Source organism: Pseudomonas veronii, assembly GCF_001439695.1.
In the GTDB taxonomy this organism is placed as follows: domain Bacteria; phylum Pseudomonadota; class Gammaproteobacteria; order Pseudomonadales; family Pseudomonadaceae; genus Aquipseudomonas; species Aquipseudomonas veronii.
The window spans coordinates 1-90,688 of record NZ_JYLL01000026.1 but is presented as its reverse complement, the minus strand read 5'-3'; the positions used below and the strand labels follow the sequence as shown (position 1 = coordinate 90,688).

Annotated in this window: 79 protein-coding genes and 6 pseudogenes; 53 read left to right on the top strand and 32 right to left on the bottom strand. The window is 60.5% G+C overall.

Features of this window, described 5'->3' with window-relative positions; translation table 11 throughout:
- Positions 1-244: pseudogene (locus tag TU80_RS24250) on the bottom strand (ribonucleotide-diphosphate reductase subunit beta); the annotation flags it as partial.
- 359 nt (positions 245-603) lie between these two features.
- On the opposite strand from TU80_RS24250, the gene TU80_RS24245 reads away from it, so the two are divergent.
- The 4 genes from TU80_RS24245 (at position 604) to TU80_RS24230 (ending at position 7,502) form a co-directional block, all read left to right on the top strand.
- On the top strand, positions 604-1,122 hold the full coding sequence (locus TU80_RS24245) for a sigma-70 family RNA polymerase sigma factor (RefSeq protein ID WP_057005549.1): 519 nt from the start codon (positions 604-606) through the stop codon (positions 1,120-1,122).
- A complete protein-coding gene (locus tag TU80_RS24240) occupies positions 1,119-2,027 on the top strand; it encodes a FecR domain-containing protein (protein ID WP_057005548.1) in 909 nt (302 codons plus the stop codon). Before TU80_RS24245 ends, TU80_RS24240 begins: the two co-directional genes overlap by 4 nt.
- Positions 2,028-2,340: 313 nt before the next feature.
- Positions 2,341-2,556 (top strand): TOBE domain-containing protein, encoded by a 216-nt coding sequence (locus TU80_RS24235; RefSeq protein ID WP_003173733.1) that lies wholly within the window; start codon positions 2,341-2,343, stop codon positions 2,554-2,556.
- 602 nt (positions 2,557-3,158) lie between these two features.
- Positions 3,159-7,502 (top strand): hypothetical protein, encoded by a 4,344-nt coding sequence (locus TU80_RS24230; RefSeq protein ID WP_234427195.1) that lies wholly within the window; start codon positions 3,159-3,161, stop codon positions 7,500-7,502.
- A 62-nt stretch (positions 7,503-7,564) separates the two neighbouring features.
- On the opposite strand, the gene TU80_RS24225 is transcribed toward TU80_RS24230, so the two are convergent.
- Positions 7,565-8,710, bottom strand: coding sequence for a MalY/PatB family protein (locus TU80_RS24225; protein ID WP_046383215.1), 1,146 nt, complete (start codon positions 8,708-8,710; stop codon positions 7,565-7,567).
- 180 nt (positions 8,711-8,890) lie between these two features.
- Between TU80_RS24225 and ggt the strand changes: the two are divergent.
- The 6 genes and pseudogenes from ggt to TU80_RS24195 all read left to right on the top strand — a co-directional run.
- Positions 8,891-10,042 (top strand): annotated as a pseudogene (gene ggt, locus TU80_RS24220) (gamma-glutamyltransferase); the annotation flags it as partial.
- A 180-nt stretch (positions 10,043-10,222) separates the two neighbouring features.
- Positions 10,223-11,359 carry a tyrosine-type recombinase/integrase gene (locus TU80_RS31990; RefSeq protein WP_082643887.1) on the top strand — a complete coding sequence of 379 codons (1,137 nt, stop codon included), beginning with the start codon at positions 10,223-10,225 and terminating at the stop codon, positions 11,357-11,359.
- Positions 11,356-12,966: a hypothetical protein gene (locus tag TU80_RS24210; RefSeq protein ID WP_134939408.1), complete on the top strand. Its 1,611-nt coding sequence runs from the start codon at positions 11,356-11,358 to the stop codon at positions 12,964-12,966. Before TU80_RS31990 ends, TU80_RS24210 begins: the two co-directional genes overlap by 4 nt.
- Positions 12,966-14,813 carry a site-specific integrase gene (locus TU80_RS24205; protein ID WP_057005544.1) on the top strand — a complete coding sequence of 616 codons (1,848 nt, stop codon included), beginning with the start codon at positions 12,966-12,968 and terminating at the stop codon, positions 14,811-14,813. Before TU80_RS24210 ends, TU80_RS24205 begins: the two co-directional genes overlap by 1 nt.
- On the top strand, positions 14,810-15,226 hold the full coding sequence (locus TU80_RS24200) for a hypothetical protein (protein ID WP_057005543.1): 417 nt from the start codon (positions 14,810-14,812) through the stop codon (positions 15,224-15,226). Before TU80_RS24205 ends, TU80_RS24200 begins: the two co-directional genes overlap by 4 nt.
- A gap of 80 nt (positions 15,227-15,306) precedes the next feature.
- A pseudogene (locus TU80_RS24195) lies at positions 15,307-15,888 on the top strand (gamma-glutamyltransferase); the annotation flags it as partial.
- A gap of 109 nt (positions 15,889-15,997) precedes the next feature.
- On the opposite strand, the gene TU80_RS24190 reads toward TU80_RS24195, so the two are convergent.
- The 3 genes from TU80_RS24190 to TU80_RS24180 all read right to left on the bottom strand — a co-directional run bounded on the left by TU80_RS24190 (position 15,998) and on the right by TU80_RS24180 (position 18,820).
- Complete coding sequence (locus TU80_RS24190; protein ID WP_046385264.1) at positions 15,998-16,516, bottom strand: AAA family ATPase; 519 nt, start codon at positions 16,514-16,516, stop codon at positions 15,998-16,000.
- A complete protein-coding gene (gene pnuC, locus TU80_RS24185; RefSeq protein ID WP_046383216.1) occupies positions 16,513-17,079 on the bottom strand; it encodes a nicotinamide riboside transporter PnuC in 567 nt (188 codons plus the stop codon). The genes TU80_RS24190 and pnuC overlap by 4 nt, the downstream gene beginning before the upstream one ends.
- A gap of 106 nt (positions 17,080-17,185) precedes the next feature.
- Positions 17,186-18,820 (bottom strand): methyl-accepting chemotaxis protein, encoded by a 1,635-nt coding sequence (locus tag TU80_RS24180; RefSeq protein ID WP_046383217.1) that lies wholly within the window; start codon positions 18,818-18,820, stop codon positions 17,186-17,188.
- A gap of 229 nt (positions 18,821-19,049) precedes the next feature.
- Here TU80_RS24180 and TU80_RS24175 point away from each other — a divergent pair, with 229 nt between their 5' ends.
- A complete protein-coding gene (locus TU80_RS24175) occupies positions 19,050-19,880 on the top strand; it encodes an undecaprenyl-diphosphate phosphatase (RefSeq protein ID WP_046383218.1) in 831 nt (276 codons plus the stop codon).
- Complete coding sequence (locus tag TU80_RS24170; RefSeq protein ID WP_046383219.1) at positions 19,877-20,260, top strand: DUF1294 domain-containing protein; 384 nt, start codon at positions 19,877-19,879, stop codon at positions 20,258-20,260. The genes TU80_RS24175 and TU80_RS24170 overlap by 4 nt, the downstream gene beginning before the upstream one ends.
- Here TU80_RS24170 and TU80_RS24165 read toward each other — a convergent pair.
- Both TU80_RS24165 and TU80_RS24160 read right to left on the bottom strand, forming a co-directional pair.
- Entirely contained in the window at positions 20,249-20,605 is a 357-nt protein-coding gene (locus tag TU80_RS24165; protein WP_046383220.1) for an MmcQ/YjbR family DNA-binding protein, read from the bottom strand. The genes TU80_RS24170 and TU80_RS24165 overlap by 12 nt on opposite strands.
- Entirely contained in the window at positions 20,602-21,510 is a 909-nt protein-coding gene (locus TU80_RS24160; protein ID WP_046383221.1) for a LysR substrate-binding domain-containing protein, read from the bottom strand. The genes TU80_RS24165 and TU80_RS24160 overlap by 4 nt, the downstream gene beginning before the upstream one ends.
- 124 nt (positions 21,511-21,634) lie before the next feature.
- Here TU80_RS24160 and TU80_RS24155 point away from each other — a divergent pair, with 124 nt between their 5' ends.
- Both TU80_RS24155 and TU80_RS24150 read left to right on the top strand, forming a co-directional pair.
- On the top strand, positions 21,635-22,246 hold the full coding sequence (locus TU80_RS24155) for an FMN-dependent NADH-azoreductase (protein WP_046383222.1): 612 nt from the start codon (positions 21,635-21,637) through the stop codon (positions 22,244-22,246).
- A 229-nt stretch (positions 22,247-22,475) separates the two neighbouring features.
- On the top strand, positions 22,476-23,513 hold the full coding sequence (locus TU80_RS24150; protein WP_026140063.1) for an alpha/beta hydrolase family protein: 1,038 nt from the start codon (positions 22,476-22,478) through the stop codon (positions 23,511-23,513).
- On the opposite strand, the gene TU80_RS24145 is transcribed toward TU80_RS24150, so the two are convergent.
- From TU80_RS24145 to TU80_RS33515, 3 genes and pseudogenes are all read right to left on the bottom strand, one after another.
- Positions 23,507-24,682, bottom strand: coding sequence for an MFS transporter (locus TU80_RS24145; protein ID WP_057005542.1), 1,176 nt, complete (start codon positions 24,680-24,682; stop codon positions 23,507-23,509). The two genes, TU80_RS24150 and TU80_RS24145, sit on opposite strands and share 7 nt — an antisense overlap.
- A gap of 156 nt (positions 24,683-24,838) precedes the next feature.
- On the bottom strand, positions 24,839-26,425 hold the full coding sequence (locus TU80_RS24140) for an ABC-F family ATPase (protein WP_026140064.1): 1,587 nt from the start codon (positions 26,423-26,425) through the stop codon (positions 24,839-24,841).
- Between the two features lie 20 nt (positions 26,426-26,445).
- A pseudogene (locus TU80_RS33515) lies at positions 26,446-26,774 on the bottom strand (site-specific integrase); the annotation flags it as partial.
- 210 nt (positions 26,775-26,984) lie between these two features.
- Between TU80_RS33515 and TU80_RS24135 the strand changes: the two are divergent.
- Positions 26,985-27,356: a DUF4156 domain-containing protein gene (locus TU80_RS24135; RefSeq protein WP_199918374.1), complete on the top strand. Its 372-nt coding sequence runs from the start codon at positions 26,985-26,987 to the stop codon at positions 27,354-27,356.
- Between the two features lie 181 nt (positions 27,357-27,537).
- Here TU80_RS24135 and TU80_RS24130 read toward each other — a convergent pair whose 3' ends face one another.
- Entirely contained in the window at positions 27,538-28,152 is a 615-nt protein-coding gene (locus TU80_RS24130; protein WP_057005540.1) for an FMN-dependent NADH-azoreductase, read from the bottom strand.
- 139 nt (positions 28,153-28,291) lie between these two features.
- Between TU80_RS24130 and TU80_RS24125 the strand changes: the two genes are divergently transcribed.
- The gene (locus tag TU80_RS24125) at positions 28,292-29,191 is read left to right on the top strand and encodes a LysR family transcriptional regulator (protein ID WP_046383225.1); all 900 of its coding nucleotides are present in this window, start codon (positions 28,292-28,294) and stop codon (positions 29,189-29,191) included.
- A 135-nt stretch (positions 29,192-29,326) separates the two neighbouring features.
- Complete coding sequence (locus TU80_RS24120) at positions 29,327-30,139, top strand: class I SAM-dependent methyltransferase (RefSeq protein ID WP_057005539.1); 813 nt, start codon at positions 29,327-29,329, stop codon at positions 30,137-30,139.
- Positions 30,140-30,275: 136 nt separating this feature from the next.
- On the opposite strand, the gene TU80_RS24115 is transcribed toward TU80_RS24120, so the two are convergent.
- Complete coding sequence (locus tag TU80_RS24115) at positions 30,276-30,662, bottom strand: TIGR03067 domain-containing protein (RefSeq protein ID WP_046383227.1); 387 nt, start codon at positions 30,660-30,662, stop codon at positions 30,276-30,278.
- A 386-nt stretch (positions 30,663-31,048) separates the two neighbouring features.
- Here TU80_RS24115 and TU80_RS24110 point away from each other — a divergent pair, with 386 nt between their 5' ends.
- Positions 31,049-32,392, top strand: coding sequence for an LPS O-antigen chain length determinant protein WzzB (locus tag TU80_RS24110; protein WP_057005538.1), 1,344 nt, complete (start codon positions 31,049-31,051; stop codon positions 32,390-32,392).
- A gap of 260 nt (positions 32,393-32,652) precedes the next feature.
- Positions 32,653-33,552 carry a lipid A hydroxylase LpxO gene (lpxO, locus tag TU80_RS24105; RefSeq protein WP_017847265.1) on the top strand — a complete coding sequence of 300 codons (900 nt, stop codon included), beginning with the start codon at positions 32,653-32,655 and terminating at the stop codon, positions 33,550-33,552.
- 18 nt (positions 33,553-33,570) lie between these two features.
- On the opposite strand, the gene ligD is transcribed toward lpxO, so the two are convergent.
- Complete coding sequence (gene ligD / locus TU80_RS24100; protein ID WP_057005537.1) at positions 33,571-35,076, bottom strand: DNA ligase D; 1,506 nt, start codon at positions 35,074-35,076, stop codon at positions 33,571-33,573.
- Between the two features lie 212 nt (positions 35,077-35,288).
- On the opposite strand from ligD, the gene TU80_RS24095 reads away from it, so the two are divergent.
- Positions 35,289-35,606, top strand: a complete 318-nt coding sequence (locus TU80_RS24095) for a hypothetical protein (protein ID WP_057005536.1) — start codon at positions 35,289-35,291, stop codon at positions 35,604-35,606.
- 22 nt (positions 35,607-35,628) lie between these two features.
- Entirely contained in the window at positions 35,629-36,786 is a 1,158-nt protein-coding gene (locus TU80_RS24090; protein ID WP_057005535.1) for a PQQ-dependent sugar dehydrogenase, read from the top strand.
- 36 nt (positions 36,787-36,822) lie between these two features.
- Here the strand turns inward: TU80_RS24090 and TU80_RS24085 are convergent, their stop codons facing one another.
- Positions 36,823-37,302, bottom strand: a complete 480-nt coding sequence (locus TU80_RS24085; RefSeq protein WP_046383231.1) for a nuclear transport factor 2 family protein — start codon at positions 37,300-37,302, stop codon at positions 36,823-36,825.
- 54 nt (positions 37,303-37,356) lie between these two features.
- Positions 37,357-37,908 (bottom strand): TetR/AcrR family transcriptional regulator, encoded by a 552-nt coding sequence (locus TU80_RS24080; RefSeq protein WP_017847270.1) that lies wholly within the window; start codon positions 37,906-37,908, stop codon positions 37,357-37,359.
- Between the two features lie 124 nt (positions 37,909-38,032).
- Here TU80_RS24080 and pssA point away from each other — a divergent pair, with 124 nt between their 5' ends.
- Both pssA and TU80_RS24070 read left to right on the top strand, forming a co-directional pair.
- The gene (pssA, locus tag TU80_RS24075) at positions 38,033-39,376 is read left to right on the top strand and encodes a CDP-diacylglycerol--serine O-phosphatidyltransferase (protein ID WP_017847271.1); all 1,344 of its coding nucleotides are present in this window, start codon (positions 38,033-38,035) and stop codon (positions 39,374-39,376) included.
- Positions 39,377-39,523: 147 nt separating this feature from the next.
- Positions 39,524-42,937, top strand: a complete 3,414-nt coding sequence (locus TU80_RS24070) for a hypothetical protein (RefSeq protein WP_057005534.1) — start codon at positions 39,524-39,526, stop codon at positions 42,935-42,937.
- Positions 42,938-42,942: 5 nt separating this feature from the next.
- Here the strand turns inward: TU80_RS24070 and efeO (TU80_RS24065) are convergent, their stop codons facing one another.
- The 4 genes from efeO (TU80_RS24065) to efeU are packed head-to-tail and all read right to left on the bottom strand — an operon-like array spanning position 42,943 to position 47,154.
- Entirely contained in the window at positions 42,943-43,761 is an 819-nt protein-coding gene (efeO, locus tag TU80_RS24065) for an iron uptake system protein EfeO (protein ID WP_017847273.1), read from the bottom strand.
- 15 nt (positions 43,762-43,776) lie between these two features.
- Entirely contained in the window at positions 43,777-45,081 is a 1,305-nt protein-coding gene (efeB, locus tag TU80_RS24060; RefSeq protein ID WP_046385265.1) for an iron uptake transporter deferrochelatase/peroxidase subunit, read from the bottom strand.
- A gap of 14 nt (positions 45,082-45,095) precedes the next feature.
- Complete coding sequence (efeO, locus tag TU80_RS24055; RefSeq protein WP_017847275.1) at positions 45,096-46,298, bottom strand: iron uptake system protein EfeO; 1,203 nt, start codon at positions 46,296-46,298, stop codon at positions 45,096-45,098.
- A gap of 10 nt (positions 46,299-46,308) precedes the next feature.
- Positions 46,309-47,154, bottom strand: coding sequence for an iron uptake transporter permease EfeU (gene efeU, locus TU80_RS24050; protein WP_017847276.1), 846 nt, complete (start codon positions 47,152-47,154; stop codon positions 46,309-46,311).
- A 167-nt stretch (positions 47,155-47,321) separates the two neighbouring features.
- Between efeU and TU80_RS24045 the strand changes: the two genes are divergently transcribed.
- The gene (locus TU80_RS24045) at positions 47,322-48,344 is read left to right on the top strand and encodes an AraC family transcriptional regulator (protein WP_046383234.1); all 1,023 of its coding nucleotides are present in this window, start codon (positions 47,322-47,324) and stop codon (positions 48,342-48,344) included.
- 153 nt (positions 48,345-48,497) lie between these two features.
- On the opposite strand, the gene TU80_RS33735 is transcribed toward TU80_RS24045, so the two are convergent.
- A complete protein-coding gene (locus TU80_RS33735; RefSeq protein ID WP_256381499.1) occupies positions 48,498-48,632 on the bottom strand; it encodes a hypothetical protein in 135 nt (44 codons plus the stop codon).
- Between the two features lie 20 nt (positions 48,633-48,652).
- Entirely contained in the window at positions 48,653-48,901 is a 249-nt protein-coding gene (locus TU80_RS33510) for a hypothetical protein (RefSeq protein ID WP_234427194.1), read from the bottom strand.
- A 430-nt stretch (positions 48,902-49,331) separates the two neighbouring features.
- Between TU80_RS33510 and TU80_RS24035 the strand changes: the two genes are divergently transcribed.
- The 6 genes and pseudogenes from TU80_RS24035 (at position 49,332) to TU80_RS24010 (ending at position 53,253) form a co-directional block, all read left to right on the top strand.
- The gene (locus tag TU80_RS24035) at positions 49,332-50,279 is read left to right on the top strand and encodes a hypothetical protein (protein ID WP_057005550.1); all 948 of its coding nucleotides are present in this window, start codon (positions 49,332-49,334) and stop codon (positions 50,277-50,279) included.
- A complete protein-coding gene (locus tag TU80_RS24030) occupies positions 50,269-50,646 on the top strand; it encodes a hypothetical protein (RefSeq protein WP_017849623.1) in 378 nt (125 codons plus the stop codon). Before TU80_RS24035 ends, TU80_RS24030 begins: the two co-directional genes overlap by 11 nt.
- 112 nt (positions 50,647-50,758) lie before the next feature.
- The gene (locus TU80_RS24025; protein WP_057005533.1) at positions 50,759-51,136 is read left to right on the top strand and encodes a hypothetical protein; all 378 of its coding nucleotides are present in this window, start codon (positions 50,759-50,761) and stop codon (positions 51,134-51,136) included.
- A gap of 200 nt (positions 51,137-51,336) precedes the next feature.
- Complete coding sequence (locus TU80_RS33505; protein ID WP_235000077.1) at positions 51,337-51,516, top strand: hypothetical protein; 180 nt, start codon at positions 51,337-51,339, stop codon at positions 51,514-51,516.
- A gap of 410 nt (positions 51,517-51,926) precedes the next feature.
- Positions 51,927-52,874 (top strand): annotated as a pseudogene (locus TU80_RS34050) (hypothetical protein).
- Positions 52,864-53,253 (top strand): hypothetical protein, encoded by a 390-nt coding sequence (locus tag TU80_RS24010; protein ID WP_017847280.1) that lies wholly within the window; start codon positions 52,864-52,866, stop codon positions 53,251-53,253. The pseudogene TU80_RS34050 and the gene TU80_RS24010 overlap by 11 nt, the downstream one beginning before the upstream one ends.
- A gap of 87 nt (positions 53,254-53,340) precedes the next feature.
- On the opposite strand, the gene TU80_RS24005 is transcribed toward TU80_RS24010, so the two are convergent.
- From TU80_RS24005 to TU80_RS23990, 4 genes are all read right to left on the bottom strand, one after another.
- Positions 53,341-54,756 carry an efflux transporter outer membrane subunit gene (locus TU80_RS24005; RefSeq protein ID WP_017847282.1) on the bottom strand — a complete coding sequence of 472 codons (1,416 nt, stop codon included), beginning with the start codon at positions 54,754-54,756 and terminating at the stop codon, positions 53,341-53,343.
- Positions 54,753-57,932: an efflux RND transporter permease subunit gene (locus TU80_RS24000; RefSeq protein WP_057005531.1), complete on the bottom strand. Its 3,180-nt coding sequence runs from the start codon at positions 57,930-57,932 to the stop codon at positions 54,753-54,755. The genes TU80_RS24005 and TU80_RS24000 overlap by 4 nt, the downstream gene beginning before the upstream one ends.
- A 15-nt stretch (positions 57,933-57,947) precedes the next feature.
- Positions 57,948-59,189 carry a multidrug efflux RND transporter periplasmic adaptor subunit MexE gene (gene mexE, locus TU80_RS23995; RefSeq protein WP_046383238.1) on the bottom strand — a complete coding sequence of 414 codons (1,242 nt, stop codon included), beginning with the start codon at positions 59,187-59,189 and terminating at the stop codon, positions 57,948-57,950.
- Between the two features lie 204 nt (positions 59,190-59,393).
- Positions 59,394-60,290 (bottom strand): LysR family transcriptional regulator, encoded by an 897-nt coding sequence (locus tag TU80_RS23990; protein WP_057005530.1) that lies wholly within the window; start codon positions 60,288-60,290, stop codon positions 59,394-59,396.
- Positions 60,291-60,391: 101 nt separating this feature from the next.
- Here TU80_RS23990 and TU80_RS23985 point away from each other — a divergent pair, with 101 nt between their 5' ends.
- The 5 genes from TU80_RS23985 to TU80_RS23965 all read left to right on the top strand — a co-directional run bounded on the left by TU80_RS23985 (position 60,392) and on the right by TU80_RS23965 (position 64,645).
- Complete coding sequence (locus TU80_RS23985; RefSeq protein WP_057005529.1) at positions 60,392-61,399, top strand: polysaccharide deacetylase family protein; 1,008 nt, start codon at positions 60,392-60,394, stop codon at positions 61,397-61,399.
- Positions 61,400-61,424: 25 nt separating this feature from the next.
- Positions 61,425-61,967 carry an ester cyclase gene (locus TU80_RS23980; RefSeq protein ID WP_046383241.1) on the top strand — a complete coding sequence of 181 codons (543 nt, stop codon included), beginning with the start codon at positions 61,425-61,427 and terminating at the stop codon, positions 61,965-61,967.
- 115 nt (positions 61,968-62,082) lie between these two features.
- The gene (locus tag TU80_RS23975; protein ID WP_046486470.1) at positions 62,083-62,517 is read left to right on the top strand and encodes a nuclear transport factor 2 family protein; all 435 of its coding nucleotides are present in this window, start codon (positions 62,083-62,085) and stop codon (positions 62,515-62,517) included.
- Entirely contained in the window at positions 62,514-63,983 is a 1,470-nt protein-coding gene (locus TU80_RS23970; RefSeq protein ID WP_057005528.1) for an FAD/NAD(P)-binding protein, read from the top strand. Before TU80_RS23975 ends, TU80_RS23970 begins: the two co-directional genes overlap by 4 nt.
- Positions 63,980-64,645 carry a glutathione S-transferase family protein gene (locus TU80_RS23965; RefSeq protein ID WP_017847290.1) on the top strand — a complete coding sequence of 222 codons (666 nt, stop codon included), beginning with the start codon at positions 63,980-63,982 and terminating at the stop codon, positions 64,643-64,645. Before TU80_RS23970 ends, TU80_RS23965 begins: the two co-directional genes overlap by 4 nt.
- On the opposite strand, the gene TU80_RS23960 is transcribed toward TU80_RS23965, so the two are convergent.
- Positions 64,620-65,381 (bottom strand): ArsR/SmtB family transcription factor, encoded by a 762-nt coding sequence (locus TU80_RS23960; protein ID WP_057005527.1) that lies wholly within the window; start codon positions 65,379-65,381, stop codon positions 64,620-64,622. The two genes, TU80_RS23965 and TU80_RS23960, sit on opposite strands and share 26 nt — an antisense overlap.
- Before the next feature lie 137 nt (positions 65,382-65,518).
- Here TU80_RS23960 and TU80_RS23955 point away from each other — a divergent pair, with 137 nt between their 5' ends.
- The 7 genes from TU80_RS23955 (at position 65,519) to TU80_RS23925 (ending at position 74,094) form a co-directional block, all read left to right on the top strand.
- On the top strand, positions 65,519-66,892 hold the full coding sequence (locus TU80_RS23955) for an MFS transporter (protein WP_046383245.1): 1,374 nt from the start codon (positions 65,519-65,521) through the stop codon (positions 66,890-66,892).
- Positions 66,893-66,989: 97 nt separating this feature from the next.
- Positions 66,990-68,330, top strand: coding sequence for a lysine N(6)-hydroxylase/L-ornithine N(5)-oxygenase family protein (locus TU80_RS23950; protein WP_126586751.1), 1,341 nt, complete (start codon positions 66,990-66,992; stop codon positions 68,328-68,330).
- Positions 68,331-68,346: 16 nt separating this feature from the next.
- Positions 68,347-68,700 (top strand): cupin domain-containing protein, encoded by a 354-nt coding sequence (locus tag TU80_RS23945; RefSeq protein ID WP_046383247.1) that lies wholly within the window; start codon positions 68,347-68,349, stop codon positions 68,698-68,700.
- Positions 68,697-69,821: an NAD(P)/FAD-dependent oxidoreductase gene (locus TU80_RS23940; protein ID WP_234427192.1), complete on the top strand. Its 1,125-nt coding sequence runs from the start codon at positions 68,697-68,699 to the stop codon at positions 69,819-69,821. The genes TU80_RS23945 and TU80_RS23940 overlap by 4 nt, the downstream gene beginning before the upstream one ends.
- Positions 69,822-69,825: 4 nt before the next feature.
- Positions 69,826-71,448 (top strand): methionine--tRNA ligase, encoded by a 1,623-nt coding sequence (locus tag TU80_RS23935; protein WP_082107752.1) that lies wholly within the window; start codon positions 69,826-69,828, stop codon positions 71,446-71,448.
- Positions 71,441-72,565 (top strand): NAD(P)/FAD-dependent oxidoreductase, encoded by a 1,125-nt coding sequence (locus TU80_RS23930; protein ID WP_057005525.1) that lies wholly within the window; start codon positions 71,441-71,443, stop codon positions 72,563-72,565. The genes TU80_RS23935 and TU80_RS23930 overlap by 8 nt, the downstream gene beginning before the upstream one ends.
- A gap of 188 nt (positions 72,566-72,753) precedes the next feature.
- Complete coding sequence (locus tag TU80_RS23925) at positions 72,754-74,094, top strand: ABC transporter substrate-binding protein (RefSeq protein WP_057005524.1); 1,341 nt, start codon at positions 72,754-72,756, stop codon at positions 74,092-74,094.
- A gap of 62 nt (positions 74,095-74,156) precedes the next feature.
- Here TU80_RS23925 and TU80_RS23920 read toward each other — a convergent pair whose 3' ends face one another.
- From TU80_RS23920 to TU80_RS23895, 6 genes are all read right to left on the bottom strand, one after another.
- Complete coding sequence (locus TU80_RS23920) at positions 74,157-75,437, bottom strand: OprD family porin (protein ID WP_046383250.1); 1,281 nt, start codon at positions 75,435-75,437, stop codon at positions 74,157-74,159.
- A gap of 31 nt (positions 75,438-75,468) precedes the next feature.
- Positions 75,469-76,605 carry an ABC transporter substrate-binding protein gene (locus TU80_RS23915; protein WP_057005523.1) on the bottom strand — a complete coding sequence of 379 codons (1,137 nt, stop codon included), beginning with the start codon at positions 76,603-76,605 and terminating at the stop codon, positions 75,469-75,471.
- Between the two features lie 49 nt (positions 76,606-76,654).
- The gene (locus TU80_RS23910; RefSeq protein ID WP_232566609.1) at positions 76,655-77,410 is read right to left on the bottom strand and encodes an ABC transporter ATP-binding protein; all 756 of its coding nucleotides are present in this window, start codon (positions 77,408-77,410) and stop codon (positions 76,655-76,657) included.
- Between the two features lie 5 nt (positions 77,411-77,415).
- Complete coding sequence (locus TU80_RS23905; RefSeq protein ID WP_057005522.1) at positions 77,416-79,182, bottom strand: branched-chain amino acid ABC transporter ATP-binding protein/permease; 1,767 nt, start codon at positions 79,180-79,182, stop codon at positions 77,416-77,418.
- Complete coding sequence (locus TU80_RS23900; protein WP_046486461.1) at positions 79,182-80,219, bottom strand: branched-chain amino acid ABC transporter permease; 1,038 nt, start codon at positions 80,217-80,219, stop codon at positions 79,182-79,184. Before TU80_RS23900 ends, TU80_RS23905 begins: the two co-directional genes overlap by 1 nt.
- Positions 80,220-80,675: 456 nt before the next feature.
- Positions 80,676-81,257 carry a TetR/AcrR family transcriptional regulator gene (locus TU80_RS23895; protein ID WP_017847303.1) on the bottom strand — a complete coding sequence of 194 codons (582 nt, stop codon included), beginning with the start codon at positions 81,255-81,257 and terminating at the stop codon, positions 80,676-80,678.
- A gap of 296 nt (positions 81,258-81,553) precedes the next feature.
- Between TU80_RS23895 and TU80_RS23890 the strand changes: the two genes are divergently transcribed.
- The 11 genes and pseudogenes from TU80_RS23890 to TU80_RS23840 form a co-directional block, all read left to right on the top strand.
- Entirely contained in the window at positions 81,554-82,369 is an 816-nt protein-coding gene (locus tag TU80_RS23890; RefSeq protein WP_017847304.1) for an alpha/beta fold hydrolase, read from the top strand.
- A gap of 6 nt (positions 82,370-82,375) precedes the next feature.
- On the top strand, positions 82,376-82,672 hold the full coding sequence (locus TU80_RS23885; RefSeq protein WP_032804499.1) for an extradiol ring-cleavage dioxygenase: 297 nt from the start codon (positions 82,376-82,378) through the stop codon (positions 82,670-82,672).
- Positions 82,673-82,676: 4 nt separating this feature from the next.
- Entirely contained in the window at positions 82,677-83,552 is an 876-nt protein-coding gene (locus TU80_RS23880; RefSeq protein WP_017847306.1) for a DODA-type extradiol aromatic ring-opening family dioxygenase, read from the top strand.
- Entirely contained in the window at positions 83,524-83,877 is a 354-nt protein-coding gene (locus tag TU80_RS23875; RefSeq protein ID WP_017847307.1) for a non-heme iron oxygenase ferredoxin subunit, read from the top strand. The genes TU80_RS23880 and TU80_RS23875 overlap by 29 nt, the downstream gene beginning before the upstream one ends.
- 39 nt (positions 83,878-83,916) lie before the next feature.
- Positions 83,917-85,266 carry an aromatic ring-hydroxylating dioxygenase subunit alpha gene (locus TU80_RS23870; protein ID WP_057005521.1) on the top strand — a complete coding sequence of 450 codons (1,350 nt, stop codon included), beginning with the start codon at positions 83,917-83,919 and terminating at the stop codon, positions 85,264-85,266.
- Positions 85,267-85,276: 10 nt separating this feature from the next.
- Positions 85,277-85,807, top strand: a complete 531-nt coding sequence (locus TU80_RS23865; RefSeq protein WP_057005520.1) for a 3-phenylpropionate/cinnamic acid dioxygenase subunit beta — start codon at positions 85,277-85,279, stop codon at positions 85,805-85,807.
- Between the two features lie 10 nt (positions 85,808-85,817).
- Positions 85,818-86,630 (top strand): 3-(cis-5,6-dihydroxycyclohexa-1,3-dien-1-yl)propanoate dehydrogenase, encoded by an 813-nt coding sequence (gene hcaB, locus TU80_RS23860; protein WP_017847310.1) that lies wholly within the window; start codon positions 85,818-85,820, stop codon positions 86,628-86,630.
- Between the two features lie 42 nt (positions 86,631-86,672).
- Entirely contained in the window at positions 86,673-87,644 is a 972-nt protein-coding gene (locus tag TU80_RS23855; RefSeq protein WP_057005519.1) for an NAD(P)H-dependent flavin oxidoreductase, read from the top strand.
- 29 nt (positions 87,645-87,673) lie between these two features.
- Positions 87,674-88,456: a 2-keto-4-pentenoate hydratase gene (locus TU80_RS23850; RefSeq protein ID WP_046383258.1), complete on the top strand. Its 783-nt coding sequence runs from the start codon at positions 87,674-87,676 to the stop codon at positions 88,454-88,456.
- Between the two features lie 108 nt (positions 88,457-88,564).
- The gene (locus TU80_RS23845; RefSeq protein WP_057005518.1) at positions 88,565-90,424 is read left to right on the top strand and encodes a feruloyl-CoA synthase; all 1,860 of its coding nucleotides are present in this window, start codon (positions 88,565-88,567) and stop codon (positions 90,422-90,424) included.
- Positions 90,421-90,688: pseudogene (locus TU80_RS23840) on the top strand (NAD(P)-binding domain-containing protein); the annotation flags it as partial. The gene TU80_RS23845 and the pseudogene TU80_RS23840, both read left to right, overlap by 4 nt.

The window sequence follows — 90,688 nt, the reverse complement described above, 5'->3', positions numbered from 1 at the left end:
CGACGCGGGCGGAGGCGCCTTCGAGCTCGGCGAGGCCTTCGGCGATGTCGAGTTTGTCGAGGGCAGCCTTGGCGCGGATGATCGCGGCGGAGTCGTTGGCGGTGACGGCGCGGGCTTCGATGGCGGCGGCGGCGCCGGCACCGTCGAGGCGGTCCATGTTGGCTTCGGTGGCGTGGCCGGCGTTGGCGCCTCTGATCACCGCTGCACCGGTGTCTTCGTTGTCGACTTCATCCCAACTCAGCATTGAAATACTCCTTCCTGGTCTGTGCTGACGGTGTGTGAACCCGTCCAAAAATAAGTGATTTGCAGGCTTCAAGGCATTGAAATACTGCGCATAGTGTGGTCAGCGTTTTACGAGTTCGCACACTATGTAGTGGTTGTTTGTTGGCGTGGGCACACTATATGGGGTGTGATCAGCATGGTCAACGGACAACGTGTGCGGTTTTAGGTCGCTGCCAGGCGCACCTGTGGTGGCAAAGCCTGGGTTCACTGGCCTTTGATGCCCGTATGAACGCCCCGTTGAAAAGAACGTGGTGTCTCGTCGCGATATTAATTAGAATTAATCTCATTTGAGACTCAATCGCGCTGCGCAGGTTGCTTGCCATGAATGATGCTGTTGTCCCTTCGCACGCCGCCGAACCGACGTTATCGAGCCTGTATCGCGACCATCGCAGTTGGCTGGAAAGCTGGCTGCGGCGGCGCCTGGGCAATGCCTGGGATGCGGCTGACCTGAGCCAGGACACTTTCGTGCGGGTGCTCGCCAGTGCCCAGCCGCTCGGGCAGATGCAGGAACCGCGGGCCTATCTGGTGACGGTGGGCAAGCGCCTGCTGGTCAATTTTCATCAGCGCCGCAGCCTTGAGCAGGCTTATCTGACGGCTCTTGGCAACCTGCCGCCAGCCTGCGTGCCATCTCCCGAGCAGCGCTGGCTGGTGTTGGAAACCCTGCAAGCCCTGGATGAATTGCTCGACGGCTTGCCTGCACTGGTGCGCCGGGCGTTTCTCTGGAGTCAGCTGGACGGCCTGGGCTATCGGGAGATTGCCGAGCGACTTGAGGTGTCGGAGCGCACGGTCAAGCGTTACATGGCGCAAGCCTATGAACATTGCCTGCTGGTGGACCTGTGAACCGTGAGGTTGCGCGAGCGGCCGCGCAATGGCTTGCGCTGCTGGAATCGGGGTCGGCCACTGAACGCGATCATGCCGCGTTGCAGCACTGGCGCGACAGTCATCCGCAGCACGAACACACCTGGCAGAAAGCCCAGGCCCTGCGCCAGCGCTTCAGCGCGCTGCCCCAGGCGTTGGCGATGGCCAGCCTCGACCGCCCGCAAGTGGGGCGGCGGGCGTTGCTCAAGCGTGCGTTGGGCGTGGCGGCGCTGGTGCCGACGGCCTGGTTGATCAGTCGCCAGTTGCCTATAGATAGTTGGCGCGCCGACCTGCACACCGCCACCGGCGAGCGCAGGCGCCTGCCGTTGGCCGAGGGCGGCAGCCTGCAACTGAATACCGCCACGGCCGTGGATGTGGACCCGGCGCAACGGCGCATCACGCTGGTGGACGGCGAACTGGCGCTGAACGTGCCGGGCGCACACGCGATGACGCTACGCACGCGCTACGGCGAAGTGCGGGTCAGTCAGGCCGAGGTGTGCGTGCGCGAACTGGCTGCCGGCTGCCGGGTGTCGGTGCTCAAGGGCCGCGTGCAGGTGCGCGACGTGAACGGGCAACTGGCGACGTTGCAGGACGGCCAGCAAGCGCCATTGAGCGCCGGCGGGCTCGGTGCGTGGGTGCCGTTCGATGTGCTGCAACTGGGCTGGCGCGACGGCGTGCTGACTGCACAGAACCAGGCGCTGGGGGATTTTCTGCGTGAGCTGGCGCGCTATCGCCCAGGCGTGTTGCGCTGGGCGCCGAACCTGGAGACGTTGCGGGTGACGGGCAGTTTTCGCCTGGATGACACCGACCGCATCCTCAGCCTGCTGGCCTCGAGTCTAGGGTTCGAGGTGCAGGCGCGGACGCGGTATTGGGTCACACTCACTTGAAGACACTGGCGATCAAAAATGTGGCAGTTGTTTTGTTTCGTTTCGACGGAAGGTTTCAGACACTGGGGCCCAGCAGGCTGACGGCTTCGCGTGGTTGCAAGGCCAGCCCACGCATGTTTACGTGGTTTCGAGCGGAGAAGGTTGTAGTGGGGAGGGCAAGCTGTTGATCGACTGTTGGCGGTGAAACAGCTTCGATATACCCATATGGAATAAACAAATAGTTATATATTCCTTTTAATGTTTTTGTGGGTGGCGCACTTTGAGGCTCTGCACATTCGTGCAGATCGACCTAACAGCCAAAAGGAAAGCCGACATGACCATTAAAGCGATCAACGTGCGTAATCAGTTCAAGGGCGTGATCAAGGAGATTCTGCTGGGGGAAGTGGTGTCGGAAATCGACGTGCAGACCGCGTCCGGCATCGTTACTTCAGTGATCACCACGCGCTCGGTGCGTGACCTGGAGTTGAAGGTGGGCAGTGAAGTGATTGCCTTTGTGAAATCGACTGAAGTTTCCATCGCCAAACTCTAAAGACTTGCGTAATTCACTGTAGGCGCCCGCTTGCCGGCGATGGCGGCCGCAAATCAGTCTCCGTAGCGGATCACCCAAGGGCTGGTCGAGGGATGTGTGATCGTCCAGTTTTGTCGGGGCGGCGCTGTTGACGCCGAGGCTCTGGTCGCCGGTGTTCTGGTTGGCAACTACGCCGCAGAGGGACTCGAAGTCCTGGCTGAGTTGAGCCTGTCGGAATATTCAAAGGGTGCATGGTTTTTATGAGCGTTGGTGCAGGGCATAAAATAAGATAAATGCCTGGAACTTAGTAAGGGGGCGCTGCCGGTAGTCAAACAGTTTGGGAGTGTCGTTGTGGGTTTCGACCTTCTTACTGTTGGCGCTGTTTTTGAGCCGCGTATGGAGCTGCGTACCGATCTTGGGTGGAAGGGAACAAGGGCATTGGTCGCGCGTATTCTTTAGTGTTTGAGTTTCAGGCGTTCAGTCGAAATATATTGTTTCAAACGACAATGACGGTAAACAGATAAGTCTGACAGTTGAATGCTTTTTGCTTTGCTAGTGTTTTCCGATCAGGGCATTCATCTATACAGGGAGGTTTAGTCGATAATATCATACCGGAATTACTCATGAATATATCTTCTTCTGCGGGTGTGTCGTTTCGTTTAGACGATGAACTTACTCGAGATCCTTCAGCTCCGCATGACACCCTACAAAAGTCACCCGGGCATAGTCGTGTACGACGTGAGGATACGGAACCGACGTCTCCTGTTTCCATTGTGGTTAAGGATGAGGATGTATTAAAAGTAGTTCATGATAAGGTAGTACAGGCCAAGGCCAGTCCTGATTCCAGCGCTTACTTGAAAGGCTATAACACACCCTCGTCCGTTTCTCTGCCAGGTTATTCAGCCCCAATGAGCGACTTGGAACTCCTTCGATTGGCGGTGGATCACCCCACAACACCCGAACAACTGGGGGCGATACAACGCCTGAGTGAACAGCGCGTTATCGGTGATACTCAAGCCAATGTCAGTCTGTTTTCGAAAGTGATGTCGGGCAAAGGCGTGAAAGTGACGCCGATGTCTCAAAGTTACTATCTTTCGATGATCAACAGATTGTCGCCAGGGCAATGTTCAGGTATCTCACATCTTCTTTCGTTGGCCGTCGCTGAGGGCAAACAACATGTTTTTTTGGGAAATGTTTTCCAGGCGGTTGCCAATCCGGACGATCCTGAATCGCGGGAGTTTTTCAACAAGCTGGCTGAAGTCCATGAACAAACAAAATACATTGAACTTGCAGCTGATCCCAAAAAATCCGTACTGGGTCCGTATACTGATATTGCACCTAGACTGTTGGAATCGAAAACCACTCAAACGCTGCTGATCAGCGGGGAAAATCATCGTGTCAGTGCCGGTGTGATGGTGGACGCCAATAATAATCGAACTTACTACTTCGCAGAGCCGAATTACGGGTTGGTGGAGTTTTCTTCTTATGAGCTTTTTGAGGAGGGGTTGAAAAAAGTATTTGCAGGGTCTGAACTTAAAGGCTCTTTTAAACCCATGGAGGAGGGGGGTTACTTTAGTTCTCCGAAATACAAAATCAGTGTGTTTGATCCCGATTATATTTCTGATGTCTCTCCTGCCCAAAACGACGTCAGGTTTATGTACGACGCCCCTTTGGGCGATCTTGAAAAAATTAAGGTGATTGATACTTCCCGCCTGCCGTTGGCTGAACATTTTCGGGGCCAGACGTCGACTCCGGAACCCGCAGTACAGGTGGACTATGAGCACGTCGTAACGGGACTGGAAAAACTGCACGTTTCCAAAGGGATGTCCCAGTATCACCAGACGAAAGCCGTTTTGGGCCATGTGCAGCAATTTATCGAAAATCATCCAGACTCTTATCAGGTCTCGGCGATGAAGGCGCTTGAGCAAAAACTGATAAATGCAATTAATGAGGCCGCCGCGCCCGTTAAATTTCCCTCCGTTTTTGAACGTATGGAAAACGACCGTATCGGGCTGGCTAAGGATAAGCTCGGACCAAAAAAACAGGTTAAAACTGAGTACCGCCCGTATGCGAAAATTAATATCACCACTGATGCGAACAGTGACCCGAGCAGGTCAAAGCAAGTGGCAGACGGTATCAGTACTGCCCTGCAGACGATTGACCAGAGCGACCCGAATACTTGGAAGTTGATAGGTGCGGATATATCCGTGGTCATTGCCAGGCCGGGCGATCAAGCAGAAACACAGATACGTTTAGGTCGCGAACCCACGTTGATCATTGGTGATGACTTTTTTGCATCGCCTTCCGCGAGTAACAACACTGTCGCTGATAGAGTGGGTCATCAAGCAAAGGCCAATGGCGGGGACGGTATAGCCCAGAAGCAGGTCGCACTCATTGCCGGAAAATTCGGGTTGCTTAGCCACTACAGAGCCCACCCCAATGAATTTCTCGCGACAATAGACAACAAAGAGCCTTTTCGCGAAAGCGGCCATCAACTCAGTACGCGTGCGAGCAGAACTCCCCTGGATTTTATGGAGCAAAGCTTTACTGCGCGACTCTACGACGGAAAACTCGACAGCCAGGCGCAGGCCTCGCTCGACAAACTGCTTTCCCCGCCACGCGACGCGCCACAAAGCGTTTCTTCTACACCGTCCACCCCCGCCGCACCGATTGACCCGGCGCAAGTCGAGCGCCTGCAAAAACTTGATGTAAGTCATCCCCCTGTACGCATTGGTGAGTTGAACGTAAGTCGTGTCGAACTTTATAAATTGGGCGCCAGTATCGATGGCAAGCCTATTGAAAATCCGCTGCCCGGCGATGCGGATAGTCACCAACTGATCAACAAAGTACAGATCGACCTTGAAAAATTTCAGGCTCATTTGAAAGGGAGTTCGAGTGACGTCGGCGATCGCGTGACAAACGTAATCGCTGAGATCGGCGCTCACCGCAGTACCGACAGTGCGCCGCTGTTCCGTTCGGCAAACAGCGGACCTGTACTTGAATCGCTGCAAAACTCAGTGCGGGATTTATCTGTACAACATGCCCAGATAAAGAAACTTGAGCAAAGTAAAAAGCCTATACCCAGCGATTTTTTCTCCCCGGAAACGCCCGGCAAGTCGGGGGCAAAAAATAACGCCGCGGGACTGGGGTTTCAGGCGTTCGGCACATTCCAAACGCTGCGCAGTTCTATAGAGAGTCTTCAGAATGGCGATACAACGGAAGGGGCCGTTGGTCTGGGCAGTGTTGCGGCTGAATATGTCGGGATGGGCGTGGAGGCGGGTCTCAATAAGGTGGCGCAGAAGACCGCCAGTCGTGTGGCACCGACAATAGTCAACTTTAAATCCTCCAGTATTGGAAAGATGGTTGGGAGGGTCGGCGGTGGGGTTGCTGCGACCATCACGGTTCCTTTTGATATCTACAATGCCGTCGATTCGTTCAATAAAGCGGCTGCCAGTACCGGTAAAGAAGCTCAGGATCACTACGTTAACGGTGCGTTCTCAGTCGCTGGGGCTGTTACTTCGATCACCTTGGGCGTTGCATTTATGGCGGGCGCCGCTGCTGCCGGACCGGCCGGACTCATCGTTGCGGGGGTCTTGATGGCTGCTCAATCGATTTACTCCGCTGTCCGTACTGTAGAGGAAATTGATCAATATACGCCGCTGACCGACGGGCAAAAATTCACGATTGGTGTTAAGTCGTTTCTGGGCTTTGAACCCGGATTCGATGTCATAAAACCCTATCTGGAAAAGAAATATGCCGACGAGCACGAACAGCAGAGCAAGGTTCGTTATCAAGCGTTTTTGGACGGTCCAGGTAAAGAATATTTTGAACGCGTGGTGTACGGTTCTGCCGATGTTGAGGCCAAACTGGTACCGGGTAAGGTCCCGCTCACGCCCTCACTTTGGTATTCACCTATTACCTGGCTGTTGAACTTGATCCCGGTCAATGGTCAGGTACCTCATGTCGAAATCGCGGGGGGTAATGATCATATTTCAGGTCATAAATCATGGAACGGTAAGCCTATAAACGCCGTGGAAGGCCTGCCCGGGGAGACCAAGGCCACGCTTTGGGATATGGGCGACGGGGATGATTGGGTGACAGGGATAGAAACCAAACCCAACTACTTTTTATTGGGCGCAGGCAAAAAAGGCGTTAGCGGGGGGAACGCAGACGATACAGTAGTGCTCAACGCTGATGCGCGCCAGACATTGGCACAGGCTGAACAAGTCTCCACAACCGATAAGGATGGTTTCAGTCCTCGACAGACGTCACTCAATGGCGGCGGAGGACGTAATACGCTGTCATTTTCCGGCGCTCTAACGACCCCCTATAAAGAAGATGGAGCGGACAAAGTAGCCCGATACGCGGGGCACGTCGTTAACTTCAAGACGAATACGATCTCGATAAAAACCCAGGAATCGAATACGGAAGGGGTGAAGAAAATCGCGCATTTCCAGTCTTTTTCCAATGTGACTACGGTTGAACGAGGGCAAAGTTTTATCCAGGGTAATGATGAGAACCATATGTTCACGCTCAACGGTCAAAAAGATGTGTTATTCACCGGCAACGGCGCGAACGTTATTATCATCAATGGTGGTGCCCGCATCACGGGAGAGGGCGGCAACAATACCTATATCGTGAACAGAGCGGTCGAGAACGTGATTATCGAGGACCCGGGCAACAGTATCGTCAGGTTGGACTATTCAGCTGCGCAACTCTCTGGCTGGCGTGTTTCGCCCACCGGTGATTTATCCGTTGATACGAGCGGCGATACGCCGTGGAATAGCCGCGCACTTGTCTTCAACAATGCCTTTTCCAGCGATACGGAGGATGATCGGGCACGACCAATGTTCATCACCAACGACGGTGTGACTATGGTGATAAATGCGCCACGCCAAGCGGGCTCATCCATCCGGACTGTGCAGGTGAGCAGCGTGAAGGTTGAAACTGGTAATCCTCAAACCTGACGCACGCCCAAGGGTGGGCCAACACCATCGAACGACTGGCCCCGGGAAGGGGCCAGTCAGTTTTAACGGGTGAGCAAGCTGCGTTCCATCCGCTGCAGACCCTCTTCCAGCAACGCCCGCGGGCAGCCGAAGTTCAGGCGCACGAACTGCTGGCAGTCATCGCCGAATTCGATCCCCGCGCTCAAACCGACCTTGGCCTGTTCCAGGAAGAACTGTTGCGGGTCGTCCAGGCCCAGGGCGCTGCAATCCAGCCACGCCAGAAAGGTGCCTTGAGGCGCATGCATGACCACGCCGGGCAGGCGGGTTTTTACCGCGTCGAGCAGGTAGTCGCGGTTGGCCTGCAGGTACTGCAGCAACGCCTCGAGCCAGTCGCTGCATTGGCTGTAGGCCGCGCGGGTGGCTTCCAGGCCCAGGGGGCTGACGCTGTCGACCATGCCGCAACGCGCCTGGTTGAAGCGCTCGCGCATCTCGGCGTTTTGCACTACGGCAAAACAGGTCTTCAGGCCGGCCACGTTGTAGGCCTTGCTCGCGGACATCAGCGTGATGGTGCGCTGGGCGATTTCCGGGCTGAGGCTGGCGGTGGGGATGTGGCGACGGCCGTCGAAGCACAGCTCGGCGTGGATTTCATCGCTGATGATCAGCGCGCCCTGTTCCAGGCAGGCATTGGCCACTGCGAGCAGTTCTTCGCGGGGGAAGACTTTGCCCACCGGGTTGTGCGGGTTGCTCAGCAATAATGCGCCGGCCCCTGTCAGCGCCTGGCGCAGCAGCGGCATCGGCGTGATGTACTGCGCGTTGACCAGCTTGAACGGCACTTCGATGCGCGGCAGGTTCCAGTTTCCGGGCGCCAGGCGAATCGGCCGATAGTTGGGGGTTTGCAGCACCACCGCTTGGCCGGGCTGCACGAAGGCATGCAGCGCCATATTGAAACCGGGTTCTACTCCGGGCAGAAACAGCAGCTCGTCCGGCTGCACGCGCCAGGCGTATTTGGCCCACAGGTCGGCAACGATGGCCGCGCGCACGTCCGGGCCGGCCACGCTGTAGCCGAGAATCTGCTGGTCGAGGCGCTGGTGCAGGGCTTGAAGCACGGCGGGTGGCGCGGCGATGTCCATGTCGGCGATCCACATCGGCAACACGTCGGGCGGGTAACGGTTCCACTTGGTGCTGCCGGTGCCGAGGCGGGGGTGGATCGTGTCGAAATCAAAGCTCATGGGGAGGCTCGTGTCGGAGAGTCAGGTGAAGAATGGCGCCGATTCTAGCGCCATTGGCCGTCGAGGCCAGCGCTGAATCGTTCCGTGACCGACAGGTTCTGTCATAAAAACGCCACTGCGCTGGGGATTGCATCCAAGTCGGGCTATTTTGGTGCATCTCAATAACCCGAGTAGCCAAGGATGAAATACCAACCCTTCAGCCGTACTTTGATTGCCACTGCGCTGGTATTGACGGTCAGCGGTGTGCAAGCCGCCTCCCAGGCCCCGGTGGCCGGTGAAAATGGCATGGTGGTAACGGCCCAGCATCTGGCCACGCATGTCGGTGTGGATGTACTCAAGGCCGGCGGCAACGCGGTGGATGCCGCCGTGGCCGTGGGCTACGCGTTGGCAGTGGTGTACCCGGCGGCGGGTAACCTGGGCGGCGGCGGCTTCATGACCGTGCAACTGGCCGACGGGCGCAAGACCTTCCTCGACTTCCGCGAAAAAGCCCCGCTGGCCGCCACCGCCGACATGTACCTGGACAAGGCCGGCAACGTCGTCGAAGGCCTGAGCGCCAAGGGCCACCTGGCCGTCGGCGTCCCCGGCACCGTGTCCGGCATGGAGCTGGCCCTGAGCAAATACGGCACCCTCAAGCGCGCCCAGGTGATTGCCCCGGCGATCAAGCTGGCGGAAAACGGCTTCGCGCTGGAGCAGGGTGATATCGACCTGCTGCACACCGCCACCGGCGAGTTCGAAAAAGACAAGGACCTGCGCGCAATCTTCCTGCACAACGGCCAGCCGTTGCAGGTCGGCCAGAAGCTGGTGCAGAAAGACCTGGCCAAGACCCTCAAGGAAATCTCGGCCAAGGGCAGCGATGGTTTCTATAAAGGATGGGTCGCCAAGGCGCTGGTGGATTCCAGCCAGGCCGGCAAAGGCATCATCACCCAGGCCGACCTCGACAAATACAAGACCCGCGAACTGGCGCCCATCGAGTGCGACTACCGTGGCTACCACGTGGTTTCGGCACCACCGCCGAGCTCCGGTGGCGTGGTGATCTGCCAGATCATGAACATCCTTGAAGGCTACCCGATGGCCGACCTGGGCTACCACTCGGCCCAGGGCCTGCATTACCAGATCGAAGCCATGCGCCACGCGTATGTGGACCGCAACAGCTACCTCGGCGATCCGGACTTCGTAAAGAACCCGATCGAACACCTGCTGGACAAAAACTACGCGACGAAACTGCGTGACGCCATCGAACCGAACAAGGCCGGCGACTCCCAGGCGATCAAACCGGGCGTAGCGCCCCATGAAGGCAACAACACCACCCACTATTCCATCGTCGACAAGTGGTTGGTAGACCTCGCGGTGTTACAAATTTCTTGACCCCCTCTCGGGCTGCTTTTATAGTCTCGCCCCCACCGCGATGGCCATTGGCATGCTCCTACCTACACACGAAAACACTCCAGTTCTGATCCGTCGCCTTGACGCAACCTCCAGCCTGCTAGGCATGGCTCAACGCATAATCCGCCCATGAAGCTCGTGTTCTCCACCGACAGCTTTAAGCTGATGGGCAGGGCATACCCAAATTTCCCGCTCATTCTGAACAGCGCCATGTGCATTGTCCCGGAAGCATTGGACTTTCTAATCAATGAGTGTGTAAGGCGCGGTCGTGTTAACAGCGAAGATAGTTGGGCTATATATGGTACGGCTATTTACGACTACTTGGCTTTCTGCGAGGCGAATGAACTTGCTTGGAATGACGTCACTGAGCGTGACAATCCAATCTTGGCGGTATATCGAGATTGGAGTATTTCTGAGTGCGGCCTGAGCAAGTCAACTGTCAATGCTAGACTTAGGGTTATAATTAAGTTCTATAAGTTTTCCTTTCGGCAGGGCTGGATTAGTTCCGTGCCTTATAGGTTGGAAGAAGTAAGGGTTCGAAGTCCGAAAGGTTTTTTGGTACATACCGATACATCTGGTGGGGTCATATTGGCGCCAGATGTAATGGTCAAGAATACAAGGACTACTCTTGGAGTTCTTACGCATCATCAAGTAACTCAGTTGATAGCGTCAATAACCAACCCGGAACACTTGCTACTCACTCGACTAGCTCTTACAACAGGCTTAAGGAAACAAGAGTTACTAACATTCCCTGTTAAGTATATTAGAAATCCTTCAGAATTCGTCGGCTCAAAATATCACGTCCGTGTGAACCTAGATCCGGGTGATATGGTTTTGAAAGGCGGAAAGCCCAGAGGTATAGATATACCTATGGGGCTCATGGAGGATTTGTGGAGGTATGTGCAGTTGGAGAGAGGGAGAAGATCCAATATCACTGGGGAACATCAGAAAATATTGTTTCTTAATTCTCAGGGACTACCATGGAGTAGCAAGGGCCGTGGTTTAAATAAAGTTTACAATGACTTAGGTCTGCCATTTCACGTTCGGCCACACATATTGCGGCATACTTATGCGACTCACTCCCTATATTTTTTGAGAAAGTTGAAGACTACATTCGACCCGCTTCTCTACATCAGGGATAGAATGGGGCATGCAAGTCTATCCACTACTGAGCAATATCTGCATTATTTAAGCATCCTTGAGAGCGATGTTATGGATCAATTTCAAACTGAGCTTGACGAGATGTGCAGGGGAATCGCTTTGTGAGCAAGAAAAAAGATTTCAAGATCAAAACGAACACCATTAAAAATGCATTAATTAGTTCTGAGGTTGATTCTCCTGGCGAAGTGGTTCCGCCGATCAAAAAAAGTGTAACGTTTCCGGCAAGCACTTCAAACCAAAAGACTTTCGACTTTGCGCCGTTTTACTCAAAAGGTTACGACGACATTGTATATCGTTGCCAGTCAACTATAGAGCGTTTTTTGTCAAATGCGATCTCTAGCAATCAACTAACAATGACTGTCGGAACAATTATTGGTTACTGCAATGGAGGGTTGGTCAAGTTATTCGCATTTTGTGAAAGCCTGATTTCAGTAGTCGGGAGTGATCTTGAACTTTCGGATATAGATAAGGGTTTTATCGCTAAGTTTAAGAAGTACCTTGAGGTTGGATTCTCTTATGGCGCGCAACGCACCGTTTACTTCCGGGTAAAGTCGGTACTGCTGGGGATCAATGGACAAGACTTCAAGTCTATTCTTCCTAAAAATCCTTACCCTAGTATTAAAAGACTTACAAAGTCCGAGAAGGCGTATTCAAAATTTGAGCGAAAGGGTATTGTCCAAGCTCTTTCGACTGAGATCCATAGGATCAAAGGTGAGACCACTCCGCTGTCAGCCAGCGACCTTTCCTACTGCGTGCTTTGGTTGTCTTCCTGCACAGGCATCAATACCCAGCCTTTAATAGAACTTCGAACTGATGCATTACAGCCGCATTTATTTCATCCTCACAAAAGGGTGCTGGTGACTTTCAAGCGGCGTGGAAAAAACACTCACATCACAACGCTGCGCAGAAGTGACGAAATCGAAACTATCCAGGAAATCGCCCCAAGGGTAGATACCGTCTTTCAGATGGTTGAAATTCGTAACGGTAGCCTAAGGCTTAACAGTGAATACAAGGACTCACTCTTTGTATTTTTGCAAAGCACCAACAGGGAGGCTACTCCCACCCGATTGACCTCTAGCCCTTTAACGTATGCCGCCAAACTCCTGTCTAAGAAGTACGAGCTGAAATGCGATGATGGTACTCCTTTGCAAGTCAATATAACTAGGCTAAGAAAAACGTTTGCTAATAGGGTATTCGAGCTCTCGGGCTACGATCCCGTGATTGCTGCTGCATTGGCTGGTCATACACTCAAGGTCAGTGACGATCACTATCTTGCTCCTCCGCCAGAGGCAGAGAAGAACCACGCGTTCATGGGCGAGATCCGTAATCAGGAGTTGCTATCGTTTAACGCGGACAGCACGCCAGTCGCAAGCTGTGCGGACAACAAGAATGGCCACAAGGCACCAAAAAACGGCTCGGTTTGTCTGGAGGTTTTTGGGTGTTTCAAATGCCCAAGCTTTGTGGTGACCGGGGATGACCTCTACAAGTTGTTCAGCTTCTACATGTATGTCGTTTCGCTAAGAAAAGACATGGGCGCTAAGCAATGGAAGCAGACCCATGGTTACATAATTCGCGTTATTGAAAGAGACATTGCGCCGAAGTTTAGCGACGACGTCGTATTCAATGCGAAACAACGCGCCAAGATTTCTCCTCATCCACTTTGGAAAACCAACCATATCGATTCACCGCTGATAGCCGTGGAGGAGTTTTGATGGCCCGCGCAGTAGATAAGCTGATTTTGAACTCAGAGTTGGCAGCAGGAGCCCTGCAGGATAACGATTTCAGTAATGTGATATTTTCTTTTGCGCAAACGGCAAGTGGAAGCTGGTCAGTGCTTAGCAAGTTTAGCGATGATATATGGAATATACCTGACTCATACTTCACGACTAACACTGCTGGCTCTTTCAAGAAGCTCGACTTCAGAAGGATTCCTGAAAGCTTTCGACACCTTATGAAGGTGTGCATATTGAAGTATTACCTGTTCGGTGTCTTTAATCAGGGGGCGCCCAGAGGTGCCACAATTGTAAACTTCTTCGTAGGCGCGCTAAGTTTTCTTAACTACGTGGCGAAGCACACGGTAAATCTCAAAGATATAAGTCCTGTCTTGTTTTCCAATTATGTTTTGGATACTAAGTCTCTGAAAGGGCGGAATTCGGAAACGCTGTCTGTAGACTCGCGCAGACTTCGATTTACCGCTATAGAAACATTGCATCACCTGAGCCAGGATACGACTGACCCAATGCCTCATCCATGGCCAGATTCATCTGCCTCTACTCTTTCTGGAAAAAATGGTACAGCTTGGTATCTTAAGGGTAAAACCCCTGTAATTCCGGATTCTGTTCTTTCCCTCCTGTTTCAAAAATCAGTAGAGGATATTGAAAATATTGATTGGCTCTTAGATCTTAAAGACGAGTGCAGGGCTATTAAGAGCCGAATCCCTGGGCCAGGTTATTCAACATTGCATACGATGCCTTACCTGAAAAGTATGGGCTACTCAGGTGGAGAGCGTGAACTTAATAAGGCTATTAGGAATGCTTACATAGCATCTGCAGTTATCATTCTTACCACCAGTGGCGTCAGGAATCATGAGCTTCTATCTCTTAAGACTGACTGCTATTTCTCTACCCTGGATGATGACGGCGGTCTTATTCACTGGCTCAGGGGGCGTTCAGAAAAAACTTATGAAGGCGATGCAGAATGGATCGTTACAGACATAACTAAGAAAGCTACTGCTGCAGCATCCCGTATAACCATGCATCTGCGTTGTGAACTCGAGCGCAATATTAAGGATCGCCTAATGTCCGATCCAGACTGCCTCCAAACGGCGGCCCTGGAGGTTCACCAGGATGCAATATTTATTGGTAAGGATCCTTCGACAGGTGAAATCAGAACGATCACAGGTGGATGGTTAGGAAGCCTGATTCGCCAGTATTGTGAAAAAATCGGAATCACTTGGGATATAGCACCTCATCAATTCAGGCGTACCTTTGCGGTCTACGTGGTTCGTAGCGCAATGGGCGATATACGCTATTTGAAAACGCATTTTAAACATTGGACGTTGGATATGACTGCGCTTTATGCCTCCCATGAACAGCGAGACTCCGAATTACTTGACGAGGTCATGGCGGCATTCTATGAAGCCAAAAACGACATTTTTGACCATGCCTTAAACGAATCCACGCCGCTCAGTGGCGGCTTAGCTGAAACAGTCAGAAACTATCGTGCTGCTAAGGTGCAGACTTATTCAACTCACTCCGAGATGGTCAAGACGGTATCTGACACCGTATTCATCCGCTCCACCGCAGTCGCATGGTGTACACATGATTTAGTCGGCTGCGTTGGTGGTGTAGGTGTGGAAGCTACTCGCTGTGCAGATTGCTCTCATTCCCTGATCGACGATACTAAAATCCCGATATGGAAGGGAATCTACTCACAGCAACAGGAACTCATCCATCTTACCGACATTGGCGCTTCGGGAATCGAGCGCGTGAAACGAGATTTGGATCGGTGCGTGAAGGTATTATCTGACCTGGGTGTAACAGTAGAGGGCAGCGTATGAGCGTTGGTGAAAAGACATCCATCAGCAAGGGAGAGCTCACCCGGAATGCGATTCGCATCGCTATTATTGCCATCACGAAAGGTCGCCCTAAAGTTGTTAGCAAAGATCGCAAGATTTCAATCAAAGCCGTTGCTGAAGAGGCGGGGGTCAGTAATGCGACTATCCACAACAACCATCCTGATCTAGCCGAGCAGATCAGGCGATTGGCCAACAAGGATGTCCGTGAAGACAGGGATGCGGTTAAGCAGACGCTCACGGAGCAGCGCAAGAAGGCTGCTGAGCTCCGAGCCGACATCGCCGAGCTAAAGGCACAGCTCGCGGAAATCGCGTCTGTGAACGCGTCTCTGATGCTTGAGAATCAGCAGCTGAAATTGAGACTGATCAGCCCTAATGTTCATGAACTTAAGCGATAGAAAGTCCGATAAGTGTTATTAGACCGGAAGCCCCTGCCAGTGGGGGTTTTGCTGGTATAACAGTGTTACAAGGTCTACCAAACAAGTGGGGCAACGCGGTCTCGGTGACCTACACCCTCAATGACTGGTTCGGTGCCGGTGTGATGGCGAGCAAGACCGGGGTGATTCTCAACGATGAAATGGACGATTTCACCGTCAAGGTCGGCGTGCCGAACATGTACGGCCTGGTCCAGGGTGAAGCCAACGCCATCGCACCAGGCAAGGCGCCGCTGTCGTCGATGAGCCCGACCATCGTGACCAAGGATGGCAAGGCGGTGATGGTGGTCGGTACGCCGGGCGGCAGTCGCATCATTACCGCGACCTTGCTGACGATTCTCAACGTCATCGATTACAAGATGAACATCCAGGAGGCCGTCGACGCGCCGCGTTTCCACCAGCAGTGGATGCCGGACACCACCAACCTCGAGACCTTCGCGGTCAGCCCGGATACGCAGAAGATCCTTGAGAGCTGGGGCCACAAGTTTGCCGGGCCACAGGATGCCAACCACTTGGCGGCGATCCTGGTGGGCGCGCCATCCCTGGACGGCAAGCCGGTCGGCAACAACCGTTTCTATGGGGCCAACGACCCGCGTCGCAATACCGGCCTGTCCCTGGGCTACTAAGCGCTGCAACTCACTGTAGGAGCGAGCTTGCTCGCGAAGAGCGTCAACGATAACGCGGGCATTCTGGATTAACGCGGTGTTCTTGCGTTTTTCGCGAGCAAGCTCGCTCCTACAGTATCTGTTTGACGGCCGCGAAGGCTTTGGCGCGGCGTTCTTCCCAATTTCCCCTGATCACCACCAGGGCCTGGCGATGCTGCTGCATCCAATCCAGGCTGTGCTGGAAAAACGCCTGGCGGTCGGCCAGTTCCGGCTGGCAACGCTGGCCGTCGGCGGTCCATTCCACGTCGTCGGGGGACAGCAGCAGGTGCAGGTCGTAGTGGCGGGCCAGCAGTTCGTCGTCAAGCCATGTCGGATAGTCGCCGAACAGGGTCTGGCTCCAGAGTCTGTTGGTCAGCAGGTGCGTGTCGAGGATCAGCAGCGCAGGGCGCTCGGCGCGGGCGGCATCTTCCCAGGCCAGTTGTCCGCGGGCGATGGCCGGGATGTCGGCCAGCGTGGTGTCGCGCTGATGGTGGTCGATGAAGTGCCGCACGTACTCGCCCACCATCAGTCCGCCGAACTGCGTTTGCAACTGCGCGGCCAACCAGCTTTTACCGCTGGATTCGGGGCCGGCCAGGACCACCACCTTCATGCGCGCAACGCCGGGTCGGCGCGCCATTCGCGCCAGCCTTGCACGGCGATCGCGGTGAACAGCGCATAGAGCGCGGCGGTGAGGTAGAGGCCTTTATAGAGGAACAACCCGACGAAAATTACATCCACGGCAATCCACAATGGCCAGCACTGCACGCGCTTTTGCGCCATCCACATCTGCGCCACCAGGCTGAAGCCGGTGAGGGCGGCGTCGAGCCAGGGTTGGGCGGCGTCGGTCCAGTGAGCCATGGCGGCGCCGAGCAACAGGCTGCCGACCGCGCCGATAGCCAGGCTGGTAAGGATCGCGGACCAGCCCAGGCTGGTGACTTGGCGACCTGGCTTGATGTCCCCGGCGCGTCGGGTCCACTGCCACCAGCCGTAGACTTGCAGGGCGGCGTAGACCACCTGCAACAGCATGTCGGAATAGAGTTTCACGTCGTAGAACACCCAGGTGTAGAGCAGCACCATCACCAGACCGATGGGCCAGCACCAGGGGTTTTGTTTGACCGTCAGCCAGACAGCGATCACCCCCAGCGCGGCGGCGAACAGTTCAAGCCCGGACATGGTGGTTCCTTGGGAGAGAGGGAAAGGGCGGGGATTGTAACCAATCTTCAAAACACAGGAAGGCAAATGTGGGAGGGAGCAAGCCCCTCCCACAGTTTGAGTGGCGTCAGACTTTGAATTGACGCAGCAGGCCGTCGAGCTGCTCGCTCAACCCGCGCAAGTGTGCGCTGGCCACGCTGGACTGTTCGGCCGCCACTGCCGTGTTGTGGGACAACCCGGCGGCCTGGGTCACGTTCTGGTTGATGTCCTCGACCACGTGGGCCTGTTGCAGGGTGGCGCTGGCGATCGAGGCATTCAGGCCATTGAGGTTGCGCAGGGCCTGGCCGATGGCGGTGAGGCTGGCCCCGGCCTGGCCGGCCTGTTCGATGGTCAGTTGCGACGCGCTGTGGCTGTCGCTGATGACCTTGACGGCCGCTTCCGAGTGACCTTGCAGACGCTCGATCATGACCTGGATTTCAGCAGTGGATTTCTGCGTGCGTTGGGCCAGCAGCCGCACTTCGTCCGCCACCACCGCAAACCCGCGGCCTTGCTCACCGGCGCGCGCGGCTTCGATGGCGGCGTTGAGGGCGAGCAGGTTGGTCTGGTCAGCGATGGAGCGGATCACTTCGAGCACGCCACCGATCTGCGTGCTTTCGCTCGACAGGGTGCGAATCACTTCCACGGCCTGGCTGATGGTGGTGGACAGTTGGTCGATCTGCTGCAAGCTGCTGTCGATGTTCACTTGGCCTTGCTCGGCCTGGGCCTGGGCATCGCGCATTTCGCTGGCGGCGTGCTCGGCATTCTTGGCCACGTCCTGCACGCCGTAGGTGACTTCATTGACCGCGGTGGCCACCAGTTCCATCTGTTGCGACTGTTGCTGGCTGCGGTCGTGGGCCTGGCTGGCGTTGTTGCCCAGCTCAGTGGAGGACTGGCCCAGCGCATTCGCGCACATCTGCAACTGGCCGACGACGTGGCGCAGCTTGGCGGTGAAGCTGTTGAAGTGCTGGGACAGTTGAGTGACTTCGTCACGGCCATGGGTGTCGAGGCTGCGCGTCAGGTCGCTCTCGCCGCTGGCGATATTGGCCATGGCATTCACGGCGGCCTGCAGCGGGCGCACGATGCTGCGCACAATCAACGAGACCAGGAGGGCCATGACCACGGCGATGCCCAGGCCGACACCCGAGGCTTTCCACACTTGCGCGTTGAATTCGGCTTGCACGTCATCCACATACACGCCGGAGCCGATGATCCAGCCCCACGGTTCGAACAACTGGATATACGAGGTTTTTTCTATCGGCGTATCGGCACCCGGCTTCGGCCAGCGGTAATTGACGATACCGGCACCCTTGGCCTTGGCCAGGCTCACGAACTCGTTGAATATTGCAAAGCCGTCCGGGTCGCGAATCGACGAGAGGTTCTGGCCATCGAGCTTGGGGTTGGCCGGGTGCATGATCATCACCGGCGTCAGGTCGTTGATCCAGAAATATTCGTCTTTGTTATAGCGCAGGCCGCGCACCGCGCTCAGGGCTTGTTTCTGTGCCGCTTCACGGGGCATGACGCCGCTGGTTTCGAGGCCGTGATAAAACGTCAGGATTCCACTGGCGGTCTGTACGACGTGTCGGGTCTGCAGGCTTTTGGCTTGATAGAGGTCGTCATGGATCTGTTTGAGCATCAGCAAACCCAGGGCCAACAGCATCAACACGGCGACTACCAGGATCAACCAGAGACGGCGGCTGATCGACATATTGCGTAAACTGTTCATCGTCCTGTCACTCCGTGCTTTTTATAATTCTCGGCGTTGCATCGACTTTTACGCCTTGTCTGATAGGCTTTCGGCCCGAAATCGAAAAACCTGAGTACTGCCTGATTTTTCACGGAATTTTTGCAGACCGGCGTTGAATATCAACACCGGGCCTTTAGTGCGCTCAACGTCAGTGAACCATTAAAAAGACTAACGAGGCTTGTCTTAGCGCAAGACCTTTGGGGGAAGTATGGATTTGTGGACCGCCGCACAGGCGTTGATACTCGGCGTGGTAGAAGGGCTGACGGAGTTTTTGCCGATCTCCAGTACCGGCCACCAGATTATCGTCGCCGACTTGCTCGACTTTGGCGGCGAACGCGCCATGGCGTTCAACATCATCATTCAGCTCGGCGCGATTCTGGCGGTGGTCTGGGAGTTTCGCCGCAAGATCCTCGACGTGGTGACCGGTTTGCCGACCCAGCGCAATGCACAGCGCTTTACCGTCAACCTGCTGATCGCGTTCCTGCCGGCCGTGGTGCTGGGGGTGATTTTCGCTGATCTGATTCACCATTACCTGTTCAACCCGATCACCGTCGCCACGGCGTTGGTGGTGGGCGGCATCGTGATGTTGTGGGCCGAGCGGCGCGAGCATGAAGTGCATGCCGAGAGCGTCGATGAGATCAGCTGGAAGGACGCGCTCAAGGTCGGTTTTGCCCAGTGCTTGGCGATGATCCCGGGCACCTCGCGCTCGGGCTCGACCATTATCGGCGGCCTGCTGTTCGGCCTGTCGCGCAAGACCGCCACCGAGTTTTCGTTCTTTCTGGCCATGCCGACCATGGTCGGTGCGGCGGTGTATTCGGGCTACAAGTACCGTGACCTGTTCCAGCCGGCTGACCTGCCGGTGTTCGCCATCGGGTTTGTCACCTCGTTCATCTTCGCGATGATTGCGGTCAAGGGCCTGCTCAAGTTCATCGCCAGCCATAGCTATGCGGCATTTGCCTGGTATCGGATTGCATTCGGCTTGCTGATCCTGGCGACCTGGCAGTTTGGCTGGATCGATTGGTCTGCGGCCAAGGCATGATGATTCAGCACCCACGCCTGAAGGCGCTGATCTTTGCGCTGTTGTGCGCGGCGCCATTATTGGGCTCGGTATTGGTGTGGCATCGCGGCGAGACCGTGATGCCGCTGGCGGCCTATGGCGTGGTCAGCGTGATCGCGTTTTTGCTGTACTGGAGCGACAAGCACAAGGCGCGCACCGACGCTCGGCGCATTCCCGAAAACATCCTGCACGCCGTCGAACTGGCGGGCGGATGGCCGGGGGCGCTGATTGCCCAGCAGGTGTTCCGGCACAAGACGCGCAAGGTCTCGTATCAGGTGCTGTTCTGGGCAATCGTGCTGTTGCATCAGGTGTTCTGGCTTGACCAGTTGTTCCTCAGCGGCACGCTGGGGTCAGTCCTCTAGCAACAACCCGACCTGCGTGCGCTTGGGCAACTTGCTCACCACCAACTGGTGAGAGCGCTGCAACAGGCCACGCAACTCCTCGGTGCCCAGCGGGTAGGGCGTGTTCATGATGATCCACTGCGCGCGCGCCAGGTACGGCGCCGGGTGGATGCCCGGGCGGTCCACATGGCCGAGGAACAGTTCCTTGTCGACCTTGAACGCCAACGAGTCACCCCGCAGGTTCTGCAAGGCGAACATCTTGTTGCCGGCAATCGAAAACACTCGCACGCCACCCCATTTATAGTCTTCCCGCGCGCCGGGCAGGCTCAGGCAGAAGTGCGCGACTTGTTCTTCGGTCATGCTCATAACAGGCGGTCTCCACAGCTTTTAAAGCCTTCTTCCAGGTAATCGATCCACGCGCGAATCGCCGGCAGCACGCCACGGCGATGCGGGTACACGGCCTGCAACCAGCCGCCCGGCAGCGACCATTGCGGCAGCAGTTGCACCAGTTGGCCGCTGGCCAGTTCTTCTTCGCAATACATCATCGGCAGCACGGTGAAGCCCAGGCCCTTGAGTGCGCTGGCTTTGCGCACAATGAAATCATCGATGCCCAGGCGGGCTTCCATCACCAGGTCTTCGGCGTTGCCTTGGGGGTCGAGCAGGCGCAGGTGGACCATGCGGTCGGCTTCCAGGGCGCCGAGCACCGGCAATTGCTTGAGGTCGTCGAGGTTGTCGACCTGTCGGCCGCGCATGAAGTCCGGGCTGGCGACCAGCAGCGTCTGGGCCTGGCGCAGGCGCTTGGTGACCAGCAGCGGGTCTTCATCGCCGAGCTCGCGCACCCGCAACGCCACGTCAATGCCTTCGGCCACCAGGTCGACGCGGCGGTTGACCGGGGTCATTTCCAACTGCACCTGGGGGTGGGCGGCGAGAAACCCGGCGACCAGCTCCGGCAGGATGTGCTGGGCCATGCCCACCGGGCAACTGACCCGCAGCCGCCCGCGGGGTTCGCTGGACATGCTGGCCACGGCCTCGTCGGCCATTTCCGCTTCCAGCAGCATCGCCTGGCAATGGCGCAGGTAACGCTCGCCGACGGCGGTCAGGGTCAGTTGCCGGGTGGTGCGTTGCAGCAGACGCGCGCCAAGGCGTTCTTCCAGCTCGGCGATCCGCCGCGACAGGCGTGACTTGGGAATCCCCAGCAGGCGCCCGGCCGCCGCGAAGCCGCCGGCTTCCACGACTTTGGCGAAATAGTAGAGGTCATTGAGGTCTTGCATGCTCGGCCTATTGTCCTGTCAGTAGGACGAACTATCGCATTTCAACTACCTTATCGGCTATTGGTTTCATGCGTAGGCTTAACACCATCTGATTCGCATCGCTGATCTTATTTGGAGCTTACCCATGAAACTGTTGCACATCGATTCCAGCATCCTCGGCGACAACTCGGCTTCGCGCCAGCTCAGTGCCGGCGTGGTCAAGGCCTGGCAAGCGGCCGAGCCGGGTGTGGAAGTGACTTACCGTGACCTGGCCAGCGAAGGCATCAACCACTTCTCCGGCGCCACCCTGGCTGCGCTGGGCACGCCGGCCGAACTGCGCGACGCCGCGCAGCAGCACGAAGCCGACCTCAGCGCGTCGACCCTGGCTGAATTCCTCGCCGCCGACGCCGTGGTGCTGGGCGCACCGATGTACAACTTCACCATCCCGTCCCAGCTCAAGGCCTGGATCGACCGCATTGCAGTGGCCGGCCAGACCTTCCGCTACACCGAAGCCGGCCCGGAAGGCCTGTGCGGCAACAAGAAAGTCATCATCGTCTCCACGTCCGGCGGCCTGCATGTTGGCCAGGCAACCGGCGTGGCCCACGAGGAATACTTGAAAGTCATGCTGGGCTTCCTCGGCATCACCGACATCGAATTCGTCCGCGCCCAGGGCCTGGCGTATGGCGATGAGTTCCGCAGCAAGTCCCTGAGCGACGCGAACGTTGTCATCAACGAACAATTGTTCGCCGCCGCGTAAGACTTGTGTAAATTTCGCTGTTGCTCGGTTTCAATCTGAAGCCGGGCGCCTAAACTCTGTATTCTGCTCGCCTGAACGCGACCGGAGTACGGAGTTTTTTCGTTGGCCCGCTGTCTTTACTTTGGCCCAGGTTATGCACGCATGGGTTTATCACTCGGTGCGAGTACCTTGAACCATGGACATCTTGAATAGACATGCCGGTTATCGCGCAGCAAAGGTGGACATCCTCATGATGCGTCTTTGTGCTGTTTTGGTTCTTTCCCTGCTTGGCGGCCTGGTTTCAGTGCACGCCGCGCCTGCGCCGCACCCGCATTGGAGTGTGGGCTTCCACCGCATGAGTTTTCTCGACCCGCTGGATCTGCAGCCGATGAATGCCATCGCGTTCTATCCGTCCACCGACGTTGAGCACACCACCCGGGTGGGTGGGTATCACGTGGCCGCCACGGAAGATTCGAAGATCGCTATCGGCCGTTTCCCGATGCTGATGCTGTCCCACGGCAACACAGGGACGCCGCTGGCCCTGCATGACCTGGCGACCTCCCTGGCGCGCAAGGGCTTTGTAGTCGTGGCGGTGCTGCACCCCGGCGACAACTACAAGGATCACAGCCGCCTGGGCACGTTGAGCAACCTGTATGGGCGGCCGATCCAGATTTCCGAAGCGATCACCGCGACCCTGGGCGACCCGATGCTGTCACCGTTCGTCAACGTCGACCAAGTGGGTGTCATCGGCTACTCGGCCGGTGGCGAAACCGCGTTGATCCTGGCGGGCGCCAAGCCCGATTTCGACCGCCTGCGCCGCTATTGCCAGGAGCGTCCGGAAGACCGCGACGCCTGCACCACCAAAGGCGAGCTGGTGGTGGACCGTGATGACCTGCAGCCACAAGCCGACCCACGTATTCACGCGTTGATGTTGATGGCGCCGTTGAGCTTGATGTTCGGGCGCCACACCCTGGCCGACGTCCACGTGCCGGTGCTGCTCTATAGCGGTGATGGCGACAAGCTGGTGGCGGTGGACAAGAACGCCGCCGCCCTGGCGCGCAAGCTGCCCGAACCGCCGGACTTCAAATTGCTGGCCGGGGCCGGGCATTTCGTGTTCATGGCGCCCTGCGACAGCGATCAACTGGCGCTGATGCCGGCAATCTGCACCGATGCCGATGGCGTCGACCGCGAAGGCATTCACCGCGATCTGACCTCCGAAGCCGGGCGCTTTTTCGCTCACACCCTCGGGCGATCCACCCGTGCCGGCCTGCAGACGGCGGATCAGTAAGCGCGACGTTTGAGCAGCAAAGTCACGCCCAAGGCGCTGAGTGACAGCAGTGCGGCGCAGAAGAAGATCCAGCCGTAGCCGAGGTTCAACGCCACCGCCCCCATCAAGGGCCCGGCAATCGCCAGGGCCAGGTCGAAAAACACGGCGTAGGCACTCAGCCCCGCGCCACGGCTGCTGTTGGGCACCTGCTTGATCGCTTCCACGCCCAGCGCCGGGTACACCAGCGACAAACCGAAGCCAGTCAGCCCTGCACCGATCAATGCCACGCCGGTAGACGGCGCGAGCCACAACAGCGTCAGGCCCAGGGTCTCGATAATCATGCACCCAATCGCTGCGCGGAAGCCGCCAAAGCGGCTGATGGCCGAGATAAACACCAGGCGCGAAACGATGAAACACACGCCAAATACCGTCAAGCAATAGGCCGCGCCAGCCCAGCCGCGATTGAGGTAATACAGGGTGATAAAGGTGGTCAGGGTGCCGTAGCCGATGGACGCCAGGCACAGGCTGGCGCCAAACGGGGCGATACGCCCGAACACCGCCCAGAACGGCAGGCGCTCGCCGCGGACCACCGGCACGGACGGTTTATTGCGGATCAGCACCAGGCCGAGCGCCGCCAGCACCGACAGGGCGATGCCAAGGCTGTTGTAGCCGTATTCGGCGACCATTACCACGCCCAGCGGCGCGCCAATCGCGATGGCGCCGTAGGACGCAATGCCGTTCCAGGAAATCGAGCGCCCCGTATGCTCGGCGCCGACCTGGCCCATGCACCAACTGATGGTGCCCACGCCAATCAGGCCCTGGGCCACGCCGAGCAACAAACGAGCGACGATCAGGATGCCCAGGCTCAACAGCGGCAGGCTTTGCAGCAGTGTTGCCAGCAGCGTCAGCCCGCCGCTGGCCAGGATGCCGCCCAGGCCGAGCACGATTGCGCGTTTGGTGCCCACGTTATCGGACATGCGCCCGGCCATGGGGCGGCTGAGCAGGGTGGCGAGGTATTGCGAACCGATGGTCAGCCCGGCCACCACCGCGCTGAAACCCAGTTGCTCGTGTACGTAGCCTGGGATCACCGCGATCGGCAGGCCGATGCAGATAAAGGCAATAAAGGTGTAGAAGACGATGGAGACGATCTGCAGGGTGATCGACAGTGAACTCGGGGCGGCGGCAGACATGAGCACTCGTTCGCGGGCGGGCGGTGAGGGCATCATCGCAAGGGCTCGGAGGAAAAGAAAGCACCCTAACTATCAACCCGGCTGACCGACAGATACAAAAAAGCCCCGTCGCAGTGGACGGGGCTTTTTCTTGTCGCTAACAGCTGATCGCAGTGCTTAGAAGACCACGCCTTGGCTGCGCAGGTAGTCGTCATAAGTGCCGCTGAAGTCGATCACGCCGTTGGCGCTCAACTCGATGATGCGGGTGGCCAGGGACGATACGAACTCACGGTCGTGGCTGACGAAGATCAGCGTGCCCGGGTAGTTTTCCAGCGCCAGGTTCAGCGCTTCGATGGATTCCATGTCCAAGTGGTTGGTCGGTTCGTCCATGATCAGCACGTTGGGCTTTTGCAGGATCAGCTTGCCGAACAGCATGCGGCCTTGTTCGCCACCGGAGATGACCTTGACCGACTTGAGGATCTCGTCGTTGGAAAACAGCATGCGCCCCAGGGTGCCGCGGATCACTTGCTCGCCCTGTGTCCACTGGCCCATCCAGTCGAACAGGCTCATGTCGTCTTCGAAGTCGTGGGCGTGGTCCTGGGCGTAGTAGCCCAGTTCGGCGGCGTCGGTCCACTTGATGCTGCCGGCATCCGGCGTCAGTTCGTTGACCAGGGTACGCAGCAGGGTGGTCTTGCCGATACCGTTCGGGCCGATGATCGCCACGCGCTCGCCGGCTTCAACCTGAAAGCTGAAGTCCTTGAACAGCGGCTTGCCGTCGAAGCCTTTGGCCATGCGATCGACGATGACCGCCTGGCGGTGCAGCTTTTTGGTTTGTTCGAAACGGATGAACGGGCTCACACGGCTCGAAGGCTTGACCTCGGCCAGCTGGATCTTGTCGATCGCCTTGGCACGGGAAGTGGCCTGCTTGGCTTTCGAGGCGTTGGCCGAGAAGCGGCTGACGAAGGATTGCAGTTCGGAGATCTGCGCTTTTTTCTTGGCGTTGTCCGACAGCAGTTGCTCGCGGGACTGGGTCGCCACGGTCATGTACTCGTCGTAGTTGCCCGGGAACAGGCGCAACTCGCCGTAGTCCAGGTCAGCCATGTGGGTACATACGCTGTTCAGGAAGTGACGGTCGTGAGAGATGATGATCATCAGGCTGGAGCGCTGGGTCAGGATGTTTTCCAGCCAGCGGATGGTGTTGATGTCCAAGTGGTTGGTCGGTTCGTCGAGCAACAGCACTTCAGGGTCGGAGAACAGCGCCTGGGCCAGCAATACGCGCAGTTTCCAGCCGGGGGACACTTCGCTCATCGGGCCGAAGTGCTGTTCCAGGGGAATACCCAGGCCCAGCAGCAGTTCACCGGCGCGGGATTCGGCGGTGTAGCCGTCCATCTCGGCGAACTCGGTTTCCAGCTCGGCCACGGCCATGCCGTCGTCTTCGCTCATTTCCGGCAGCGAGTAGATGCGATCGCGCTCGGCCTTGACCTTCCACAGTTCTTCGTGACCCATGATCACGGTGTCGAGCACGGTGAATTCTTCGTAAGCGAACTGGTCCTGGCGCAGTTTACCCAGGCGCACGTTCGGTTCCAGCATGACCTGGCCACCGGACGGATCCAGGTCGCCACCGAGGATTTTCATGAAGGTCGACTTGCCGCAACCGTTGGCACCGATCAAACCATAACGGTTACCGGCGCCGAATTTGACCGAGACATTCTCGAAGAGCGGCTTGGCGCCGAACTGCATGGTGATGTTAGCTGTGGAGATCAATTACTTTACCTATCAATAGCTTAGGGTGCGCTTATTTGAGCTGGGACCAATTTGGGACCAATCTGGAGCTCTTCCGATTCGCTCCAGTCCGAGCTTGGGTTGATCCAACGCGCATAAGTCGAGAGCAGCATCTGCGCACGATGGCCGAGCTGCTGGGAAATGAAGGCGGGGTTCATGCCAGACATACTGCATATTGTCGCATAGGTGTGACGACAGTTGTATGGCGGTCGACGACGGATGTTCAATGCTTTCGGTGTTGGAGTCCCCTGTAGTGCAGCTCGGTCGTCTGCTTCACGCTCTGCGAGTGCGTCGGTGGCGGGAAAAACCAACGGCGTTTCACGCACCGTCCAAGCAGATATCCGTGCGCTTCGCGTATTTGAGGGGGAGGGCGCCGTGAGGGTAGGGCTGGGGCTCCGTTCGTACAGCGATTGTTTACAGATTCACACGCAAAAATTACTTATTAATACAGTTCCTGTTCCAGCAAAACTTGATACTGCACAGGCTTAAAGCCCTGGCAGGTTATCCAAAAGGGCAATGTCATTTTGGTAAGACAGGAACCATGTCCATGCATCTCCCTCGTATCCTCATTAGTGTCAGTTTGTCCACTGTGTTGCTTGGACTGATCGGTTGCGCACCGACGGCGATAGTGGGGCCCGCCGCCAACACCGTGCGCGTCACTCATAACGAACCTGGCGCCGAGTGCCAGTTCTTGGGGGATGTTACGGGTAGTCAGGGCGACTTTCTGTTTGGCAGCATCACTGGGAACGCGAACCTGGAGACCGGAGCCCGTAACGATCTGAAAAATAAAGCCGCAGCGATGGGGGGCAATCGGGTTTATCTGCTCACTGAGCGAGCGGGCCAAACCGGTTCGGACAAGCGATTGGAGCAAACCAACGTAACCCTTTCAGGAAACGTTTATCGCTGCCCTTGACGGTGAGCCTGGTCGGTTGCCACGCCTAAGTTGAGGGAGATCAGTAATTATCGGTCGGATAAAAGCTCCAGTCGGAACCGCAACTTGTTGGCTGGACGAAATGCGGATCGCTCAATTGCTGCCGCATAAGTGAATCCCCGTTTAACCACGCGTAGTCGATAGAGCAGAGTCGTATGGCTGGCTAAACCAGCGACTTTTGAATTTGATGATCAAATGTCTCTAGAAAGTCGTGCATGCTGAGTTCTCCGAGATCTACGGTTTTAGCGCCGCCGGCCGCGATAAAGGTTATGTCAGTGATACCCAGGACGTTCAGGATCAGTTTCAAATAGTGGGTCGCAATGTCACGGTCTTTAATCGGCGAGTCGTCGGTATATACACCTCCCGAGGCGAGCAGCACTGTTGCTTTTTTACCGGTCACCAGTCCTTTGCCATCAACGCCCAGGGTCAGGCCTTTACGCACCACATGATCGACCCAGGCCTTGAGTGCCGCAGGGACGTTATAGTTGTAGACGGGTGTTGAAATAACCAAGTGATCGGTTTCCAGCAACTCGGCCGCAAGTTCATCGGATAGTTGCAACACCGCTTTCATTTCAGGCGAATGTTGGGGGGCGGGGGTGAAGTAAGCCTGTAACCAGGGGGCTGTCACGAAGGTCAGCGGGGTGTCCGTTAGATCCCGTATTTTGATGGCGCCCCGAGGGTGCGCAGCTTCCCATGCGGCCACGAAGCGGCGAGTGAGCTGTCGGGAAATCGAAGCATCCCCACGTGGGCTGGTTTCAATGGTGAGAAGCCTGGACATGAAAGTAACTCCTGCGCGGTGAGGGGGCGGTATGTTTTGCGTTGTCGCGGTAGGCGATGTGCGACACACTCTACCCAATGCGATCTATAAGCAGGAGTGATGTAAATATGATTGAGTTCATCTGTTTAAGTGATGGAGCATGATCGGAAATCTCAGCCTGGATCAATTGCGGATCCTTGTAACCATTGCCGATACAGGCAGTTTTTCGGCCACGGGACGTCACCTGCGGCGCGCTCAATCTGCCATTAGCCAATCGATTGCCACACTTGAGTCAGTTCAAGGTGTGAGGCTGTTTGATCGCAGCGGTCATCGTCCAAGGCTCACTGAGGTCGGTAGAGTGCTGGTGGTTCAAGCGCGCGCCGTGCTGGCGAGCGCTGCCCAATTTGAAGCAATGGCTGCAAGTACTGCAGCAGGGGTTGAGCCGGAGTTGGCGCTCGCCATAGACCCTTTAGTCCCCAGCGCCCCGCTCATCGAAAGCCTTGGCGCGCTCCGTGAGGCTTTTCCGCATCTGGCCGTGAGTTTCTCTACAGAAGGCTTAGGCGGCGCTGAGCGCCGATTGCGCAACGGCGATGCGGCACTGGCGCTTTGCACATTGATCCCGACGGTGCCCGACGATATCACCGCGCTGGCGCTGCTCAGCGTCGACTTGAGGCCAGTCGTCGCCAGCGGGCATCCCTTGGCCATGTTAGGCCGCCGGGCAACACGGGCAGACCTCAAGCCCTATGTGCAACTGGTGCTTTCCGATCCGGTTTCTCCCGACGGCCCTAGCTATGGGGTGACGGGCAGTCACCAGTGGCGGTTTGTCGATTTGGCACGGCGCCTGGATTTCTTACTCGCCGGGTTCGGTTGGTGCCGAATGCCCGAGCATCTGATTGCGGATCATCTGGCTTCAGGGCGCCTCCGGCCGCTTGAGTTAACCGCCGAACTTCAACGCACACCAGACACACTTACGATCTATGCCGCGCACATGCAAAATCGCTCTTTAGGTAAAGCAGGCCGATGGTTGCTGAATGACCTGACCCGTCGTCTGTGCTTGTGAGGGTACGAAGATGACCGAGGTCGGCGGTTTGGTGACCTGGGCCGAGAGATAAGTTCGGCCGCAGGCGAGGGTTTCATCTGACGGGCAATTGGCTTATTTTCCGTAGCTCGCTGTAACCGACTTTCTGGAGACGCAATGGACATGCCCTCAGCCCAACAGGCGATTGCCAGTAACAAGGACGCCTGGGACGAATCCGCCCGGTTGCACAAAGACACGGATACCTGGAGGACGCTGCTGGCCTCGGTCGCCGAACCGGGTTTTTCGTGCCTGGACCCGACTCTCACCGCCTTGTTGCAAGATGTCGGTGTTGCCGGCAAAGACGTGGTGCAGCTGTGTTGCAACAACGGTCGCGAAAGCTTGTCGTTATTCGGCCTGGGCGCACGCACGGTCGTCGGCGTGGACCAATCCCGTGCCTTTCTCGATCAGGCTCGGGAGCTGGCGGCGCTCTCACCCTACAGCCCGGAATTCATCGAAACCGAGATCCACCATTTGCCCGAGCGTTTGCACGCACGCTTCGATATCGCCCTGGTGACCATCGGCGTATTGGGCTGGATGCCGGATGTGGCGCGGTTCATGCGCCAGGTCGCCACAACGCTGAAGCCCGGCGGCACCCTGGTGATGTACGAAACCCACCCGTTCCTGGAAGTGTTCGACCCGCTGGCAGCCAATCCGCTGCTGCCTGCCAGTTCGTACTTCCAGCGTGAGCCTTTTGTGCTGCAAGAGTCGATCGTCTATGAAGGGCAGAGCGCGGTCGCGGGGCCGACGTCCTACTGGTTTGTACACACGCTGGGCAGTGTGGTCAGCGCAGCGATTGCGGCGCGGTTGCAGATCGCTCATCTGCAAGAGTATCCGCATTCAAATCGCGAAGAACTCTACGACCAGTACGAGGATCAGGCGGCCCAGTTGCCGCTGTGTTTTACCCTGACGGCGACCAAGCGCCAGCCCTGAGCTGTTTTGCGCGTAAAAAAAAGCCCGCCGGGGGAGGCGGGCTAAGGGATTCACTGGAGTAGGTAGGCTTCACCCTATAGACCGGAAGGTGAATGCCTTGTGAAAATCCCGTCGCAAGTTCAGATGGGCGCGGGGCTCAGGATCGACGCACGAATGTACGCATTGTCTGCCCGGGGCCGGTGCTGAATACACACGGTCGCGGCATGCCTTCATCCGCCGCGATGAATACGAACTCGTCTCCTTCCAGGCGGTAGCTGGCCGGCAGCAGCTTGCCCGCGTCATCCCCCATGGCATCGATCCAGGTGATGCTTTTGGGATGGGTGGTGCTGTCCAGGAAGAATCGGCCGGCCAGTAGTCGTTCGCCATCAACGGTGAGCACTTCAAAGTGATCGTCGGTAATGGTGGTGATTGCACCGGGGGCGCTGTGGGCGTCGGGCGGGTTGAGCACGCCGCTGTCTTCGAGCGAGATCTGCTGCCATGTGCCCTGCAGGGCTTGGTAGTCCGAGTCGGAAATGGATGTCATACAAATTCCTTTTTGTTGAGGCGCATAGCACTGAATAGCGCGACCGAACGGTCAGAAAAAGCCGGGTATATACAGGTTTATCCGTAGGAAGCTTCGTGTTATCAGGCTTTTATCGCGATTTTTTCGAGTGAGAGCAGCTATTTAACAAACTTTTGACTACTCTTGTGACAAGAATATTCCTACTTGATGAACGCCAGTGGCAATGATTGCTTGAATGAAGGGAAACAAACTTTAATAGCGTGGGATTTTTCGTCTGACTGAGTGGTCAGATAGCGATTGGTTAGCCTGCTCTGTGGGCTTCAGGGCGTTGTCCCTGATTCTTTACTGGGGTATTCAGGTTTTTGACGGTGATGGCCGTTTAGTATCATTTTTAAGGTGCTTTCATTTTGAATCGAACTTCCCCGCATACTGTTTCTAGCTCTTCAGACGAAATTGACCTGCTTGAACTGTTCCACTCGATTTGGCAGCAAAAAAAACTGGTAGTGGGGTGTACGATTCTGGCGGGCGTGCTCGGCGTCGGCTATGCCTTCCTGGCGCCGCGGACATATGAGGTCAGCAGTGTCTTGCGCCCGGCGGCGATCAATGAACTGGATGCATTGAACCGTTCCGAAGTCTACAAGTTGCCACCGGCCGATGCGTTGTCGAAGGTGGGCGCGCAGTTGGACTCTTATGAGGCGAGGCTGGGCTTTTTCAGATCCCATGAGCAATTGTTCACTGCGTTCCAGAAGCCTGGGCAAAGCCTGGAGCAGAGTTTTGAAGACTTCAACCGCAACTCGGTCAACTTGATTCTGCCAGACCCGAAAAAGTCAGACTCGTTGAGCAGTTATATCCGCCTGGAGTTGCAGTACCCGAGCGATGTGGACGGTGTGACGATTCTGAACGGCTTTGTCGACTACGCCATTGCGGCGGAGCGCGAACAAGTCGGTGCGGACCTCAAGGTGATCGTCAACAACCGCCTGAATGAACTCAAAGGCAAGATCGACGCTGCGCGCGCCAACTACGATACCGATAAGGAATCGAAGATCGCCAAGCTGTTGGAAGATGACCGACTCAAGCGCGCCCAGTTGCAAGATGAACTCAGTGCCCTGCGCCTGCAGATGAAAATGGAGCGTACCAACCGCCTGGCAGAGCTGTCGGAAGCCATTGCCATCGCCAAGTCCATGGGTATCAAAACGCCGACCACGCCATCGTCCATGGCGGATGCCGCACGAGGCGGTTCGAGCCAGGTGATGCGTACCGAGGTCAACAACCAGAAAATCCCGCTTTACTTCCTCGGCACCGAGGCCCTGGAGGCCGAGCGCGTTGCGCTACAACAGCGGACCAGCGACGACTTTACCAACCCTCGCGTCGCCGAGATCGGCAAGGAGTTGCAACTGCTGGAGGTCAACCGTGAGGTTGAAGTGCTGCGCAAGCGTGGGAATGAAGACATCTTCCTGCAGGATGTTGAACCGCTTCGTGCTGAAGTTGCGCGCTTGCGTAACCTCAACATCGACATGAGCAACCTCAAGCTGGTCACCGTCGACCGCCGCGCCCAGGAGCCACTGGCGCCGATCAAACCGAAAAAAGCCCTGGTGATCGCCTTGAGCCTGGTCGCGGGGTTGATCCTCGGCTTGTTCGTCGCACTGGTCCGCCATTTTGTGCTGACCCGGCGCGAAACCGTGCCTTATTCGAGCTTGGACGACGGGCGCTTTTCCCGGCGTGAGCGCAAGGATGATCAGCCGCTGCTGTAACGTTTAATGCGCAAGGGCTTGTCCCATGACAAGCCCCCGTGCCCCCCTCCAATTACAATCAGTGGACAGCTTTTCACAATTCTTAGTTAACCTTTAGTTACAAATTGTGGCTAAATATCGGGCGATGGTTATGAACCGAAGGGCTATCCGCCGGTCGTGCCGCCTATATGTGAATTGTGATTTCATGTGCTGCTATCCAACCTCGGCCGTCGTGGGCCCGCAGGAGCAGCCTGTTTTCTCCTGACTTGTGACGAAATCCATTGAAACTCATTATTGTTTTCCTCTACGTTGCCTCTATTGCGTATGTCCACCTGCGTGGCCGGGTGCGGCATAAACTGAGACGCCAGCTCAGCGATCACTCTACGTTCCTGGCGCCGATCAACTGCTTTCTCTACCTGTTCTCCAAGCTACCCAGCCGACCGTATCTCTCACCCAGCGACTTCCCGGACCTGAGCCCACTGCAGGAGCATTGGGAAGAAATCCGCCAGGAAGCCCATACCCTGATGCAGGCGGGCGCGATCAAGCGTTCGGACCAATACGACGACGTTGGTTTCAACTCGTTCTTCAAGTCGGGTTGGAAGCGCTTCTACCTGAAATGGTATGGCGACAGCCACCCCTCGGCGATGAAGCTGTGCCCGCGCACCACCGAGTTGCTGCAGAGCATCGGCTCGGTCAAGGCCGCGATGTTCGCCGAGTTGCCGCCGGGCTCCAAGCTGGTGCGCCACCGCGACCCTTACGCCGGTTCCTATCGCTACCACTTGGGCCTGGATACCCCCAACGATCCGGGGTGCTACATCAATGTGGACGGCGAGAACTACTCCTGGCGCGACGGCGAACCGGTGATGTTCGACGAGACCTATATCCACTACGCAGAAAACGCCACCCAGAAGAACCGCATCATTCTGTTCTGTGACGTCGAGCGGCCGATGAAGTACCGCTGGGCGGCCGCGTTCAACCGCTGGTTCAGCCGCACGGTGATGGCCGCCGCCGGCGCGCCGAACGACGCGGGCGACAAGACCGGCGGGCTGAACCGTGCGTTTAGCCGCTTGTACAAAATCCGCCTGCGCGGCAAGGAACTCAAGAAGCGTAACCGCACGCGCTACTACCTGGAAAAGTGGGCGATCTTCGCGGTGCTTGCGCTGATCTTCATCCTGATCTGAACCTCGACGTGGCGCGACTCACTGCGGTGGCGTCGCGCCCAACGTGTCCCACATCTGTTTGCTGAGCCTTTGCCTGTTGGCATAACCGGCCCACGGGTCGCCCTTCAAACCCTGCAACCGCTGTTGCAGGTTGGCGACCGTCCACTGCTGGGCACCGCGCAACCCCTTCAACTCCTCGCGACTGACCGGCACCGACACCGGCAGGCCGGGGCGTGCGCGCACTGAATAGGCCGCCACCGTACTGGCACCGCGCGCGTTACGCAGGTAATCGATGAAGATCTTGCCCTGTCGATTCTTCAGCCCGGAGGTGGCGGTGAAGCGTTCCGGCAGGCGTTGGGTCATGAACTGGGCGATCGCTTTGGCGAAGGCTTTCACGGTGGCCCAATCATCGCGGCGCGCCAGCGGGATCATCAGGTGCAGGCCTTTGCCGCCGCTGGTCTTGACGAAGGCTTGCAGGCCCAACTCGTCGAGCACCGACAAGGTCAACTGCGCCGCCTCCAGCATGGCTTTCCACGGCAGGGCCGGATCGGGGTCGAGGTCGAGGACGAACAGGTCCGGGGTTTCGATCTTGTCCGAGGTGGCACCCCAGGTGTGCAGTTCGACGGTACCCATTTGCACCGCACCGATCAGGCCGGCGAGGCTGTCGATCTGCATCAGGCGCGCATGGTCAGGGTCCAGGCGCTGGTCCAGTTGCTTGATATGGGGAATCGCCAGGTGCTCCGAGTGCTTCTGGAAAAATTGCTCGCCGTCGATGCCCTCCGGCGCCCTCAGCAAGGAAACGGGGCGGTGACGCAGGAAGGGCAGCAGCCATTCGCTGATGCTCTGGTAAAACTGCGCCAGTTGCAGCTTGCGGGTGCCGCTGGCGAGATCGATGACGCGTTCGGCATGGGTGATCTGCACACCGGCGAGGGTGACCGACGCGGCGGTCTTTTGCGGCGCGGGCGTGGGCCTGGCGTTCCCCACGCAGGCACCGCTGAGCACGCTTTGCGGCTGGGCTTCGGTGATGTCGTAGTCGCTGGCCGGGCGGGCGTGCCGGTCGTTTTCCTTGATCAGCAGCCACCGTTCCTTGTCGCCGCTGCCTTTGAGGTGGGTGCGTACCAAGGCCCAATCGCCTGAGAGTTTTTCGCCGGCCAGGGTGAATTCCAGTTTGCCGGCGGCGTAGGCGGTTTGTGGATCGTCGTGGGGGTGCCAAATGCCACGGTCCCAGACGATCACATCGCCGGCGCCGTATTGGCCGGCCGGAATGCGGCCTTCGAAACTGCCGTAGCTCAAGGGGTGGTCTTCGACTTGCACCGCCAGGCGTTTCTGGCTGGGGTCGAGGCTGGGGCCCTTGGGCACCGCCCAGCTCTTGAGCACGCCATCGAGCTCAAGGCGCAAGTCGTAGTGCAGATTGCGTGCGTCGTGCTTCTGGATCACGAACGTCAGCGCCGATGCATTGCGCTGCGCGCCCGACGCGGCGCCGGAAGGTTCGGCGGTGATCTTGAAGTCGCGTTTGCGGTTGTATTCGCTCAGGGGCTTTGCCATATCGTGCTCCCTACCTTGGTCGGCTCAAGAGGCCTTTTCGCTGGCTTTTTACACACCTTGCACCCGTGCGATCGCGGGCGTGGAAGTTGCGGTGCGCGGATGCTCGGACAGAACGTGTTACATCTGATGAGAAACTATTTAGTTACCAAAGGCGAACCCAAAGCGTAGCGTGGTATCGAAAGCACGTACTCCTCGTCCCAAGAGGCTTTGTCATGATCACCTGTGTGCGACATCTTGCAGCGTTGGCGCTAGGCCTGGCACTTTGCGCCAGTGCCCAGGCGCAAAACCTGCCCGGCAGCAATGACGCCAACAATAGCCCGATCCACCGGGCCAATCCCAACAGTATGCAGGGCACCCAGCCCAATGCGCCGGCGATTCGCGGCATCCAGACCGGGCCGACCACGCGCACGCCGACCCTGGAAAACGGCGGCATCGGCAATCGCTATCCGCAACGCCAGGCTGCGCCCAGCCGCCCGGCGACGGAAATCAAAGCCCCCACGGTTGACGCCAACGGCAATCGCCGGCCTTGAGCGCCGGTAAGGACCCCGTCTTATGTCTCTACGCAAAACCCTGCTTGCCGCATGTTGCGCAAGCGCCTTATTGCCGCTGACAACGCTGTATGCTGCCGAAGCCCAGCAGTTTCCCAGCGAACAAGGCAGCATCAGCGCCACGCCGATCGCCAAAGGCCTGGATCATCCGTGGGCCGTGGCGTTTTTACCGGACAAACAGGGCTACCTCGTCACCGAGCGTCCCGGCCACCTGCGGGTCGTCAGCCCGGATGGCAAATTGTCGGCGCCGCTGACCGGCGTGCCTGAGGTCTGGGCCAAGGGCCAGGGTGGTTTGCTCGATGTGGTGCTGTCGCCGGACTTCAAGCAGGACCGCCTGGTGTACTTGTCATATGCCGAAGGCGGCGGCAAGGGCGGCACAGCCGGCACTGCGGTCGGTCGCGGGCGGTTGGCGGATGACCTGAGCGGTTTGCGCGACTTCAAGGTGATCCTGCGCCAGGAGCCCAAGCTCTCCACCGGCAATCATTTCGGCTCGCGCCTGGCCTTTGACCGCGACGGCTACCTGTTCGTCACCCTGGGTGAAAACAACGACCGGCCCACCGCCCAGGACCTCGACAAGCTGCAAGGCAAGGTGGTGCGGATCTACCCGGACGGCCGCGTGCCGGATGACAACCCCTTTGTCGGGCAACCGGGCGTGCGCCCCGAAATCTGGTCCTACGGCCAGCGCAATCCGCAGGGCCTGGCGTTGAACCCATGGAACGGCACGCTCTGGGAAAACGAGCACGGGCCGCGTGGCGGAGATGAAATCAACATCATCGAACGCGGCAAGAACTACGGCTGGCCCATGGCGACTCATGGCATCAACTATTCGCTGACACCGATCCCCGAGGCCAAGGGCAAGGTGGTGGACGGTACTGTGGCGCCGCACCATGTGTGGGAGAAATCCCCAGCGATCAGCGGCATGGCATTCTACGATGCCGACCGCTTCCAGGCATGGCAACACAATCTGTTCATTGGCGCCCTGGCCAGCCGGGAGCTGATTCGCCTGCAGTTCGACGGCGACAAGGCGATCCATGAGGAACGCTTGCTCGGCGGCTTGAATGCGCGAATTCGCGACGTGCGGCAAGGGCCGGATGGCTTTTTGTATGTGTTGACCGATGAGGATGATGGGGTGTTGTACCGAGTGGGTTTGAACCAGGATTGAGCAATAAGCCGCAAGCTTCACGCTTGCGGCTACAGGCTAGAGTCCCAACTCCGACAGCCCCGGATGATCGTCCGGACGCCGCCCCAGCGGCCAATGGAACTTGCGCTCGCTGTCCTTGATCGGCATGTCGTTGATGCAGGCAAAACGGTTGGCCATCAGGCCGTGCTGGTCAAACTCCCAGTTTTCGTTGCCGTAGGAACGGAACCAGTTACCCGAGTCGTCGTGCCACTCATAGGCATAGCGCACCGCGATACGGTTATCGCTGAACGCCCACAACTCCTTGATCAACCGGTAATCCAACTCCTTGGCCCATTTGCGGCTGAGGAAGTCTTTGGCTTGTTCGCGGTTGTAGGCGAATTCAGCGCGGTTACGCCATTTGGTGTCCAGGGTGTAGGCCAGGGACACCCGATGCGGGTCGCGGGAGTTCCAGCCGTCTTCGGCCAGGCGGACTTTTTCGATGGCCGACTCGCGGGTAAACGGCGGCAGGGGTGGGCGGGTTTCTGCAGGGGATGACATTGGGCGGCTCCTTAAAACAATAAGGGTTGATCGAAAGTTGCGATGCCTGTGGGGTTAAAGCCCCAATAACGTTCGTGCCATGGATTGCGCCGTATCCGCCGCGGTGGCATCGCCCGTCACCAGGGCCACGGTAATGGCGCCATCGATCAGGATCAGCAGTTGCGCGGCCTGCCGTTGCGGCTCGGGCGTGCCATGGGCTTGACACAGTTCGAGCAGGTACTCGAAGAGTTTGTGTTTATGCGCCTTCGCCAGCAGGCGTACCGGGGCTTGCGGGTCGCCGGTTTCGCCGCTGGTGTTGATGAATGCGCAGCCGCGAAAGTCCGCCGAACCGAACCAGGCCTTGAGCGCGTCGAACACGGCGAGCAGGCGCTCGCCGCTGTCTTCACGGCGTTCCACCTCGGCCCGCAGCCAGTGCATCCAGCGCGCGTCGCGACGTTGCAGGGCCGCGATCACCAGTTCGTCCTTATTGGCGAAATAGCGGTAGATGCTCTTTCGGGAGACACCGGCGGTTTTCACCAGGAAGTCCATGCCAGTGGCGGCGATGCCGTGGCGATAGATCAGCTTCTCGGTGACGTCGAGGATAATGTCGCGGGTAATATCGTTCATGTGTCATACAGTAGAACGATCGTTCTTCTTTCGCAACAAGGTTTTTCACTGACTGGCAACGAGACCTGAGCACCCCCATGGTGTAAGCTCTGGGCCTCTTCGGATTCGACCCATTGCGAGCCTTATGCCGTCGTTCTTCAAACGTTCTCTGTTGCCCAAACTGCGCGCTTTCCCACTCTCCACCGAGGCGATTGAGGTGCTGTCCGGCGCCGCTGCGTTTCGTCGTTGCCTGCTGGAGAAAATTTCCCAGGCTACCCAACGCATCTATATCGTCGCGCTGTACTTGCAGCAGGACGAGGCGGGGCAGGAGATCTACGACGCCTTGCACGCCGCCAAAGCCGCACGCCCGGAGCTGGACATCGTGGTGCTGGTCGATTGGCTGCGCGCCCAGCGCGGGTTGATCGGCGCCGGTAAACAGCCGGGCAACAGCGCCTGGTACCAGGCCATGACCCAAAGCCATGCCACCGAGGTGCCGGTCTACGGCGTGCCGGTGCAGACCCGCGAACTGTTCGGCGTGTTGCACCTCAAGGGCTTTGTGATCGACGACAGCGTGCTGTACAGCGGCGCCAGCCTGAACAACGTGTATTTGCACAAATTCGACAAGTACCGTTTCGACCGTTACCACCTGATCCACAGCGCACCGCTGGCGGATTCGATGCAACACCTGGTGGAGCACGGGCTGATGGCCTCCAAGGCCGTGCATCGCCTCGACTTGCCCAACCCGCCGACGACCCGCAGCTTGCGCAACGATATCGGCGACCTGCGCAGCCGCCTCAAGCACGCGGCCTACGACACCACCAGCGGCCAGTTGCCCAACGGCCACCTGTCTGTCAGCCCCTTGCTCGGTGTCGGTAAGAACAACCCCCTGAGCCGGGTGATCCTCGAACTGATCGCCAGCGCCCAGCATCAACTGACCATTTGCACGCCATACTTCAACCTGCCGCTGCCGGTGACCCGGGAAATCAACCGCGCCCTGGCGCGCGGGGTGAAGATCGACATCATTGTCGGCGACAAGACCGCCAACGACTTCTACATTTCGCCCAGCGAGCCGTTCAAGGTGATCGCGGCCTTGCCGTACCTCTACGAAATCAGCCTGCGCCGCTTTGCCAAGCGCCATCAGCCGATGATCGACAGCGGCCAATTGAACCTGCACCTGTGGCGCGACGGCGACAACACCTACCACCTCAAAGGCATGTGGGTCGACCAGCGTTATACGTTGCTGACCGGCAACAACCTCAACCCACGCGCGTTCCGCCTTGACCTGGAAAACGCCTTGCTGATCGATGACCCCAAGAGCGAGTGGCTGGAACCCCGGCGCACCGAGCTGGCGCAGATTTTCCAGCACACCACGCGCATCGAAGGTTATCAGCAGTTGCAGACCCTGGTGGATTACCCGCAGGCAGTCGGCAAGTTCCTGCGCCGCGTCAGCCGCGTGCGGATCGAGCGGTTGTTGTATCGCATTCTGTAACACGGGCATCGCGCAACGAACTCTCTTGCTGCCTTCAAAGCCTTGAGAGTTCGCCTACACGCAGCGCTGGCCCAGGCGGGTATGTTTTCTCTCGACAGTTCTTAAGGACAAGAACTCTTGCCATTCACTGGTAGAGAGGAACTAGAAATGTCGCCCGTCTCCCCAATCCTTCATGCCCGTTCGCCAATTCCGCTGGCGCTGAGCGCCGCGCCGGCGCTGATTGGCAGCATCATCCCCGAAACCGTTGTGCGCAACCGGCGCGCGGCGCCATCCGACCTACCGGCCAGTGCGGCGCCGCCATGGACCTTGCGGCCAGCGCCGGCCACGTCGGCGGAGGCCGATCATCAGTTACACACGGCGTTGAGCACCTCGGCCCTGCGTCAGTTAGCAGACTCGAGCGTCCAGATTCCCCATGGCGCCACGATTCGTCCAGGCTTCGAGGCGCTGCGCAGTGCCTTCAATACCGCCGAGATGCGGGCCTGGGTCGCCAGCAAAGGGATGGCCCTGGATACCGTCGTGGTCAAACCCGACTCGGTCAGTGGTTGGGTCGTCGACAGTGGGGTAGCGACACAAAAGACCTTCACCTTGAACGACACCTCGGGATGGTGGCAGGTCAGCGCCAGGCTGCGCGCCGCCGCTGCCGCCCTGGATGTGGCAAGCAACGGGCTTGCGTATGTGCATCCTGAGAGCGAAGGCTTGTCTCGCAACGCGGTGTTGCAGGGGTATGGTATTCCCCCTCCGCACACCGCCGACGAACTGCAGACCGTGCGCCAGGCACTCTCGACGGCGGACTGGTCCGCCTTGTCGCCGGAGGTCAAGGGGCGCCTGGAGCAGCGCAACCTGAGGGCTAGAAAAGTCATCGACGTGATGGACGAGCGCGTGCATCTGGCGGGCACCTTGAGTGAGCGCGTGCGGCACCTCTCCGATGAAGACGAGGTGCTGCTGGCCGGCGTGCAAACGCCGATCAGCCGCACCTCGTCGCTGGCGATTGACGGCGCCGAGCAGGCAGCGGTCAGCGAGGTGCTGGCGTCCCATGGGTTGTCGGTGCCGAAGACGGCGCGGGAGGTGCGCAATATCCTGCGCTGGCTCGACGCTGCGCTGCCGCCAGCGCCGGCGCTGGGGGACTATACGCAGTTGATCGCGCGTCAGTGGGCCCCTGGCGTCTTGTCCGACGCCGACAAACGCTTCGTGGCGGAGTTGAGCGATGACGATACTCCTGGCAACAAGCCTGCGGTGAACCTGCTGCGCGTCCTGGATATCCGCGGGGTGCTTGCTCTCAACAGCGCAGGCACCTTGCGCGCCGACGCTGATCGCTTCCTCGAGCAGGTCCTGAACAGCCCCGTGGCGTTGAACTGGGGCAGGGCCGTGGCGCGCAATCGCCAGTTCCAGGGCGCGTCCGGCAGCGATCAACTCTCGACGCTCGAAGCCAAGCAGTGGGTGCTGGCGGCCATCATGCTGCAAATCGACCCCGACGCCCCGGGACGCCCCGGGACCATTGCCGGCTATGACATCTACCAACCTGCCAACAATGGGCGGACGCTGGCCTCGGTACGCACGGATATCGAAACGCACCTGTGGAAAAAAACCTCACTGGACCCCAAGGTCGCGCCCCTGTTGGCCCACCTGTTTCTGGCCGCTGCCGCCCCTGAGTTTCTGATTCGGGATGTTCCTTCCACGCTGCGCATGGGGTCTGCGGAATGGGCGGATTTGCGCCTGGGCGTGACCTTTGCCGAACGTCAAGGCGGCGCGGGCAGCTCGCGGGCGATGAGTTACCCGGAAATCATGGCGCTTGCCCGACTGGATGCACGCACTGCGGACGAGGCGGCAGTGCTGGATAACCACGGCGTCGACGTGTTGCTGGACTGGGGCTTGATGCAAGGGGTTTACGCCAAGACCGCCGACGGTCGCTATACACCGCAGCACTACGAGCAGGCCAGTGAAGCCTTTCAGGCCCAGCGCGAGCAACTCCTGCAGGCCCTGATGGCGTTCAAGACGCCGCTGCCGACACGCCGGGACCAGGCGGTCGCGAACCTGCAGAAGGTGTTCCCGGAACTCAGCGGGCCCCAGTTGCAAGCGTTGCAGGTCTACGTTGCGGACCCGGACGAGCGCCGCAACATGAAGGTCTCGGAACCCAAGATCCGTTCGCTGATCGAGACCTATATGACAGGCGACCTGGTCAGGGACCGCTGGATGCTGCTGGAGGCTGACACTCCCGGCGCCACTGGCGCTGCAAGAACGCCCTTTTCAAATACACGCCCAAGTCGCACCGAACAAGCCGCCATCGTCAAAAACGTGCGCGCCCTGAATGCCAGGATCAACCGTTTGCCCAGCCTGCCGGGGCAAGTGGTGAGCGAAGTCGACGGCTACCTGGCGAGCCTCAAGCAAGGCTTGGGCATTACCACCAAGCGCATGATCGCCAACTTGCCCCTGGCTGATCGCCAGGCCCTGGAGTATGGCGCCGTCGAGCTGTTTACCCTGCGCGAACAGATCGACGGGGTGCCCACGCTGGACCAGACATCCGCGCAAGTCGAAGCGCGACGAGGGCGCAAAGGCACGCTGATCCGCTGTGACTACAACGGGGGGATCAGCTACTTTGAAGTGTTCCCGGCCAAGATGATGATCGTTAAGCGCACGGACTTACCCGAGCAACTGGTGCTGGGCGGCACCCTCGAAGAGACGCAGCGCACCTACGGACGTTGGGCGCCCTCGACGGTCCTGTTGCAGAACGGCGCAGTGGAGCCGTTCGACTTCACCGCCTACACCTCCGATGCCTTGCCGCGATCGGACGTTTCGTCCGCCGGCATCATTATCGATAAGCTCGGTGATACCTTGCCGGCCGTTCCCGCGGCTGCGGATGGCCGCGTGAGCGCGGCGGTGCCCAACAGCTTTGCATCGCCCCGCAGCCAAGCGATTGTCGACCGGATCCTGCAGGGCAATTTCATTCATCACCGCGACAGTGTGCTCAAGTATGCCCAGGGCCAATTACCCCTTGAGCAACAACGAGAAGTGTCGCAACGCAACGACAGTATTTTGCTGAGCATGATTCCGTTTGTCGGGGCCATCGTGGACCTGGCCAAGGGCAATATCATCGAGGGTACGCGGGGCTTGTTGATCGATACGGCCGGTGCGTTTCTAGGTGGCGCGGGAACGGCGGTGCGCTCGTTGGTCAAATCCACCAAGGTCGTCGCGCCTTTTGGCGCCAAGGCATTCCGCGTGCTGGAAAAGGGCGTGAGCGTGGTCAGCGCGTTTTTGAATCCGGTAGATGGCGCTGCCGATCTGTTGGTCAACAGTGCCAAAGGCGTGCTCGCCTTGCCTCGCGCGTTGAACAGCGCGCCCAACGTGTCGGCGTTCGCGAACATGCTCGCGGCGCAGGAAAAGTTGCGCACATTCTTCGGCGTACACGCGGCAATAGATCGCGCGGTGGCAACGCACAATGGGCACCATCAAGGCGTGCCCATTCGAGCGGTGCAGATGGGCGCGCATTGGTATGCGGCCAATCCTGAAAGCGGCTTGCCGGTCGGTACGCCGTTGGAAGGGTACCGACCGTTGAGCGAGACCTAGAGGGCTCAGTTCAAACCCAGTTTGCCGCGCAGGGTCGACAGGTCTTCAGCCAGGGTATTGACCGGGCCGACCAAGGCTTTGCGGTCGTTTTCCTTGACCTTGTCGTAGGTCTGGAAACCGCCGTCCGCCGTCTTGTACTTGGCCAGGATCGTGTCCACGCTGGCGAAGTTCTTGTCGACCTTGGCCAGGAAGGCCGTGTCCTGTTTCTCGATCTGGCCGCGGAACAGGTCGACGATTTTCTTCGCGCCGTCGATGTTGCCCTGGAAGTCATACAGGTCGGTGTGGCTGTAGCGGTCTTCCTCGCCGGAGATCTTGGTGGCGGCGACTTCTTCGAGCAGCGCTGCGGCGCCGCCCACGACTTTTTCCGGCGGGAAGGTCAGGCCGGCCACGCGCGTCTGCAGGTCCTTGACGTTGTTGTTCAGGCCGTCGGCCAAGGCGTCGAGGCCGTGGGTAGTGTTTTCGGCGAACAGGCTGTACTCGATACGGTGAAAGCCGGTGAAGTCGTCGGCTTTCACGCCTTTTTCGTGGTCGTCGACCCGCGAGTCGATGGCCGCGTCGAGGTCGCTGAACAGCTCGGCGATCGGTTCGATGGCCTCATAATGCACGCGGGTCGGCGCATAAAGCTGCTTGGCGGTGGCCAGGTCGCCTTTTTTCACCGCGTCGGTGAACGCCTGGGTCTGGGTCGCCAGCTCAGCGATTTGTTCGGTGACGTAGATCTTGTAGTCCGACACCGGGCCTACCAGGTCCAGCGGCGCCGTGGCGGCGAAGGCCGCCAGGGGTGAGAGGGTGATTAACAGCGACAGCGCGAGAGTCGACTTGTTCATGGGACGGTTTCCGCTTTAAGTGTTGGCAGGGGGTTGAACGTGCGTTGCAGCAAGTAGCGTGCGCCCGATGAAATCCTTCGGTCCCGTTGCCCCCGGCAAGGTGAAGAAATACCCGCCGCCGACTGGCTTGAGGTACTCCTCCAGGGGCTCGCCGTTGAGCCGGGTTTGTACGCTGATAAAACCTTTTTCCAGGTCGGCCTGGTAGCAGATGAACAGCAGCCCCATGTCCAGCTGACCGTTTTTGTTGACGCCGTTGGAGTAGTTGAACGGCCGGCGCAGGATCAGGTTGGCCTGGGTCTGCGGGGTGCGCGGGTTGGCCAGGCGGATATGGGCATCGAGCTTGGTTAGCTTGCCTTGCGGGTCTTTGCTGTAATCGGGCACTTGGGCTTCGTGCTGGCCACCCATGGGCGCGCCGGTGGGCTTGATGCGGCCGATGATGCTTTCCTGTTCCTGCAGCGGCGTGCGGTCCCAACGCTCGACAAAATTGCGAATGATCCGCACCGCCTGATAGCTGCCATTGGCCGCCCAGGCCGGTTCGTCACTGCCGGGCTGCACCCAGACCACTTGGTCCATGGTCTTGGCATCGTTGGAATTCGGGTTGGCCGAACCGTCACGAAAGCCCAGGAAGTTGCGCGCACTCTGCGCAGGCTCGCCGGGGCGGGCGGGCGCCTGTGGCGGCACGCTGCCTTCCTGCTTCCAGCGCACCAGCAGCAGGTCGGGCAGGTTTTTCACGATGTCGCGCAGGGCGTGGATATTGGTGTCCGGGGTGTTGGAGCAAAATTGCAGGCTCAGGTCGCCGTGGCACTGCGCCGCTTCCAACGCATCGTTGGGGAAACCGACCATGCGGATCAGACGCTTGGGTTTGGCTGCGCTGAGGCCGAAACGCTCATCGAACAGCGATTCGCCGACCGATACGGTGATGGTCAGGTTATCCGGCGTAACCACCGGGCCGAGGATGCCCGAATCGGTGGGCGGCAGTTTCGGGTCGACCTGCGGCACGCTGCCGCCGGTCATCAGGAAGCTGATGCGCTCGTTGAGGGTGCGGAACAGCCGCTCCAAGTCGTCGCGATCAGCAGCCAGGACATCGAAGGCCACCAGCATGCCGCAGGCCGGGCGCGGGGTGACGATGCCGCTTTGGTGCTTGCCGAAAAAATCGTGATGGTCCTGGGTCTTGTCGCTGCGCGGGGCGGTGGTCACTTGCTCGGCGGCAGCAGCCATGGCCGGGCAGCTCAAGGTGCTGCCGGCAAGCGCGGCACCGGTGGCGGCCATGCCCAGCAGGACGCGACGGCGTTGAAGGTCTAACGGTGGTAAATCACTCATGTATGCGGTCGTCTTCACTGTAGGCCGGAGAGGCCAAGGGCGGGGTCGATTCCATCGAGTGCGGCGGCCAGTACCTTGGCCTTGTCGGCGATCTGCTTGCGCTGATCGGCGGTAACACGGTCGTAGCGGCTGAACTGGCCGTCGACTTTCAAACCATCGAGCGCCGTCTCGAACGCGGCGAGGGCCGTGTCGATGTTCGGCAACAGGTCGGCGGCGGACTTGCTCAGCAGCGGACGCATCAGGTCCACCACCTTGCGCGCGGCATCCAGGTTGGCGGCGAAACCGTTCAGGTCGATATGGCTGTAGCGCTCTTCTTCGCCACTGACGGCGCGCACGTCGGCCAGGCTATTGAGGTTGCGCACCACGATGCTCACCAGTTGTTCCGGTGGCAGCGACTGCGCCAGCAACTGTTGTTTGAGGGTGCCGACGTCGCTCACCAGGCGCTGCGCCAGCGGGGCCAGGCCATCGAGGCTGCGTTGCTGGAACAGGCCGTATTCGAGGCGGTGGAAGCCGCTGAAGGCTGGGTCCTGCTCGCGTTTTTCGAAATAATCGGCGCGGGCGTTGATCGCGTTGTCCAGTTGCGCCAGGCGTTGCGACGCCGCGGCGAGACGCTGATAAGCCTCGCGGGCCGGCACATACAGCGCCTGAGCCTGGGCCAGGTCACCGGCGTCGATCGCTTGTTGCAAGGCGGTCGTGGCCTTGATCAGAGCGCTGGCCTGGCTGCTCAGGTACACACGGAATTCCGACAACGGCCCGATAAACGCCACCATCGACGGCTTGGCCTTGGCTTGGGCGTCGGATGCCGCCGTCGGCGTTACGTGCAAGGTGCCGCGCGGGTTGCTTAACAGGCCGCAGGTAATTGCATAGTCGCCGGGCAACAGATTGGCATTGATCACCTGGCTCAGGCCCGGCGCGATATTTTCGCGTTCTTCGACCACCAGCACGCCGTCGAGGATCTCCCATTCCACCGCGCGGTCGGAGCGGTTGATGATGCGAAAACTCGCGCGCCCGGCCGCAACAGTCAGCGCGTTGGGTTCGCAGGCGTGGCCGTGAATGGTCACGACGGTTTCATCTTGGTGGGTCTGGCGCTTGGTCGCTGCCAGCTGCGAGGCATAGTAGAACAGGCCGCCGGCGGCGATCATCACGACCGCCGAGCCGGCTACCGCCCAACGCAAGGCGCGTGGCGGCGAGGCCGGTTGAGGAGTTGGGTTGGACAAGGGACGGTCCTTACGGGTGAGAAACGGAAGAGGGCGCGGCGACCGGCTTGGCGGGTGCCGCGGGCAGGAAGAACATCGCCAGGGCCACCACCAGGTAGATCAGGTAGGCCCCCAGCGTGCTGACGGTCGGCGCATCCTGATAGCCGAACATCCCGGCGAGTACCGAGCCCACCGGGCCATCCATCGGCAACGTCGCGCTGACATCGAACAGCACGCTTTGCAGGTGGTTCCACACGCCGGCTTCATGCAGGGCCTGCACGGAGTTGGCGAGGATGCCGGCGGCCACCACCAGGATGAACAGGCCGGTCCAGCGGAAAAACGCGCCGAGGTTCAGGCGCATGCTGCCGCTGTAGATCAGGAACCCGACGATGATCGCCAGCACCAGGCCGAGCAGGGCACCCAGCGGTGCGCCGGGGCCTTCACTCTGCTGGAACACCGCCAACAGGAAGAACACGGTTTCCAGGCCTTCACGGGCCACGGCGAAAAACACCATCAGGATCAGCGCGGTGACTTGGTGGCGCGAGCCGGCCAGGGCATGGTCGAGGGATTGGTGCAGCGAATGTTTGATCGAGCGTGCGACCTTGCGCATCCAGAACACCATGGAACTGAGTATGCCCACGGCGACCAGGCCGACCACGCCTTCGAACAATTCCTGCTGCTTTTGCGGAAATTCGGCACTCATCAGTTCCAGGCCGCCACCGACCAGCAAGGCCAGGGCCGCGGCGAGGAAGACACCGACCCACACGGCGGGCATCCACTGGCCACGGCCGGTCTGTTGCAAGTAACTGGCGATGATGCCAACGATCAATGCGGCTTCAATGCCTTCGCGCAACATGATGAGAAAGGGAACAAGCATTCGACACCGCAGGGAAACTGGATAGGAAGCCAAGTTGTAACATAATGATACTCATTGCCAAACAAGAAACATTGACCTTTACTGAACGGCGGCTGAACGGTGGTGGCAAAGCTCAAGCGCCCTTATGATGCACCCCACCTTTTGTGCCGTTGGATTGCCCCACACCCATGTCGGAAAAAGACACCATCTCCATCCATCTTGTGCGCGAAGCCCTGTTGCAGAGCTGCGCGTCGGGAGCAGCGAGCGTTGAGGCCTTGAGCAAGGCGGGCATTGCTCCCGAGCTGCTGTTGCAGCCTGGTGCACGTGTCTCGGCCACGACCTACGCTCGGTTGTGGCGCCTGTTGGCGCGGCGCCTGGACGATGAGTTTTTTGGCATGGACCCGCGCCCGCTCAAGTCCGGCAGCCTGGCGTTTCTGTGCCGCGTGGCCATGGCTCAACCGACGGTGGCGGCCGGGCTGGAAACCGGCTTGGCGTTCCTGTCATTGATGTTCGAGCATTTGCCTGCCCAACTGGTGCGCCAGCAAAGCCTGGCGGAAATCGTGCTGCTCGAAACCGAGCCTGAGCCGCGCCGGGCGTTCAGCTATTTCACTTATTGGATGATCGTCCACGGCGTCGCCTGTTGGCTCGCGGGGCGGCGTATACCGATCCTGGCCATTGAACTGCGCTGCCCACAACCGGATTTTTGTGACGATTACCGGGTGATGTTCTCCGACAACCTGCGTTTCGACCGACCGCGCACGCGCATGATCTTCTCCGCCGATTGCCTCGACCTACCGATCAAGCGCAGCGCCGAAGAACTCAAGCGTTTCCTTGGCCACGCACCGGCCAATATCCTGGTCAAATACCGCGACCCCGACAGCCTGGCCACGCGCATCAAGCACGACCTGCGCCAGATGCCGCCCGACATCTGGCCGGAAACCGACGGCCTGGCCGCCAACCTGTGCATCTCCGCCTCGACCCTGCGCCGCCGCTTGGCGGAAGAGGGGCAAACGTATCAGGGGCTCAAGGACAGCGTGCGCAAAGAGTTGGCGATTGTCTGGCTGGCCGAACCGCAGATCAGCTTTGCCGAAATTGCCACGCGATTGGGATTTGCCGATGCCAGTTCGTTCTACAAGGCGTTTCGTAAATGGGTCGGGTCGAATCCGGGGCATTATCGTAGTTTGATTTTGAACGAGACAAATCGCCTGTGATGGAGTGGGTGTACGGGATAAAGAGCCAAACTCAGGCACGCTCCTCTATCGAGAGATCACTGCGGGAAGAATTAACAAAAAATGCCCGTGCATTGATTGCATGATTGGCAGCGAACATGCCTTGAACATATTCGGGGATGCCTTGTGACCGCTTCACGTTGGGATGGCTTTCAAGAAACGAAAGGCAATCGTCCAGCTTTCGTTAAATAAGGCGATTGCCTTGTATTTTACGTCTGTTTCAGCTTGCTGGCCGTTGGCATCAAAAGCACCCAGACCAGATATGAACATATGAAACGCCTCGCCATCAATTACGTCGTTTTCATAAAACCGTCTGCCGACTTTTTTAGTTCGTTGGTGGTGATCGATGTCATGTCGTAGTCTTTCAAAAATGCTTTCAGATCATCAATCGACTCTTGTTTTCGAAGCTTCAACGTGTCCGAAGCTTTTGATTCTTCCGTTATCGTGAATGTATTGATAACCTGTTTCGGGTTCTTTATCTGGAACGGGTTAGACGCTTTGGTGTACCTCATTTGTTCCGCAGTCAATAAAACGGCCATAGTGAAATCCTCCATTAGTCGAAACGTACACTTTTATATCGGGCCACTCTTGTACCTACTTTAAAAAAGTGCCGTGACCGAATGGGCCGTGGGGCAAAGAATTGGCTGGATGCGACCAATCCAAGGAGATTTTTACATCAGAAGGCGCTGATGGCCTTCGTGCCCGTTGCATTACTGTGGTCATGTTATTTAACGAAAACAGTCTGTTGGAATAGATGCGAGGAAGTGTCTGACAGCGATTAGCTTGCGAGGGGTAGTCTATTTCCAAAATTGATCTACCGCGTGCAAATCCACCGGCTAAATCCGCGACAGCGCTTGAGCCGTTAATTAGATTACGACGCCATCTTCATTCAATCAGGAATGCATGCATGGCAAGCAACAGGCTCACATCAACCGGTTCCCTTCGCCCACTGCGGCTGAGAGTTTTTTAATGTCTCAGCCCTACGCGTTTATCAATGATTGGCAACAAACCTCAGTTGAACTCAAGGCAAGATTGCGCTTGAGCCAGCACGCCGAAGCCAAGTTCGACAGGCTCAATACCCATATTCGAAACGTTGTGGTGCTGCCGGGGCAGTTGGTCATCATCGGTGATGACTCCACGGCGTTGTGCAAGCCGGAAGAGCATCTGCTGATGCAATCCGCCTGGCGTATCCGCCATAGCGTGATGGCCGAAGGGGGCGACGCCTTTGCCCTGCAAAACTACGATTTGTTGCAGAAACTGCTCGGCTACACGTCGCTCGGTATCGGCACGGCGGGGGATGCTTGGAATCGCCACTTGAAGGCGATCGTCAAAACCCTGGAAGAAATCGATGCCCTGCATAAACAGGCGTTGCGCCGAGGCGGTGGCGCAGCGCGGGAGGAGTTTTTGGCGCGTCGCCAAACGCTGTTCGCCAAACTGGAGGCACAACTGCGCGGGTTCGCCCGTTACGGCACGGGTTTGCGTAATGAAGGCTCGATCAAGAAAATGCTCGGTATTTCCACCAAGAGTTATTTGCATACCGGGGAGATCAGTCGATATGCCGAGAGGATTGCGCGGATTTCCAGGGTGGCGAAAGTGCTCAAGGCAGGGACGCCGTTGGGGATTGCTTTGAGCGCTGCGTCCACTGGGCTGGAGATCAAGGAAGCCTGTTCCACGGGGAGGGAAGAGCAGTGTACGAAGGCTAAGTATGTGGAGGTGGGGAAGCTGGCAGGAGGCGTTTCATTAGGCGCTGCCGGAGGGTTGATTGGATCGAGTTTGTGTCTTGCCGTACTGGTACCAACAACGGGTCCAGGTTCGCTGGCTTGTCTATTAATCGGTGGCGCGGTGGGCGGCGTCGCAGGAGGCGCGCTTGGCAGTAGGGGTGGGGAATTAGTGGGTGAAAAGATCTATGAATATTAACGATTTCCTAAGTTCTCATATCATTTTCTGGTTTGAAATAGCGTTGTGTATTTCACTCGGCGTTGCCTTGCTGATCTATGTTTTTCTGGCCTATCGGCGTTTGGAATACATGGAGCGCCTTCTGAATAAATGCAGTTTCGTTGTGTTTCACGCCCAGTTTTGGGGCAACTCACCGCGAGGGAGAATGATGCGATTCGGCGCGGTCGCAGTAGCAGTATTGCTGCCAAAGCGGAACTTAAAACGTGGTGTCATTGACTGGCAGCAAGTCCAGGAATTTCCTCGCTGCCTGAAAAACTTGTTCCGTGGTATCTATTTCGTCATCGTCGTTGTCTTTATGTACGGCATCGTTTTTTGGCTGCCTAAATGAAATAGTGTTTAGTAGGAATATTTTTCTTAAGTTGCCGAGCCAAAAAGCCCCGTGATCGAATGGGCGGCGGGGATTGGCAGCAGAGGTGGGGAAATGGTGGGTGAAAAACTCTATGAGTATTGACAACTTTCTAAATCCTCTCATCTTTTTTTGGATTGAATTAGCCTTGTGTGTTTCGGTCGTCGTTGTCGTACTAATAGGTGTTTTCCTGGCCTATCGACGGCTGGAATACATGGAGCGGCTTTTGAATAAATGCAGTCTCGTCGTATTTCACTCCCGGTTTTGGGGAAACTCCGCGCGAGGAAGAATGATGCGGTTGTCTGCAATTACAGTGGCAGTACTACAGCCAAAGAGGAATTTGAAGCGCGGCGTTATTGACTGGCAGCAAGTTCAGGAATTTCCTCGTGGCCTTAAAAACCTGTTCAGGGGAATGCTCTTCGTTGGTGTGGTTTTCTTTGCCTTTGGTACCTATTTTTGGCTTTGCAAATAGTGTTAGGTATTGACTATTTCTTAAATTCTCGCGTTATGTTTTGGTTTCTGGTGGCGTTAATACTCTCTATCAATATCGTTGTACTAATAGGCGTTTTTCTGGCCTACCGACGTCTCGACTACATGGAGCGCCTTTTGAACAAATGCAGTCTCCTTACCTTCCACTCTAAGTTTTGGGGCAACTCGCCGCGAGGAAGAATGATGCGGTTATCTGCGGTTGCAGTAGCCGTATTACTGCCAACATGGAATCTGAAGCGCGGTGTCATTGACTGGCAGCAAGTCCAGGAGTTTCCTCGCAGCCTGAAAAACTTGTTTCGTGGTATCTATTTCGTCATCGTCGTTGTCTTTATGTGCGGCGTCGTTTTTTGGCTGCGTAAATGAAATAGTATTCAGTAGGAATATTTTTCTTAAGTTGTTGAGCCAAAAAATCCCCGTGATCGAATGGAGTACGGGGTAAAAAACTGGCTGGATGCGACCAACCAAAGAGACTCTTTACATTGTCTGGTACTAGTGACGTTTCGCGTCATTTGCGTTGCCGCAGTCATATTGGTTAACGAAAATATTCCATTGGAATAGCTATTAGGAAGTGTCTGACAGCTATTGGTAGGCGAGGGGAAGTCCATTTCCCAAGTTGATCGACGATGCGCGAATTTATCTGGTAAATCCGCGACAACGCTTGAGCCGTTAATTAGATTACGACGCCATCTTCATTCAATCAGGAATGCATGCATGGCAAGCAACAGGCTCACATCAACCGGTTCCCTTCGCCCACTGCTGCTGAGAGGTTTTTAATGTCTCAGCCCTACGCGTTTATCAATGATTGGCAACAAACCTCAGTTGAACTCAAGGCAAGATTGCGCTTGAGCCAGCACGCCGAAGCCAAGTTCGACAGGCTCAATACCCATATCCGGAACGTTGTGGTGCTGCCGGGGCAGTTGGTCATCATCGGTGATGACTCCACGGCGTTGTGCAAGCCGGAAGAGCATCTGCTGATGCAATCCGCCTGGCGTATCCGCCATAGCGTGATGGCCGAAGGGGGCGACGCCTTTGCCCTGCAAAACTACGATTTGTTGCAGAAACTGCTCGGCTACACGTCGCTCGGTATCGGCACGGCGGGAGATGCGTGGAATCACCACTTGAAGGCGATCGTCAAAACCCTGGAAGAAATCGATGCCCTGCATAAACAGGCGTTGCGCTGAGGCGGTGGCGCTGCGCGGGAGGAGTTTTTGGCGCGTCGCCAAACGCTGTTCGCCAAACTGGAGGCACAACTGCGCGGGTTCGCCCGTTACGGCACGGGTTTGCGTAATGAAGGCTCGATCAAGAAAATGCTCGGTATTTCCACCAAGAGTTATTTGCATACTGGAGAGATCAGCCGGTATGCCGAGAGGATTGCGCGGATTTCCAGGGTGGCGAAAGTGCTCAAGGCAGGGACGCCGTTGGGGATTGCTTTGAGCGCTGCGTCCACTGGGCTGGAGATCAAGGAAGCCTGTTCCACGGGGAGGGAGGAGCAGTGCAGGCAGGCGAAATATGTGGAAGTGAGCAAGCTAGGAGGAGGGGTTCTGGGGGGGATGGCAGGTGGGTCTATGGCGGCAGCTTTATGTTTCACCGTACTACCCCCTACAACTGGGCCGGGATCATTGAGTTGCCTGTTAATCGCAGGTGGGACCTTGGGCGCGGTTGGGGGCAGTCTTGGAAGCGAGTTGGGTGAGTACGCAGGGGAGAAAATTTATGAATATTGACTACTGGCTCAATCTTCCTCTTAAGTTCTGGTTTAGTGTGAGCGTTCTGTTTGTAGTCCTTAGCATCAATGTAGTCGGCATTTTCCTGATGTATCGACGATTGGATGAAATGGAGGATCGTTTAAATAAATGCAGCCTTGTCACTTCTAACAAACAGTTCTGGGGCGATTCGATACGAGGAAGAATGATTCGGCTGTGTGCCGTCACCTCAGCGGTTGTTATGCCGTGGTGGAACATAAAGCGCGGTACTGTGGATCGGCAGCAAGTTCAGGATTTTCCTCGCGGTCTCAAGCGCTTGCTTCAGGGAAAGATCCTTGGGGAAGTACTTTTTATGACGTCTGCCATATCCAACATATTTTATAAATGGCTAACACGCTGATCAGCGACACAAAAAAAAGCCCCATGACCAAACGGACCACGGGGCTAAAAATTGGCTGGATGCGACCAACCAAAGGAGCTCTTTACATCACTTGGCCGTAGCGACCACCGTATCCGGCTGCCAACCGCCACCCAGCGCCTTGTAGATCGCAACAATCCCGCGATACAGATCAACCTCGGCCTGGGCCTGGGAGTCTTCGGCGGCCAGGCGTTCGCGTTGTGCGTCGAGCAGCACGAGGAAGTCCACGGTACCTTCGCGGTAGCGGATCGCGGCGAGGTCGGCGGCGGCGCGGCTGGATTCGCTTTGGCGGATCAGCGAGACCAGGCGTTGCTGACGCTTGCCGTAGTCGCTGAAGGCGTTCTCGGATTCTTCCAACGCCAGCAACACTTGCTGCTCGTAGTTGGCCAGGGCGCCATCGGCCTCGGCATCGGCGCCGCGCAAGCGTGCACGCACGCTGCCCAGGTCAAACGCGGCCCAGGTGATGCTCGGGCCAAGGGCCCAGGCATTCGCCGCGGATGAACCGATCTGCGAACCGCGCCCGGCGGTGAAGCCGAGGAAGCCGCTGAGGCTGACCCGTGGGAACAGGTCGGCCTTGGCCACGCCGATGCGCGCGGTGGCGGATGCCAGTTTGCGTTCGGCACTCAGAATGTCCGGGCGCCGTTGCAGCAGTTGCCCTGGATCGCCGATCGGCAGCGCCTTGGCAATCGCCGGCAAGTCTTTCGGGCTCAGGTCCACGCTCAGCTTGTCGGGGCGCTGGCCGAGGAGAGTGGCGATGCGGTTGCGCTCGCGCACTTGTTCGGCCTGCAGTTGCGGCACGCTGGCTTCCACCGCTGCGAGGCGCGCGTCGGCACGCTCCACGTCGAGTTGGTCGCCCACGCCGGCATCGCGCAGGCTGACGGTGATGGTGCGCGACTCCTGCTGGTTCTTCAGGTTGTCCAGGGCGATGCGTTCACGCAGTTGCGCGCCGCGCAGTTGACCGTAGGCGTCCACCAGTTCGGCAATCAGCGTGACTTGCAGCTGGTACAGGTCGGCTTCGGCCGCTTGCTGGTCGGCGTCGGTGGCTTCCAGGTTGCGCTGGATGCGGCCGAACAGGTCCAGCTCCCAGGCCATGTCCAGGCCCAGGTCATAACGCTCGCTGTTGACGCGCTTGGTGGTCTGACCAGGGATTTGCCCCTTGGCCAGGTCACTGCTGGCGCGGCTGGTGATGGTCGGCATCGCGTCGTTGCTGGCGTCATCGCGGATCGCCCGTGCGGCCCGCAGGCGGGCAAACGCCACACGCAGGTCGCGGTTACCGCTCAGCGACTGGGTCACCAACTGGTTCAGAGTCGGGTCGTCGAACTGCTGCCACCAGATGCCTTCGAATTTCCCGTGGTCGTATTTTTTGGCATCGGCGGCAGCCGTGATATTGGCCGCCTCCGGGGTCTGGGTTGTGTAGTCCGGGCCCACGGCACAGGCGCTCAGCGCCAGGACCAGCAAGCTCGGCAGAAAGACTTTCACACTCATTGCTGTGTCTCCAGCTTCAAGGCCTTGGCCGCTTTGCGCGCGTCCTGGCGCTCCACATAGCGACGGATCAGTACGTAGAACACTGGTGTCAGCAACAGCCCGAAGAAGGTCACGCCGATCATCCCGGAGAACACCGCCACGCCCATGGCATGCCGCATCTCGGCACCGGCACCGCTGGACAGCACCAGGGGCACCACACCCATGATGAAGGCGAACGAGGTCATCAGGATCGGCCGCAGCCGCAGGCGGCACGCTTCCAGCACCGCGGCGAGCGGGTCGAGGCCTTCCTGCTGTTTATCCTTGGCGAACTCGACGATCAGAATCGCGTTCTTACAGGCCAGGCCCACCAGCACGATCAGGCCGATCTGGGTGAAGATGTTGTTGTCGCCGCCCGAGATGATCACCCCGGTGATGGCCGACAACAGCGTCATCGGTACGATCAGGATCACCGCCAGTGGCAGGCTCCAGCTTTCGTATTGGGCGGCCAGTACCAGGAACGCCAGCAGCACACAGAGCGGGAACACGAACAGCGCGGTGTTGCCCGAGAGGATTTGCTGATACGTCAGGTCGGTCCACTCGTAGGTCATGCCGTTGGGCAGTTCATCCTTCAGCAGTTTTTCAATCGCGGTCTGGGCCTGGCCGGAGCTGTAGCCCGGTGCAGCGTTGCCGTTGATTTCCGCGGTGATGAAGCCGTTGTAGTGCATTACGCGGTCCGGGCCGGAGGTGTCGCTGACCTTGATGAAGGTCGCCAGCGGGATCATCTCGCCTTTGTTGTTGCGCACTTTCAACTGGCCGATCTGGTCTTCATCCAGGCGGAACTGCTGTTCAGCCTGCACGTTGACCTGGTAGGTGCGGCCGAAGCGGTTGAAGTCGTTGGCATACAACGAACCCAGGTAGATCTGCAGGGTGTCGAAGATGTCGCTGATCGCCACGCCGTGGGTCTTGGCCTTTTCGCGGTCGATGGCGGCATCGACCTGGGGCACGTTGACCGTGTAGCTGGTGAACAGGCCGAACAGCTCCGGCGTGCTGCGGCTCTTGGTGATGACGTTCTGCACTTCTTTGTACAGCTCTTCGTAACCCAGGTTGCCACGGTCTTCGATCTGCAGGCGGAACCCGCCGATGGTGCCCAGGCCCTGTACCGGCGGCGGTGGGAAGATCGCCATGTAGGCTTCCTGGATGTCGCTGTACTTGCCGTTCAGCGCACCGGCAATCGCACCGGCGGACATGCTCGGGTCTTTACGCTCGTCGAACGGTTTGAGGGTCACGAACACGATGCCGCTGTTCGGGCTGTTGGTGAACCCGTTGATCGACAGGCCCGGGAAGGCCACGGCGCTTTCCACGCCCGGCTGTTTCAGGGCGATGTCGGACATGCGCTTGATCACGTCTTCGGTGCGATCCAGGCTCGCGGCGTCCGGCAATTGGGCGAAAGCCACCAGGTATTGCTTGTCCTGGGCCGGTACGAAACCGGTCGGGGTGTGGGCAAACCCGAACCACGTCAGCACCATCAGGCCGGCGTACAGGAACAGCGCGATGCCGCTGCCGCGGATCACCCGGCGCACGGTGCCGACGTAACCATGGCTGGCTTTTTCGAAGAAGCGGTTGAACGGCCGGAACAACCAGCCCCCCAACAGCTTGTCGAGCACCTTGGAGAAGCGATCCTTCGGCGCGTCATGGCTGCGCAGCAACACGGCAGCCAGGGCGGGGGACAAGGTCAGCGAGTTGAAGGCCGAGATCACCGTCGAAATCGCAATGGTCAAGGCGAACTGCTTGTAGAACTGCCCGGTCAAGCCGCTGATGAAGGCCGCGGGAATGAACACGGCGCACAGCACCAGTGCCGTGGCGATGATCGGCCCGGTCACTTCGCTCATGGCCTTTTCAGTCGCCTGGAACGGTTCCAGGCCCAGCTCGATGTTGCGCTCGACGTTCTCCACCACCACGATGGCGTCATCCACCACGATGCCGATGGCGAGTACCAGGCCGAACAAGGACAGTGCGTTGAGCGAGAAGCCGAACAGGTGCATCACCGCAAACGTACCGATCAGCGAGACCGGCACCGCCACCAACGGAATGATCGAGGCGCGCCAGGTCTGCAGGAACAGGATCACCACCAGCACTACGAGGATCAGCGCTTCGAACAGGGTATGCACCACCGCCTCGATGGAGCCGCGCACGAAGATGGTCGGGTCGTAGACGATGCTGAAGTCCATGCCTTCGGGGAAGCTCTTCTTCAGCTCCGCCATCTTGTCGCGCACTTCGTTGGAGATCTGGATCGCGTTCGAGCCTGGGCGCTGGAAGATCGGGATCGCCACGGCCGGCTGGTTGTTGAGCAACGAACGCAGGGCGTATTGGCTCGAACCCAGCTCGACCCGCGCGATGTCTTTGAGGCGCGTGATTTCACCGTTATCGCCGGCGCGAATGATGATGTTCTCGAACTCTTCTTCCGTGACCAGGCGGCCCTGGGTGTTCACCGACAACTGGAAGCTGGTGGCATTCGGTGCAGGCGGCGCACCCAGCGCACCGGCGGCCACTTGACGGTTCTGCTCGCGAATCGCGGTCACCACATCGGTGGCGGTCAGGTTGCGCGAAGCGGTCTTGTTCGGGTCCAGCCAGACGCGCAGGGAGTAGTCGCCCATGCCGAACAGCTGCACATCACCCACGCCGCCCAGGCGCGCCAACTCGTCCTTGATGTTGAGCAAGGCGTAGTTGGACAGGTAAAGCATGTCGTAACGCTGATCCGGGGAGGTCAAATGCACCACCATGGTCAGGTCGGGGGAGGCCTTGTCCACGGTGATACCGATGCGCGTCACTTCCTCGGGCAGCTTGGGTTGCGTGCGCGTCACACGGTTTTGCACCTGCACCTGCGCGTTGTCCAGGTCGGTGCCCAGGGCGAAGGTGATGGTCAGGGTCAGTTTGCCGTCGGCGGTCGACTGCGAGGACATGTACAGCATGTTCTCGACGCCGGTGATCGCCTGTTCCAGCGGCGCGGCGACGGTTTCGCCGATGACTTTGGGGTTGGCGCCAGGGAAGTTGGCACGCACCACCACGGTCGGCGGCACCACTTCCGGGTATTCGCTGATCGGCAGTTGGAACAGCGAGATCGCGCCAGCGATCAGGATCAACAGCGAGAGCACCGCTGCGAAGATCGGCCGCGAAATGAAGAACTTGGAAAAATTCATCTTGAGTCGTATCCCTTAACCGCGTGGAGTCGCGACGGCTGCGAGCTTGGGCGCGGTTTTTTCCGGCGCCACTTGCTCCAGGTTGCTGGCTTCAAGCGCTTGTCGTTGTTGGGCCAAGGCGGCGAGGGTTTCCTTGCTGGCCATCGGGATGGTTTCCGGGGCGACCGGCGCACCCGGGCGCACACGCTGCAGGCCCTTGACGATAATGGTGTCGTCTTTGTTCAGGCCGCTGCGCACGATGCGCAAACCTTCGATCTTCGGCCCCAGTTCCACCGAGCGGTAGGCTGGCTTGTCGCCTTCCATCACCAGCACGAACTTCTTGCCCAGGTCGGTGCCGACCGCTTCATCGTTGATCAGCACGGCGGAGTAAGTGCCGCTGCCGACCAGTTTCAGGCGGGCGTACAAGCCAGGGGTGTATTCGCCTTTGCTGTTGTCGAATACCGCGCGGCCACGGATGGTGCCGGTGGCCGGGTTGACCTGGTTGTCGACGAAGTTCATCTGGCCCAGGTGCGGGTTGCCGGTTTCATTCGACAGGCCCAGGTACACCGGGGTGGTCGCGCCACGGCGACCCTGGCGGGCGAGTTCGGTGTACTTGAGGTACACGCGCTCATCGGCGTCGAAGTAGGCGTAGACCTTGTCGGTGGAGACCACGCTGGTCAGCGCGGTGACGTCGGCGGTGACCAGGTTGCCAGCGGTGATCTCGGCACGGCTGACACGGCCGCTGATCGGCGCGATGACGCGGGTGAAGCTCAGGTTCAGCTTGGCCAGGTCCAACTGCGCCTGGATGCCGGCGACAGCGGCGCGGGCTTCCTGGGCGGCGGTGGTGCGCGAGTCGGCCAGTTCGGCGGAGATCGCGTTGCTCTGACGCAGGCGTTCGCCCCGTTGCGCTTCGTTATCGCTGCGGGTGGCGGCGGCTTTGGTCTGTTGCAGTTGGGCTTCGAGGCGGCGCACCTCGGCCTGGAACGGGCGTGGGTCGATCTGGAACAGCAGGTCGCCTTTCTTCACGAGGGCGCCTTCGGTGAAGGCCACCTGATCGATCTGGCCGGACACCCGTGGACGGATCTGCACGGTTTCCGGTGCTTCCAGGCGTCCGGTGAATTCGTCCCACTCGTTGACCGGTTGCTCAAGCACCTTGGCCACGCTGATTTTTGCAGGAGGCATGGCGGCCGCTTGTTCCGGGGTTTTGCCGCACGCGCTCATCACCGCCACGGCCAGAATCGCCAGGGGCAAGCGTAAGTGTTTGAGTGTCTGTTCCATGAGGTGTATCCGCCAATGTATTTGAGATGGGCGGATCATGCGCGGGGAGCTGCTAGGTCACGAATCGAATGAAGCAAAGATAACTATCATTCGGAATGATATAAGCGCGGAGTGAGCCCTCTAGTCTGCGGGTTTCATTAGGCAGCTATCAATATGCTTGATGACAAAGGCATGTTGCGCGCGCTGCAAGGAACGCCGCAATGCCTACCTGGCACTGTCGCTCGCCAGCTGCGCAACGATGCGTTCTATCAACATTCTCACCCGTCTGGGCTGAATGCGCGTGGGCGGGTAGACGATGTTCAGCGCTGTGCGGCCCAAGTCGTAATCCTCGAGCACCTCGACCAAGCGGCCGGCGTCGAGGTCGGCACGCACGTCCCACACCGATTTCAAGCAAATCCCGTGGCCGGCCAGGCACCATTGGCGGACCAGCGCGCCGTCGTTCGCCACGCGGCGGCCACGCACCATGATCCGGTGGGTCTGCCCGTGCTGCATGAACGCCCACTCCCGCGAAATATTGACGCCGAAGCGCATCACCAGGCACTCGTGCGCGGCCAGGTCCTCGGGGTGTTGCGGGGTGCCGTGGCGCGCCAGGTACAGCGGTGATGCACACACCACTCGGCGGTTTTCGCCAATCAGACGGGCATGCAGGGTGCTGTCGGCCAGCGCGCCGAAGCGCACGGCGAAGTCGATCCCCTGGCCGACGGGGTCGACATAGCCATCGCTGAGGTTCAGGTCGATGCTGACCTGCGGGTGCTCCTGCATGAACTGCGCAAGGATCGGCTCGATGTATTGGCGACCGAAGTCTTGCGGGGCGCTGAGGCGGATCGGCCCGCAAAGGGTGTCGGCGCCCAGGCGAATGCTGGTGTGCAACTCGTCGGCGTCTGCCAACAGGCGATGCGCGCCATCGACCAGCAGGCGGCCTTCATCCGTGAGGTTGATCGCGCGGGTGGTGCGCTTGAGCAGGCTGGCGCCGTAAAAACTCTCCAGCTGCGCCAGCCGTTCCGACACCGAGGCCGGCGATAAGCCCAGTTCCCTGCCGGCGGCAGACAGCCCGCCTTTCTCGACGATCAACAAAAACAGCTCAAGGTTCTTCAGCAGCATTATTCGGTTTTTCCGAAAGTGATTTTTGATTTCAGCTCAATTATCAAAATAAACCTAAAGGACTAACGTTGCATCCGTGTTTATTCAACGGAGTTACCGTCATGTCATCTGTGAACCTGCAACGGCGTACCTTCCTGGCCCAGGCGGGCGCGGGCGCCGCGGTGTTGACCGCCGGATCGCTGCTCGGCAGCGCCAACGCGAGCGCGGCGCAGGCCGGGCAGAGTGGGGCGGCACCGGCTGCGCGCCAGGCCAAGGGTGGTTTCTGGCCCGGCGACACACGGCTTGTGGTCTCGATCTCGATGCAGTTCGAGGCCGGTGGGCAACCGCTGAAGGGCACCGACAGCCCGTTTCCCAAAGTGGACTTCCCCGACAGCGTGCCCGCTGACCCGGCCACCAATACCTGGTTCGCCTATGGCTACCGCGAAGGCATTCCCAGGCTGCTCGACCTCTGGGACCGGCATGGGGTGAAGGTCACCAGCCACATGATCGGCGATGCGGTGAAGCGGCATCCGCAGTTGGCCCGGGAAATCGTCGCGCGCGGACACGAGGCGGCGGGCCATGGCCCGCGCTGGAGTTCGCAATTTGCCATGAGCCGCGATGAAGAACGCACGTTCCTGCGCCAGGCCGCGAGCATGGTGCAGGACGTCACCGGCCAGCCGGTCAGCGGCTACAACTGCAATTGGCTGCGCCGTGGCCCCAACACCCTGGCGCTGCTGCAAGAGCTTGGCTACGTCTATCACATCGACGATGTGAGTCGCGACGAGCCGTTTATCGAGCAGGTCAACGGCCAGGATTTCGTGGTGGTTCCGTACACCTTGCGCAACAACGACATCGTCTTGATCGAAGGCCGCAACTACTCACCGTCGCAGTTCCTGGAACAGGTGAAGCTGGACTTCGACCAGCTGTACGAAGAGGCCGGCAGCCGGCGCCGCATGATGTCGATCAGCGCCCACGACCGCATCAGCGGTACGCCGCAAATGGTCCGGGTCTGGGATGAGTTTTTGCGCTATGCCAACAGCCACCCCGGCGTGGCCTTCATGCGCAAGGACGCTATCGCGCAGTACACCCTTAAAAGCCCGCTTAGCCTGCGCGAACACGAGACCCTCTGAGCCCATCACCCAAGGAGATTTTTCAATGAAACCCTCACCTATAGCGCGCGTTTGCCTCATCGCCACACTCTTGACCTCGACCTTTTCCGGCGCCGTCCTGGCGGCCAGCACTGAACTGGTCAAGCCGGGTGTGCTGGTGGTGGACAAGAGCCTCCCGCCTGCGCAACTGGCGCTCATGGAAACCGCCGCCCGCCGTTATGACACCTTCTGGGATACCGGTGACGAAAGCCTGGCCCGTGAGGCGCTGGCCGCAGATTTCATCGACAAAACCCCACCGGCCGGACGTAAACAAGGCCCCGAAGGCCCGTTGCTCGCCTCCCGGGCGTTTCGTGAAGCGGTGCCGGACCTGCGTTGCGAGGTCGAACACATGCTCATCGCCGGCGACCGCGTGGTGGTTCACCTGCATTTTCGCGGGCACTTCACCGGCACCTTCGGCCAGATCAAGGGCGGTGGGCAGCCCGTGGACTTTATCGCCACCGATATCTATCAGATCGACAACGGCAAGATCGCCGCCAACTGGCACATCGAAGACAACCTCACCTTGATGAAACAGTTGGGCGCCCTGTAATCCTTGAGAGGCATCGCGTGCCTGACACTTCGGGCCAGGTCGAAGCATGCTGGGGTGGCAATTTTTTACAATTGCGGCTTCTATTAGCAGCGGTGCTGCCACGCGAGGAAACCTCATGACTGCGTCCATCGATCCCGGCCTGCTGGCTATCTATGAAGCCTGGCACGCCAGCGTCTGTGCCGGCGACCTGGCCGCGACGGCGGCGTTGTATGCCGAGCAGGCGGTGTTCGAAACGCCGCTGGTGCTGGCGATCTACCCCGACCACGGCAGCGGCGTGCTGGTCGGCCGGGGGACGATCCAGCGGTTCATGGAGGACAGCAAGCGCCGCTTTCCCAATGACCTGGCTGAGTGGTATCGCAGCGATAAAGCCTTCATCAACGGCCGCAACCTGACGTGGGAATACCCGCGCAAGACGCCGACGGGGGAGCAGGTCGACCTGATGGAAATGATGGAGATAGAAAACGGCTTGATCACCTGCCACCGCGTGTATTGGGGCTGGTATGGCGTGCGCTTGCTGGCGCCAGTGCTGGCGAAGGCGCAAGCGCTGTGAACCCGCGTGCGGCGGTTGCGATCATTGGTGGGTCGGTGACCGGTGTCGCGGCGTTTATCCAACTGGTGCGCGCCGGCAACGCCAAGCGTATCGACATCATCGATCCCGAGGGGCTGGCGGACTCGATTGCCTTCGGCGTCTGCGAGGACGTGCTGTTATGCAATACCTCGGTGCAGACCCTGTCGATACTGGACGATGAGCCGCACGACTTTCAGCGTTACCTCCAGGCGCAGGGCATCGACGTCGGCGAAGACGCGTTTGTGCCACGGACCTGGGTGGCGGGCTATCTCAAGCAACGCTATGCCGAGTACCGCGATGTGGCCGAGGCCCGGGGCATTGCGCATCGGATCGTGCGGGCGACGGTGCGGCATATCCAGCCGGTCGCGCGCGGCGACTATCGCCTGGTGCTGGATGACGGCGGCGACCTGCGCGCCTGTGCCGTGCTGGTCTGCACCGGCAGTGCCGCGCCGTTCGTGCCGCCGCTGGTCAGCCCGCATGCCGGTGCGCCGGGCATTTTCTCCACGCCATACCCGGCCAAGGCCTGGCTGGACAGCCTGGATAAACCGTCACGGGTCTTGGTGCTGGGCAGTCGCCTGTCGGCGGTCGACAGTGTGTTGCTGCTCTGCGGCGCGGGGCACCAGGTGCTGATGGCGTCGCCTTCCGGGCGTTTGCCGGGCGTGCGTACCGCCACCCCCCGGCGTGGCGCGGTGGCCCTGGATGAAGCGCGATTCGCCCGGCTGGACCTGGAAAACCCCAAGCTGTACTGGCACTTGCTGCGCATCGTTGCGCGGGCGACCAAGGCGATCAATGGCCGCTCGCTGCGCGAACAAGTCGATCGCAGCGCGGAGCCCATCCGGCGCCTGCGCGGCGAAGTCGCCTTGGCCCGACGGGGCGCGACGGACTGGCAGAACCTGTTGGTGCAGTGCATGGACCTGGCCGACGGGAAGTTGCGCGCGGCGCCGCCCTCGGTGCGCGTGGCGGCGCTGCAAAACTGCTGGGAAGCGGTCGGGCGTTACCTGTTCGCGGTGCCTTTGCAGACCGCAACCACGCTGCTGCGCCTGATCGACGAAGGGCGCCTGCAGCTGGCCGCGCACTTGCCGACACAGCTTGAGTGGCAAGGCCAATGGCGGGTCCACGATGCCCAGGGGCGCATCGAGGCGGTGGATGCGGTGGTGTGCGCCAGCGGTTTTCATAAACAGTTTTTCCATGCCTCGCGCAACGGCCTTGAGCTGCAGGTGCCGCCGGCAACGCCGTGTACGCCGCCTTATGTGTCAGCGCAGTTGCAGGTCAGCCTGCCCGGCGCCGAAGCGCCGGAAGACATCTGGCTGCTGGGCATGGCCTCGTACCTGGCGGCGCCGATGGTCAATTCGGTGTACCAATCGGTGCGCCAGGCCCGCGAGGTGGTGATGCTGCTCGCCGAGCACCCTTCATTCATGGACAAACACGCAACCGAGGCAGTGGCATGAAAGTGTATGGCGACAGAGGTTCGAGCAATACCCGGCGCGTACTGACGACCGCCGCTTACCTGGGGCTTGAGGTCGAATTCGTCTTCCTCGACCTGTTCAGTGGCGAGAACCGCACGCCGGAGTACCTGGCGCTCAACCCCAACGGCACGATCCCGACCTTGGTCGACGGCGACGTGGTGCTGTTCGAAGCCTCGGCGATCATGATTTACCTGGCGGAACGGGCCGGCTCGTCATTGCTGCCCGCGGGCAATGCCAAGTACGAAACGCTCAAATGGATGTTCTGGGCCGCCGAGCATTTTCGTCGCGGGCCCACGGTGCTGATCGAGCAGCGGTTCATGGACCGCCTCAAAGGCCGCGCCGAGAACCCGACCCTGGTGGCCGAAGCGCTGCAGGCGATCCACCGCTACACGGCGGTGCTCGACGGGCACTTGCGCACCCGGCGCTTTGTGGTGGGCGACGCGTTGAGCCTGGCGGACATCGACCTGGCGGCCCCGCTGAGTCATATCCCGCGGACCCAGGCGCCGTTTCTGGAGTATCCCCATGTGGCGGCCTGGTACGCGCGGATCAATGCGCTGCTCGCCTGGCAGCAGAGCGGGGTGGCCCAGGAGCGCCGCATCGCCGAAATCGAGCGCTTGTTCAGCTCGCAACAGGTGCCGGCATAAGGGTTTTCCTGGCCGGGGTCACGGCATGCAGCGGTGCTTCGAGATGGCGCAGGTGCTCAATCCCCAGATGCAGCTTGAATGCCCGCCAGCCCGAGCCGGTCACATGTACCGCGCGCGAGCCGGCGGTTCGGCGCAGCCAACCCAACTGGCAAAAAGTCTCCAGCAGGTGGGTGCCGAGCGGCCCGGCGATGTGGTGTTGCCGTTCGGTCCAATCCAGGCAGCGGCGGGCCTGGAGGTGGTCGTGCAAGCATGGCTCGCCGGCCTGCGGGTTGAGTGACTGCAGCCACTCGGTACCACGCCGGGTGAGCACGTATTCGCGCTCGTCGCTTTCAAGGAGAAAACCCTGCTCCAGCAGGCCTTGGGTCACCGCTACGCCGACCTGGCCGGCCAGGTGGTCGTAGCAGCAACGGGCAAAACGCAATTCATGGGCCGAACGGTTGGGCAGGCTACGCCACGAACTGGTTTGCGGTGCGACCGCCGCCAGGCTTTCCAGCACATGGGACACATCGGGGCCGGCCAATTGATAGAAGCGGTTGCGGCCCTTGATCTCCACGGTGAGCAAGCCGCCGTCGAGCAGCTTCGCCAGGTGCGAACTGGCCGTCTGCGGCGTCACGCCAGCGGCATCGGCCAAGGCGCTGGCAGACATCGAACTGCCATCTGCCAGGGTGATCAGGATCACTGCGCGCACGGGTTCGGCGATCAGGTAGGCGATGGATGAGATTTTTGGCTGGGTCATTCCGTCGAACTCCGTGCTGTGCCAGGTGAAATCGGATTTCAGGATGACATAAACATAAACACTTCGACACAGCTCGAAGCGTTTATCCCAGAAAGCTGCATATAGTCGAGCCGCCCCCTTAAAGGACGCTCGCGGTCATGACCTCCAACACCCGCTACCAACGACAAGTACTGATTGCGACGAGTCTGAGCTATGTGGTCGTTATCCTCGACACTTCGATTGTCAACGTGGCAGTGGAATCGATTTCCCGCACCTTTGGCTCGGGTATCACCGGGCTGCAGTGGGTGATCAACGCATATACCCTGACCTTCGCCAGCCTGCTGCTGACGGGCGGCCTGCTGGGCGATCGTTTCGGCGCGAAGAAAATCTACGCCGTCGGCCTCGGCCTGTTTGCCCTGGCCTCGGCGTTGTGCGGCCTGGCCACCGACCTGCCGGAGTTGGTCGGTGCGCGGGTCCTGCAGGGGCTGGGCGCCGCGTTGCTGGTGCCGTGTTCCTTGATGTTGATCAACAGCGCTTACCCGCAGACCCACCAGCGCGCCGGCGCCATTGGCGTGTGGGCCGGGTGCGGCGGCATCGCCATGGCGGCCGGACCGCTGGTGGGCGGTGTACTGATCGAGCTGTTCGGCTGGCGCAGCATCTTCTTGATCAACGTGCCGATCGCCCTGGTGGGCGTGTGGCTGACCTCGCGCATCCCGTCTTCGGCACCGTTGGCGCCAAACCGGCACTTGGACGTCACTGGGCAAGTCGCCGCGATTATCGCGCTGGCGACCTCGGTGGCGGTGCTGATTGAAGGGGCGAAGCTGGGGTGGAACTCCGAATGGGTGTACGCCTGCGTGTTCGTGGCCTGTATCGCCTGGTGCGTGTTCTTTGTGACCGAAAGCCGCCACAAGGACCCGATGCTGCCGCTGCAGTATTTCCGCAACCCGGTGTTCTCGGGGGCGACGCTGCTGTCGCTGGCATCGGCCTTGGTGTTCTATGGCCTGTTTTTCCTGCTCAGCGTGTACTTCCAGAGCGAGCGTGGCTGGTCGCCGCTGGACACCGGGCTGGCTTTCCTGCCACTGACCGCCATGGTCACCCTGGGCAGCTTCACCTGCGGCCGGCTGACCCGTGCGTATGGCGCGCGCGCCGTGCTGTGTGCGGGGTTCGGCCTGTACACCGTGGGGTTTATCGGCCTGTTCGCCCTGGCCAGTGACGCACCGTACTGGCGTATCGCAGTGTGCTACCCGGCCGTGGGGTTCGGTGCCGGGATCATCACCCCGGCCGCCACCTCCGTGCTGATGAGTGTGGTCGACCGCGCCAAGGCCGGGGTGGCGGCGGGCACGCTCAATGCCAGCCGCCAAAGCGGCTCCGCCTTCGGCGTGGCGATCTTCGGCGCCTTGCTCACCTCGATTCAGCCCCTGGGCGATGCCATCGACGTCGCCGTCAGCGTCGCCATCGGTTTGTCGTTGCTCGCCATGCTGATGGCCGCCCTGGTGTTGAAAGCGCCGGCGGCGCAACCCGTGGAAAGTTGATGGACCTGCACCTGTAAAGGCAATTGCCCGGCACGTTTTCGTGACATTCGCGAGGCGTCGCTGCACCTGAAAAACATCATCAATAGGGATAATGATCATGAATCTGCGTTCTGCACCTGCAGTTGTCGATATGGCGGGGATCGGCATCGGTCCGGCCAACCTTAGCCTGGCGGCGCTGGCCCAGCCCAAACCGAGCATTAGCGCAGCGTTCTTCGAGCGCAGCAGCGAATTTCAATGGCATGCGGGGATGATGGTGCCCGAGGCCAAACTGCAGGTGCATTACCTCAAGGACCTGGTCAGCCTGGTGGACCCGTCCAACCCGCTGTCATTCCTCGCTTACCTTGCGCAGAAAAAACAGCTGCTCAGTTTTATCAACGCGCATTTCGAGCAGGTGCTGCGCCGCGAGTTCAACCAGTACTACCGCTGGGCGTGCAGCCAGCTGCCGAATCTGCATTTCAACAGCGAAGTGCGTTCGGTGACGTTCGATAACGGCCTGTTCCTGCTCCAGGGCGATACCTGGGCGCAACCGGCGCGCCACCTGGTGTTGGGCACCGGGCAGCAACCGTCGATCCCGGCGTGCGCGCAGGCGCATCTGGGCGATACGCTGTTTCACTCCTCGCAGTACATGACCCGCAAGCGCAGCTTCAAAGACCAGCGCGTGGTGGTGATCGGTGGCGGCCAGACCGGGGCCGAAATCATCCAGCACCTGCTGTCCGACACCGCCGCCTTGCCCGCCAGCGTGACCTGGGTCTCGCGGCGCTGGAATTTTTCGCCGCTGGATGAGTCGCCGTTTACCAACGAGCTCTACACCCCGCAGTACAGTGACCACTTTTTCGCCCAGCCCGAGGCCGTGCGCCGGCCATTGCTGGTCGAGCAAAAACTGGCGAGCGACGGCATTTCCCAAGCGTTGTTGCAGTCGATTTATCGCCGCCTGTACGAGCTCAAGCACGTCTTGCAGCACCCCTGTCACATTCGCCTGCTGCCCGGGCGCGAGTTGACCGCGATTCAGCAGCGCCCCCATCACTGGAGCCTGTCGATGGCGCACGGGCACAGCCAGGTGCAGGAGGAACTGAGTGCCGACACCGCGGTGCTGTGTACAGGCTATGCCTACCAGATGCCGGCGTGCCTGGCGGCGCTCGAATCACGGATTACCCGATGCAACGGCGAGTATGTCTTCAACGATGACTATTCCGTCGCCTGGGATGGGCCGCAGGGCTCGGCCATCTATGTGCAAAACGCCGCGCGCAGCCAGAAAGGCATCGCCGACCCGAACCTGGGCCTGATCCCCTGGCGTTGCGCGAACATCATCAACAGCGTCAGCGGGCAAGCCCTGTACGACTTGGATGAGCCCGAGGCGTTCGTCCAATGGGGCGCCAACGAAGTATTCGACGAGGTCGGCGATGCGCGTTTCGATCGCCTGACCGCTCTCGCCAACTAGACCCAGGAGCCCGGTCATGGAACCCATCACACTTGCCCCCAACGGCAATGCCCCGGTGATTCGAGAAACCGAGGAGCCCGTGGCGCCGGAAGGCGTGCGCCTGTACCTGCACCACTTTGCCGGCAAACTGGCCAATGCGCCGATCCAGTCATCGCGTTTCACTCTCGAGCCACACAGCGCGACGGACGAAGACAAGCACGCCGTGAACGAAATCTGGTTTATCAGCGGCGGCGAGCTGGACGTCTTCTACGACGGCACCTGGCACGCGGTCAGAAATGGCGAAAGCCTTTATTTCGCGCCCTGGCGGCCGCATTTCGCGCGCAACAACGGCACGACCCAGGTCCAGGTGTTTTCGGTGTGGTGGGCATGAGCATGGAGCAGCACTTCGACCTGGTGATTGTCGGAGGCGGCATTATCGGTGCCTGGGCGTTGCATCATGCGACGCAACGCTATCCCCACTGGCAGATTCTGCTGATCGACCGCTACCGCATCGGCGACGGGGCCACCGCCCATTCGGCGGGTGTGCTGCTGGCCACCGGCCGCTCGCCGCGCGAACGGCGCCTGGCCGGGGAGAGCGCCGAGCTGTATCGGGCCCTGCGTGATCGCCTGGGCATCCGCACCACCCAGGCGCCGGTGTACTGGCTGGCCGAACGCAGCTTTAGCGCAGACATCGAGCAGGCCCTGGTCGATGCGCCGGTTCAGCCCGCCGACCTGTGCGCGCCGGACCTGGGCTTACGCCTGGGCGCCTCACTCAAGGTTGGCGCGAACGAAAGCCTGTTGCGTGGCGGCACCGCCGAAAGCTATGAGCCACCGCTGGTGGCGCGGTTGCTGATCGGCCACAGCCTGGCCAGTGCCCATGTGCGCTGCATCGAAGGCGTGGGCGTGCAGCAGATCGATGCGCTGGGCAGCGGCACGCGCATCACCCTGGCCGACGGCGCCACGCTGCGCGCCCGCCGCACCCTGGTTGCCACGGGGCCGTGGGTCAGCGAGCCGCCGTTCGACGCGCTTGCCGCGCGCCATGGGCTGCGGGTGAAGAAGGTGGTGGCCCTGCATATCGACGGCGTACCGCCGAGCAACGCCGCGGCGCTGTTCTTGCCGCAATCCGACGCTTACCTGATGCCATTGGCGGCGCGTAACCAGTGGTTGTTCAGCTTCCGGTGCGATGAATGGGACGTTGCGCCGCGCAAACATGCACTGGAAATCAACCGCCACGATGTGCAGGTGGCCACCCGCACGCTGGCGCACTACCTGCCCGAGCTGGTGGCCCGCTGTCGCGGCGGCCGGGTGTTCTGCGACAGCTACAGCCCCGGCGGAGAGTCGCAGGTGAGCTTCGACGCCGGGCAGAACCTGGTGTTTGCCGGCGCCGGCAGCGGCGCCGGTTTCCGCCTGGCACCGGGCATTGCCCGCGAAGCCGTGGACCTGCTCGTCGCCCAGTGGCCCGATGCGCCCGCTACCGCCAAACCCACCCTTTCTACTGTTTCGATGGATTGAAAAGATGACCGCTATCGCCGCGCAAACCTTCTTCCTGATGCCCATCCCGCCGACTCCGAACGGCAGGCTGCACCTGGGGCATATCGCCGGGCCGTACTTGCGCATGGACATGCTGGGGCGCTACCTGCGCAGCCAGGGCCATCGTGTCGACGTGGTCTCGGCGGTCGACGGCTTCGACTCCTATGTGCTGTGGAAGGCCCTGCAAGAGCAGCGCACGCCCGAAGCCGTGGTGCGCGACTATCACGGGCAAATCGCCCATGACCTGCGCGCGCTGGATGTCGAGGTGGATGACTTCCTCGACCTGGTGCAAGGCCCCTATGCGCAGCAGCATGCGCGCAATGCCCAGCGCACGGTGGAGCGCCTGGTGGCGCTCGGGGTGACGCAAAGCGTGGTCGAACGCGTGCTGTATTGCCCGGACACCCGGCGCTACATGGCGGGGGCCTGGCTGCTGGGGCAATGCCCGTATTGCCGGGCGGGGGCGGGCGGCTATTTTTGCGAAGCCTGCGGCGCACTGTTTCGCCCGGAAGCCATGCTTGACCCGCAACCGCGCATGGGCGACAGCCCCCTGCACTGGGTTGAGGTCGAAAGCCTGTTTCTGACCGTCGCCCACCCCGAGCAGTTGCTGCAGCGCATGGCGACCTCCGGTGCGCCGGCGTCGATCGTCGAGGTGATTGCGCGCTTCCTGGAACGGGAAAACGGCCGGGTGCGGCTGACCGCGCCGGGCGAATGGGGCGTTGCCTGGAGCCCGGACCGCTTCGGCAACCCGCGCGTGCTGTTCGAATCGGGCTGGGAGTATGCGCTGACCTGCGCCGACCGATCCCAGGAACAGGCGCCCGAGCACGGCCATGCCATGCTGCGCAGCAGCGAGGTGACGACGCTGGTCAGTTTTGGCATCGACAACGCGGTGCTGCTGTTGGCCGGCAGTGTCGCGGTGATGGATGCGTTGCAGGATCACCGCTCATTCGATTACGTGTTGACCAATTACTTCTACAACCTGCAAGGCGCGAAGTTTTCCACCAGCCGCCTGCATGTGGTGTGGGCCGCCGATATCGTCGAAAAGACCCCGGCGACCAGCGACGCGGTGCGTTACTTCCTGAGCCGCGAAAGCCCCGAACAGGGCGAAACCAACTTCGCCGTGGAGGAGTTTGTCGAGGTGGTCAATGTGGACCTGGCCGGTGCGCTCGACGGCCGCATCGACCTGGCGCTGGCCGCCCTCGATCACACGCGGCCGCAGTCCATCGACCCGGCGCTGTGGCCGGCCCTGGAGCTGGCCGTTACGCGGTTGGGGCAGGCCTTCCGGTTGGACGCGGTGTCGGTGCGCGAAGCCTGGGACGTGCTGCATCAATGGATGCAACGCCCCGACCTGGACGTCACCCAGCCCGCCCACGCCTACCTGTGGCTCAAGGGCCTGGCGTACCTGGCCGCGCCGATCATGCCGCGCCTGGCCGAGTACCTGTGGCAGCGCCTGGGGCATGACGGTTTGCCGCTGATCCAGGCGCTGCACGCTGCCTCGCAGCCACGTCCGCAGACCTCGGCGCGCCCGCGCTTTGCGCCGCTGTCGCCGGCCGCATTGGCGCCGTGCCTGCCGGCCAGCGTGGTGCTTGCCGGGGCCACCAGCGATGCATGAATACGCCGACGTTATCGTGATCGGCGCCGGCACCACCGGCACCGCCGCAGCCTGGCACCTGGCGCGGGCCGGGGCGTCGGTCAGGCTGCTCGATAAAGGCGCGATTGCCAGCGGTTCGTCGGGCGCATCGCCGGGGATCGTGCGGGCTTATTATGCCGACCCCGCTCTCAGCTACCTGGCGACGCAAGGTGTGCGGGCCTATCGCGAGTGGCCGCAGCACTATCCCGGCGCATGCGGCTACCAGCGCACGGGGTTCCTGACCGGTATTGCCGGGCACGCGCAAGCGACCACCCAGGCCAATGTCGCGCGTCTGCGGGCAGCGGGCGCGCCGCTTGAATGGCTCTGCCCCGAGCAGATACGGGAACGGGTGCCGGACCTGTACACCGATGGCCTGGCGGGCGCGGTCTACGAACCGGACGCCGGTTATTGCGACCCGCGTCTTACCGCGCGCAGCTTTGCCGCCGGTGCGAGCGCCCTGGGCGCGGTGATCGAAGAGGGCCGGGCGGCGCGGCGGATTGTGCGCCAGGCCGGCCGCGTCATCGGCGTGCAGACCGACTGCGGGTTTATCGCCAGCAGCCATGTGATCAACGCCGCCGGGCCGTGGGCCGCCGCACTGGCCGCCGAGTGCGGCGCGCCGCTGCCGATTCACGCCACACGGCAATGCGTGGGCATTCTCGAGGTCTGCGGCGCGGATAAGCCGATGCCGGGCTACTGCGACCGCGACGTCGGCTTCTACCTGCGCCCGGATCGCCCCGGCAGCTACGTGATCGGCGCGCTGGGCGGCGCCGAAGGGGCGCCCATCGACCCGGATGCCTTCGACGGCACCTTCAGCGACACTCAGGTGTTGGCCTACCGTGACCGCGCCGCGCAACGCGTGCAACGTCTACTGGGCGCACAGCCGATCGGGCGCCGCGTGTCGTTCTTCGATGACACGCCGGACGGTAATCCGCTGCTCGGCCCGGACCCGCGCGTGCCGGGGTTGATGGTCGCGGCAGGGTTGAGCGGGCATGGTTTCAAGTTCGCGCCGTTGTTCGGACAGGCGATCGCGCAGTGGGTGTTGACGGGGGAGATGTCGGCGGCGATGGCGCCGTTTGCGCTGCAGCGGTTTATCGGCTGACGGGACGTGCTCAGGCTGTTGGTGGGGCAACAGCAGTTCAATAAACTGTGCGATCGCGCAGGCTTAGGTTCTGCGTAAGGTGCTGAATTTAAAGGCTTATGGGTTTGGCATGAATTGTGTTGTCAGTCGATAGGCACTGACCCGACAACGGGAGGGATAACCCCCACTTTTCAAAAGAAACCACACCCATGCACAACACCTTGCAACGCACGTTTATTGCCGGCCTGCTGGCAATCGGCACCTTGGGCGGGCTGCTGCCGGCCGCGGCCCAGGCGGCCAATGATCAACAGTTCATCCCGCTGGCGACCTACCGGGTCGGCGCCTACGCCTCCAGCGGCATCCCGTGGTGGGCGGGGGAGATCGACTACTTCCGCTATATCAATGAGGTCGAAGGCGGCGTGAACGGGGTCAAACTGGTCTGGCAAGAGTGCGAGACCGAGTGGAAGACCGACCGTATCATCGAATGCTACGAACGCTACAAGGCCGGCCTCGACGGCGCGCCGACCGGCTTCTTCTTCACCCACAGCACGCCGGCGTCCTATGCGCTGATGGACCGCGCCGCCGTCGACCATATCCCGCTGATCGACGGTGCCGGCGGGCGTACCGAATCGACCGATGGCCGCGTGTTCCCTTACGCCTTCCCGCTGTTGCTCAACTACTACGGCCAGGCGTCGGTGGGGATCAACTACATCGCCCAGCGCGAAGGCGGCCTGGACAAACTCAAGGGCAAGAAGATCGTCACGGTCTACCACGACTCCGCCTATGGCCGCGAAACCCAGGCGGCGATGCAATTGCTCGCGCAAAAGTACGGTTTCGAGAATATCCAGATCCCGGTGGCGGACCCCGGCAACGAGCAGTCGACCCAATGGCGGCAGGTCCGTCAGATCAACCCGGACTGGGTGTTCCTGCGCACCTGGGGCGTGTCCACCCCGGTCGGCATCAAGACCGCCGTGCGTTTTGGCATCCCGGTGGACCGCCTGATCGGAGACGTGTGGGCCGGCTCCGAAGCCGATGTGATCCCCGCGGGCACCGCCGCCAAAGGCTACCAGGCGCTGGCGCCGTTCCCCGGTGGCGACAGCTTCGAGATCCACCGCAAACTCAAGCAGTTCATCCTGGACCCGGGCAAGAGCAACCTCAAAGACCCGAGTTACTTCGGCAAGGTCTACTACAACATCGGCCTGATCAACGCGGCCATTGCAGTCGAAGCCTTGCGCACCGGCCAGGCCAAGTTCGGCAATCGTGGGCTGAACGGTGAGGAAACGCGCTGGGCGTTCGAGCATTTGGACATCGACGCCGCTCGCATCAAGGCGTTGGGTCTCGAAGGCTTGCTCGCGCCGTTGAAACTGTCCTGCGCCGACCACGAAGGCGGCGGTTCAGCCCGGGTGCAGCAGTGGGACGGGCAAAAATGGGTGCTGGTGACCGACTGGGTCCAGGCCGACCGCGCCACCTTGCGCCCGTTGATCGAGGCCAAGTCTGCCGCGTATGCCCAGGAGAAGGGCATCGCGGCGCGCGACTGCGCGGCCGAGTAAGCCTCAACGCAAAACACCCCGGAAAGCCGGGGTGTTTCGCAACGGGTTAACCTATTGAGGCTTTACCAGAGCGCCAAGGTGTAATCGATGTTCACCCGCAGTTCGTTGTCATCGCGAAACGAAGCGGTAGGGGCGAAGTCATTGCGGTACCAGGCATGGCGCAAGCGGAACGCGACGTTCTTGAAGGTGCCGCTCTGCACCACATAAGACAGCTCTATGTCTTTTTCGCTCTCGCTGCGATCACTGCCGCCCAATGCACTCGGTAGTTCGATATGGCTGGCGTCCAGATACCGCAGCATGCCCTTGAGCCCGGGAACCGCCAGGGCGGCGAAGTCATAGTCGTAGCGGACCTGCCAGGTGCGTTCCTTGGGGTTGAGGAACTCGCTGCTCAAGGCGCCTTCACTGACCACCATCGGTTCTGAACCGGCGATGTAGGGCATTGCCGTATCACCGCTCAGTTGCATGTAACCGAGCCCGAGGCTGTGGGCGCCCAGGCTGTAGGTGCTCATCACGCCGAAGGTGCGGTTGTCGACCTTGCCCGCTTTGGCGGGGCCGTCCTCGCCACTGATGTGGTAGCGCACATCGGTTTTCACCCGCCCCGGGCCCAGTGGGCGATTGTCGATAAACCCGACGAAGTCCTGGCGATAAATGTCCGCAAGTTCCGCGTGGTAGTACTTGAGTGTGAGAGCGTCGGACCATTTGTAGTCGCCGCCGGCAAAGCTGAAGCTGTCCGATTCGGCCGCACCGTTGAAGCGCCGGTTGGGCGAGGCCAGGGTGATCTTCTGGTAGTTGGTCGAATCGCGCTGGTTCATGCGGTCGAGCCAGCCGGCATTGAGCGTCAGGTTGTCGATGTCCTGGGACTTGAGCTGGGCGCCGCGAAAGGTCTGTGGCAGCAGGCGCGTCGGGCTGGCAAACAGGATGGGCAGGTTCGGCGCGAGCGTGCCGCCCTGCAGTTCGGTTTTCGATACCTTGACCTTGCCGGTCAGCCCCAGTTCTGAATAGCTGTCGTTCGGCTGGCGAGTGACCGGGTTGTACGACAGCAGGCCGGTGCCGGTGCGATCGGGGCTGGAGTCGAGTTTCAAGCCGAGCAGGCCTTGGGCATCCAGGCCAAACCCCACGGTGCCAGGGGTATAACCGGAAGTGAAGCGCAGGATGAAGCCCTGCGCCCATTCACGGGTGGCCGATTGCGCCGAGTCGCCTTTGTAGTCGCGGTCGAAGTAGTAGTTGCGTGAAGTCAGCGTGGCCTTGCTGTCTTCGATAAAACCCTGGGCCAGCAGCGCGGGGCTGATGCTGCACAGCGTACCGAGGGCGAGGGTGGTGTGAACCCGTTTCAGAGTACTCATGGACGTTGCCTTTTTATTATTGTTGTCGGGGTTATTCAGGGGCATGCAAGAGGACCCACTGCTGATCCTGCACCGTCACCAGTGCGCGAGCGCGCTGGTCGTGGCCGAAGTGGTCGGTGGCGCTCAGGTTGTACACGCCGTGGGTGCCGACCACGTTGCGGGTCTGCTCAAGCTGGTCGCGCAGTTGCTCGCGAAACGCTGGCGTGCCCGGTGTGCTGCCTTTGAGCGCGGCCGGCACGGCGGCCTCCACCAGGCGCATGGCGTCGTACAGGTAGGCGCCGAATGGCGACAGGCTGTTGGCGCCGTACTGGGCCTGGTAATCCTGCGCGTATTGGCTGGCGATGGCTTTGGACGGGTGGCTGGCCGGCAGTTTGTCCCACACCACCACGGGCCCCACGGGCAGGATCGCGCCGTTCAAGGCTTTGTCGCCGATGCGCAGGAACGCGCTGTTGGCCGCACCATGGGTGTGGTAAATGGTGCCCTTGTAACCCAGGCGCCGCAGTTCGGTGTGAGGCAGGGCCGCGGGTGTGCCGGTGGCGCCGATCAATACCGCATCGGGCTTGCTGCTCATGACCTTCAGGGCCTGGCCGCTGACCGACGAGTCGGTGCGGTTGAAGCGCTCGTCTCGCACCAATTGGATGCCTGCCGCCGGCGCCATCTCGCTCAGCACTTTGTGCCAGTCTTCGCCCCACACATCGTTGTAGCCGATATACGCCAGGGTTTTTACGCCGGCTTTTTGCATGTGCTCGATCAGCGCCTCGGCCATCAAGGTGTTGGTCTGGGCGACGGTGAAAATCCAGGTCTGTTCGCCGCTTGCCGGGGCGAATGGGGCCAGGGCGATCTGCGCGGTCTTGCTCTCCTTGGCGATTTGCGCCACGGCCGCCGAGGTGGGCACGGTGGTGGAGCCGATCAACAGGTCGACACGGTTTTCGCTCACCAGTTTGCGCGCGTTCTTGGCGGCGGCCGTGCTGTCGCTGCCGTCGTCCAGTACCACGTATTTCACCGCCTGGCCGGCAATTTCCTTGGGCAACAGGGCCACGGTATTGCGCTCGGGAATACCCAGCGAGGCACCGGGGCCGGTGGTGGAGAGAATCACGCCGACGGTCATGTCCGCCTGTGCGGCGGCAGACAGTGAGGTCAGCAACAGCAAGGGAAAAATCGATCTCATACACGCTCCTGATATTTTTTTATGGTGTGGCAAAGGCTGTGGCAGGGCGCTACGTGCCGGTAGCGCTGGTGACCTCCATGGCGGCTCGGGTGGGTGGGCGGCCCAGGTAGATTTCGGCCACCTGGGGGTTGTTGGCCAAGGCTTGGGCGCTGCCTTCAAGCACGATTTCCCCGACTTCGAGCACGTAGCCGTAATCGGAAATCTTCAGCGCGGCGCGGGCGTTTTGCTCGACCAGCAGGATCGACACGCCGCTCTGGCGCAGGGTCTCGAAGATCGTGAAGATTTCGCCGATCACCCGCGGGGCCAGGCCCAGGCTGGGTTCGTCGAGCATCAGCAAGCGCGGCTTGGCCATCAGCGCGCGGCCGATGGCAAGCATCTGGCGCTCGCCGCCCGACAGGGTGCAGGCCGGCTGACTGCGCCGTTCGTACATGCGCGGGAACAGGCCGAAAACTTCGTCGAGGGTCTTCTGGTGGTCGCGAAAGCCACGCCGATGACGGCTGAAGGCACCCAGGCGCAGGTTGTCCTCGACGCTCATCAGGCCGAACAGTTCGCGGCTTTCCGGCACCAGCGCCATGCCCTTGTCGATGCGCTGGGCGACGTCGTGGTGCGCCAGCAGCGGCTGGCCGGCGTAACTCACCTGGCCCTGTGCTGGCAGCAGGCCAATCAGCGCCGCCATCAAGGTGGTCTTGCCGGCGCCGTTGGGGCCGATCAGGCTGACGATCTGGCCTTCCTCCAGGCTCAGGTTGAGTTGGCGTACCGCTTCGACCTTGCCGTGGCTGATCGTCAGGTTGCGTACATCCAGCAGGCGACTCATTCGACACCTCCAAGGTAGGCGGCAAGCACCGCAGGGTTTTGCTGTATCTGCAGCGGTGTGCCACCGGCCAGGCGCTGGCCGAATTCCATCACCACGATCTGGTCGGCCAGTCCCATGACGAATTCCATGTCGTGCTCCACCAGCAGCACGCCGAGGCCTTCGCTGCGCAGTTGTTCGAGCAGGTGGGCGAGTGCCTGCTTTTCGGCATGGCGCAGTCCGGCGGCGGGTTCGTCGAGCAACAGCAACAGGGGATCGCTGCACAGCGCCCGGGCAATTTCGACGATGCGCTGCTGGCCCAACGGCAGGCTGCCGGCGGGGGTGTGCAGGGCGGCGCCCAGGCCCACGCGTTCGATCTGGCGCCGGGCCTCGGCCAGCAGGGCGGCTTCCTCTTCGCGCTCCAGATGCAGCATCGAGCGCAGCAGCCCGGCTTCGCCCCGGGCATGGGCGCCGAGGGCGACGTTTTCCAGGACACTCATGTCCGGCAACAAACGCACGTGCTGGAAGGTGCGGCTGACGCCCAGTCGGGCGATGGCACGCGGCGACAGGCCGTCGATGCGCTGGCCGAGAAAAACGATCTGGCCGGCATTGGGCGCGAGCACCCCGGACAACAGATTGAACAGGGTCGACTTGCCGGCGCCGTTGGGACCGATCAGCGCGGTGATTTCGGCGCCATTGACGGTCAAGCCCATGTCCTTGTTGGCCACCAGTCCGCCAAACTGCTTGAGCAGACCTTCTGCGACCATCAACGGCTGCCCGTTGGCGGGCATCGTCCGGCGGGGCAGCGCATGGGCCGGGTGCTCGGGCAACGGGCGGGGTTGTGCCCTCGGGAACAGGCCGCTCAGCAATGGCAACAGGCCGCCACGGGCGTATTGCAGGACCAGGATCACCAGCACACCGAAGAAAATCATCTCGACGTTGTCGGCGTGCCCGAACAGCTGTGGCAGTACGTCTTGCAGCACCTGTTTGATCAGGGTCAGCAGGGCTGCGCCGAGCAGTGCGCCCCAGAGGCTGGCAACGCCGCCGAGCACGATCATGAACAGATATTCGATACCCATCACCACCGAGAACGGCGTGGGATTGACCACCCGTTGCAGGTGCGCGTACAGCCAGCCCGACAACGCCGCGAGCAGGGCCGCGATGATGAACACCTGCAAGCGGCTGCGCGCCGTGTCGATGCCCATCGCCTCAGCCATGCCGGCGGAATCCTTGAGGGTGCGGATGGCGCGGCCTTGGCGGCTATGCAGCAGGTTGTCGAGCAGCCACAGGCTGATCGCCAACAGCAGCCCAATCAGCAGGCTGAAGTCGGCCGGGTCGCGGACCTGCCAGCCGAACAGGCTGATATTCGGCAGGTTTTGCAGGCCGCCGAAGCCGCCCAGCCCGGGCAGGTTGCCGAACAGGTAGAACAGCGCCAGACCCCAGGCCAGGGTGCCGATGGGCAGGTAGTGGCCGGCCAGGCGCAGGGTCAACAGGCCCAGGCTGGTGGCAACCACAAGGGTAATCGCCAGGCCCGCAAGCAAACCGAGCCAGGGCGACAGGCCATATTGGGTGGTCAGCACCGCGCTGGCGTAGGCGCCGATACCGACGAACGCGGCCTGGCCGAACGAGGTCATGCCGCCGATGCCGGTCAGCAGCACCAGGCCCAGGGCGACCAGGCTATACAGGCCGATGTAATTCAGCAGCGTGACATGGAAGGTCGGCAGCAGCACTGGTGCCAGGCCCGCCAGAAGCAGCAGGGCGAACAGGGGGATCAGTCGACGGATCATCAGTGTTGCTCCTCAAGGTGAGGGTGCTTCAACGAGAGCCACAGCAGTACCGGGATCACCAGGGTGAACACGATCACCTCCTTGTAGGCCGAGGCGCCGAAGTTGGCGAAGCTCTCCAGGACACCGACGAAAAACGCACTGGCTGCGGCAATCGGGTAACTGGCCAGGCCGCCGAAGATCGCAGCGACAAACCCCTTGAGGCTGATCAGAAAGCCCGAGTCGTAGTACAGGGTGGTCAGCGGGCCGATCAGCACGCCGGAAATGGCGCCGATCAACGCCGCCAGGCCGAACGCTGCCTTGCCGGCCAGCTGTGTGGGGATGCCCACCAGTTGCGCGCCCTTGCGATTCAGTGCCGTGGCGCGCAGGGCCTTGCCATACAGGCTGTGGCCGAAAAACGCGTAGAGCAGGCCGATCAGCAGCAGGGCGCTGGCGATCACCAACAGGCTTTGCAGGCCCACCGGCAGCTCACCGAGCATGAACACCGCTTCGGCCAGGGCATCGGTGCGAACCCCTTCTGCGCCGAACATCAGCAAGCTGATACCCACCAGCGTGATGTGTACGGCCACCGATACAATCAGCAGCAACAGCACCGAGGTCTCGGCCACCCGTTGATACACCAGGCGATACAGCAGCGGCCCCAGCGGCGTGACCAGCGCCAGGGTCAGCAGGATCTGCAACACGGCCGGCAAACCGGCCAGCTCGAAGGTGTCCAGCACCACCCACAGCACCGTCGGCAAGCCCAGGTAGCGTGCCAGCAGGCCGGGCACCCGGCGCGATTGACCACGGCGCAACGCGGCGATGCTGTCCAGTGTGCAGGCGGCCAGCGAGCAGCCGAGCAGCAGCCACAGGGTGCCGGGCATCAGCCCCAGTTGCAGGGTGGCCAGGGTCAGGGCGCTGTAGGTGACGAAGTCGCCCTGGCACACCAGGATGGTGCGCGTCACCGAGAACACCAGCACCAGGGCCAGCGCCACCAAGGCATAAATCGCGCCCGTGGTCAGGCCGTCCTGGGCGAGAAACGCCAGTATCGAGATATCCATGAGCGGCCCTCAGCGAGCGGTAGGAAAGGGAGGCGAAGGTGTGCGCCAGCGGGCGTCGGTCAATGCCGTGCCGGGGTGCTGTCGTCGGGAGGGCGAGGTGTCAAGCGCGCAGGGTGTGGCCGTGCGCAGGGGTGCATGCAAGTGCATAGTGAGGTACCCGTTTTCTATTCTTATTGTCGTGTGGATAAGCCTGAGGGAGCGCCATACACAGCTTTAAAATACACATGTGAATGTGTATGTATAGACTACGCGGGAGGGTGGGCGCTTTGTCAATAGGCGCCGCTGTAACGGTTTGTTTAAAGGCGGGTTTCTAATCTATGTTGTTGTTTTTAGATAAAAAAATAAAATAATCTTTTTCATCTGAAAAGTTCAGCACCCAGTGCGCGTGCTGCTTCGTGATCTTGAAAGATACATTTATGTATTTTTATGAATGCCGACGCAGGTCGGCATCCGGGCTCAGGCGGGGAGGGTGCAGGATTCGGGGATCAGGATGCCGGCCATGCGCTGGCTGCGTTCCAGGCGTTGTTGCGGGGTGTCTTCGCTGTGCAGCAATGACAGGCTGATCTGGTAGGCATAGATCAGGTAGGCGCGGTCCTGGGCATCGCCACTGGGCACGCCGGCCTGGATCAGCAGGCCTTCGATGTAGCTCAGGCGGTGGCTGTCGACTTCGTCGATGGCCTGGCGCGCCTGCTTGTCGCGGCGGGCCCAGCCGCGAATGCCCAGCTCGATCGAGGCGGCGTCCTTGGCGGTCTGCCCGTGGGAGGGCAGTTCGAGCAGGCGATGCAGTTGTTGCAGCGGCGAGCTGTGGGCATTGCGCAGGTGCAGAATCACATCTTCGGTGGCGCGTGCGCGCCAGTTGCCGAGGATGCCTTCGAGCAGTTCCCCGCGACTTTTGAAGTGGTAGTAGAAGCTGCCACGGGTGATCTTCAATTCCTTGGCCAGGGTATCGACTCGCACAGCGTCGACGCCGCTGGTAACCAGGACTTCCTGTGCCGCATGAATCCAATCTTCCCGCGTGAGGTTGGTGCGTGATGACATTGTCTAGGGGCCTTGTCCAACAAGCTGGATAAGCGCCAGGGCACAGCAGCGTTCGACGCCCGCCTTGGCAGCGAGCCGCCATTCTAACGCCCGGCGCAACGACGAAGCTATTGCCAGCGCACCGACTGTGGCCCGCGCATGGGGGCTGCGTGTGCTCGGATTCTAGAGTACATGTGTGTAGGTTGGCTTTTGGATTATTTGCACAAAGCCACGTTTTTTTTAATTGACGCAGGTCAAATCGGTAAATAGCATACAGATACACATCTGTATGTTAAGAATAAGAACCGGAGGCCGACATGAGCGCAAATCCCAAGACTCTGCTTGCAGCAGGGCACCAGACTCACTACCACGAAGCCGGTCAGGGCGAGGCCTTGTTCCTGTTGCATGGTTCGGGCCCCGGTGTATCGGGCTGGGCCAACTGGGCCAATACCGTGCCGGTGTTCGCTGATCGCTGGCGCGTGGTCGTGCCGGACATCGCCGGCTTCGGCTTCACCGAGTTCAAGGACGACGCCAAGTACGACATCAAGCTGTGGGTCAACCATCTGCTCGGCATCATGGATGCCCTGGACATCGAAAAAGCCTCGTTCGTCGGCAATTCGTTTGGCGGCGCGCTGGCCATCGGCCTGGCGGTGTTCGCACCGGAGCGCGTCAACAAGCTGGTGTTGCTCGGCACCCCGGCCGGTGAGTTCGTGCAGACCCCAGGCTTGCGCGGCGCCTGGGAATACGAGCCATCGCTGGACAACATGCGCGAGCTGATGAAGCTGTTCCCCTATGACGTGTCGCTGATCACCGAGGCGATGGTGCAGGCACGTTACGAAGCCAGTGCGCGCCCTGGTGCCCAGCAGGCGCTACGCAAACTGATCCCGCAGCCGGCCGCCGACGGTCCGACCCTGGTCAAGGGTTTTCCTGCGGCCGCGTTGGCCAAGATCGTCGCGCCGACGCTGGTGGTACACGGCCGTGAAGACCGCGTGGTGCCGCCCGAGTGCGGGCTGCTGATCGCCAACAGCATTCCCGATGCCGACCTGCACCTGTTCGGGCGCTGTGGGCACTGGGTGCAGAGCGAGCAGCCGCGCCGCTTTGCCGCGCTGGTCCGCGATTTCCTCAGCGAGTAGGCCGGTATGAGCAGAAACGTTATGGAGCGTGCGCTCTGGCAGCTGTGCGTCGAGCGTGTCGCCAAAGAGCGCTTTCGGCAGGACGCGGTCGGGTTCCTCGGGCGTTTTGCCCTGGAGGAGGCCGAGGTCCGCATGATCGTCGAGTTCGATGTTGCCGGGCTGCAGGCGGCCGGGGTCAACCCGATGCTGACCATGGGCTTCTGGCAGGAGCTTGCCCCTGACCGCAACATGAGCCTCTACAAACAGCGCCTGGGCGCTACCGACGAACACAGCGCGGGATTTTCCGCCGCGCTCAAGGGGTGAACCGATGGGCAAGATAGTAGGCGGCTTCTGGATGCCGCATGACCCGGTAATGTTCGTGGCACCCGACGCGCCGCCGTTGGCGCAACGTGAGGCGGTATGGGCTGCATACGAAGCCTGCGCCGAACGCCTGGCGGCCTTGCAGCCGACCTCGGTGATCATCGTCGGTTGCGACCATTACATTCTGTTCGGCACCCATTGCCTGCCGCGCTATGTGATCGGCACCGGCGATGTGGATGGCCCCATCGATCGCCTGCCGGGCCTGGAACGTGGCGCGGTGCGCAACCATCAAGCGTTGGCCACGCACATTGTCGAGCACGGCGATGGGCAGGGCGTGGACTGGACCGTGGCGCGCAGTTTTACCGTCGACCATTCCTTTTCCATTCCGCACCAACTGGTGGTCAAGCCGGCCGAGGCCTTGCTCGGGCGTGAGTTGCCGAGCATCCCGGTGTACCTGGCGTGCGGCGTTGACCCGTACATCTCGCTCCAGCGGTCGGCCGACCTCGGCCGGCAGCTGCGGGCGGCCGTCGAAGCGTTCGATGCCGACGAGCGTGTGGTGATTATCGGCAGTGGCGGGATCAGCCACTGGGTCGGCACCGCCGAGATGGGCCGGGTGGCCGAAGACTTCGATCGCGAGATTCTCGCCCTCGGCGTCAATGGCGACCTGCAAGCGCTGTGCGCCTACAGCGACGAAGAGATCCTGCGTCGGGCCGGCAACGGCGCGATGGAAATCCGTAACTTCGCCTGCGCCCTGGCCGCCATCGAGCGCCCGCAGGGCGAAGTGATTGCCTATGAAGCCGTACCCGCCTGGGTCACCGGGCTGGGCTTTGTGCAACTGAGTGTGAGGGCCGAGCATGAGCCGTGTATTACTTTGCCAACGTGATGAGCTGGCGCCAGGGGAGCTGAAGAAGGTTGCCCACCGCGAGGGCGACGCCATCTGCGTCTACAACCTGGGGGGCACGTTCTACGCCACCACCGACATGTGTACCCACGCCACCGCTTCGCTGGCCGAGGGCGACCTGGAAGACGACCTGATTACCTGCCCGGTCCACTGGGGCCAGTTCCATGTGCCCAGCGGCAAGGCGGTGACGTTTCCCTGCGAGCGCCACTTGCGCACCTACAAGGTCATCGTCACCGACCGCGAGGTGTTCGCCGACATCGCCCTGGAGGCTGACGAGGCGCTGGCCGCCGCCAACAGCCCGGTGTGACCGGGCCGCTGTCCAACCGTATTCCTGTGAGTCTGAACCATGGATAACAACAAACACATACCGCTCAGAACCATTGAAAGCACGCCCGCCCTGGGCAACCTCGACCGTATCTGCGACATGGAGGAAGGGCGCCTGTCCGGCAAGGTCTTCTGGGACCCGGCGATCTACGAGCAGGAGCTGGAGAAAATCTTCGCGCGCTGCTGGCTGTTCGTCGCGCACGAGTCCCAGCTGCCCAAGTCCGGCGACTACCTGACCACCTCGATGGGTGAAGACGAAGTGCTGGTGGTGCGCCAGAAGGACGCCTCGATCAAGGTCTTCCTCAATGCCTGCCCGCACCGTGGCAACAAGGTGTGCTTTGCCGAGGCCGGCAACGCCCGCGGCTTTATCTGCAACTACCATGGCTGGTCGTTCGGTGCCGATGGCGGCCGGCTGATGGGCATGCACGAATCCAAATGCTACGAAGAAAGCCAGTTCGACAAGTCCAGGCACGGCCTGCGCGAGGCGCGTGTCGCCAGCTATAAAGGCCTGGTTTTCGCCACGTTTGCCAGCGATGCGCCGACCCTGGAGGAATACCTCGGGCCGATGACCTGGTACATGGACGTGATGCTCGACATGGATGAAGGCGGCAGCGAGTTTCTCGGTGGTTGCATCCGCTCCACCATTGAGTGCAACTGGAAGATCGCCGCCGAGAACTTCGTCGGTGACATCCTGCACGGCGGCTGGACCCACGATTCGGCGGCCAAGGCCATGCTCGGCGGGCCGGTGGCGAATGTCGGCGAGTTGCCCGAGTCGTACTCGGTGAACTGGAATGGCCACGGCTATGAGTTCGCCACCGACGTGGTCGGCAACGCCGCGACCCTGGGCGAGAAAGACATCAACAAATACCTGCACGTGCTGCGTCCCAAGGTGGCGGACCGCCTCGGCGAATTCCGCTCGCGGCTGATCGGGGCGATTTCCTCGTTCACCGTGTTCCCCAACTTTTCCTTTCTGCCGGGGCAAAACACCGTTCGCATCTGGCAGCCGCGCGGCCCGCACAAGATCGAGCTGTTCACCTGGGTGATCGTCAACAAAAACGCCCCGCAGGAGATCAAGGACAAGTGGCGGCGCGGCGCGATGATGACGTTCTCGCCCACCGGGGTGTTCGAGATGGACGACGGCGAGAACTGGGAGTACTGCACCAAGAGCAGCCGTGGCGTGGTCACGCGTTATCAGGACCTGTACGTCGGCCTGGGCATGCACACCCGTCTCGAAAACAGCGAGTTGCCCGGCAATGTGTTCAAGGGCCAGCTCAACGAATGTAATGCGCGGGCGTTCTATCAGCGCTGGAAGGATCTGCTGCAGGCTCCGACCTGGGCCGATGTTCCGGACCGCAACGGCACGCTGCGCTGAGGGGGGCCAGATGACACACGAACAACAGGACAGCCTCGTTTCAGTCGAGGAAACCCGCCGCGTCGAACAGTTCCTGCTGCGCGAAGCGCGCCTGCTCGACGGCGAATGCTGGGACGCGTGGCTGCACGGTCTCAGTGAAGCCATCCACTACTGGATGCCGGGCATCGAGAACCGGCGCCGCGAGGACAAATCCGGGCCCTATCGCCTGGAACACATGGCCTTCTTCGATGACGGCATGCGCGAACTCAAGCGCCGCGTGGCACGCTTCAAGCAGCCGTCGGCCTGGGCCGAGAACCCGCCGACGCGCAACGTTCACCTGATCAGCAACGTCGAAGTGTATGCCGGCCCGGCGCCGGGCGAATACCTGGCCTACTCGTGCTTTATCAACGTGCGCAGCCGCGGCCTGGACGAGCATCACCAGATCGCTGGCCGGCGCGAGGATGTACTGCGCCTGGAGGCCGACGGCCTCAAGTTGCTCAAGCGCAAGATCCTGATCCCTAACGCGATGTTGCTGTGCAAGAACATCAACACCTTCCTCTGAGGGCTGGCATATGGCTTGGTTAAAAGGGCAGGTGGCATTGGTCACCGGCGGTACCGGCGGGATTGGCAGCGCCATCGTCCGTCGTTACGTGGCCGAGGGCGCGCGCGTCGCGGTCATGGGCCGCGATGCGGCGCAACTGGCCGCGTTGGCTGACACGCTTGGCGACGCGGTCATCACGATTGAGGGGGATGTGTCGCGGTATCAGGACAATCAGCGTGCGGTGGCGGCGACCCTTGAGGCGTTTGGCAGGCTTGACACCTTCGTTGGCAACGCTGCCGTGTTCGATTATTTCACGCGCCTGGACCGTATTGCCCCGGAAGAGTTCGAGGGCGCCTTCCAGAAACTCTTCGCCACCAACGTGCAGGGTTATCTGCTGGGCGCGCAAGCCTCGATCGAGGCACTGCGCGAAACCCGGGGCAGCATGATCTTTACCCTCTCCAACAGTGCCTTTTATGCCGGCGGCGGTGGCATTCTCTACGTCACCGCCAAGCATGCGTTGGTGGGCATGATTCGCCAACTGGCTTACGAGCTGGCGCCGGACATCCGCGTCAACGGCGTGGCTCCGGGGGCGACCAACACGCCGATGAAAAGCCTGGAAGGCTTGAACAGCCGCAGTGTGCCGCTGAACCAGATCCCGGGCTTCGAAGCCGGTGCGGCGCAGGCGGTGCCGTTGCAACGGATTGCCGAGCCCGAAGACCACACCGGGCACTACGTGCTGTTGGCCTCGCGGGAAAATTCCGGCCTGACTACGGCGAACATCATCCACAGCGATGGCGGCTGGGAGATCCGCAGTGCCGGTGCAGCCAAGCCGCGCAAGGCCTGAGCCAGGCCGACGCCTTGATAACTAGAATAAGAGAGATGCGTGATGACAAGAACAAGCCTGAGTGCACCGCAACAGCAACTCCTGAACCTGTTTGCCGGGCTCAACCTCCCGGTCCTCGCGGCGCCGATGTTCCTGGTGTCGGGGCCGGGCCTGGTGGCCGCCTGCTGCCAGGCCGGCATCGTCGGCAGCCTTCCGGCGCCCAATGCGCGAACGGTCGAACAATTGCAGGAATGGCTGGAGCAGATCAGCCGCGAGCGTGAGCTGGCGCAGCAACGCGGCGAGCAGTGGGCGCCATGGATGCTCAACATGATCGTACACAGCACCTACGACCGCTTCGACGCTGAGCTTGAGTTGGTGCGCCGTTATCAGCCGCCCATCGTGTCCACAGCCCTGGGTAGCCCCAAGCGCGTCCTTGAAACCGTACACGCTTATGGCGGCGTGGTGATCGCCGACGTGATCAGCCCGGCACTGGCGCGCAAGGCGGTGGCCGCTGGCGTCGATGGCCTGGTCCTGGTGTGCAACGGGGCGGGCGGGCATACCGGCAGCTACAACCCGTTCGCCTTCGTCGCCGAAGTGCGCCAGTTCTGGGACGGCCCTTTGGGCTTGGCCGGGGCGATTTCCAACGGCCGCGACATCCATGCGGTGCAGGTACTGGGCTGCGATTTCTCGCTGGTCGGAACCCGCCTGATTGCCGCCCATGAAAGCCTGGTGGAAGCCGCCTACCGCGACATGCTGGTGGCCTGCTCGCTGGATGACGTGACCACCACCAAGGCGGTCAGCGGCGTGCTTGCCAACTGGATGCGGCCGTCGCTGGAAAAGGCCGGTATCGACCCCAGCGCCGAAAACCGCGCCAGCATCGACTTTTCCGGTGACATCTCCACTGCCAACAAGGCCTGGAAACATGTGTGGTCGGCCGGCCAAGGCGTAGGCCAGATCACCGGCACCTACAGCGTGGCGCAACTGGTGGACGAGTTGCACCAGGGTTATCGCGAAAGCCGCGCACGTCAGTTGTGAGCCATCCAGAACCGTTCAGGAGCAACCCCATGCACCACGAAAACCTTCAGGCCGCCGCCGCTGCGCTGGCCCTGGCGCGGTCGAGCCGCAGCCCTTGCCCACGCATTTCCGAGCGTTTCGACATCCAGTCGTTGCACGACGCCTACGCCGTGCAAGAGATCAACACCCAGGCCGCCCTGGCTGCCGGTCGGCGCCTGAGCGGACGCAAGATCGGCCTGACGTCCCTGGCGGTACAGCAGCAGTTGGGCGTCGATCAGCCCGATTTCGGCATGCTGTTTGCCGACATGGAATACCGCGATGGCGAGACCATCGACAGCACCCGGCTGATCCAGCCCAAGGTCGAAGGCGAAATCGCCTTCGTCCTGGGGCGCGATCTCCCTCACCCCGATACGACCCTGGGCGAATTGCTGCGCGCCGTCGACCATGTGCTGCCGGCCCTGGAAATCGTCGACTCGGCGATCGAGGACTGGAAGATCACCCTGGTCGATACCGTGGCCGACAACGCCTCATCGGGCCTCTACGTGCTGGGCAAGACCCCCGTCAGCCTGCGCGGCCTGGACCTGGCGCTCGAAGGCATGCTGCTGGAGAAGAACGCGGCCCAGGCAGCCATCGGCGTGGGGGCCGCGTGCATGGGCAACCCGCTGGACGCTGCGCTGTGGCTGGCGCGCACCATGGCCCTGACCGGGCGCCCGTTGCAGGCGGGCGACGTGCTGTTGTCGGGCGCGCTCGGGCCCATGGTGCCGGTGGTGGCGGGCGACAGCCTGCGCTTGCGCCTCACCCGCCTGGGTGAAGTGAGCTGTCGTTTCGGCTGAGGCCAGCAGGCAACAACCCTGCTACCGGGCTGACGACCCGGTGGCGATTACAACAATAAAACGAGTGAGCAGCGGGCTGATGGCCTGCCGTATTCACGAGGGCGTGCAATGTACGATTTTTTCAATGATCCGACCCAATTGGCCCCTGCCAAGGTGCTGTATGAGGCACGTGCCGACGGCAGCTTCGTGCTGAGTTCACCCGAGCCCCTGCAGCCCTATGCGCGCTGTGTCGGGCAGTGGCTCGAACACTGGGCCGTGCAGACACCGCAGCGTGCCTACCTGGCCGAGCGGCGCGGCGCCGGCTGGTTCAGCCTGAACTATGCCCAGGTGCGCCAGCGCGTGGGGGCATTGGCCCAGGGCTTGCTTGAGCTGGACTTGCCGGCCGGGCGCCCGCTGCTGATGCTCTCGGAAAACGATCTGGACCAGGCGCTATTGACCTTGGCGGCGCTGCACGTGGGCATCCCGGTGTCGACGATTTCCGTGGCGTACTCGCGCAACACCGGCAGCGGGTGCAGCAAACTCAAGGCGATTGTCGAGGTGCTCAAGCCGGCGCTGATTTTTGTCAACGACGGTGATGCCTATTGCCGTGCCATCGAGTTGGTCAACCCGGATTGCCCGGTGGTGGCGGCGCGCAACGCCCAGGAAATTCGCGGGGCGCTGGCCTTGCCGCTGTTGTACAAGGCCGAAAGCCCAGCGGTGATGCAAGCGTTTGCACGGCTCGACGGCGACACCCCGGCGCGCTACCTGATGACCTCCGGTTCGACCGGTGCGCCCAAGGCGGTGGTCAATACCCACGGCATGCTCTGTGCCAACCAGCAGGCGATTGCCCAGTGCTGGCGCTTTCTTGAGCACGAAGAACTGGTGGTGCTCGACTGGTTGCCCTGGAGCCATGTGTTCGGCGCCAACCACAACTTCAACCTGGTACTGCGCAACGGCGGCACCTTGTACATCGATGACGGCCTGCCGTTACCGGGGCAAATCGACCGCACCGTGGAAAACCTCAAGTCGGTGCGACCCACCCTGTACTTCAACGTGCCGCGCGGCTACGAGGTCTTGCTGCCGTACCTCGAGCGCGACGAGGTACTGGCGCGCGCCTTGTTCGGGCGCCTGCGCATGCTGTTCTACGCCGCTGCCGCGCTGCCCCAGAGCAGTTGGGGGCGGCTGGCGGCGTGTGCCACCAAGGTCCGCGACACCCCGCTGTTCTTTGCCACCGAGTGGGGCTCGACCGAGACGTCGCCGGTGGTCACCAACGTGCATTTCGCCGCCGACAAGGCCGGCATCATCGGCCTGCCGGTGCCGGGCACGCAGCTCAAGTTCGTGCCCTGCGGCGACAAGCTGGAGATGCGCGTGCGCGGGCCGTCGGTGTTCCCGCGCTACCTGAAGGACCCGGTCAGCAGCCTGGCCGCGTTCGATGAGGAGGGCTTCTACCGCATTGGCGACGCGGGGCGCTTGGTCGACCCGCAGCGGCCGGAGTTGGGGGTGCAGTTCGACGGTCGGGTGACTGAAGACTTCAAACTCAGCAGCGGCACCTGGGTATCGGTGGGCACCCTGCGTCCACGCCTGGTCAGTGCCTTGGCGCCTTACGTCAGCGATTGCGTGATCTGTGGGCATGATCGCGACGTGATCGGTGCGCTGATCTACCCAAGCCCGGCCCTGCGCGATCTGCTCGGTGCCGCCGGACAACAGATGACCGGCGCACAACTGGCGATGCAGTCCGAGGTGCGCCTGGCCTTGTGTTCGGGGCTGCTGGCGCTGGCCAAGGAATTCCCGGCGTCGTCCCAGCATGCCATGCGCCTGGTGATTCTCGACTCGCCGCCCAGCCTCAACGACGGCGAAATCACCGACAAAGGCTACATCAACCAGCGCATGGCGCTGAGCCTGCGCGCCGAGGCCGTGACGCGGCTGTACGCCGACAGCCTCGAGCCCAGCGTCATCCTCCTCGCTGAAGTCTACGGAGAAGCCGTATGAACCCTGCAAAACTCAAAGTCGCCATCATCGGTTCCGGCAACATCGGCACCGACCTGATGATCAAGATCCTGCGCAACGCCAAACACCTGGAAATGGCGGTCATGGTCGGCATCGACCCGGCCTCCGACGGCCTCGCTCGCGCCCAGCGCATGGGCGTGGCTACCACCCACGAAGGCGTCGAAGGCCTGACCCGCATGGACGTGTTCCAGCACATCGATTTCGTCTTCGATGCCACCTCGGCCGGCGCGCATGTGCAGAACGATG

Bases quoted from the DNA above. Each gene is read 5' to 3' on its own strand.
- TU80_RS24175 (WP_046383218.1), top strand. From the start codon at position 19,050: ATGGATTTGTGGACCGCCGCACAGGCGTTGATACTCGGCGTGGTAGAA.
- TU80_RS24170 (WP_046383219.1), top strand. From the start codon at position 19,877: ATGATGATTCAGCACCCACGCCTGAAGGCGCTGATCTTTGCGCTGTTG.
- TU80_RS23940 (WP_234427192.1), top strand. From the start codon at position 68,697: ATGAGCATGGAGCAGCACTTCGACCTGGTGATTGTCGGAGGCGGCATT.
- TU80_RS24000 (WP_057005531.1), bottom strand. From the start codon at position 57,932: ATGAATTTTTCCAAGTTCTTCATTTCGCGGCCGATCTTCGCAGCGGTG.
- TU80_RS24010 (WP_017847280.1), top strand. From the start codon at position 52,864: ATGAATATTGACTACTGGCTCAATCTTCCTCTTAAGTTCTGGTTTAGT.
- TU80_RS23925 (WP_057005524.1), top strand. From the start codon at position 72,754: ATGCACAACACCTTGCAACGCACGTTTATTGCCGGCCTGCTGGCAATC.
- TU80_RS24045 (WP_046383234.1), top strand. From the start codon at position 47,322: ATGTCGGAAAAAGACACCATCTCCATCCATCTTGTGCGCGAAGCCCTG.
- TU80_RS23890 (WP_017847304.1), top strand. From the start codon at position 81,554: ATGAGCGCAAATCCCAAGACTCTGCTTGCAGCAGGGCACCAGACTCAC.
- mexE (WP_046383238.1), bottom strand. From the start codon at position 59,189: ATGGAACAGACACTCAAACACTTACGCTTGCCCCTGGCGATTCTGGCC.
- TU80_RS24095 (WP_057005536.1), top strand. From the start codon at position 35,289: ATGATCACCTGTGTGCGACATCTTGCAGCGTTGGCGCTAGGCCTGGCA.
- ligD (WP_057005537.1), bottom strand. From the start codon at position 35,076: ATGGCAAAGCCCCTGAGCGAATACAACCGCAAACGCGACTTCAAGATC.
- pnuC (WP_046383216.1), bottom strand. From the start codon at position 17,079: ATGTCCGGGCTTGAACTGTTCGCCGCCGCGCTGGGGGTGATCGCTGTC.
- TU80_RS23965 (WP_017847290.1), top strand. From the start codon at position 63,980: ATGAAAGTGTATGGCGACAGAGGTTCGAGCAATACCCGGCGCGTACTG.
- TU80_RS24130 (WP_057005540.1), bottom strand. From the start codon at position 28,152: ATGTCCAGGCTTCTCACCATTGAAACCAGCCCACGTGGGGATGCTTCG.
- TU80_RS33735 (WP_256381499.1), bottom strand. From the start codon at position 48,632: ATGTTCATATCTGGTCTGGGTGCTTTTGATGCCAACGGCCAGCAAGCT.
- TU80_RS23920 (WP_046383250.1), bottom strand. From the start codon at position 75,437: ATGAGTACTCTGAAACGGGTTCACACCACCCTCGCCCTCGGTACGCTG.
- TU80_RS24025 (WP_057005533.1), top strand. From the start codon at position 50,759: ATGAGTATTGACAACTTTCTAAATCCTCTCATCTTTTTTTGGATTGAA.
- TU80_RS23875 (WP_017847307.1), top strand. From the start codon at position 83,524: ATGAGCCGTGTATTACTTTGCCAACGTGATGAGCTGGCGCCAGGGGAG.
- TU80_RS23880 (WP_017847306.1), top strand. From the start codon at position 82,677: ATGGGCAAGATAGTAGGCGGCTTCTGGATGCCGCATGACCCGGTAATG.
- TU80_RS24165 (WP_046383220.1), bottom strand. From the start codon at position 20,605: ATGAGCATGACCGAAGAACAAGTCGCGCACTTCTGCCTGAGCCTGCCC.
- TU80_RS23915 (WP_057005523.1), bottom strand. From the start codon at position 76,605: ATGAGATCGATTTTTCCCTTGCTGTTGCTGACCTCACTGTCTGCCGCC.
- TU80_RS23850 (WP_046383258.1), top strand. From the start codon at position 87,674: ATGCACCACGAAAACCTTCAGGCCGCCGCCGCTGCGCTGGCCCTGGCG.
- TU80_RS24125 (WP_046383225.1), top strand. From the start codon at position 28,292: ATGATCGGAAATCTCAGCCTGGATCAATTGCGGATCCTTGTAACCATT.
- TU80_RS24225 (WP_046383215.1), bottom strand. From the start codon at position 8,710: ATGAGCTTTGATTTCGACACGATCCACCCCCGCCTCGGCACCGGCAGC.
- hcaB (WP_017847310.1), top strand. From the start codon at position 85,818: ATGGCTTGGTTAAAAGGGCAGGTGGCATTGGTCACCGGCGGTACCGGC.
- TU80_RS23845 (WP_057005518.1), top strand. From the start codon at position 88,565: ATGTACGATTTTTTCAATGATCCGACCCAATTGGCCCCTGCCAAGGTG.
- TU80_RS23955 (WP_046383245.1), top strand. From the start codon at position 65,519: ATGACCTCCAACACCCGCTACCAACGACAAGTACTGATTGCGACGAGT.
- TU80_RS23900 (WP_046486461.1), bottom strand. From the start codon at position 80,219: ATGGATATCTCGATACTGGCGTTTCTCGCCCAGGACGGCCTGACCACG.
- TU80_RS24135 (WP_199918374.1), top strand. From the start codon at position 26,985: ATGTCCATGCATCTCCCTCGTATCCTCATTAGTGTCAGTTTGTCCACT.
- TU80_RS33510 (WP_234427194.1), bottom strand. From the start codon at position 48,901: ATGGCCGTTTTATTGACTGCGGAACAAATGAGGTACACCAAAGCGTCT.
- TU80_RS24080 (WP_017847270.1), bottom strand. From the start codon at position 37,908: ATGAACGATATTACCCGCGACATTATCCTCGACGTCACCGAGAAGCTG.
- TU80_RS23870 (WP_057005521.1), top strand. From the start codon at position 83,917: ATGGATAACAACAAACACATACCGCTCAGAACCATTGAAAGCACGCCC.
- TU80_RS23930 (WP_057005525.1), top strand. From the start codon at position 71,441: ATGCATGAATACGCCGACGTTATCGTGATCGGCGCCGGCACCACCGGC.
- TU80_RS24120 (WP_057005539.1), top strand. From the start codon at position 29,327: ATGGACATGCCCTCAGCCCAACAGGCGATTGCCAGTAACAAGGACGCC.
- pssA (WP_017847271.1), top strand. From the start codon at position 38,033: ATGCCGTCGTTCTTCAAACGTTCTCTGTTGCCCAAACTGCGCGCTTTC.
- TU80_RS24190 (WP_046385264.1), bottom strand. From the start codon at position 16,516: ATGAAGGTGGTGGTCCTGGCCGGCCCCGAATCCAGCGGTAAAAGCTGG.
- TU80_RS23885 (WP_032804499.1), top strand. From the start codon at position 82,376: ATGAGCAGAAACGTTATGGAGCGTGCGCTCTGGCAGCTGTGCGTCGAG.
- TU80_RS24115 (WP_046383227.1), bottom strand. From the start codon at position 30,662: ATGACATCCATTTCCGACTCGGACTACCAAGCCCTGCAGGGCACATGG.
- TU80_RS23855 (WP_057005519.1), top strand. From the start codon at position 86,673: ATGACAAGAACAAGCCTGAGTGCACCGCAACAGCAACTCCTGAACCTG.
- TU80_RS24200 (WP_057005543.1), top strand. From the start codon at position 14,810: ATGAGCGTTGGTGAAAAGACATCCATCAGCAAGGGAGAGCTCACCCGG.
- TU80_RS24145 (WP_057005542.1), bottom strand. From the start codon at position 24,682: ATGTCTGCCGCCGCCCCGAGTTCACTGTCGATCACCCTGCAGATCGTC.
- TU80_RS23975 (WP_046486470.1), top strand. From the start codon at position 62,083: ATGACTGCGTCCATCGATCCCGGCCTGCTGGCTATCTATGAAGCCTGG.
- efeU (WP_017847276.1), bottom strand. From the start codon at position 47,154: ATGCTTGTTCCCTTTCTCATCATGTTGCGCGAAGGCATTGAAGCCGCA.
- TU80_RS24235 (WP_003173733.1), top strand. From the start codon at position 2,341: ATGACCATTAAAGCGATCAACGTGCGTAATCAGTTCAAGGGCGTGATC.
- TU80_RS24150 (WP_026140063.1), top strand. From the start codon at position 22,476: ATGATGCGTCTTTGTGCTGTTTTGGTTCTTTCCCTGCTTGGCGGCCTG.
- TU80_RS23990 (WP_057005530.1), bottom strand. From the start codon at position 60,290: ATGCTGCTGAAGAACCTTGAGCTGTTTTTGTTGATCGTCGAGAAAGGC.
- efeB (WP_046385265.1), bottom strand. From the start codon at position 45,081: ATGAGTGATTTACCACCGTTAGACCTTCAACGCCGTCGCGTCCTGCTG.
- TU80_RS24230 (WP_234427195.1), top strand. From the start codon at position 3,159: ATGAATATATCTTCTTCTGCGGGTGTGTCGTTTCGTTTAGACGATGAA.
- TU80_RS23985 (WP_057005529.1), top strand. From the start codon at position 60,392: ATGTCATCTGTGAACCTGCAACGGCGTACCTTCCTGGCCCAGGCGGGC.
- TU80_RS24180 (WP_046383217.1), bottom strand. From the start codon at position 18,820: ATGAACAGTTTACGCAATATGTCGATCAGCCGCCGTCTCTGGTTGATC.
- TU80_RS24085 (WP_046383231.1), bottom strand. From the start codon at position 37,302: ATGTCATCCCCTGCAGAAACCCGCCCACCCCTGCCGCCGTTTACCCGC.
- TU80_RS24005 (WP_017847282.1), bottom strand. From the start codon at position 54,756: ATGAGTGTGAAAGTCTTTCTGCCGAGCTTGCTGGTCCTGGCGCTGAGC.
- TU80_RS24070 (WP_057005534.1), top strand. From the start codon at position 39,524: ATGTCGCCCGTCTCCCCAATCCTTCATGCCCGTTCGCCAATTCCGCTG.
- TU80_RS24030 (WP_017849623.1), top strand. From the start codon at position 50,269: ATGAATATTAACGATTTCCTAAGTTCTCATATCATTTTCTGGTTTGAA.
- TU80_RS23960 (WP_057005527.1), bottom strand. From the start codon at position 65,381: ATGACCCAGCCAAAAATCTCATCCATCGCCTACCTGATCGCCGAACCC.
- TU80_RS24160 (WP_046383221.1), bottom strand. From the start codon at position 21,510: ATGCAAGACCTCAATGACCTCTACTATTTCGCCAAAGTCGTGGAAGCC.
- TU80_RS23950 (WP_126586751.1), top strand. From the start codon at position 66,990: ATGAATCTGCGTTCTGCACCTGCAGTTGTCGATATGGCGGGGATCGGC.
- TU80_RS24155 (WP_046383222.1), top strand. From the start codon at position 21,635: ATGAAACTGTTGCACATCGATTCCAGCATCCTCGGCGACAACTCGGCT.
- TU80_RS23905 (WP_057005522.1), bottom strand. From the start codon at position 79,182: ATGATCCGTCGACTGATCCCCCTGTTCGCCCTGCTGCTTCTGGCGGGC.
- TU80_RS23865 (WP_057005520.1), top strand. From the start codon at position 85,277: ATGACACACGAACAACAGGACAGCCTCGTTTCAGTCGAGGAAACCCGC.
- TU80_RS31990 (WP_082643887.1), top strand. From the start codon at position 10,223: ATGAAGCTCGTGTTCTCCACCGACAGCTTTAAGCTGATGGGCAGGGCA.
- TU80_RS24205 (WP_057005544.1), top strand. From the start codon at position 12,966: ATGGCCCGCGCAGTAGATAAGCTGATTTTGAACTCAGAGTTGGCAGCA.
- TU80_RS23980 (WP_046383241.1), top strand. From the start codon at position 61,425: ATGAAACCCTCACCTATAGCGCGCGTTTGCCTCATCGCCACACTCTTG.
- TU80_RS24035 (WP_057005550.1), top strand. From the start codon at position 49,332: ATGTCTCAGCCCTACGCGTTTATCAATGATTGGCAACAAACCTCAGTT.
- TU80_RS23945 (WP_046383247.1), top strand. From the start codon at position 68,347: ATGGAACCCATCACACTTGCCCCCAACGGCAATGCCCCGGTGATTCGA.
- TU80_RS23895 (WP_017847303.1), bottom strand. From the start codon at position 81,257: ATGTCATCACGCACCAACCTCACGCGGGAAGATTGGATTCATGCGGCA.
- TU80_RS24245 (WP_057005549.1), top strand. From the start codon at position 604: ATGAATGATGCTGTTGTCCCTTCGCACGCCGCCGAACCGACGTTATCG.
- efeO (WP_017847273.1), bottom strand. From the start codon at position 43,761: ATGAACAAGTCGACTCTCGCGCTGTCGCTGTTAATCACCCTCTCACCC.
- TU80_RS24090 (WP_057005535.1), top strand. From the start codon at position 35,629: ATGTCTCTACGCAAAACCCTGCTTGCCGCATGTTGCGCAAGCGCCTTA.
- TU80_RS33505 (WP_235000077.1), top strand. From the start codon at position 51,337: ATGCGGTTATCTGCGGTTGCAGTAGCCGTATTACTGCCAACATGGAAT.
- TU80_RS23935 (WP_082107752.1), top strand. From the start codon at position 69,826: ATGACCGCTATCGCCGCGCAAACCTTCTTCCTGATGCCCATCCCGCCG.